Origin of the sequence: Promicromonospora sp. NPDC050262 (assembly GCF_040655935.1) — a bacterium.
In the GTDB taxonomy this organism is placed as follows: domain Bacteria; phylum Actinomycetota; class Actinomycetes; order Actinomycetales; family Cellulomonadaceae; genus Promicromonospora.
In genome coordinates, this window is sequence record NZ_JBFAKX010000003.1 from 280,919 (window position 1) to 394,308 (window position 113,390).

Genomic DNA, 113,390 nt, shown 5'->3' on the forward strand with positions numbered 1-113,390 from the left:
GCCGGCCCTCAAGACCCAGAACAAGACCCAGAACAAGACCCAGAACAAGACCCAGAACACGATCCAGAACGACACCGAGGAGAACCACTGATGCCTCGCCGTAACGACCTCTCCTCGGTCCTGGTCATCGGGTCCGGCCCGATCGTCATCGGCCAGGCGTGCGAGTTCGACTACTCCGGCACCCAGGCCTGCCGGGTGCTCAAGGAGGAGGGCCTGCGGGTCATCCTGGTCAACTCGAACCCGGCCACGATCATGACGGACCCCGAGTTCGCCGACGCGACCTACGTGGAGCCCATCACCACCGAGGTGCTGACCACGATCATCGCCAAGGAGCGCCCCGACGCCCTGCTGCCCACCCTGGGCGGGCAGACGGCGCTGAACGCCGCCATCGCGCTCGACGAGGCCGGCGTGCTGGAGAAGTACGGCGTCGAGCTCATCGGCGCCAACATCCCCGCCATCCAGAAGGGCGAGGACCGCCAGCAGTTCAAGGACGTCGTCGAGAAGTGCGGTGGCGAGTCGGCGCGCTCGGAGATCGTGCACACGATCGACGAGGCCCTCAAGGCGGCCGAGATCCTCGGTTACCCCATGGTCGTGCGCCCGTCGTTCACCATGGGCGGCCTCGGCTCCGGCCTGGCCTACGACGAGGCGGACCTGCACCGCATCGTCGGGCAGGGCCTGCACTACTCGCCCACCACGGAGGTGCTCCTGGAGGAGTCCATCCTGGGGTGGAAGGAGTACGAGCTGGAGCTCATGCGCGACAAGGACGACAACGTCGTGGTCGTCTGCTCCATCGAGAACGTGGACCCCGTGGGCGTGCACACCGGCGACTCGGTGACCGTCGCGCCCGCGCTGACGCTCACCGACCGCGAGTACCAGAAGCTGCGCGACATCGGCATCGCCGTGATCCGCGAGGTCGGCGTCGACACGGGTGGCTGCAACATCCAGTTCGCCATCGACCCGGCCGACGGGCGCATCATCGTCATCGAGATGAACCCCCGCGTCTCCCGCTCCTCGGCGCTGGCCTCCAAGGCGACCGGCTTCCCGATCGCGAAGATCGCGGCCAAGCTCGCCGTCGGCTACACGCTGGACGAGATCCCGAACGACATCACCAAGGTGACCCCCGCGAGCTTCGAGCCCACGCTCGACTACGTGGTGGTCAAGGTCCCGCGGTTCGCGTTCGAGAAGTTCCCCGCCGCCGACGACACCCTGACCACCACCATGAAGTCGGTGGGCGAGGCCATGGCGCTGGGCCGCAACTTCACCGAGGCGCTCGGCAAGGCCCTGCGCTCCATCGACAAGGGCGGCGTGCAGTTCCACTGGGACGGCGACGCCCCGACGGGCGACGCGCTCGCCACGCTGCTCAAGGAGATCGAGCGGCCCACCGAGCAGCGCCTGGTCCAGGTCCAGCAGGCCCTGCGCTCGGTCGGCACGCCCGGCGGCACCACGCTCGAGCAGGTCTTCGACGCCACCAAGATCGACCCCTGGTTCCTCGACCAGATCCAGCTCGTCAACGAGGTCGCCGCCGACGTCGCGGCGTCGCCCACGGTCACCGAGGACCTGCTGCGCCACGCCAAGCGGCACGGTCTGTCCGACGCCCAGGTCGCGCGCCTGCGCGGCATGGGCACCTCCGGCGAGGCCACGGTGCGCGAGATCCGGCACGCCCTGGGCGTCCGCCCGGTCTACAAGACCGTGGACACCTGCGCGGCCGAGTTCGCGGCCAAGACCCCGTACCACTACTCGAGCTACGACTCCGAGACCGAGGTCGCGCCCCGCGAGCGGGAGGCCGTGATCATCCTCGGCTCCGGGCCCAACCGCATCGGCCAGGGCATCGAGTTCGACTACTCGTGCGTGCACGCCACCCTGGCGCTGGCGGACAAGTACGAGACCGTCATGGTCAACTGCAACCCGGAGACGGTCTCGACGGACTACGACACGTCCGACCGCCTGTACTTCGAGCCGCTGACCTTCGAGGACGTCCTGGAGGTCTACCAGGCCGAGCTCGCGGCCGGTCCCGTCAAGGGCATCATCGTCCAGCTCGGCGGGCAGACGCCGCTGAGCCTCGCGCGACGCCTCGCCGAGGCCGGGCTGCCGATCCTGGGCACCAGCCCCGAGGCGATCGACGCCGCGGAGGACCGCGGCATCTTCGGCCAGGTGCTGCTCGACGCCGGTCTGCCGGCCCCCGCGTTCGGCACGGCCCGGTCGCTGGCCCAGGCCCGCGACGTCGCCGAGGGCATCGGTTACCCCGTGCTGGTGCGCCCGTCCTACGTGCTCGGCGGCCGCGGCATGGAGATCGTCTACAGCGAGGACCAGCTCACGGGCTACGTCGAGCGCGCCCTCGAGGCGGCCGCGGCGACGCACGCGGACTCGGGTGCGACCGGCACCCTGGCCGCCCCGCTGCTCATCGACCGCTTCCTGGACGACGCGATGGAGATCGACGTCGACGCGCTGTACGACGGCGAGGAGCTGTTCCTGGGCGGCGTCATGGAGCACATCGAGGAGGCCGGCATCCACTCCGGCGACTCGGCGTGCGTGCTGCCCCCGGTGTCGCTCTCCGAGGCCGAGATCGCGCGCATCCGGCGCTCCACCGAGGCGATCGCCAGGGGCGTGGGCGTGCGCGGCCTGCTCAACGTCCAGTACGCGCTCGTCAGCGACGTCCTGTACGTCCTGGAGGCCAACCCCCGCGCGTCGCGCACCGTGCCGTTCGTCTCCAAGGCGACGGGCACGCCGCTGGCCAAGGCCGCGGCGCGCGTGATGGTGGGCGAGTCCATCGCCGACCTTCGCGCGGCGGGCGTGCTCCCGGAGCACGACGGCGCCACGCTCGACCTGGGCGCGCCGCTGGCCGTCAAGGAGGCCGTGCTGCCGTTCAAGCGGTTCCGCACCCGCGAGGGCCTCGTCGTGGACTCCGTGCTCGGCCCGGAGATGCGCTCCACGGGCGAGGTCATGGGCTTCGACAAGGACTTCCCGCATGCGTTCGCCAAGTCGCAGGCGGCGGCGTTCGGCGGGCTGCCGACGTCGGGCACGGTGTTCGTCTCCGTGGCCGACAGCGACAAGCGGCACGTCGTCTTCCCGGTCAAGCGCCTGGTGGAGCTCGGGTTCAAGGTGCTGGCCACGGCCGGCACCGCGAACGTGCTGCGCCGCAACGGCATCGAGGCCACCGAGGTGCGCAAGCACACCGAGGGCCGCGGGCCGGACGGCGAGCTCACCGTCGTCGGGCTCATCACCGAGGGGCAGATCGACCTCGTGGTGAACTCGCCGTCCGGCCAGGGCGCCCGCGCCGACGGCTACGAGATCCGCGCGGCCACGACGGCGGCCGACAAGCCGATCGCCACCACGGTGGACCAGCTCGCGGCAGCGGTGCAGGGCATCGAGGCGGTGCTGGCGGGCCCGTTCGAGGTGGCGAGCCTCCAGGAGCACACGGCGGCCACGTCGGCACGCCGTGCGGCCGCGCAGGCGGGCGCCGTGGCGTCCCCGGCGGGGGCGCACGCGTGAGCGGCGGGTCGCCGGCGGGCTCCGCGAACGGCACCGGGTCCGCGAGCGGCACGGCGTCGTCGAACGACGTGGTGCCGTTCGGGGCGCGTCTGGCCGCCGCCATGGACGAGCACGGGCCGCTCTGCGTGGGCATCGACCCGCACGCGTCGCTCCTGCACGCCTGGGGCCTGTCCGACGACGTCGACGGCCTGCGGGAGTTCTCCCTGCGCGTCGTCGACGCGCTCGGGGGCAGGGTCGCGGCGTTCAAGCCGCAGGCGGCGTTCTTCGAGCGGCACGGCTCGCGCGGCCTCGCGGTGCTGGAGGAGGTGATCGCGGCGGCCCGGGCGACGGGGTCGGGCAGCGGGTCCGGCAGCACGGGCACGCTGACGATCGTCGACGCCAAGCGGGGCGACATCGGCTCGACCATGGGCGCCTACGCCGACGCCTTCCTGGCGGACGGATCGCCCCTGGCCGGCGACGCCCTGACGGTCTCGCCGTACCTCGGCTTCGGCTCGCTGGAGCCCGCCGTCGAGCTCGCCACGGCCACGGGCCGGGGCCTGTTCGTGCTGTGCCTCACCTCCAACAAGGAGGGCTTCGAGGTGCAGCACGCGGTCCGGCGCGTCGAGGGCCAGGGCGGGGCCGGGGGCGAGGGGCGGGGTACCTCGGTCGCCGCCCTCATGGCGGCGCACGCGGCGGTGCTCAACGCGGGCGCCGAGCCCATGGGCTCGGTGGGCCTCGTGGTGGGCGCCACGATCGGCGACGCGGTGGCCGCGACGGGGACGGACCTGGTGGCCGTGAACGGCCCGCTGCTGGCCCCTGGCGTCGGCGCGCAGGGCGCGGGGGAGCGCGAGCTCGCCACGACGTTCGGCGGCGCCCGGCGGAACGTGCTGGCGTCGTCGTCCCGGGGAGTGCTCGCCGCTGGACCCGACCCTCAGGCGCTGGTGAGCGCCGCGCGCACGGCCGCGAAGGAGGCCACGAAGGCGTTGCGGGGCTGATTCTCGCCGTGAACCGCGTCTTGGACAAAGCGCCCACGATCCCTATGGATCGTGGGCGCTTTGTCGTGGAATGCACTAAATGCCTAAAAGCGCATGTGCATGAGTTTTCACGAAGTGGCGTTCTGCGATTGCCGACCACTGAGGCGATGGCTACTTTCGATGCAGCAGTTCACACCAGACCGGTTGCGGGCCAGGTCACGGACTTGGGCATCGGGCCCGAGCGAGGACCGGACGTCCCGAGTCAGAAGACCGGTCGAGAGACGAGTAGGTGACTTGCGTGGCACTACCACCCCTCACACCCGAGCAGCGTGCGGCAGCACTCGAGAAGGCAGCCGAGGCGCGACGCGCGCGGGCAGAGATCAAGAACAAGCTCAAGTACTCGCAAGGTTCCCTGAGGGAGGTCATCGAGCAGGGCCAGAAGGACGACGTCGTGGGCAAGCTCAAGGTCGTCTCGTTGCTCGAGTCGCTGCCCGGGGTCGGTAAGGTTAAGGCCAGGGCGATCATGGAAGAGATCGGGATCGCCGAGACCCGCCGCGTCCGAGGCCTCGGACCGCACCAGTCGGCGGCGCTCATCGAGAGGTTTGGCTGATCAGTACGACACAACCCGCACGGCTGACCGTGCTCGCAGGACCCACCGCGGTGGGCAAGGGCACGGTCTCCGCCGACGTGCGGGACCGTTATCCGCAGGTCTGGCTCTCCGTGTCGGCGACCACCCGGTCGCCGCGCCCGGGCGAGGTGGACGGAGTGCACTACCTGTTCGTGTCGCCGGAGGAGTTCGACCGCATGGTCGCCTCCGACGAGATGCTCGAGTGGGCAGTGGTGCACGGTCGTAACCGGTACGGGACGCCACGGCGACCGGTCGAGCAGAAGCTCGCCGCCGGGGTCCCCGTGCTCCTGGAGATCGACCTCCAGGGCGCGCGCCAGGTGCGCGACGCGGTGACGGCCTCGGGCCTGGAGGCCCGGTTCGTCTTCCTCGCCCCGCCGAGCTTCGACGAGCTCGTCCGGCGGCTCGTCGGTCGCGGCACCGAGGACTCGGAGGAGCGGGAGCGGCGCCTCACCACGGCGCGCGTCGAGCTCGCCGCCGAGGAGGAGTTCGACGTCACCATCGTGAACGACGACGTGCACCGCGCCACGGACGCGCTCGTCGCCGTGATGGGTGTGGGTTCCACCACACCGGTCGGCTGACCCGGCGCGCTGCCTGCCACCTCCGGGTGACAGAGCAGGTAGACTCGTCCCTCGGACTTTCCCCCGTCACCCAAGACTTCTGGAGCTTCACCATGGCCGGAACCGTCGCCGCCCCTGAGGGCATCACCGACCCGCCGATCGACGAGCTGCTCGAGCGCATCGACTCGAAGTACGGCCTCGTGCTGTACGCGTCCATGCGCGCCCGTCAGATCAACGCGTACTACTCGCAGCTCAACGAGGGCCTCCTGGAGAACGTGGGCCCGCTCGTCGAGACCCGCAACCAGGAGAAGCCGCTCTCCATCGCGATGCGCGAGATCACCCAGGGCCTCCTCACCATCGAGGAGGTCGACCCGGCCGAGGTGCAGGCGCAGGCTGACGCCGCTGCCGCCGCGAAGGCCGAGCAGTCGCTGCCCGAGTTCCCGGCCTGACCGGACGTGACCGGCAGCCCGCTGGTCCTGGAGGGCGACCACCGATGAGGATCCTCCTCGGCGTCTCCGGTGGGATCGCCGCGTACAAGGCGGTGCTCCTGCTGCGGCTGCTGCGCGAGCAGGGGCACGCCGTGCGCGTGATCCCCACGCGCGCGGCGCTGGAGTTCGTGGGCGCCCCGACGTTCGAGGCGCTGTCGGGCGAGCCGGTCAGCACCGAGGTGTTCGACGACGTCCCCGGCGTGCAGCACGTCTCGCTGGGGCAGCACGCCGACCTCGTGATCGTCGCGCCCGCCACCGCTGACCTCATGGCGCGTGCCGCCGCGGGACTCGCGGACGACCTGCTGACCACCACGCTGCTGGCGGCCCGCTGCCCGGTGGTGCTCGCCCCGGCGATGCACACCGAGATGTGGGACCACCCCGCCACCCGGGCGAACGTGGCGACCCTGCGCGAGCGGGGCGTGCACGTGATCGAGCCCGCCTCGGGCCGCCTGACCGGCGCCGACACCGGCCCGGGGCGGCTGCCCGATCCCGAGGACATCGCACGCGAGGCGCTCTCGCTGGTCGACGACTCTCCGGCCGAGAACCTCGACCTCGCCGGCCGGCGGGTCGTCGTGTCCGCGGGCGGCACACGCGAGGCCATCGACCCGGTGCGGTTCATCGGCAACCGGTCCAGCGGCCGGCAGGGCGTGGCGCTGGCACAGGCCGCCGCCGCGCGCGGCGCCGACGTGACGCTCGTGGCGGCCAACCTCGCGCAGGACGTCACCGACCAGGTGCTGGCCGGTCCGCGGGCCTGCTCCGTCGTGCAGGTGGAGTCCACGACGGAGCTGCGTGACGCCGTCCGGGCCGTGGGCGCGGAGGCGGACGTCGTGGTGATGGCCGCCGCCGTGGCGGACTTCCGCCCCGCCGTCACGCCGGACGCCAAGATCAAGAAGGTGCCGGGACAGGGTCCCGCACCCATCGAGCTCGTCGAGAACCCCGACATCCTCGCGGAGATCGCGCACGACCGGCTGCGTCCCGGCCAGGTCGTGGTGGGCTTCGCCGCAGAGACGGGCGACGCCGGCGGCAGCGTGCTGGAGCACGGGCGGGCCAAGGCCCGGCGCAAGGGAGCCGACCTGATCGCGGTGAACGCGGTCGGTTCGGGGCGCGGGTTCGGCACCGAGAGCAACGAGGTCACGATCCTGGACGGGGCCGGCGACGTCGTCGGCCTGGCCTCCGGGACGAAGCGTGAGGTGGCGGACGCCCTGTGGGATGCCGTCGCCAAGCTCCTCCCGTGACCCCCGTCTCACCTGCCAGGATCGACTTCCCACTGTGCGAGACCGTAGGCTGGTACCCATGAGCGAGCTGCGCCTTTTCACGTCCGAGTCCGTGACCGAGGGTCATCCGGACAAGGTCTGTGATCAGATCAGCGACGCCATCCTCGACGCCCTGCTGGAGCAGGACCCGACGTCGCGCGTCGCGGTGGAGACCATGGTCACCACCGGCCTGGTCCATGTCGCAGGCGAGGTCACCACCGAGGCCTACGTCGAGATTCCGCAGATCGTGCGCGACGTGGTGCGCGGGATCGGCTACACCTCCTCGGCCATCGGGTTCGACGGCGACTCGTGCGGTGTGTCCGTTTCCATCGGGCAGCAGTCGCCCGACATCGCGCAGGGCGTCGACAAGGCCCTCGAGATGCGTGACGACACCAGCGACCTCGACCCGCTGGACGCCCAGGGCGCCGGCGACCAGGGCCTGATGTTCGGCTACGCGTCCGACGAGACGCCCGCCTTCATGCCCGTGGCCGGCTGGCTCGCGCACCGGCTCTCGGAGCGACTGGCCGCCGTCCGCAAGTCGGGCGAGCTGCTGGGCCTGCGCCCCGACGGCAAGACCCAGGTCACCATCGGGTACGACGGCGACCGGCCCGTCGCCGTCGACACGGTGGTGCTCTCCACCCAGCACGACGCCGACGTGCTGCAGGAGAAGCTGCACGTCGAGGTGGCCGAGATCGTCATCGCCCCCGTGCTGGAGTCCGCGGGCCTCGACTGGACCGGCGCCCGGCAGTTCGTGAACCCGACCGGCAAGTTCGTCATCGGCGGGCCCCAGGGCGACGCCGGCCTGACGGGCCGCAAGATCATCGTGGACACCTACGGCGGCATGGCGCGGCACGGCGGCGGTGCCTTCTCCGGCAAGGACCCGTCGAAGGTGGACCGGTCGGGCGCGTACGCCATGCGCTGGGTGGCCAAGAACGTCGTGGCCGCCGGGCTCGCGCGGCGCTGCGAGGTCCAGGTCGCCTACGCGATCGGCAAGGCGCACCCCGTGGGCCTCTACGTCGAGACGTTCGGCACCGAGACCGTGCCGGTCGAGAAGATCACCGCGGCGATCCACGAGGTGTTCGACCTGCGCCCCGCCGCGATCGTGCGCGACCTCGACCTGCTGCGCCCCATCTACCGGGCCACCTCCACCTACGGGCACTTCGGTCGCGACCTGCCCAACTTCACGTGGGAGCGCACGGACCGGGTCGAGGACCTGCTGAGCCTGTTCTGAGGGCTGGTGTTCTGGGCGCCGGGGTCGGCAGCCCGCTGACCGGCATGCCTTGAGGTCGGCACTCTGCATCGAGATCGGTCCAGGCCTGTGCCGATCTCGATGCGGAGTGCCGACCTGAGTGCGGAGTGCCGACCTCGCGGTGCCGACCTCGCGGTGCCGACCTCACGCGGCAGCTGGCCGGGGCCGGCGTGCGCCGCGGCGTGTGGGTGGCGCGTGATGGGATAGGCACGTGAACGGGGACGTGGACCAGGCCGTGCAGCACGGCGCGGCGGAGGGCGGTGTCGCAGAGGACGGCAGGGTGGAGGACGGCGCGGCGGACGACGGGGCGCTGCTCGGGCTGGACGAGGTGGGCGGTGTGCCCGCGCGCGGCCGGGGCAAGGCCAAGAGCCGGGACCCGCTCGACAACGCCGAGACCAACGGCATCCCCATCGCGGAGACCCTGCCGGTCGCGCGTGTCGTGCTGGACCTGCAGCCCGCGCACCTCGACCAGCCGTACGACTACCTCGTCCCCGCCACCATGGCCGACGACGCCCAGCCCGGCGTGCGGATCAAGGCGCGGTTCGGACGGCAGGACGTGGCCGGCTACGTCGTCGCGCGCCAGGAGACCTCGGACCACGACGGCCGCCTCGTGCCCCTGCGCCGCGTGGTGTCCGGCGAGCGGGTGCTGACCCCGCAGGTGCTCGACCTGTGCCGCGCCGTGGCCGACCGGTACGCCGGCACGCTCGCCGACGTGCTGCGCCTGGCGCTGCCGCCACGGCACGCGCGCGTGGAGAAGGAGCCAGGTTCTGTCGGAGCGAGCTCCGGCCCGGCCGCCTCGGCCGCCGCGTCCGAAGAAGCACCCCCCGAGGATGCAGCCTCCGGCCCGGCAGTCGTCGACGTTCCTGCCCCTGGCGTTCCTGTCTCCGACGAGCCGGCCCTCGCGCCGCCGTCGTCGTCCGCCTGGGTCCCGTACCGCGGGGGCGAGGCCTACCTGCGCCGGATCCTGGCGGGAGAGGCGCCCCGGGCCGTGTGGTCGGCGCTGCCGGGCGTGGGCGTGGACGCGGGCTCTCACGGCGGCTCCGGCTCGGGCACGCGGACCCCGCACTGGGCCGCCGCCGTCGCGCAGGTCGTGCGGGCGTGCACGGCGGGCGGGCGGGGGGTGCTCGTCGTGGTGCCGGACGCGCGGGACGTGGAGCGCGTGACCGCCGCCCTGGAGGGCGCCGGGATCGCCGCCGACGACGTGGTGCGGCTGCTCGCCGACGACGGCCCCGCACCCCGGTACCGGGCGTTCCTGCGGGCGTCGCGGGGCGCGGCGCGTGTCGTGGTGGGGACCAGGGCCGCGATGTTCGCCCCGGTGGCCGACCTCGGCCTGGTGGTCCTGTGGGGCGACGGCGAGGAGACGCTGGCCGAGCCGCACGCCCCGTACCCGCACGCGCGCGACGTGCTGGCGCTGCGGGCCGAGCGCGAGGACGCGGCGTTCCTGCTGGGCTCGCCCGGGCGCACGGTGCAGGCGCAGGCACTGCTCGCGTCCGGCTGGGCGCGCGAGCTGGCGGCGCCCCGGGACATCGTCCGAGCCCGGGCGCCGCGGGTGCGGGCGCTGACGTCCGTCGAGCTGGCGCGCGAGGGCGCCGCCGCCGCGGCGCGGCTCCCGTCCACCGCGTGGCGTGCCGCGCGCGAGGCCCTGGACCGGGGCCCGGTGCTGGTGCAGGTACCCCGCTCCGGGTACCTGCCGGTCGTCGCGTGCTCACGCTGCCGCGTCGCCGCCCGCTGTGGGCACTGCCACGGGCCCCTCGGGCTGCCGCACGCCGACGGCGCCCCGCAGTGCACGTGGTGCGGCCGCCTGGCCGGCGGCTGGCGGTGCGAGGAGTGCGGGTGGACGGGCCTGCGGTCGGTCCGCGTCGGCTCGGCGCGCACCGCGGAGGAGCTCGGCCGCGCGTTCACGGGGGTGCCGGTGCGGCTCTCGGCCGCGTCGGCCCCCGGGGGCGTGATCGACGCCGTCCCGGCCACCCCCGCGCTGATCGTGGCGACCCCCGGGGCCGAGCCCGTCGCGGACGGCGGCTACGCCATCGCGCTCCTGCTCGATGCCGCCGTGATGACCGGCGGCACCGGCCTCGCCGCCGGGACGGAGGCGCTGCACCGCTGGCTCGCGGCGTCGTCGCTGGTCCGTCCCGGACCCGGGGGACAGGTGCTGCTCGTGGGCGACGGCGCCCCCGGACCCACCCAGGCGCTGGTGCGCTGGGACCCGGCCGGCTTCGCGGGGCGCGAGCTCGACGAGCGCGCCGAGCTGCACCTGCCGCCCGCCGTCCGGGTCGCCGCCGTGACCGGGGACCGGACGGCGGTGGACGCCGTCGTCGGCCGGGTCGGGCTGCGCGAGGACCTGGGCGCGGGCTCCGGCGTGCTGGGACCCGTCGAGATCGACCCGGAGACACCCGGGAGGGGGCCGGGTGGCCGGGGGACCGGGGCGCCGTCGGCCCGCCGGGGCGCCGGCGCGGGAAGCCGCTCGGGAAGCAGCAGGGACAGCGGCGTCCAGGCGCTCGACCTGCCCGTGCGGACCGTGCTGCGCGTACCGCTTGCCCAGGGCGACGAGCTCGCCCGTAGGCTCAAGGCCAGCCTGGCCGTCCGCTCCGCGCGCCGCGAGGGCGGCACCGTCCGTGTTCAGCTCGACCCGAAGGAGATGCTGTGACCGCAGCCGACCGCCCCGACGAAACCGCTATCGACACGGTCGTGTACGACTTCGGCAACGTGCTCATCGGCTGGGACCCCTTCGGCCCGTACGAGGGGCGCCCGCGAGCCGAGGTCGAGGCGTTCTTCGAGGCCGTGGACTTCGGCTCGCTCAACCACGCCGCCGACGCCGGGACCGCGTACTCCGTGCTCCTGGAGCGCGTGGCGCGCACCCACCCCGACCACGTCGAGGACCTGCGGCGGTACGTCGAGCACTACGAGCTGTCGCTGACGGGCCCGATCGAGGGCTCGGCGGAGCTGGTCGCGGAGCTGAAGGGCCTGGGGCTGCGCCTGTACGGGCTGACCAACTGGCAGGCCGAGACCTTCCACAGCGCCGCGCCCGCCGCGCCGGCGATCGGGCTCATGGAGGACGTCATCGTCTCGGGCCGAGAGGGCATGGCCAAGCCGGACCGGCGCATCTTCGAGCTCGTGGTCGAGCGGTTCGGCGTCGACCCGTCGCGCGCCGTGTTCGTGGACGACAAGCAGGTGAACGTGGACGCGGCGCGTGGCGTCGGGTTCCACGGCGTGGTGTTCACGGACACCGAGGCCCTGCGCAGGGACCTGCGCGCGCTGGGGCTCCCGGTCGCCGGCTAGCCCCCCGCCGTTGCCGTTGCTTCGGACGCCGACGCCGACGCTGTAGCCGCCGCCCGCAGCTCGTCGAGGGTGGTCACGTCGGCCTCCGGGTGGGAGTCGGCGGGGTTGTTGGCCGCGATCGCCTCCGCCACGGGCCAGGTGATCGCGTCGTCGTCGTGCACGTCCCCCAGGAAGGCGTTGTCGAACACGACGACCCACTCCGGCGGCGGCCAGGGCTCTGGTCCCACGTGGTTCAGGAACAGCACGACGTCGTCCAGCGCGAGCAGCTCCTCGGCCACCCGGTCGCGGTCGGTGTCACGGTCGGCGGAGCCGTCGACGCCGACGTGCACCGTGACCGTGCCGCCCTCGAGCATCGTCAGGTCGCCGAGCGAGTCGACGACCTCGTCGACCGCGAACGTCAGGTCGATCATCTCGTGGTCCGAATCTGCCGGACCTGCTGGTTCGCCGGCCGCCCAGCCCGTGAACCGTCCGACCGCGGCCAGCTCGGAGGCGGGCGCCTCGCCGCCGTCGAGGTACGGGACCGACGGCAGGGCCGCTGAGACCGTCTCCGGGTACCAGGCGTAGTCGGCGGTGGGGGCGGGCCGGGCAAGCACCTCGGCGAATCCCGCGCCTGTTGCGTCGGTCCGGTTAGTGCGGTCGGTGGGGTGGGCGCGGTCGGCGTCGTCAGGGCTCGCACCCGGTGTGCCCGCCGCGCACCCTGCCGTGAGCCCCGCGATCAGCCCTGCCGTGAGCACCGTCCTGAGGGGCCCTGCTGGGACGAGCATGGATCGGCGCATCGGGGTCCTCCGAACGGTGCGGCACCTGGTACCGGGCATGTGTGCCGAGGAGCGCCGACCTTGCAGGCCGCGCCACCCCGACAGAGCCGCACGTCTGGCGCACACCTAGACTGACCCGGTGCGTCTTCTCTTCGCCGGAACCCCCGAACCCGCCGTCGCCTCCCTGGAGGCCCTGCTCGCCTCGCGCCACGAGGTCGTCGCCGTCCTGACCCGCGCCGACGCGCCGTCGGGCCGCGGCCGCAAGCTCACGCCGAGCCCGGTGCGGGCCCGGGCCGAGGAGGCCGGCCTGCGCGTCATCACCGACGTGCCGCGCGGAGACGAGTTCGTCGCGATGCTCACCGAGCTCGAGATCGACGCCGCCCCCGTGGTCGCCTACGGGCACATCCTGCGCCCGGCCGTCCTGGCCGTTCCGCGCCTCGGCTGGATCAACCTGCACTTCTCCGTGCTCCCGGCCTGGCGCGGCGCCGCCCCGGTGCAGCGCGCCCTCATCGCCGGCGACGAGGTCACCGGCGCCACCACCTTCCTGCTCGACGAGGGCATGGACACCGGCCCCGTGCTCGGCACGGCCACCGAGACGATCCGGCCCACCGACACCTCGGGCGACCTGCTGGGCCGGCTCGCCGTCTCCGGCGCGGAGCTCCTGGTGGCGACGCTCGACGCCCTGGAGGACGGCACGCTCCAGCCCCAGGCGCAGCCTGCCGACGGCGTCTCCGTGGCGCCCAAGCTCACCACCGAGGACGCCCGCGTGACCTGGACGGACCCGGCGCTCGCGGTCGACCGCCTCGTGCGCGGCTGCACGCCCGCGCCGGGCGCGTGGACCGTGCTCCCGGACGGTTCCCGCCTGGGCCTCGGGCCCGTCTCGCCGCGCCCCGACGTCACTGACCTGCGGGCGGGCGAGGTGCGCGCGCTCAAGCACGAGGTGCTGGTCGGCACCGCGACGCACGCCGTCGCGCTGGGGGAGGTGCGGCCGGTCGGCAAGAAGGCCATGCCCGCGCCCGACTGGGCCCGCGGCGGCGGCAGGGCGCTCGTCGAGGCGGGGCTCGTGCTCGGCGGTTTGACGGCGGGGACGTCGACGGCGGGGACGTCGACGGCGGGGACGTCGGCCGCAGGCGCCGCCGGCACGGCGGAGGTGTCCGCATGAGCGGGTACGAGGGCGACCGCGGCGCCAGCGACGGCGACCGCCGCGGGGCCGGCGGAGGCGGCGGAGGCCGCGACTTCGGCGACGAGCGCCGCAGCTCCGCGGGCCGGCAGCGCTCCGCGGCGCGGTCCCGGGGTGATCGGTCCCGCACGTCGCAGGCGCCCTCGGAGCGCCGCAAGCGCACCGACCCGGCCCGTATGGCCGCCTTCGACGTGCTGCGCGAGGTCGACGAGTCCGACGCGTACGCGAACCTGGTGCTGCCCCCGCTGCTCCGCGAGCGACGCATCCGCGGTCGCGACGCCGGCTTCGCCACCGAGCTCACCTACGGCACGCTGCGGCTGCGCGGCCGGTACGACGCGATCCTGGCGACGTGCGTCGATCGTCCGCTGTCGGGCCTCGACTCGGCGCTGCTCGACGTGCTGCGGCTCGGCACCCACCAGCTTCTCGGCATGCGCGTGCCCGGGCACGCCGCGGTCTCGGAGACGGTCGGGCTCGCGCGCAACCGGGTGGGCGCCGGGCCCGCGCAGATGGTGAACGCCGTGCTGCGCCGGGTCTCCGAGCGGCCGCTCGACGAGTGGCTGTCGGTGCTGGAGAAGGAGGCGCCGGACGCCCTGAGCGGCCTCGCGACCACCGAGTCGCACCCGCTGTGGATCGTCCGCGCGCTGCGGGAGGCGCTGGCCGGCAACGGCCGCGGTGTCGACGAGCTGGGCGACCTGCTGGCCGCCGACAACGCCGCCCCGCGCGTCACCCTCGTGGCCCGGCCGGGCCTGGTCGAGGCATCCGACGAGGATGCCTGGGGCGACGTCGACCTGGTCGCCGGGCGCTGGGCGCCCACGGCGCTGCGCCTGGAGGGTTCGGACCCGTCCGGCATCCCCGCGATCCGGGAGGGTCTCGCGGGCGTGCAGGACGAGGGCTCGCAGCTCGTCACGCTCGCCCTGGCGGGCGTTCCGGTCGAGGGCCGGGACGCGCGCTGGCTGGACCTGTGCGCGGGCCCCGGCGGCAAGGCCGCGCTGCTCGGCGCGCTGGCCGCCCAGCGGGGTGCGGCCCTGGTCGCCAACGAGGTGGCACCGCACCGGGCACGCCTGGTCGCGGGCGCCCTGGCCGCGCTGCCCGACGGCGCGGTCGAGGAGGTGCGCACCGGCGACGGCCGCGAGGTCGGCACGGAGGAGCCCGGGGCCTACGACCGCGTGCTGGTCGACGCGCCGTGCACCGGACTGGGCGCACTGCGCCGTCGGCCGGAGAGCCGGTGGCGGCGGACGCCGTCGGACCTCGCTGCCCTGACCGGGCTGCAGCGCGAGCTGCTCGCCTCGGCGCTGGACGCCGTCCGGCCCGGGGGAGTGGTGGCGTACGTGACGTGCTCGCCGCACCTGGCCGAGACGCAGCTCGTGGTCACCGACGTGCTGAAGAAGCGCGACGACGTCGAGCGGCTGGACGCCCCGGCCGCGGTGCGGTCCGTGCTGCGCCCGGGCGCGGACATCCCGCTGTCAGACCGCGACGACGTGCAGCTCTGGCCGCACGTGCACGGGACGGATGCGATGCACCTGACGTTGCTGCGGCGCACGGCGTAGCAGCAGCGGCTCGTCGGGCCCCCAGGGTGCGAGCCCTCGCGCAGGGGTCAGGTTGCGGAGAGTAGACGGCGTCCACTCTCCGCAACACCCGCAGCAGAGCTACTCGCTCTCCGGGCGCGCACGGACAATCCGGCGCGCGCCCAGGCGGACGACAGCGACCGGCACGCTGACGGCGCCGAACGCTCCGGAGGCGACGAGCACGGCAGTGGCGGCCCATTCCTGCCGGCCCCACGGGACCCGGCCGGACGGTCGGGTGAACTTCTACACGCCCGCCGGCGGCCACACCCCGAGGATCACGGCCATGACCAGGATCGTGACCAGCTCGTGCGCCAGGTTCAGCGTGGTGAGCTGAGGCGGGCGGCCCTCGAAGGCGTCGTGGGTGATGAAGCGGGCCGCGGTGAAGCCGATCCAGAGCAGCACGGCCGTCACGACCGACGCCGTGAGGAAGCTGCCCTCGTAGAAGACCCACGAGATGTAGACGGCGCCGGCCAGGACCCATGCCGTCAGGAAGCTGACGATCACCGTCACGACGATGGGCCAGATGCCTGCCGCCTCGGCCGCCTTCGGGTCCACCTTCGCCAGCCGCATCCAGCGGGTGCCGAACACCCGCGGGGTGTACCAGACCGAGCCCACGACGAGCGTGGACAGCGTGGCCACGATCACGGCCCAGTAGTTCACGTCGGGGATCATCGGTGCTCCCGGTCTGTCGGGGGTGGCGAGGTGCGGTGCCAGGGGCTGGTGCCAAGGTGTGGTGCCGTGTTCGGTGGCGCGGAGAACCGGGCTCTACGCTGGCATCATGGCAGCACTCATCGCCCCCAGCATCCTGTCCGCCGACTTCGCCAACCTCGAGCGCGACCTCGGCCGGATCGCCTCCGCCGACTACGCGCACGTCGATGTGATGGACAACCACTTCGTGCCCAACCTGACGCTGGGGCTGCCGATCTTCGAGCGGCTCGCGAAGGTGTCGCCGATCCCGCTCGACGCCCACCTCATGATCGAGAACCCGGACCGGTGGGCGCCGGCGTTCGCGGAGGCGGGGGCGGCGTCGGTCACCTTCCACGCGGAGGCCGCGCAGGCGCCCGTCCGCCTGGCCCGCGAGCTGCACCGGCTCGGCGCGCGCGCCGGGGTGGCGCTGCGCCCGGCCACGCCGGTGGAGCCGTTCCTCGACCTGCTGGCCGAGATCGACATGATCCTCGTGATGACGGTCGAGCCGGGGTTCGGTGGGCAGTCGTTCATCGAGGGCACGCTGCCCAAGATCCGGCGCGCGCGGCAGGCCGTGAGCGAGTCCGGCCTGGACGTGTGGATCCAGGTCGACGGGGGAGTGTCGCGGGACACGATCGAGCGCGCGGCCGACGCCGGCGCGAACGTCTTCGTGGCGGGCTCGGCCGTGTACGGGGCCGAGGACATCCCGGCGGAGATCGCGACGCTCCGCGAGCTGGCGGCCAAGCACACCCACTGACCTGCGCTCGTTGAGTGCTGGATCTTCGCCCTTTTTCGTGTGCCAGAAGGGCAGATATCCAGCACTCAACTTGAAAATAGTGTGCCAAGCGCGGTGTACGACCCCCTCACCGCAGCGGATCGGCTCACCGTCCGGCCCCGAGCGGGGGGAGCCGGCGGCGGATGTGACGCAGGCCATGGCCGCCGACCTGGCGACCTGTGGCATGCTGACGAGCAGCAGTACGCACACACGTGCTCCGGGGTCGGTGTAATTCCGAGCCGGCGGTGACAGTCCGCGACCCGCGTCCGTCCGCAAGGACGGGCCGGTTGACCTGGTGGAACTCCAGGACCGACGGTGAAAGTCCGGATGGGAGGAAGCACGTGCGGCGGAGCCGTCCCTCGGGACGTGCGACGTCGTGACGTCGTGCGCGCGGGCAGGGCCTTCGTGGCTCCCGGCCCGCGTACCCGTCGTCCACCCCCGGAGCGCCGACGCTCGGGGAGGACGGCATGAACCAGGTACCGACCGCACCAGACGGTCTCCAGGCCGCTGGTCGTGAGAGAGCGATGCGCCGCGCCCTCGCGCTGGCGCGGCTGGGCCCGGCGCACGGGCCCAACCCGCGCGTCGGCTGCGTGCTCCTGGACCCCGACGGCCGCACCGTCGCCGAGGGCTACCACCGTGGCGCCGGCACCCCGCACGCCGAGGCCGCCGCCCTGGCGGACGCCCGCACCCGCGGCGTGGACCCACGCGGCACGACGGCGGTCGTGACCCTGGAGCCCTGCGCGCACCACGGCCGCACCGGCCCCTGCGCGGACGCCCTGATCGAGGCCGGCGTCGCCGCCGTGCACGTCGCGGTCGGCGACCCGAACCCCGTCGCGACGGGCGGGGCGACCAGGCTCCGGGACGCGGGCATCCCGGTGTCCGTCGGCCTCCTCGCCGACGACGGCGAGGAGCTCCTGCGGCCCTGGCTGCACGCCGTCCGCACCGGCCGTCCCTACGTGACCCTCAAGCTCGCCACCAGCCTGGACGGCCGGGTCGCCGCCGTGGACGGGACCAGCCGCTGGATCACCGGCCCCCAGGCCCGCGCGCACGCCCACACGGTCCGTGCGCAGGTCGACGCGATCGCCGTCGGCTCGGGGACCGCCCTGGTCGACGACCCGTCGCTGACCGCCCGCCGGGCCGACGGCGGCCTGTTCGAGCACCAGCCGCTCCGCGTGGTCCTCGGCCGTCGCTCCGTGCCCGACGACGCCCGCCTGCGCGGGCCCGGCGGGCCGCTGCTGCAGCTGCCCACCCACGACCTCGACGTCGCGCTGCGTGAGCTCGGCGGCCGGGAGGTACGCCATGTGCTCGTGGAGGGCGGCCCCAAGCTGGCGACCGCGCTGTTGGCCGCGGACCTCGTCGACGAGCTGCACGCCTACGTCGCCCCGGTGCTGCTCGGTGCGGGCGCCACCGCCGTCGGCGACCTCGGCGTGACCACCATCGGCGAGGCCGCCCGCTTCGCGACCGAGGACGTGACCCGGCTGGGCGACGACGTGCTGCTGGTCGCGCGTCGCCTCAAGCCCGCCGAAGACATGTCCGTCGAGGACCGGTCAGCAGCAGGCCGGTCAGCAGCAGGCCGGTCAGCAGCAGGCCCGTCAGCAGCAGTCCAGACCGCAGCCCTTTCCACTCAGGACGGCCGACCCGGCCGGCGCACCCAGGAGGAGATCTGATGTTCACCGGAATCGTCGAGGAGCTCGGCTCCGTCGTCGCGCTCGTCCGTCCCGACGGCCCGGCCGCTGCCGACCCCGTCGCCGTCGCGCCCGACGCCGTCCTGACCGTCGCGGGGCCGCTCGCCACGTCCGACGCGCGTCCCGGCGACTCGATCGCCGTCGACGGCGTGTGCCTGACCGTCACCTCCGTGGCGGACGGCGCGTTCGTGGCCGAGGTGATGCCGGAGACCCTGCGGCGCACGTCGCTCGGCGGCCTCGTGCCTGGCGCCCGGGTCAACCTGGAGCGGGCGCTGCCGGCGAACGGCCGCCTGGGCGGGCACGTGGTCCAGGGGCACGTCGACGGCGTGGCCACGCTCGTGCGGCGCACGCCCGGCCCGCGCTGGGACGACCTGGAGTTCTCCGCGCCCGCCGCCCTGACCCGGTACGTCGCGGAGAAGGGCTCGGTGGCGCTGTCCGGGGTCTCGCTCACCGTGACGTGGGTGTCGGACGACGGGTTCGGCGTCTCGCTCATCCCGACCACGCTCGCCGCCACCACGCTGGGCGGGCTGGCTCCGGGCGACCCGGTCAACGTGGAGGTCGACGTGCTCGCGAAGTACGTCGAACGGCTTCTGGCGAGCGGGGCGGCCCGATGACCGGCGTGCGGGTGGCGGATCCCGCGGGCACTGACGTCACCAGCACCGACGTCACCAGCACCGACGTCGCGGGCACGGGTCTCGTGGAGCGCGCCTTCGCCGAGCTCGCCGCCGGGCGCCCCGTGCTGGTGGCGGACGACGCCGGCCGGGAGAACGAGGTGGACGCCGTCCTGGCCGCCGGCGTCGCGACGACGGAGTGGGTCGCGTGGACCGTGCGGCACTCGTCCGGCTACCTGTGCGCGCCCATGCCGGCGCACCGGGCCGACGCCCTGGGGCTCCCGCTCATGGTGGAGCGCAGCGAGGACCCGCGCGGCACGGCCTACACGGTGTCGGTGGACGCCGTGGGCGTGTCCACGGGCATCTCGGCGGCCGACCGGGCGCTGACGCTGCGGGTGCTCGGCGACCCGCGCTCGGGCGCGCGCGACCTGATCCGGCCCGGGCACGTGCTGCCGCTGCGGGCCCGCCCCGGCGGCGTGCTGGAGCGGGCGGGGCACACCGAGGCGGCGGTGGACCTGGTGCGGCTGGCGGGCGGCTCCGGCGAGGTAGGTGCCATCGCCGAGCTGGTCCGGGACGACGGCGCCATGATGCGCCTGCCGGAGGCGCAGGAGCTGGCGCAGGAGTACGGGCTCGTGGTGCTGACGGTCGCCGACCTGGTCGCGTGGCGGCGGGCGCACGACGAGGTTCCCCCGGCCGCAGCCGAGGAGCCGGTGCTCGCGGACCCGCCCGCGGATCCCTGGGTGGAGCGCGTCGCGGAGGCCGCCCTGCCGACGGCGTACGGCGACTTCCGGGTGGTGGCCTACCGCGACCTGCGGTCGGGTGCGGAGCACCTGGCCCTGACGCCGGTGGCCCCGGCGTCCGCGGGGTCCGCGGCGCGGCGCGGACGGGGCGGGCAACCGGGCCGGGGTGGCGACCGGGCCCCGCTGGTGCGGGTGCACTCCGAGTGCCTCACCGGCGACGGCCTGGGCTCGCTGCGCTGCGACTGCGGCCCGCAGCTCGAGGCCTCGCTCCGGGCCGTGGCCGCCGAGGGCGGCGCCGTCGTCTACCTTCGCGGGCACGAGGGCCGCGGGATCGGCCTGGCGGCCAAGATCCAGGCGTACGCGCTGCAGGACGCCGGGCTGGACACCGTGGAGGCCAACGTCGAGCTGGGGCTGCCGGTGGACGCGCGCGAGTACGGCGCGGCGTCGGCGATCCTGGCGGACCTCGGCCTGGACGGCGTGACGCTGCTGACGAACAACCCGGAGAAGGTGACGGGCCTGCGAGCGGCGGGCACGGACGTCGTCGGGCGGCGCGGGCTCGTGGTGGGGCACGGCGCCCACAACCACCGCTACCTGGAGACCAAGCGGCTGGTGATGGGGCACCGCCTCGGCGGGGCCGACGTCGCGGAGCTGAGCGACAAGCACCACCAGAACCGCCACGAGAAGCAGGACGAGAGCCAGAACCAGAACGAAGGAGCATGCGCATGAGCGGGGCAGGAGCACCGAAGGTGACGGTCGACGGAACGGGCCTGCGGGTGGTCGTCGTCGCGGCGAGCTGGCACGAGCAGGTGATGGACGGTCTGCTGGCGGGCGCCCGTCGCGCGCTGGTGGCGTCGGGCGCCGAGTGGACGGAGCTGCGGGTCCCTGGCTCGTTCGAGCTGCCGGTGGCGGCGGCGCGGGCGGCCGGTGTCGGCGGGGGACCGGCCGCGGACGCCGTCGTCGCGCTGGGCGTCGTGATCCGCGGGGGGACGCCGCACTTCGAGTACGTGTGCTCGGCGGCGACGTCGGGCCTGACGGACGTGAGCGTGCGCACGGGGGTGCCGGTGGGCTTCGGTGTGCTGACGTGCGACACGGAGCAGCAGGCGCTGGACCGGGCCGGGCTGGAGGGGTCCAGCGAGGACAAGGGCGCGGAGGCCGTCGAGGCGGCGATCGCGACGGCGGTGACGCTGCGGAGCCTCGCGGGGACCGCGGTCTGACGTCGTCCGGCACGGCCCTCGGGTGTCACCGTCCGACGCGGCCGGCTGACGTGCCCGGGCGCCGTCCGAACCCGTCGGACGGCGCCCGCCGCTCTTCCCGAGCTGTTCTCACGAGAATTAATAGTGTGCCAAGCGGCTTGAAGACCACCCGAGACCTGGAAGCACACCGAACCAACCAGCCTCAACAAAGGGCCTGGAGATCGGCGCACGCGAAAGAACTGGCGCACGCGAAAGAGTCGGCCCGGTCGGCACATTGACCGGGCATGAGGACTTCACGTGCCCGGCGGGCAGCAGCAGTACTGATGACGGCGGCTCTGACGGGAGCGATGGCGGGCGGGCTCGTGGGCTGTGCCGACGCGGGCTCGGCCGGCGGCTCGGCGACCCCGGCCGAGGGCGCCGCCGGGGGAGCGCCGGAGGAAGCACCTGAGGCCGCGGCCGAGGAGACCTCCGACGACCTGCTCGAAGGGTTGCCCCAGGGCGGCGTGGCGTGCGTCGACTGGGTGCGCTTCCTCGATCCGGTCGAGGCGGCCTCCGACGCCGGCGCCGTGCTGCGGGGAACCGTGGTGGAGCGGGACGGCACGGCGCAGATGTTCGGCGTCGAGGCGCACCGCTGGCTGTTCGAGGTGGACGAGGTGCTGGAGCGGCCCGACCCCGGGAGCTCGCGCGTGAACCCGGCCGCGGAGCCGCCGCCCGAGCTCGAGGTCTCGGCAGGGGAGCAGATCTCGATCGTCTCCACGCCGGAGACGTGCGGGGGAGCGGACAACCCGTATCCCGGTGGCGACCCGCTCGACCCGGCCACGGGCGCCGGCGCCGGCGGGGGTACGGACAACGGCACGGGCAGCGTGATCGTCCTCCTGTCCGGTTCGACGGACGACGGGTCGACCGACGAGCCCGTGGGCTTCCACCTGATCACGCCGTACCAGGGCGTCGTGGTCCCGGAGGCCGACGGATCGCTGCCGGCGGAGTGGCCCGCGACCCCGTGAGCGACCTGGCCTGCGTCCCTTCGGTACCCGCGCCGGACGAGAGTCTGGCCACAACGTGGGACGGCGAGGGGTAGTGCCCCCCTCGCCCGACTAGGCTGAGCAGGTGAAGACCTTCGAGACCCTGTTCGCCGAGCTGACCGAGAAGGCCGAGACCCGTCCCGCGGGTTCGGGCACCGTGGCCCAGCTGGATGCGGGAGTCCATGCCATCGGCAAGAAGGTCGTGGAGGAGGCCGCAGAGGTCTGGATGGCGGCCGAGTACCAGTCGGACAGCGAGACCGCGGAAGAGATCTCGCAGCTCCTGTACCACCTGCAGGTCCTGATGGTCGCCAAGGGACTGACCCTCGAGGACGTGTACACGCATCTGTGACCGGGCCCCGGGAGGGCTCGACCACGACCGGTCGAGCCCTCCCGGGAGACCCGGGTCCACCGATCCGTCGTACACCCCAGAGAGGAACCAACCACATGCTGCGCATCGCCGTCCCCAACAAGGGTGCCCTGTCCGGCCCCGCCTCCGAGATGCTGCGCGAGGCGGGCTACCGCCAGCGCCGTGACACCCGCGAGCTCGTGCTCGCCGACCCCGAGAACGACGTCGAGTTCTTCTTCCTGCGCCCGCGTGACGTCGCGGTCTACGTGGGCACCGGCACGGTCGACGTCGGTATCACCGGCCGCGACCTGATGCTCGACTCGGGCGCGGACGCCGTCGAGCACCTCGGCCTCGGGTTCGCCCGCTCGACCTTCCGCTACGCCGCCCCCGCCGGGCCCGGTGCGACCGACCCGGTGACCGAGATCGCCGACATCGCCGGGCGCCGTGTGGCGTCGTCGTACACCACGCTCGTGGCCCAGCACCTGGCGAAGCAGGGCGTCGAGCCCGCCGCCATCGTGCACCTGGACGGCGCCGTCGAGTCGAGCGTGCGCCTCGGCGTCGCGGACGTGATCGCTGACGTCGTGGAGACCGGCACGACCCTGCGGGCCGCGGGCCTGGAGGTCTTCGGCGACCCGATCCTGCGCTCCGAGGCCGTGCTGATCCGGCAGTCCGACGCCGAGCCGCCTGCCGGCCTGGACGTGCTGACCCGCCGCCTGGAGGGCGTCATCACCGCCCGCGAGTACGTGCTGATGGACTACGTGGTCCCCGCTGCCCGGCTCGAGGAGGCCGTGGCGATCACGCCGGGCAAGGAGTCCCCGACGGTCTCGGCGCAGCACCACAGCGATGCCTGCGCGGTGCGGGTCATGGTGCCGCGCAGCGAGACCAACCGGATCATGGACGCGCTGTACGACGTCGGGGCGCGCGCCATCATCGTGACCTCCATCCACGCCTCCCGGCTGTAGGACCGATGGGTGCCGGGTCGGGGAGCAGCGCGATCGGCCGCGGCCGGCGCGACGACCACTTCCGTACCTTTCGCGGCCGCTTCGGCACGCCCACGGCGTACGGGATCGCGGTGCTGTTCGCCGGCGGGTGCACGTTCGTCGCGCTGGCGGCGAGCGGCCCCGGCGCGGACGCCGCCAACCGGATAGCGATCATCGTGTTCGGGCTGCTGGGTGCTCTGATCGCCTGGCGGTTCGGTGCCGTGCGCGCGGTCCCGGACCGGTCCGGGCTCACCGTGGTCAACTACGCGACCAGCCGCCGGCTCACCTGGCCCGAGATCGTGACGGTCCGGTTCGGGCCCAACGACCCGTGGGTGCACCTCGACCTGGCCGACGGCGACGTGCTCGCCGTCATGGGCATCCAGCGCGCCGACGGCGAGCACGGCATGGCCGAGGCGCGGCGTCTGGTCGCCCTGATCGCGGAGCTGGGCGAGGCCGCGGAGCCCGACCACCGGTAGCCCCGGGAAGCGCGAGCCCGCGAAGAGAAAGAGCAGAGCGCCTGTCCCGACGGACAGGCGCTCTGCTCTTGGGTCAGGGAGCGTCAGCGGCTGCTGCGCGCCTCCCAGTGGGCCGGCCCGCGGCCGCGGGGGCCGCGCTCGCCGTCCGGACGACGGTGGTCGCCACCGCTGCGCGGACCCCGCTCGCCGCCGCGCGGTGCGCCACGGTCCAGGGTGATGCGCAGCGGCTTGCCGGCCACGCGGGCGCGGGCCAGGCGGTCGAGCGCCTCGTTGTCCAGCGGCGCGATGATGTCCACCAGCGAGAAGTTGCCGAAGATGTCGATCTTGCCGACGTCGGCCCCGGTGATGCCGCCCTCGCCCGTCAGGGCGCCGACGATCCCGCCCGGCTGCACACCGTGCGTGTGGCCGACGGCGATGCGGTACCGCGTGCCCCGTGCCGGACGGCGGATGCCGCGGTCGCCCTCGGAGCGGCCGCGTGCGGAGCGGTCGCCGGACCGGTCGTGCCGGTCGCCCTCGCGGGTGTTGCGCCGGGCGGCAGCGGCCTTGGCCTCGGCCCGCTCGCGCTCGTACTCCTCCTGCTCGGCGCGGGCACGCGGGCCGTCGTCGCCCACCGCGAGCGCCGCCATGGCGGCTGCGATGTCGATGGGGTCGGTGCCGGTCTCGTCGGCGTAGGCGCGGATGAGCTCGGTGTAGAGCTCGAGGCGGCCGGCCTCGCGGCGGGCTGCGACCTTGCCGAGGGTGCGCTTGACCTGGTGGGCGGAGACGTCCCGGGGGGAGGGGATCTCGACCTCTTCGAGCTGGGCGCGGATGGTGCGCTCGATGGAGCGGAGCTTGCCGCGCTCGTGCGGGGTGACGAAGGTGAGGGCCTCGCCGGTGCGTCCGGCGCGGCCGGTGCGGCCGATGCGGTGGACGTAGGCCTCGGGCTCGCCGGGGACGTCGAAGTTGACGACGAGTCCGATGCGGTCGACGTCGAGGCCGCGGGCGGCGACGTCGGTGGCGACGAGGACGTCGAGGGCGCCGGAGCGGAGGCGCTCGACGATCTTCTCGCGTTCCTTCTGGGCGACGTCGCCGGAGATGGTGGCGGCGGAGATGCCCTTCTCGATGAGGGCGGAGCCGACGTCCTCGGCCGCGCCGCGGGTGCGGGTGAAGACGATGGCGGCGTCGGCGTCGGAGGTGGCCAGGACGCGGGCCAGGGAGCCGACCTTGTGGCGGAAGGGCACGACGGCGTAGGTCTGGCGCACCGCGGTGACGGTCGAGGCCTGCCGGGTGACGGCGATCTGGACCGGGTCGGTGAGGTGCTGGTCCGCGACCTTGCGGATGGCGGGGGGCATGGTCGCGGAGAAGAGGGCGACCTGGCGCTTGGCCGGGGCCTGGCCGAAGATCTCCTCGACGTCCTCGGCGAAGCCCATGCGGAGCATCTCGTCGGCCTCGTCGAGGACGAGGAAGCGGATGTCGTCGAGCTTGAGGGCGCCGCGCTCGAGGTGGTCCTTGATGCGGCCGGGGGTGCCGACCACGACGTGGACGCCGTCGCGCAGGGCGCGCTGCTGGGGCACGTAGGGCGCGCCGCCGTAGACGGGCAGGACGCGGACGTCGTCGAGCTTGCTCGCGAAGGACTCGATCGCGTCGGCGACCTGCATGGCGAGCTCGCGGGTGGGGGTCAGGACGAGGGCCTGGACCGCGCGGAGGGCGGGGTCGACGGCGGCCAGCAGGGGCAGGCCGAAGGCGGCGGTCTTGCCGGTTCCGGTCTGGGCGACGCCGGTGATGTCGCGGCCGGCCAGCAGCTCGGGGATCGCGCGGGCCTGGATGGCCGAGGGCGTGACGAAGCCGAGCTCGGCGATGGCGGCCATGAGCGGCGCGGGCAGGTCGAGGCTCGCGAAGGTGGGGCCGGTGGGCTCGGCCGGCTGCGCCGGGGTGGGGTCAGCCGGGGTCTCGGAGTCCGCGCTGGAGCTCGTCGTCTCGGAGCTCGTGGTCTCGGAGGTGGTGGCGGCCGCGGGGGCCGTCCGGTCGCCGGAGTCGGCGGTGACCTGGTCGGTCTCCTGCTCGGCAGGCGCGATCAGGTCAGGGGTGTCGATAGACATGCAGTGCTGCACCGTTCGTCGTCGGGTGGGGGAGTCAGGGCCGAGGTGAGGGCCCTCGCGTCGCTCGCTCCCGACACACCTTCCCCGCAGCCGAGGCTGCGGGCCTGTCTCGCACGTTGCGTGCACACACGGGAAGACGACGAACTCCAAGGGGATGTGGCACCACTGTATCGGTTGTGGGCGCCCTGAGCACAGAGGCGGGGGGCGTGACGTGCAGCACCCGGGTGATGTCGTCCGTGGTGAGGGCGTTGCGGGCGGGGTCCGGGACGTGGCTGGTGGGGTGTGTCGGGGGCTGGTGCCGGGGTGTCTGGCGGGTGGTGGCCGGGGTGGTGCGCAGGGTGGTCCTAGCCGTGCGGACGGCGCGCCCGTGCGTATACGCAACGGTCGCGCCGTAGGATGGCGGCCGAGACGAACCGGCGTGAGCAAGGGCGGTGTGCGTGTCCACTGGGGCGGAGATGAGCTCCCGGGTCCTGACCGTGCCCAACGTGATCAGCATGGTGCGGCTGGCGCTCGTGCCGGTCTTCGCCGTGCTGATCGTCGTGGGCGAGGACGGCTGGGCACTGGTGGTCCTCGCGGTCTCGGGTGTGTCGGACTGGCTCGACGGTGTGCTGGCCCGTCGCCTGAACCAGGTCACGCGGCTGGGGCAGATGCTGGACCCCTTCGCGGACCGGCTCTTCATCTTCGTGACCCTGATCGGCCTGGCCTGGCGTGAGGTGGTGCCGCTGTGGCTGGTGCTGGCGATCGTGGCGCGTGACGTGCTGCTGGCGCTGACGGTGCCGGTCCTGGCCCGCCTGGGGTACGGGACGCTCAACGTGACGATGGTGGGCAAGGTGGCCACGTTCGCGCTGCTGTACGCGTTCCCGTTGCTGCTGCTCGCCGAGGTGCCAGGCTGGGTGGGTGCCGGTGCGCACGTGGTGGGCTGGGCGTTCACCTGGTGGGGTGTGGGCCTGTACTGGCTGGCGGGTCTGCAGTACGTGGCGCAGGTGCGCCGGCTGGTGGCGCAGGGATGACGACCCCGGTGGCCGGCGACGCGACCGACCGCACGGCGCGACGTCGTCCGGACGAGTCGATGACCCTCCTGCGGGAGGTCACCGAGCGGCCGCTCGACCCGGGGTACGCGGAGATGGCGCGGCGGCGCGCGGAGGCGGGCCAGACGGCCGGCCCGTTCGCGGGGCGCAGCGTGCGGAGCGTGGTGACGATGCTGCTGGTGGCGATGCTGCTGGGTGCGGTGACGGCGGTGGCGGTCCGTGACCTGCGAGCGCCGCAGCCGACGGTCACGAAGGGGCGGTCGGTGCTGATGGAGCAGATCCAGGACCGCAGTGCGCAGGTGGAGGCGTTGTCGGCGCGGGCGACGGCGCTGGATGTGCAGGTGGACGGGTTGCAGAGCAGTGGGCTGCTGCCGTCGGCGCTGCAGGAGGTCAACGAGCTGGACCGGTTGGTCAGTGGTGCGGTGCCGGTGGAGGGTCCGGGGATGGTGGTGTCGCTGACCGATGGTTCGGGTGGTGGGCTGGTGGAGCCGGGTGACGCGCCGGCGGAGTCGCGGGTGCGGGACGCGGACGTGCAGTTCGTGGTCAACGAGCTGTGGGCGGCGGGCGCGGAGGCGATCGCGGTCAACGACGAGCGGCTGACGTCGTTGTCGGCGATCCGGAACGCGGGGGACGCGATCCTGGTGGACCTGCAGCCGTTGAACGGTCCGACGTACACGATCGAGGCGATCGGGGACCCGGAGGACATGCAGGTGGAGTTCGCGCGGTCGGCCGGGCTGGGGTTCCTGCAGCTGCTGAGCGCGGAGTACGACATCAAGAACGACGTGCGCACGAGCGAGGGGATGTACCTGCCGGGTGCGGGCTCCCCGACGTTGCGGTGGGCGCGGGTGCCTTCGGGCACGGAGCCGGACGCGAGCACGACACCGAGCAGCACGGCAGGTAGTCCAGCAGGCACGGAACAGGACCGATCCGAGGAGGACAACGGATGATCGCGATCGTCGGGCTGGTGATCGGTGTGGTTGCGGGGTTGGTGCTGCAGCCGACCGTTCCGCTGTTCCTGCAGCCCTACCTGCCGATCGCGGTGGTGGCCGCGCTGGATGCCCTGTTCGGCGGGCTGCGCGCGATGCTCGACGGGCTGTTCGACGACAAGGTGTTCCTGGTGTCGTTCCTGTCGAACGTGGTGGTGGCCGCGTTCATCGTGTTCCTCGGCGACCAGCTCGGCGTGGGCAGCCAGCTCTCCACGGCGGTCGTGGTGGTGCTCGGGATCCGGATCTTCTCGAACGCCGCCTCGATCCGCCGGCACATCTTCAAGGCGTGAGCATGGGCCGGGACAAGAACGGGGCGGGCGCGAAGCCCGACAAGAGCGGGTCGAACAAGCCCGGGTCGAAGGTCTCCGGGTCGGCGGCGGCCGGGCCGAAGCCTGTCGCTGACGGCCCTGTCGCCGACGGTCCTGTCGCTGACGAACCGCTCGACGACGCTCCTGTCTCGGACGTCCCCGCGGACGACGAACCCGCGGCAGTCCCTGACTCGACCTCTGACTCGGCTCCCGAGCCGGCGTCCGGCTGGAAGCGGGTGGGGCAGCTCCTGCGCCCGCGCGGTACGCGCTCGGAGCTGCTGACGGGTCTGCTGTGCCTGGCCCTGGGGTTCGCCCTGGCGGTGCAGGTGGGGCAGTCCACGGGCGACCAGCTCAGCAGCCTGCGGCAGGACGAGCTGGTGCGGCTCCTGGACGAGGTCACGCAGCGTGCCGAGCAGCTCGACGCCGAGGTGTCGGACCTGGAGGAGATCCGGGACGACCTGCAGTCGGAGGACGGGCGCGACCAGGCGGCGCGGGATCTCGCGCAGCAGCGCGCGGAGCAGGAGGGCATCCTGTCGGGTCGTCTCCCGGCACAGGGGCCGGGCGTGCAGATCCACGTGGCCGACGGCGCCAAGCCGCTGGAGGCGCAGGCGCTGTTCAACCTGCTCGAGGAGCTGCGCAACGCCGGGGCCGAGGCGATCCAGGTCAACGGCGTCCGCCTGGTGACCACCAGCTACTTCGTGGACTCCGGCGGCGGCATCGTGCTCGACGGCGCCGCGATCGCCTCCCCGTACGAGTGGACGGCCATCGGCGACCCCGACACGATCGACCGCGCCCTGGAGATCCCCGGCGGCGCCCTGCCCCGGATTCGTGAGGAGGGCGGCGAGGCGACCACCACCACCTCCGACGAGGTACTGGTCGACGCCGTCCGCATCCCGGGTCAGCCCGAGCACGCGGAACCCGTGGCGCCGGGCGACGAAAAGTGACCCCCGCCACGTTCCTGACCTGCTCGGACACCGGCTGTGGGCCAACCTGCTGAACCGGCATGCGGAACCGCCCGCAGGTAGGTAGTTTTATCCGGGTTGGTTCCCGACATTGGTTTTCGCCGCTACCCCGATCGGGGTAGGTTGAGTGGAACCCGGACGATGCCCCGGCCGTTGTCCCAACGTAGTCACCCAGTTCCATCAACATCGCACCCGAGGAGACCTGATGACGGACCCCAGCGCCCATCCGGTCGGGCCCGATACCACGGCCAACCTGGGTCGCATCGCGTTCCCGACCTCCGACGAGCAGGCGCCGCGCACGGCCCTGAGCCCGGAGGAGGCGGCAGCGGTCGCCGCTCTGCCCCGGCACTCCGCACTGCTCATCGTGCAGCGCGGCCCCGGGTTCGGTGCCCGGTTCCTGCTGGACACCGGCCGTTCTGTCGCGGGCCGCAGCGAGCAGGCGGACATCTTCCTCGACGACGTCACCGTGTCGCGCAAGCACGCCGAGTTCGTCCGGGAGGGCGACTCGTTCGTCGTGCGTGACATCGGCTCCCTGAACGGGACCTACGTCAACCGGGGCCGGATCGACGCCGCGACACTCGTGACGGGCGACGAGGTGCAGATCGGCAAGTTCCGCCTGACCTTCCACGCCAGCCCGCAGTCGCCGGCCCAGTGGGGCCCGGGAACGCCCGCCCCGTGACCACCGGCGCCGCACGCGACCATGACCGTGACCGTGCGCACGGTCATGACGCGGACCTCGACGCGCCCTGGCCCCGGGGAATCTCCCGGCAGGCCACGATGCGGATCAGCGACGTCCTGCGTGCCCTGGGCCAGGAGTTCCCCTCCGTCTCGCACTCCAAGCTCCGCTTCCTGGAGGAGCAGGGCCTGATCGAGCCCGTGCGGACACCGTCCGGCTACCGCCAGTACAGCCAGGCCGACGTCGAGCGGCTGCGGTTCGTCCTGACCGAGCAGCGCGACAGCTACATGCCGCTGAAGGTCATCAAGGAGCGCCTGGCGGCGATGGACGCCGACCCCGACTCGGCCGAGCACCCCGCACCACGGCTCGCCGCGAACGGGTCACCGGCGCGCCGCCGCTGGACCGCCCCCGCCGTGGCCGAGGCAGCGGGCGTCACCGAGGAGTTCGTGCAGAGCCTGGCCCAGGCCGGGCTCCTGCCCACGTCGGGCAGCACGTTCGGGCCCGGCGCCGTCGAGGTCGTACGCATCGCGGGAGCGCTCGCCGAGTTCGGCGTCGAGCCCCGCCACCTGCGTACCTTCCGCACCGCAGCCGACCGGCAGGTCACCCTCGTGGACCAGGTCGTCGCCCCGCTGCGCAGCCAGCAGGCCAGCGCGGGCCGCGGCCGCGCCGCGAGCATGGCCGGCGAGATGGCCGAGCTGTTCACCCGCCTGCACACCGCGTGGGTCCGGCAGGGCGTCGAAGACCTCGGCTGAGCCGGAGGCGCAGTGCAGGGTGCGGGCCGGGGGACGAGGCACGCGCCCGGAGCGGAACCGCAGGCTCAGCCGACAACAAGCAGAGGCTGAGCGACGCGACCGTAAGTTTTGCCGTCGGCGCACCCGCCCGTGACCAGGAACTTGACCCGAGCGCGCGACGAGCGGTGGCAGGACGCCGTACGGTGAAAGCGTGAGGCCGGACGACGTGCCGATGGTCCCCGTGGAGATCCTCGGCGTTCGACAGCAGCAACGCGATCAGGAGATCGTCGTGCTGCTGCTGGACAGCGCCGCAGACCTGGCCATCCCGATCGTCATCGGGGCGCGCGAGGCCAGCGCCATCGCCATGGCGCAGGCCGGCCTGGCCACTCCCCGCCCCATGACCCATGACCTGCTGCGCGACGTCCTGGGCGCCGTCGGCGTGGCGCTCGAACGGGTCGAGATCGTCGCCCTGGAGGGCGGCATCTACTTCGCCGAGCTCGTCCTGAGCAACGGCGTGCACCTCGACTCGCGCGCCTCGGACGCGATCGCGCTGGCCGTCCGCACCGGCAGTCCCGTCCTGTGCTCGGCGGAGATCGTCGCCCTGGCCGGCGTCGAGATCGTCGACGTCGACCAGCAGGCGGAGGTCGAACGGTTCCGCGACTTCCTCGACCACGTCACACCCGAGGACTTCTCCGGCCCACCCGGCGGCGGGTCCCAGGGGGGTGGGCGGGCCGGCTGAAACGCGGCTGCACCGCGACACGCCGAGACGTTTCACGGCGCGCATCTTTGAAATCACCTTCGACGCGCCATAGCGTGGTCACGACACCCCAGGAGGCACAGTGAACACCAGCGGTGAGAGAGCCACACGCGCTACGGTCCCGCACGGCGCGCAGGGTCTCCTCTTCGGTGAGGACCTGACGGAACAGGACGCCACGACCGGCTACCGGGGCACCACCGCGTGCCACATCGCCGGGATCACCTACCGGCAGCTCGACTACTGGGCACGCACCGGACTCGTGGAGCCGAGCATCAAGCCCGCCACCGGGTCCGGCACCCACCGGTTGTACAGCTTCCGCGACATCCTCGTGCTCAAGGTGGTCAAACGCCTCCTCGACACCGGCGTCTCCCTCCAGCAGATCCGCACCGCCGTCACGGCCCTCCGGGAACGCGGCGTCGAGGACCTGGCCCAGATCACCCTGATGTCCGACGGCGCCAGCGTCTACGAGTGCACCTCACCGGACGAGGTCGTCGACCTGGTCGCCGGCGGACAAGGCGTCTTCGGCATCGCCGTCGGGCGTGTCTGGCGCGAGATCGAGGGCACCCTGGCCGAGATGCCGACCGAGACCCTGGACCCGGGCGAGCCCGGCGAGGTCCCCGAGGTCGAGGGCGACGAGCTCGCCCAGCGCAGGGCCGCCCGGTCCGCCGTGTGACACCCGACCGAACCGCCCCTTCCTGACCCGCTCCTGACCCTGCCGTCTGGCACGGGGCTGCCACCGCACCCCGACCAGGCGGCCTGCTGTCGTCGCGGCCTGCTCACACACCCGGTCGGGCGTAGCCTGCGAGCATGCAGCTCACCTTCCACGGACACGCGTGTGTCTCCCTCGACCTGGCCGGGGATCGACCCGACGACGCAGGCACGCTCGTCATCGACCCCGGCACCTTCAGCGACAGCGTCACCGCGCTCACGGGCGCCCGGGCGGTCCTGATCACCCATGACCACTTCGACCACGTCGACGCGCCCGCCGTCGTCGACCACCTCACCGCCGCGCCCGACGCCCAGGTATGGGCCACGGGCCCCGCGGCGAGCGCCCTGCGCGAGGCAGGCGCCCCGGCTGACCGGGTCCACGAGGTCACGCCCGGGCAGGTGCTCGACGCCGCGGGCGCGCGGGTCACGGTGGGTGGTGGTGACCACGCACTGATCCACGCCGAGATCCCGCGTGCGGTGAACGTGACCTACCTGGTGGAGGTCGACGGCGGGAGCGTGTACCACCCGGGCGACTCGTTCGACGTGCCTGCGGCGCTGCCCGACGGCGGTCTGGACGTGCTGCTGGTGCCTGTGTCGGCGCCCTGGCTGAAGACGGGGGAGTTCATCGACTTCGCCCGGTCGGTACCGACGCGTGTCGCGGTGCCGATCCACGACGTGTTTCTGTCCGAGATCGGGCACGGCGCCGTGGGGCGGTGGCTGGACACGGCGCGGCTCGGCGGGGACTACACGTACACGCGGCTTGCGGTGGGGGAGTCGCTGGAGGTCTGATCGCCGGAGTGTGTTGCTGTGAGTGGACAACGTCTACTCACAGCATCGGCCGTGCGGAGCGGCCCTTGTCCTGCATACATCATGCCTGTCCGGCGTGGTCCGGTAACCGCGGCTATACGGAATTCCGGAGGTTCCGGAGGAACTCGTCGCGCTCCTCCGTCGTCAGTGGTGTCTTGAAGTCAGGCTCTGTGAAGTCGGCGAGGGCGGTTTCGGCCGGGACGAAAGGAACGCCGCACGCCAGCCACGGGCCGTTTTCTTGATCCGATGCGATGAGCGCCAGGTCCCAGGACCGTTCCGCCCATACCGACCAGCGGCCTGAGCTTCCGACGATGGTGAGGACGTCAGTCGTGAAGGTCAGTGCGCCCGTCGGATCCCCCTGCGGTTCGAAGGCGACCGCGTCGTAGTACGACGCGCCGACGACATGCGCGGCAATCCGGAAAGCGCCGTAGGCGCCGTAGTGCTTGTGGTAGTACGCGCCGCTCGGGTCGAGGGCGGCGACAGTGATGGAGGCGTCGCCGTACGCGTCGGCCAGGGCTTGAAGGACAGGTCCGAACGGTCCTTCGACGGCGTGGCCGTACTGACAGATGTCGATGTTCCCCGGGGTGTTTCGGAAGGGCCACGCGGGTAGCCGGCGTTCGACGTCGATGAGCGCACGAACCTCGTCGAGGATCTGCTCGTATTCGCGGTCGTTCCGCGGAGTTGTCGTGGCGTCGTTCATCCGGTGTACCCCAATCGGATCTCAATGGTGTGCTTGCTCGATCCAGCAGGCGTGAAGTCGGCAGTCCATCCCGGGTAGTTGCTGGAGTTCTTCCGTCGTAGGACGTACTTGGAATCGTCCTTCTGGAGAATCTGCACCTTGCCGTCTGCCGAGGTCCGGGAGATCCAGCCCTGATTCGTCAGTGTGTCGGTGAACTCAGCGTGCGACGCGCTGGTGCCGATATTACGGATCGAGCCGCCCCTGGTGAGGTCGACATAGGTTCGCGAGTCCCCGATCAGGGCTGCAAGGCCCGGGATGTCGTCCGCGTCGCGAGCAGCCGCGTTCTTGGTGAGCAGATGCTCGATGTTGATCGAGCCGCGCTCGTCGGCGGCGGCAGCCGCGAAACGTTGCCGCCGGGCGGCCCACCATGCCGAAGGGTTCGTCAACAGGTCGTCGGCCGTGGTGCGCAGGATGCGGCCCGTGGCGGCGCCCGCGAAGTTGCCCGGCAGGAACGTCAGGGCGACGCCGGCGGTGTCGGCGGCGAGCTGGGCCGGTGTCGCCGTGGCGAAGTAGTCGCGGGTGGCCTGGTTGGGGTTCCGGACGAACGTCGCGATGCCCGCGGACTTGTCCAGGCCCCAGGTCAGGACACCGGAGACACCGAGGGCCAGGCCGAGGGACCCGCCGGACAGGACCACCAGGGCAGCGATGCCCGCACCGATGGCGAGCTGGGTGACCAAGGGCTGGTCGTGCCACCAGTCGGCCAGGGAGTCGAGGACACCGGCGAGCCAGTCGCCGCTGTCGGGGACGGCGTCCGGAGCGGCGTCCGGAGCGGCGTCCGGCTCGGTGGTGGGGTCGGTGGTGGGGTCGAGGCTCGGGAACTCGAAGTCCGGGTCCAGGGACGGGAAGTCGTCCGGATCGAACGTCGGCAGGTCGCTGGGCAGCTCTCCGGGGCCGGGTCCGAGGTCGAAGACGTCGTTGGTCGTGGTCCCGATCTCGCGGGCGGTGGCGGGCGCCGCGGCGAACACGAGCCAGCCCAGCCCGGCGAGGACGACGGCGGCGGCCAGCCTGCGCGCCCAGGGATGGGTGCGCGCGGAGGCGTGCTCGTAGGCGAGCTCACGCAGCGCCCGCTGACCGGAGACGAGCGCGGCACCCCGGGCCGCGGTGACACGGCGCGGCTCCGGGGCGCCCGGTACGCCGCCTGCCGGCGCGAGAGGCTCCTGCACAGGCTGCCGAGCGAAGCCCGCGAGCGCCAGCCCCAGGTCCCGCACCACGACCCAGACCAGCGCCGTGACGGCGCCGAGCACCACCTGGACGGCCGCGGGCGCCGTCGGGGCGGGCCGGGTGACCCAGCCTGGTGCGGGGCGTCCGGTGAGACCTGCGGCGGGACGGGTGGCGAGCCGGGCGGCGTCGACCAGGAGGCACAGGACGACCAGGGTGAGGAAGACCGCGACCCGTCCGTGCCCGTGGCCCAGGAGCGACCAGGGCACGCGGAGCCACCACGGGATGGTCGTGGTGTCCGGGTCGAGCCAGGCGGGGGTGCCGTCGTCGCCGGGCAGGGCGCTGAACAGGTCCTGGCCCGCGTTGTACATCGCGTGGTCGGCGATCGCGGACCACAGGGCCACCACCGGCAGGACGCCGAGGCAGATCCCGGTCAGGCGTCGCCGGGCCTGCCAGGCTGCGAGCGCCAGTCCGAACAGGGCGGTGACCAGGGCGGTGATGATGGCGTGGCCGCCGAACTCGGCGGCGGTCGTGGGTGCCAGGAGGTCGCCGTCGGCGTTCATGGTGCTGGGGATCGGCGGGAGGCCGAAGGTGACGTAGCCGGGCGGGAGGACGACGTCGGTGGGTGACGTCTGGAGGAAGCCGCCGAGGCCGGCGTTGCCGGTGGCGAGCGCGGTGCGGCGCAGGCTCTCCTCGACGGCGAGGAACGCGGTGCCGGACGCGAGGCCGAGCAGGAGCCAGTCGATGGTGGCGAACCGGGCGGCGCGGCGTGGTGCGAGCAGGGTCAGGACGACGACGGGGACGAGCTTGCCGACCTCTTCGACGATGCCCGCGATGGCGATCTCGGCGCCGGCCTCGGACACCCCGAGCACGTCGAGCCGGGCGACCTGGGTGGCGAGCGTGGTGGTCAGGGCGCCGATGCCGACGGACCAGGGGACGCAGGCGGTGAAGAAGCCCAGGTACCCGGACCAGGTCAGGGACGTGGTGCGGGACAGGGCGAACCAGGCGACGACGACCCAGAGGCAGCCGAGGTAGGCGCGCAGGCCCGACCGCAGCTCGGGCAGGAACAGCCACAGTCCGGCGAGCCACAGGAGCGACCCGGCCAGGGCGACCGTGCGGGTCACCGCCCAGGTGCGGGCGAGGCGGGGGTGCGCCGTCAGCCAGCGGGACCGGCGCTCGGCGAGGTGCTGCCACCACTCCCGCGCCTGTTCGTGCTGCGCGGCCTCACGCCGTGAAGGTGCACGAGACGCAGCGCGCAGCACGCCCGGCCCTGCCCCCATGCCGCAACCCCTCGTCCACCCGCCCCGTGCACGTCGGGAGCACGCTATCGGTGCCGGGCGTCCTGGGCGAGGGCTGGCGGGTCTGTCGCGGCGGGGTACTGCGTTACAGCAGGGGTCGCAGCGGGATCAGCAGGTACTCGCCGATCTTGGCCACCGCGCCCCGCTCCTCCCACTGGGCGAGGGTCAGCTCCTGCGCGTTGGACAGGTCCATCGCGAACACGTCCTCCATGCGGGAGGCGAGGCCCGGGTCGACGATCTCGAGGTTGACCTCGTAGTTGCCGGTGAGGCTGAGGCGGTCGATGTTCGCGGTGCCGATGGTGGTCCAGCGGCCGTCGATGGTGGCGGTCTTGGCGTGCACCATGGCGCCCTGGTACAGGAAGATCCGCACGCCGCCGCGCAGCAGGGAGGCGTACTGGCCGCGGGCGAGCCAGTCGGCCACGACGTGGTTGGAGCGGTGCGGCACCAGGACCCGGACGTCGACGCCGCGGGCGGCCGCGGCGAGCAGCGCGGCGTGGATGTCGTGGTCCGGGATGAAGTAGGCCTGGGTGATGTAGACGTGGTGCGTGGCGCGGTCGATCGCGTCGAGGTAGATCCCGCGGATCGGGAACACGAGCTCGGACGGCGCGTTGCGTGCGGCCTTCAGGTGCGGCAGCCAGGTGCCGGAGCCGATGTCGGCCAGGATGGGGTGGCGTGGCTTGCGGTGCCGGTTCCAGAAGTCGACGAACGCGTTGCGCAGCTCCCACACCGACGGGCCCTCCAGCCGTACGTGGGTGTCGCGCCACTGCGTGGCGTACAGGGAGCCGATGTTGTACCCGCCGACGAACCCGATCTCGTCGTCGACCACGAGGATCTTGCGGTGGTCACGCCCGGACTTGCGGACGTTGAGGTAGGCCATGCCGGGGCGCAGCGCGGGGAAGCGCAGCATGTGCACGCTGGGCGGGAAGCGGAAGAACGAGTAGGGCACCACCAGGTTGGCGAAGCCGTCGACGATGACGTAGACGTCGACGCCGCGGGCGGCGGCGTCGATCAGCTCCTGCTTGAACTGCTGCCCCACCTCGTCGTTCTTCCAGATGTACGACTCCAGCATCACGGACTTGCGGGCCCCGCGGACGGCGTCGAGCATCGCCTCGTACAGGTCGGCCCCGTAGGTGTAGACCGTGGTGGCCGTCTCGTCGATGTTCTCGGTGAGCGGCTTCTCCGTGGGGAACTTCGACGTGAGCGGGTGGATGCGCCGTCGGACCATGTCGGTCACGGTCAGCGCGACGGCCGCGCCTACCGGGACGGCGGCCGCGACGATCGCCGCGCGGGTCGCGAGCGAGCGGGCACGCTGCATGAAGTCGGACGGGATGTCCAGCGTGAGCTTCGGAAGGTTGCCGGGGATCTTACGTGAGGCCACCCGCTCACGGTACCCGGTCTCACCTGCTCGGACCTGGGATATCGAACGGGATGACCCCGCCGGGTGCCGCGGAAGCGTCGCGCGGGTGGCGTACGGGTCAGTGGAACGTCGTCGCGTAGTACGACTGGCGGTCCACGGTCTCGACGGTGACGTCCTGCGTGCGCTCGAGGTGGCGGCGCAGGTTGTCGGCGAACCGCAGCGAGTCGTCGTTGAACCGCGACACGTCGTAGGCGCACACGACCCGGTGCTTTGCGAGGTGGCCGACGAGGGCGTCGATCATGTCCATGAATGTGCGCGTCGCGCGCCGCCCGGGGTGCGCGAGCGTGAACCCGATGTACCACAGCGCGCCGCGCGCGGCGTGCTCGGGGTAGCGGGCGGCGAAGAACTCGGGACTGACCCAGGGCACCGCGGCGAGGTCCGTCGCGAGCGTCGTCAGCCCGACCGCGTCCCCCTGGTCGTCGCGTACGAGGAGCTTGGTCACGCGCGGGTCGGCCATCTCCGCGTCGAACTCCTCCCGGTACAGCACGTGGCGGGCAGCGGCCCGGGTGCGCAGCGGCTCGAAGGCGTCGAGGTAGAGGTTCCAGAAGCGCTCGGCGTCGTCGCCCTCCACGACCCGTTCGAAGGTGACGTCAGCGCTCACCGTCGGTCTCCTGCCACCCGGTGCGCCGGAACGTCGCGACCACGACCGCGCACACGGGCAGCGTGACGCAGGTGATGCCCGTGACCCGGCGGCCCTCGGCGCGGTACCGGCCGCCGCGCGTCGCCGAGAGGTCCTCCAGACTGTGCGTGAGGTCGGCCGAGACCTGCTCGTGCGACGGGCCCTCGTGCTCGACGAACAGGCCCGCACCGGTGCCGTCGTCGCGCCGCGACCACGCGACCCCGGCCCAGGCCTCGTGCCCCGGCAGCGACGCGTGCGCCCTCGCGTACACGCAGTACAGGAGGTCGCCGTGGTCGCCGCGCAGCTGCGCGGGGCCCTCGACCTCCACGACCCGGCTGCCGGGCGGGACGATCGAGCTGAGCCGCACGAGGTTGAAGTCGCTCACGCCCGCTGCCGCCAGGGCGGCGTCGAACGCGGCCAGGGGTGTGCGCCCCGATCCGCTGCCCGCGCTCACGCGGATCGTCAGGGGTTGCGTCATGTGTTCCTCACCGAGGGGTTCTGTCCGGGCCGGCCGACGTCGCCGGCCCGGCCCGCCGCGACGTCCAGGAGATCGAGCACCGAGCGCAGCACGGCGTCGGGTGCCGCACGGCCCTTGGTCAGGAAGACGGTGCGGCCCAGGCGGAGGTCCGCCCGGTCGGTCCGGCTGACCTCCGCGCCCGTGTAGACCACCAGCGGCACGCGCCGCAGGCGTCCGTCCCGGCGCAGGTCGGCCACGAGCTCGCGCCCGCTGCCGTCGGGCAGCGTGAGGTCGAGCACGACGAGGTCCGGGTCGGCGCCCTGGCTCAGGGCGTCGCGCGCCGCGTCCACGGAGCTCGCGGTCGTCACCACCAGACCGGCGTTGCGCAGGACGGTCGCCACGACGGTCCGCAGCTCCTCGTGGTCCTCGACCAGCAGGACCCGGCTGTGGTGCGGCTGGCGCCGGATGACGTCCCGGACGGTCTCCACGATGCGGTCGGGGTCCACGGGCTTGACGAGCCAGTCGTCCGCGAGCGCCGCGGTCTCCAGGGCGTCGTGGGGGCGGGTGCCGGACAGGACGACGACAGGGACGTCGGCGGTGGCGGCGGACTGGCGCAGCCGGCTGAGGACCTCGGCGCCGCTGGTGCCGGGCATCGCGAGGTCGAGGACGATCGCGGCGGGGTGCTCGGCCTCGACGGCGGCGAGCGCCGCGCGTCCGTCGGTGAGGCCGATGACGTCGTACCCGCGTTCCTCGAGGACGGTGCGCAGGACGTCGACGACGTACTGGTCGTCGTCGACGACGATGACGCGGGTGGCGGCGTCGTCGGGTGTTCGTCCGGGTGCCTGGGCGGGGCGGGGGGTGGCGCGCCGCAGGGTGAACCGGAAGCTGGAGCCGGTGCCCTCGCCCTGGCTGACGGCCCAGAGCCGGCCGCCGTGGCGTTCGACGATGCTGCGGGCGATGGTCAGGCCGAGTCCTGAGCCGCCGCGTTCGCGGGTGTCGGACGCGTCGACCTGCTCGAAGCGCCGGAAGACGGCTTCGAGCTTGTCGGGCGGGATGCCGCGGCCTTCGTCGTCCACGCGGATCTCGACGAGGTCGCCGACGGGGGCGGCGGTCACGCGGACGGTGCTGTCGGGCGGGGAGAACCGGACGGCGTTGCCGAGCAGGTTGGTCAGTGTCTGCACGATGCGTTCGGGGTCGGCCCGGACGATCTCGGGGGAGGTGATGGGTTCGAGCGTGATCCCGGCGTCGTCGGCGAGGACGGCGACCTGTTCGACGGCGGCGGCGACCAGGGCGTCGACGGGGTGGTCGGCCATCTCGAGCTGGGTGGTGCCGGCTTCGAGGCGTTCGGTGTCCAGGATGTCGTCGACGAGGCGGCCGAGGCGTTCGCTGCTGGTGAGCGCGACGCGGACCATGCGCGCGGCCTGTTCGGGCGAGTCGTCCAGGGCGTCGCTGTCCAGCAGGGAGAGCGCGCCGCGGATGGCGGTGAGCGGGGTGCGCAGCTCGTGGCTGACGACGGACACGAACTCGTCCTTGATCCGTTCCATCTCGCGGCGTTCGGTGACGTCGCGGAAGACGACGACGGCGCCGCGGATGGCCTTGTCGTCGCGCAGTGGGCTGGCAGTGACCTCGACGGGGACCTTCTTGCCGTCGGGGCGGAGGTAGACGTCCTGCTCGGCGGTGACCGTGATGCCGTCGCGCAGGGCCTCGGTGATGTAGCAGCCCTCGGCGGGCAGCGGGCTGCCGTCGTCGGCCGGTGCGTGGAAGGTGGCGTGGGCGTCGCGTCCCACCAGGTCGCCCGCGGAGGCCCCGAGGGTGTAGGCGGCGGCGGTGTTGACGAAGGTGACGTGGCCGTCCGGGTCGACGCCGTAGATGCCGTCGGCGACGGACTCGAGGGTGCGTTCTCGTTCGCTCGCGAGGGAGCGCAGCTGGGTGGTGCGTTCCCGGACGCGTCGTTCGAGGCCGTGGCGCAGTGACTCGTTGTCCACGACGACGAGGATCTGGCGTGCGACGACCGCGACGAGCACGGCGACCCAGAGTGCGTTGGCGACCGCGGGCAGTGCCTGGTTGCCGGTCTGGACGACGCGGACGAGGGCCGCGGCGAGGAACAGGCAGAACGTCACGACGGTGCCGAGCACGGGCGTGCCGGCGTCGGCGCGGCCCGCGACCGGGCTGCCGGACGCGGCGGGGTGGCGGGCGGCGAGCGCGATGGCGATGTAGCCGCCGGCCCAGGCGGCGTCGACGGGGCTGCCGAAGGTGAAGCCGCCCGCGGCGGACAGGAGCGCGAAGGCGACGTCGGCGACGGCGTAGAGCACGAACCCGCCGCCGACGAGCACGAGCGGTACGCGTTCCGCGGTGTTCGAGCGGGTCATGACCTGGACGGCGAGGGTGGCGAGCAGCGCGTCGACCACGGGGAGCGCGTAGGCGGTCAGCGCGGGCTCGGCCTGCGGTGTGTCCGCCTGCAGGGCGAGGGCGAACAGCGCGATGTAGAGCACGGAGCCGCCGACCACGACGCTGTCCAGCAGCATGCGGACGAGCTCCTGGCCGCGCGGGCGGACGGCGGGGAAGAGCGAGAGGCCGACGACGCCGAGCAGCAGGGCCGCGATGTAGGCGGCGTCGCCGGTCTCGGGGTCGCCGACCAGCCCCGAGTAGACGTTGCCGGCCAGGCCGACGACCGCGCCGAGGGACAGCAGGAACCAGGCGCGCCGACGCCGGCCCGTGGACCGGGTCGCGCGCTGCGCGCAGCTGAGGGCCGCGGCGACACCGGCGCCGGCGATCGCCACCATGGAGATCTGCTCGCGCGTCGCCTGGTCCAGAGGGCTCAGGAGAGCGAGGACGAGCAGCACCACTGCGGTGCCGGAGACCCAGCACCAGCGCAGAAACCTGTCTCGTGACTGCGCAGCACCGCGCTGCGACACCATGTGCCAGAGAGTAATTCACCCAGGCCGAACCCGCAGATCAGCGTGGTGCCCGACGACCGGGTCAGCGGCGCCAGCCGAGGAGGTCTGCGATCTGGTCGGGCAGCGTGAGCGGGTCGAACGGCTTGGCCAGCACCCCGGCGACGCCGAGGTCCTCGTACTGCCGCCGCTCCACGGGCTGGACCTTGGCGGTCAGCAGGATCACGGGGACGCTGCGCGTGCGGGGGTCGTCCTGCAGCCGGGCGAACGTGGTCGGTCCGTCCATGGTGGGCATCATGACGTCCAGCAGGACGGCGTCCGGCGGGTCCGCGCTGCACAGGGTGATGGCCTGCGCCCCGTTGGAGGCGACACGCACCGACCACCCCGCGACCGCCTCGAGGCCGGTACGCACGACGTCCCGGATCGCCTCGTCGTCGTCGACGACCAGTATCCGGCGGTTCAACGCCCGACCGCCGTGGCGGCCGTGCCGGATGCCGTCGGACCGAGTGTCCTCACCATGTGCCGTTCGTCCTTCTCGCGGGCTCTCATCGTGCCACGGGTGGTGAGTGCCCGCGCTCCGCCGAAGGGCAGATGACGGCCCACCACCGCGTCGGGGAAGGGTGCCGTGCCTCATTCGATGGCGGCCGCCAGGGGATGCGACCGGATCGCGGCGGCGAGCTCGCCCTCGATGCGGTCGAGGTAGACGCCGGTGGTGGCGATCGACGCGTGCCCGAGCAGCTCGGCGACCACCTTCACGTCCCACCCGTCCGCCACGAGCAGGGTCGCGGTGGTGTGCCGCAGGGCGTGCGGTGTGGCCTCGCGCTGGTAGGGCGCCGGCATGCGCCTCACGGCACGGGCCAGCAGCGCACGGATGGCCTGGGTGTCGATGCGCCGTCCGCGCCACGACAGCAGGAGCGCACGCTGCGCGTCGTCGTCGTGGGGGCGCTTGGCGGCCAGGGTGGGCCGCAGGCGCGTCAGGTAGTCCTCCAGGGCGCGCGCCAGCGGCGGGGACAGGGTCACCGTGCGGGTGTTGCCACCCTTGCCGCGGATGCGCCAGGTCGTGCGTTCGGGCTCCCGCGCGACGTCGTCGACGTCCGTGCGGGCCAGCTCCGACACGCGCGGCCCCAGGACCAGCAGGAGCGCCACCACGAGCCGGTCCCGCAGCGCGAGGTCCTGGTCGGTCCGCGCGGGCGTCTCCGCCGGGCCGGTGGCCAGCAGGCTGCGCGCGGCGCTCGCGGACAGGGCCGTGCGGGCGGTGCGCAGGGTGCCGCGCACCTTGGCGGGCGGCGCCGCCCACTGCATGGGGTCGGCCTGCACCCAGCACTCCCGTGCGGCGTAGGCGAAGAACCGGGTGACCGACTGCCGGAACCGGTTGACGGTCGCGGTGCTGCGCCCGGGCCCGGCCTTGCGGTCCGGGTCGGTGTACCGGGCGTCGGGCGCGGACTGGTACCGCACCAGCACGGAGTCGACGTCGGCACCCGTGACGTCGTCGAGGATCCGCTCGCGGCCCGTCAGGCGCCCGAACTCCGTCACGTCACGCGTGTAGCTGCGCGCCGTGGCGGGGGACAGGACACCGCGGATCGTCTCGACCTCGACCGCCGCCAGGTAGCGGCGGGCGGCTTCGTCGACGGTGATGCGCTCGAGGCGCGGAGGAGCGACCATGACCGCCACCCTAAGCGGGACCACTGACACTCCCGATATGCCGGAATATGCCGCTGACCTGCGACGGGACCACCGCCGCCAGCCGGCGCGGCCTGGACCCGAGCAGGCCCCACGACCCGCGGTCCTCACGAGGCCGCGGCGGCGCGTCACCACCAGCACCACGGCGCACGGCCCCACCACGATGGAGGCTGACGGGAGCGTGGGCGTCGCGGGTCGCGTGTCAGCCCCGCGTGGTTGAATCCGCTCGTGCGAGCGATCCTCTTCGACGAGTTCCAGGGCCCCACCTCCGTCCGAGAGGTCCCCGACGTGACGGCCCCCGACGGCGGCGTCGTCGTCCGCGTCCACGCCACCGGTCTGTGCCTGAGCGACTGGCACGCCTGGGCCGGCCACGACCCCGACATCCCCGCCCTGCCGCACGTCCCGGGCCACGAGCTCGCGGGCACCGTCGCCCAGGTGGGCGCCGGCGTCACCCGGTGGCGCGAGGGCGACCGCGTCACCGTGCCGTTCGTCAGCGGCTGCGGCACCTGCGAGTGGTGCCGCACCGGCCAGGCCCAGGTCTGCCCCGACCAGACCCAGCCCGGCTTCACGCACTGGGGGTCGTACGCCGAGCTCGTCGTGCTCAACGCGGCCGACGCCAACCTCGTCGCCATCCCCGAGGACGTCACGTTCGAGGCGGCCGCGAGCCTCGGCTGCCGGTTCGCCACCGCCTACCGGGCCGTGGCCGGGCGCGCACAGGTCCGCGCAGGGGAGTGGGTGGTGGTCGTCGGCGCGGGCGGTGTCGGGCTCAGCGCCGTCATGATCGCGGTGGCCCGCGGTGCGCACGTCATCGCCGTCGACCGCTCCGCAGGGGCCCTGGACGCCGCCCGCCGCGCCGGGGCCGAACACACCGTGCTGGCCGACGGCCTCGACGTCCCCGCCGTCGTCCACCAGATGACCGACGGCGGCGCCCACGTCGCGGTCGACGCCGTCGGCAGCGAGCAGACCTGCGCCGACGCGATCCTGAGCCTGCGCCGACGCGGCCGCCACGTCCAGGTCGGGCTCTTCCCGCCCGTCGACGGCGGCCCCCGCGTACCGATGGGGCGGGTGATCGGCTGGGAGCTCGACGTGCTCGGCAGCCACGGCATGGCCGCCGTCGACTACCCGGAGATGCTCGACCTCGTCGCCTCCGGCGCGCTACGGCCCCAGGACCTCCTGGACCGCGTCGTCGGCATGGCCGAGGCGGCCGCACTCGTGCCGACGATGGACTCCGCACCCCGTGCCGGGATGGTGGTGCTCGACCCACGGCGGGCGTGACCGGGGCGCTCGCGGCTCGCGGGCTGGCGTGGCTCGTCCAAGCGGCTCGTCCAACTGGCGGGGCTCCGTCAGGCGGCTCCGGCTCAGGTGGCCCAGCGCAGCAGCGCGTCGAGCGGGGCCGGCACCCGGTCCAGGGGGAGCGTCTCGGCGAGGCGGCGGCCGTAGCGTTCCTTGCGGCCGCCCTTGGAGCCGATGAACCGGTGCAGCTGCTGGGTGGTGGTGCGCTCGCGCTGTGCGGGCTGCCCACGGAGCCGCTCGAAGCTGCGCAGCTCGCCTTCCGCCTCGATCAGGGCCAGGAAGCCGTCGGTGCCGACCGCCCGCATGAGCTCGTCCTCGAGGTCCCGGTCGCACCGGAAGAAGCCGTGCTCGGACAGGGGAGTGGTCGCGACCTCAGGGCGGAGGCCGACGCGGTCCAGTCCCTTGATCACGAAGCGCTCCTCGGCGGCGTCGTACAGGCCGCCCACCCGCACGGTGCGATCTGTGTCGGGTGGGCTGACGTCCGGCGGGCCGGCCGCGTGCTCGCGCGCCGGGTGCTCACCGGACAGTGCGACCAGGTGGTGGACGATGTTGGTGATCCCGCCCATGGCGACGACCTGCACGCCGAGGCCGGCGAGGGGGAGGCTCAGCCGTGCGGCGAGGGTCTCGACGGCGACCCGGTCGCTCTCGCCCTCCACGAGCACGGCGGTGCTCGTGGAGGCGGCGAGTATCCCGGCAAGGTTCATCGTCTCGGAGCGTATGCCTCGGCCGCGGGGGATCGCCGCTGAATTCCCGGGGTGCTACCGTGTTGATCTTCGTTGATGTGTGAAGACAGTTGTGTTGCGCTATACACAGTGCTTTAAGTTTCTTGCGCGTCGGATGCCGGTGGGGGCGGGGCTGCCTTGGGCGGGCTGAGGAACCTGCCGACGAAGCGTTCTGCTTGGGCGTGAGACGTCCCATCGGAGATCGACGCGCCGCCGACCGCCGACCGCCGGTCGCACGCGGTGCGGTTGCTGATCTCGTCGCTGATCTCGTCGCCCGATCACCTTCGAGGCCCGACTTTCTTCGCTTTGACGGGGCTCAAAGCGAAGAAAGTCGGGCCTCGAAGGGAGGGGCTGGCCACGGGCGGCTCGGTGGGCCGCCTCAGAGGCTGGTGGTCGCGTTCGGCCGGCCGGTGCCTCGATGCGCCGCGCCTGGGGGTGTGGGTTCCAGGCTGCCTCCGCGCCGAAATGACATAATGTACATTATCGGATCTAGCGAGGATCTGGCACGGTAGGTCCTGGATCTCAGCACATGCACCGATCTCGGCGGCAACTTGTGCGCCGTGCCCAACTGTGTCGGTGCGCCAGGATCCCATCGTCATCCAGCCTCACGACCCCCGCTGGCGGCGTGAGTTCGACACCCGGCGGGTCGCGCTCGAGCCCGTGCTGGCCGGCCGCCTGGTCGCACCCGTCCGGCAAGGCGCCGCTGATCGGCGAGCTCATGGACGATGCCCGTACGTGGCGCGCACCAGAACCTGGCGTTCACCAGGCCCGCTGACATAACGAAGCCCTCGGCGGCACGGGCCACGATTCTCAGGACGGCACCGTTCCCACGACGGCCAGGCTGCCCGTACCGGCACAATCGCCGGGTGACCTCTCAATCCGTCGTCCCTGACCTGGCCGACACGCTCCGCTGTCGTCCCACCGTGCGCCTCGGTGACGACGTCGACCCGGGCTGGCGCGACGCGCTCACCGCATGGGCGCGCTCGCACGGGCTGGAGGTCACCGACGGGGACGCGACCCCCGCGATCACGACGGATCCGGGCCAGGTGGTGAACGCTGCCTGGGTCCACTCCCCCTTCGCGGGCGTCGAGCACCTGGCGCCGGCGTTGCCGGACGACGTGCTCCTGACCCGCACCACCGGCACCATGCCCGGGCGGATCGCCGAGTACGTGCTGACCTGGTCCTCGCCGAACGCTGGCAGGTGGCCCGCTACCTCGCGCAGTCGACGACGGCGACCTGGGACGCGTCGAAGCCACCCGCGTCGCCCGACCGTCGCACAGCCGTCGTGGTGGGCACCGGCGCCATGGGCGCGGCGATCGCCGGGACGCTGGCGACCCTCGGGTACCGCGTCGTCGGCCTGAGCCGGACCGGCCGCCCCGCCCGCGCCTTCGACGCGGTACTCCCCCTCGCCCAGGCGTTCGACGCGACATCACCCGAACCCACGACATCCCGCGCGCCGTCGCCCACCGAACAGGTGTTCGACACCGCGCAGGCGGACGTCCTGGTGCTCGCACTCCCCCACACCCCGCAGACCGACGGCCTGATCACGCCCAGGCTGCTGCGGGCCTTCGAGCGGGTGCACCTGGTCAACATCGGCCGCGGCTCTGCCGTCCGCACCGCCACGCTCCTGGACGCACTCGACTCCGGCCGGGTACGGCACGCCACCCTGGACGTCGTCGAGCGGGAGCCGCTGGAGGCGTCGTCGCCCCTGTGGCGGCGGCCCGACGTCACGATCACGCCCCATGTCTCCGGGCTCACCCTGCCGTCCGACGTCGTGGCCGGCCTGGACGCGGCGCTGACCGCGATCCGGGCAGGTGCGCGTCCGGAGTCGGCGGTCGCCCGGGACCGCGGCTACTGACGGGACTGCCGACGGCCGCTACTGGCCGTCCTGACCGGACCCGCTGTCCTGACCCGGCGCGAACGGCCATTCCTCGAAGGCGCTGCACCGCCCGTCGTCGTCGAGCTCCAGGATCCACAGGTCCCGCCAGCGGTCCCCCGGCTCCAGGTACTCCACGTTCACCCGGACCACCGCCGTGGGCCCGTCGACGGCGATCACCTGTGCCGTCAGCGTGAACTCCTCGTCCGGCCCGTCGCGGTGGCTCTCCCAGAACTCCGCGAGCGCCGGGAGCCCGACGACGGGTGGTGCCCAGGGTGAGGGCTGGTAGGTGGCGTCCTGGGTGAAGAGGTCGGCGAGGCCGTCGGTGCCGGCCGTGCGCCAGAGCCGTTCGTAGTCGCGGATCCACGTCTCGACCGTGGTGCGTCGGGTCATCTGTCGAGGTTACTCAGCAGGTGCGGTCGAGGCCTGGGGTAGGTCCGGGTTCGTGGGCTGGGGTACGGGTCGGTCGATCTGGTCGGCGAGGTGCTGTGGGGCCTGGATGCAGTAGGAGTCGGTGAGCAGCTCGGTGAGCTCGTCCCAGTCGGTGTGCTGGTCGAGGATCAGGCCGACGACGTTGCTGCCCCAGTCGGCCTTGAAGTACTGCGGGCCGAGGTGCTGGAATGCCGCGACCTCGTCGGGCTCGGCGCGCAGGGTGATCCGGACCAGGCCGTCCTCGCCGCCGAACACGTGGGCGACGGTGGCGTCCCTGGTCTTCCAGGCGACGCCCGTCCAGGCGTCGTGCTCGTGGCACTCGGGCAGGCGTTCGAGGATCGCGGCGAGCCGCTGGACGACGTCGACGGGGACGGGTGCGCGTTCGGTCACGTGCGTGAGTCTTGCACCTGCCACTGACACGCCCGCCAGGGCGGTGTCAGTGGCGGCGGGTGTCGGTGACGGGCGGGTGTCAGACGAGCCCGAGCTCCCGGGCGCGGACCCCGGCCTGGAAGCGGGACCCGGCGCCGAGGGCGTCCATGAGCTCGGCGACGCGGCGGCGGTAGGTGCGTACGCCCAGTCCGAGCGTGCGGGCGGCGGTCTCGTCCTTGACCCCCTGGCTGAGCAGGTCCAGGACCTGGGGTGCGAGCTGGCGGATCTCGGCGATCCGGTTGTCGTAGACGTCCAGCTCGGTGGCGGACCGCCATGCGGCCTCGAACAGGGACGTGACGCCCTGGACGGTCTCGCGCTGGGTGATCACGCTGTAGCTGCGCTGCCCGGCGCGGACGTCGCCGGCGAGGACGACGAGGCGGCGGTCGAGGATGATCGTCTCGTTGATCTCGTCGCTCGTGATGCGGACCTGCGCGCCGTGGCGGTCGCGGTCCCGGGCCAGGCCCTGGGCGGCGACGGGGTCCAGCAGCAGCGCGGAGCGGTACACCTTGCGGATGCGGACGTCGCCGGGTCGGCGGATCCTCATCGCCTCGGCGAGCTCGCCCGATGCCTGCGCCCTGGCCCAGGTGGCGAGGTCGTTGGCTGCGCAGGCGACGTCGGTGGCGGAGGCCATCAGGTGCGCGGTGCGCTCCATGAGCTCGCGCTCGCCGTGCACGATGGTGACCACCTCGCCCGTCTGCATGACGTCGATCATGCCTGGCGGCGCGGCACCGCACCAGGCGCGGACGCCGGAGCGGCAACAACCTGCCATCGCCGCGGGATCGGGTGGGCGCGGCGTGAGGCTGGCTCCATGAGCACAGAGATGACCACTGAGACGACCGCCCCCACCACCTGGCAGCTCGGCGACCGCACGGTCAACCGCATCGGGCTGGGCGCCATGCGGCTGATGGGCATGCCCTGGGACGAGAAGCCCCGCGAACGCGGCTCGGCGCTCGCCGTGCTGCGCCGGGCCGTGGAGCTCGGCGTGAACCACATCGACACCGCCGCGTTCTACTTCACGCCCACCCGCTCGGCGAACGAGCTGATCAGCACTGCCCTGCAGCCCTACGGCGACGACCTGGTGATCACCACGAAGGTGGGCCCCGCCCGGTCGCGTGACGGGCAGATGGAGCCCATGGCGCGCCCCGACCAGCTCCGTGGCCAGGTCGAGGAGAACCTGCGCCAGCTCGGCCGCGACCACCTCGACGTCGTGAACCTGCGCTGGGGCACGCGGATGGCGGGCGAGGGACGCGCGGTCGAGTCGGTCGCGGAGCATTTCGGTGCCCTCGCGGAGCTGCGCGAGGCGGGTCTGATCCGGCACCTCGGCGTCTCCAACGTCCTGGCCGAGCAGCTCGCCGAGGCGCTGACCATCGCGCCGGTGGTGTGCGTGCAGAACCAGTACGGCCTCACGCACCGGGAGGACGACGACCTGGTCACCCTCTGCGGCGAGCGCGGCATCGCGTTCGTGCCGTTCTTCGCCGTCGGGGCGGCAGTCCCGGGTGCCTCGCCGGCGGGTGGCCACGACGACACGGGCCGGGCAGAGGTCGAGGCGGTCGCCGCGGCGCACGGTGCCACCCCGGCGCAGGTCCGGCTGGCCTGGACCCTGCACCGCGGCCCGCACGTCCTGGCGATCCCCGGCACGGGCAGCGTGGCGCACCTGGAGGAGAACGTCGCCGCGAGCGCCCTGCGGCTCACCGGGGAGGAGCTGGCGGTGCTGGACGGGATCGCCTAGTCCGGCACCTGGGGCCGGGTAGCGTGACCGCCGTGAGGATCGCGGTCACCGGCTCGACCGGCACGCTCGGCAGTCAGGTCGTCAATCTCCTGGCCGCGAGCGCCGGGCACCATGTCGTGGCGCTGGCGCGTCGTCCGGAGGTGGTGCCGGCGAGGTTGACCGAGCGGGTGCGGCGGTCGGGCGTGGTGACCGCGGTGCGTGCGGACTACGACGAGCCGGGGTCACTGGTGGCGGCGCTGGGCGGGGTCGACGTGCTGGTGTTCGTGTCCGGGGACGGTGAGGCCGCCCGGATGATGGTGCAGCACCGGAACGTGGTGCGGGCCGCCGTCGACGCCGGGGTGGGGCACGTGGTGTACCTGAGCGGGGTGGACGCCGACCTGGTCTCGCCGTTCTGCTACGCGTTCACCAACGGGTGGACGGAGCGGCTGCTGGAGGGCAGCGGGCTGCCGTTCTCGTTCGCTCGGGCGTCGTTGTTCACGGAGTTCTTCGCGGCGTTCCTGCGTCCGGCGCTGCGTTCGGGTGAGCTGCGGGTCCCCGCCGGGGGCGGTCGGGTGTCGCTGGTCTCGCGGTCGGACGTCGGACGCTGCCTGGCGGCGCTGGCGCTGCTGCCGCCGAGCGGGCGACACCATGACCTGACCGGGCCGGCGTCGTCGACCCTGGAGGGCGTGGCCCAGGTGCTGAGCGGGATCGCGGGGCGGCCGGTGCGGTACACCGACGTGCCGCCGCCGGCCCTGGCCGAGGAGCTGGCCAGGGCCGGCGAGGACCCGTGGTGGACGTACGCGTACTGCAGCATGTTCGCCTCGATCCGTGAGGACCGCTGGGGCGGGGTGTCGCACGAGGTGCTGCGGCTCACGGGCCGGGCGCCGTTGTCGGTGGACGACGTCGTCCGCGCGACCGCCTGAGCCGGTCCGCACCACCCGGCGCTACCTGTCCGACGGGCTACCGGTACTGCGCGACGATCGGGCAGTCCATGGGGTCGGCGTGGCCGAGGCCGACGCGGTTGAGGTACTCGACGATGATCCCGTACGACTCGAACAGCCCGGTCTCGGTGTAGGGGATGCCGCGCTCGGCGCAGAACTCCTGCACGATGGGGCGGACCTGGCGGAGGTTGACGCTGGGCATCCGCGGGAAGACGTGGTGCTCGACCTGGTAGTTCAGGCCGCCCATGGCCCATGCGACGAACCGTCCGCCGCGGATGTTGCGCGAGGTGAGGACCTGGCGGCGCAGGAAGTCGATCTCGAGGTCCTTGGGCAGCAGCGGCATGCCCTTGTGGTTGGGGGCGAAGGTGGCGCCCATGTACACGCCGAAGGTGGCGAGCTGGACCAGCATGAAGGCCGTGCCGAGCACCGGGCCGAGGGTGAGCAGCACGAGGGTGGGGAACCCGATGAGCCGGATGCCCAGGAGCACGCTCTCCGCCGCGCGGTGCTTGATCGCCGGGGTCGTGGCGAGCGTCTGGACCGAGTTCGCGTGGAGCACCGGGCCGAACAGCGCCAGCATCGGGAAGAACAGCCAGCCTTGCCGCCGGGTGACCCAGCCGAGGAACCCGGTGCGCCCGGCCTCCTCCCCCGGTACGAACACGAGCGCTCCCGTGGCGATGTCGCCGTCCTTGCCGATCACGTTGGGGTTGCCGTGGTGCTTGTTGTGCTTGCGGTTCCACCAGCCGATGCTGAGCCCGACGCCGAGGTTGCCGATGATCCGGGAGAACCACTCGTTGCGCCGCCCGGAGCTGAAGATCTGCTGGTGGCCGCCGTCGTGGGCGAGGAAGGCACCCTGGGTGAACACGACGCCGAACAGCGCCGCCACCGCGAGCTGCCACCACGTGTCGCCCAGGGTGAGCAGCAGCACGAACGCGACCGCGAGGGCCGCCGTGAACGCGAGGGTGCGGCCGACGTACCAGCCGACGCGACGTCCCATCAGGCCCGCGGCGTTGGCGCGTTCGACGAGCTCGAAGTAGTCGTTGGTCTGCGCGTTGCGGGCCGTGCGTCGTTGGCGGGCCGGGCGGGGCGGGGCTTCGGTCGTCATGGGCGTCAACCTAGGAACACGGTCGTGCACCGCGCGTCCCCCGCAGGAGCCAATCTCACCCCCTACGCAGGTAGTGGGTCAGGGTCCTCGACGGGCAGGGTCGCGGTGAGCTCGAAGCCGCCGTCGAGCGTGGGGCCGGCCGTGACCGTGCCGCCGAGCGCCGCGACGCGCTCGCGGATACCGGCCAGGCCCAGGCGGGCGCCCGGGGTGGGCTCGTCGTCGCGGTCGGGGGGCGTGTTGGTGACGGCGACCCGCAGCTTGTGCCCGTCGCCGGTGATGGTCACGGCGATCGCGGAGCCCGGGGCGTGCCGCAGGGCGTTGCTCAGCGCCTCCTGGACCACGCGGAACGCGGTGAGCCCGACGACCTCGGGCACCTCCGTGCCGGCCTGTGCCTCCGGGTCGTCGGCGTCGTAGGTGATCGCCACGCCGGAGGCGCGGGTGGACTCGACCAGCCCCGTGACGTCGGACAGGCCCGGCAGGGGCGCGGTGGGCGCCGTGTCGTGGCCGCGCAGGATGCCGAGCAGCCCGCGCATCTCCCCCAGCGCACGCCGGGAGGAGGAGGCGATCTCCTCGAACTCACGCTGCACCGCCTCGTCGAGGCCGGGCTGCCGGTAGCGGGCCGTGGACGCCTGGACGGTGATGACCGACATGCTGTGCGCGACGACGTCGTGCAGCTCGCGCGCGATCCGGTTGCGTTCCTCCAGCTCCCGGCGCCGGCTCTTCTCGGCGGCGCTGAGCCGCTCGGCCTGCTCCATGCGCAGCACGCTCAGGCTCCACAGCCGCACGATCACACCGACCAGCGCGAAGCCGCCGCTCAGGGAGACCAGCACGACGCCGTTCGCGAAGGCCGACGGGTGCCCGCCGTCGTCGAGGACCGCGGGCGCCCACACGGTCAGCATCGCCCCGGCCGACCACAGGGAGGCCGCCCAGTACCAGGAGTGGCGCAAGGCCAGCACGAACACCGTCAGGCAGTGTGCGAGCAGCACCGTGACCGGCCACGGCCAGGGCCACTCGGGGCCGGCGCCGGCGGTGACGATCATCAGGGGCAGGGCGCCCGCGACCGAGGCGCCGAGCCCGGCCCACGGCCACCGCACCGCCAGGATCGCGGCGGCGCAGTTGACCAGCGTGAAGGCCATGGCGGCTGCCGGGTGGGTGCCGTACCCGGACGCGGTCACGGGCCAGCCGACGGCGACCAGCGTGACGGCCGCGATCGACACCAGCGACCACAGCCACACGACCTCGCGCCGGGCGATCGAGGCCGCGCTGACGTCCAGGCGGGTCAGCGAGCGCAGCCGGTTGAGGGAACGCGGCCGCGGCGGCGTCTCGGGTGGGTGATCCATCACCCGCAGGCTATGCGGTCGTGCCCCGCGGCGCGTCACCCGTACGACGGACCCGGCGTCATACTTTCGGGTGTCCGCCACCCCGTGTCTCCCGCCATCCGGGCAACGCTTTCGGGCAACGCTTTCGGGCCGCGCTTTCGGGTCGTGGTCGGCCTTCCGGTTAGGTTGTCCCCATGCCACCACCTCCCGACGTCGCCGGGCGCGACATCCGGGTGCTCATCGTCGACGACCAGTCGATGATCCGCGCCGGGTTCGAGGCCCTCCTGAACGCGCACGAGGGGATCACGGTGGTCGGCACGAGCGACGACGGCGCCGGGATCGGCGACGTCGTGCGGCGGGTGCAGCCCGACGTGGTGCTGATGGACATCCGCATGCCCAAGGTCAACGGCCTGGACGCCGCCCGCACGATCCTGGCGATGCCCGGCACCCCGCCCAAGGTGATCATGCTGACCACGTTCGACGCCGACGAGTACGTGTTCTCGGCGCTGCGCGCGGGCGCGAGCGGGTTCCTGCTTAAGGACTCGCCGCCCGAGGAGCTCACCCACGCCGTCCGGATCGTGGCGGCCGGCGAGGCGCTCCTGTCCCCCAGGATCACCCGGGCCCTGATCGCGGACTACGCCGCGCGCCCGGCCACGCCCGCCTCGGTGGCGGCCACCCTGGGCGGGCTGACCGACCGTGAGCTCGACGTCATGAAGGCCGTGGCCGCCGGACGGTCCAACGCCGAGATCGCGACCGAGCTGCACCTCGCCGAGCAGACGGTCAAGACGCACGTCTCGCGCATCCTGAACAAGCTCGCCCTGCGCGACCGGACGCAGATGGTGGTCTGCGCCTACGAGTCCGGCCTGGTGCGCGCCGGCCGCTGAGGGCGTGTCAGGAGGTACGCGTGTCAGGAGGTGCGGACGTACTCGGCGAGGTGCTGACCGGTCAGGGTCGGCTCACCGGCCTTGGCCCGGGCCACCAGGTCGGTGGGCGTGCCCTCGAAGACGACCCGGCCGCCGTCGTGCCCCGCGCCCGGGCCCAGGTCGATGATCCAGTCGGCGTGCGCCATGACGGCCTGGTGGTGCTCGATGACCACGACGGACTTGCCCGACGCGACCAGGCGGTCCAGCAGGGCCAGGAGGTTCTCGACGTCGGCCAGGTGCAGGCCCGCCGTGGGCTCGTCCAGCACGTAGACGCCGCCGTCCTCGCCCAGGTACGTGGCGAGCTTGAGGCGCTGCCGCTCACCCCCGGACAGCGTGGTCAGGGGCTGGCCGATCTTCAGGTACCCCAGCCCGACGTCGGACAGGCGCTCCAGGATCTTGTGCGCCGCCGGCGTCCGAGCGGAACCGGACCCGAAGAACTCCTCGGCCTCGGCCACCGACATCGCCAGCACCTCGGCGATGTCCTTCCCGCCGTCGGTCCCGCCGTCGCCGTCAGGGCCGTCGCCCGAGCCGCCCAGCTTGTACTCCAGCACCGCCGCCTGGAACCGCTTGCCCTCGCACTCCTCGCACGTGGTGGCCACGGTGTCCATGAAGCCGAGCTGGGTGTAGACCACGCCCGCACCGTTGCAGGTGGGGCACGCGCCCTCGGAGTTGGCGCTGAACAGCGCGGGCTTGACGCCGTTGGCCTTGGCGAACGCCTTGCGGATCGGCTCCAGCAGCCCGGTGTACGTGGCGGGGTTTGACCGGCGCGAGCCCTTGATCGCGGCCTGGTCCACCACGACCACGCCGTCGCGACCCGCGAGGCTGCCGTGGATCAGGGAGCTCTTGCCCGACCCCGCGACACCGGTCACGACGCACAGCACGCCCAGCGGCACGTCGACGTCGACGTCGCGCAGGTTGTGGGTGTTCGCGCCGCGGATCTCCAGGGCGCCCGTGGCGGCGCGCGGGGACTCCTTGAGCGAGGCCCGGTCCTCCAGGTGCCGGCCGGTCAGCGTGCCGCTGGAGAGCAGCTCCTCGACGCTGCCCTCGAAGCACACGGTGCCACCCGCGCTGCCCGCGCCCGGCCCGAGGTCGACGACGTGGTCGGCGATCGTGATCGTCTCCGGCTTGTGCTCCACGACCAGCACGGTGTTGCCCTTGTCCCGCAGCTGGAGCAGCAGGTCGTTCATCCGCTGGATGTCGTGCGGGTGCAGGCCGATCGTGGGCTCGTCGAACACGTAGGTGATGTCCGTGAGCGCCGAGCCGAGGTGGCTGATCAGCTTGGTGCGCTGCGCCTCGCCGCCGGACAGCGTGCCCGAGGGCCGGTCCAGCGACAGGTAGCCCAGCCCGATCTCGACGAACTTGTCCAGCAGGTGCTGCAGGTTGCCCAGCAGCGGCGCGACGGACGGCTCGTCCAGGCCGCGCACCCAGTCGGCCAGGTCGCCGATCTGCATGGCGCACGCGTCGGCGATGTTGACGCCCTTGATCTTCGACGCCAGCGCGGCCTCGGCCAGGCGGGTGCCGCCGCAGTCGGGGCAGGTGATGAACGTGACCGCCCGGTCCACGAAGGCGCGCAGGTGCGGCTGCAGCGCGTCGCGGTCCTTGGCGAGCATCGAGCGCCGCACCTGCGGGACCAGGCCCTCGTAGGTCAGGTTGGCGCCGCCGATCTTGCGCTTGGTCGCGTCCCGGTACAGGAAGTCGTGCCGCTCGGTCTCGTTGTAGTCGCGGACCGGCTTGTCACCGTCGAGGTACCCCGACTCCGTGAAGAACCGCACCGACCAGCCGCCCGCCTTGTACCCGGGCACGGTGATCGCGCCCTCGTTGAGCGACTTGTCCTCGTCGACGAGCTCGCTCAGGTCGATGTCCGAGACTGTGCCCCGGCCCTCGCAGCGCGGGCACATCCCGCCGTGGTACGTCGCCTCGCGCACGATCTGCTTCTCGCCCGTGGACGACGTCATCACCCCGCTCGCCGTACGGGCCGGGATGTTGAACGAGTACGCGACCGCCGGTCCGGCCGACGGCGTACCCAGGCGGCTGAACAGCAGCCGCAGCAGCGCGTTGGTGTCGGTCACCGTGCCGAGCGTGGATCGCGGGTTGGCGCCCAGCCGCTCCTGGCCCACGACGATCGCCGTCGTCAGCCCCTCCAGGAGGTCCACGTCCGGCCGCGACAGCGACGGCATGAGGCCCTGCACGAACGCGCTGTAGGTCTCGTTGATCATCCGCTGGGACTCGGCGGCGATGGTCGCGAACACCAGCGAGCTCTTGCCCGAGCCCGAGACCCCGGTGAACACCGTCAGCCGGCGCTTGGGGATCTCCAGGTCCACGTCCCGCAGGTTGTTCTCCCGCGCGCCGTGCACCCGGATCAGGTCGTGGGTGTCCGCCGGGTGGGCACCGGACGACGGTGCGTCCGTACCGGTGCGGGCGGTGGTGCTGGTGGCAGTGCTCGCCGTGTTCATGCTCGGCCTTCCGTGGCAGTGGTACCTGAGGCGGACACCAGCACGGGCCGGGGTCCCTCGGATGCTCCGGTGCCGGCCGGCGCGGTGCTCGTCGGCGCGGTGTCGGTCAAGTCCGTGTCAGTCAGCTCGATGTCAGTCAGCTCGATGTCGGACAGGTGGGTCCCGGCCGCCCGGAGGTAGGCCGCCAGCCCGGGGACGCACATGGCGGCCCGCTCAGAGCTGCTTGATGCGGACGGTGTTGCCCGCCGGGTCGCGGAACGCGCAGTCGCGGAACCCGTACGGCTGGTCGACCGGCTCCTGCATGACCTCCGCACCGCTGGCCTGCACCCGCTCGAACGTCGCCTCCAGGTCGGTGGCGCCCAGGATGACGGCGGCGTAGGTGCCCTTGGCCATCATCTCGGCGACCGTGCGGCGCTCGTCCTCGGTGACGCCCGGGTCGGCCCCCGGCGGCGTCAGCACGATCGAGGTGTCCGGCTGGTCCGCCGGGCCGACCGTGATCCAGCGCATGTCACCCTGCCCGACGTCGAGGAAGACCTCGAAGCCCAGCGCGTCCCGGTAGAACGCCAGGGACGCCTCCGGGTCGGTGTGCGGCAGGAAGGTCTGGTGGATCGTCAGCCCCGTGCTCTTGCTCGTCTGTGTGCTCATGACGGTCACGCTAGGTCCCGACCCGGGGGTCGCGCTTCTCGATTCCTGACGGGCCTGGTCACCTGCTTGGCGATACACGCCGGCAGGCCCGCGGTGTCGACCTGCGCGCCCGCGAGCACGGGGTCGGCGCGGTACACGCTCGGCGGCACCCCGACCAGCTCGGTGAACCGCGTGCTGAACGTCCCCAGCGACGAGCAGCCCACCGCGAAGCAGACCTCGGTCACGCTCAGGTCGCCCCGGCGCAGGAGCATCATGGCGCGCTCGATCCGCCGGGTCATCAGGTAGCTGTACGGGGACTCACCGTAGGCGGCCTTGAACTGGCGCGACAGGTGCCCGGCCGACATGTGCACCCCGGCCGCGAGCGCCGCGACGTCCAGGGGCTGGGTGTACTCGCGGTCCATGCGGTCGCGGACGCGGCGCAGGAGCGCGAGGGTGCGCAGGTGCTCGGCGTCGTCGGCGTTGTTCGTCACGCACGTGATGCTGTCATGTCGTGCCGCCTTGCCCGCGGCCGACAGCGCTCCGCCCGGCTTGTCAGTGGGTCAATGTACGTTGACCGGATGCCTCCCCCGTCGCGAGATCGGTCGCAGCAGGATGTGTTGGCCTCGGCCCTCGAGAGGTTCGGCCTGCGCCTGTCAGATGGCGCATCGCCCGCCGACGCTCGTTCGGGTGCGGGCGTTCATCGTGTGGTGCTGGCGGGTGGTGGCCGGGCGTATCTGAAGGTCACCGCCGCCGACGTCGGTCGCTCCCGCGCCGAGGCGGAGCGGGAGCTGAGGTTCTACCGCGGCGTGGCACCGGCTGCCCCCGTGTCCACGCCTGCGCTGCTGGACGTGCTGATCGTCGACGAGGGCGTCGCGCTCCTTCTCGAGGACGCCGGCGAACAGCTGGCCGTCACTGCCTGGTCCCGGGACCGGTGGCGATTGCTCGGCCGGGAGCTGGCCCGGCTGCACGGGATGCCACTTCCCGCGGGCGACTGGGGACGCGCTGACGACCTGTTGTCGGCGCTCGCGGTCTCGGACCTCGGCCCTGTCGTCGAGTTCTGGTCCGGTCATCTTCCGCAGCTCGATGACCTGCTCGAAGGCAGGACCGCGGTGGTTGACCGCCTCCGGACTGTGCCTTCGGTGTTCGTCCACGGTGACTGTCATACCGGGAACGTCGTGCACGAACAGGCTGGCGGGCACGGCACTCCGGTGTTCTGCGACTGGCAGGCGGCCGGTATCGGGCGGGCGACGTCGGACCTCGCGTTGCTCAGTGTCCGGGCTACCCCGTCGGGTGCTCGTGTCCCGGCCGCCCTCGTCGAGGAGTACCTGGCGCGGACCGCCCGACGAGGTGGCGCGCAGGACGTCGACGAGTTCCGTAGGTGCCTGGCGTTGGAGGAGCTGGCGATCCTGGTCCTCCAGTGGCCGTCGTACGCGGCCTACAACGGTCCAGCCGGTACAGCTCGTATCCGTCGGCGGGCCCGGGAGCTCGCCGAGCGGCTCAGCGGCTGAAGAACTGCAGGTAGTTGGTGTCGCCCCAGCCGTTGTCCGCGCCGTCGGCCTGGTGGCTGACGGCGACGGGGCCGCGGGCGTTGACCGCGACGCCGAACCTGGTGCCGTTGAAGTAGTCCCCGATGGCGACGTCGTTCAGGGGTGTGCTGGTGCGGTCGAGGGTCACCAGGCGGGCCTTGTTGCCGCTGCACGCGGTGCTGCTGGAGTCGGCGACGACACCGAGGGCGACGTAGGAGCGGCCTGCGGGTGCCATGCCGAGGCCGAGGTTGATGTGCTCCCGGCAGCGCACGGGCACGGTGGTGGGGAAGGTCTTGGCCCACACGGTGGTGGTGGGGCCCCAGCCCTGCGTGGTGGAGGTCTGCGTGAAGTGGCGGGTGCGGACGGACAGGTAGCGGCCGTTCCGGTAGGGCCAGACGACGCGGGTGTCGGTGGTGCCCGCGGCGAGCTCGGCGTCCCGGCCCACGGCGAAGGCGTAGGAGGGCGTGGAGCTCGTGGTCTGCTGCCGCCAGAGCTTGTCGCCCGCGGTGATCGTCTCGCGGCCCTGGCCGTCGCTCACGATGCGAGGTGCCCCGCCGGTGGGCGAGACGGTGCCGAGGGTCTGTGGTGCGGTCCAGGTGGTGGCGCCGGGGCGGAGCACGGTGCGCCGGACGGCCTGGGTGGTGGTGCCGGTGGCCTCGGCCCAGACGACGGTCACCTTGCCGGCGTCGTTGATGGTCGCGGCGAAGTACCCGTTCTCGGGCACACCGGTGACCGGGAGCGTCGTCCAGGTCCCGCCCCGCGGGTGCAGGCCCGCCATGAGGCCGTCGGGCGCCCGCCAGACGACGACCGCGTCGCCGTCGGTGGTGGTGACGAAGCTGGTGGCGTGGTCGAGCTCACCGATCGTCTCGGGCGCGGTCCACCGTCCGCCGACGAACTCGCGGGACACCAGGGACGAGTCGGGCCCGGAGGAGACGGCGATCCCGTACGCGCCGGACCCGGCACGGACGCTGCCGCCGTACCCGGGGATCTCGGTCGGGACGGGCCAGGTCCCGTTGTACGTCGAGCCCAGGCTGAGGACCTCGTAACCCTCGCCCGGCACGGGGTGCGCGACGGTGTGCACCCGGCCCGACTGGGATACCGCCGCCGACCAGGTGCCGCCGCTGCGCTGCGTGGGCCAGCCGGGCGCGGGGTCGCCGGGCGCGGCGTGCGCGGGCAGGGGTGTCGCCGCCAGCACCAGCGCTGCTGCCAGGGCGCCCACGATTCGTCGTCGCATCCGGGCTCGCCTTCCTCGGGGCCTCGTCGTCCTGTCGGCGGTCTTTCTTGGCGGTCTTCCCAGCCGAGGTTAGCCCGGGCCGCTCCCGGACGGGCCCGTGGGACCGGGTGAACTCCGCCGGATGGACGCAGCGGGTCAACGCAGGAACACCACACCAGCTCCGTAGGAACGCCGCAGGTCGGAGCGCCCGACCGGGAACAAATCGGGCCTCGTCGCACGTTATGGAAGCAGCAATGAGCAACTGTCCGATGTCTGTGGCCCAGGGTTCTCCCCAACCCTTGACGTGCGTCGGCGCACACGAATCTCCCTGGCTCGACATCCCGGTCCGTGAACCCGGCCCAGCACCCTCTCAGGGCGCTCCCGGTGATCCTGGATCGGCTCGCGCGATGCTGCTCACCCGGCCCCCTACGTATGGAGGACCACGTGACAACACCCGCCCCACTCCTGCGTCCTGTCCCCGACTCCCCTGACACCTCCGACGGCGCTCGCGGCCGCGCCCCGGAACCCGTTCCTGACCGTGCTGCCGACCACTCCGCAGGGAGCGCTGTCGACCGGCCCGCCGCCAGCCCCGCCGGCCCGCTGATGATCGTCGTGGGCGGCGTCCCGGGCGCCGGCAAGAGCACCCTGCTCGCCAACGTCGCCGCGGACGTCCCTCGCGCGGTGGTGCTCGACCCCGACCGCTACCGGCGTCGGATCGCCGCCCGCCTCCCGTCCTGGGTGCCGTACGTCGCCTACCGCTGGGTGGCGCACACCCTGCACGCCGTCGCGACCGTGCTGAGCCTCCTGGCCGGGCCGCGTTCGGGCCGGCCCCTGCTGGTGCACGACACCGCCACCCGCGAGCGCCGTCGGGAGCTGCTGGGCCTGCTGGCGCGGCGGTGCGGGTGGGACCCGGTGCTGGTGGCCGTGGACGTGTCGCTGGCGGAGGCCCTGGACGGGCAGCTGGACCGGGGCCGCGTGGTGCAGCCGGACGAGTTCGTGCGGCACTGGGAGCGGTGGACGGCGCAGCGTTCGCTGCTCGCGGCGGCGGCCGGCGGTCCGCGGGGCCCGTGGTCGGCGGTGCACCTGATGGAGCGGTGCGACGCGTTCGGGCAGGTACGTGACCTGGTCCGGCGGCGTTCGGTCGTGGTGGCTGCGCGCCGCCCGGAGCCGGCGCCTGGCGGCGCCCGGGCCGCCAACCCCTGCGCGGCCTAGCTCACGTGCCGGTCAGGAGCGCCTCCCGGAGGCTTTCGGGCAGGTCGGGCGGGACGTCGGGTGGCACGGCGAGGGCGTGCAGGGCGCGGCTGAAGTAGTTCCGGGCGGCGGCGGCCAGCACGACGTCGACGATCTGCCGGTCGGTGAGCCCGAGGTCGCGCAGCCGCCGGGTGTCCTGCTCGGTCAGCGCGGTTGAGTCGCGGCTGATGCGCTCGGCGAGCTCCATGGCGGTGACCTCGAGCTCGCTGAGTCCGGCGGCGTGGTAGTCGAGGGCGATGCGTTCGAGCTGGGCGTCGTCGAACACGGTGCGGGACTTGCGCCCGTGGGCCAGGCGGCACGCCTGCGACCGCAGGGCGCCTGCGGCGGCGAGGGTGACCAGCTCGTACAGGCGCAGGCCGATGCTGGGCACGATCGCGCCGGTCAGGTCCTCGAACGCGCGCTGCGCCTGCGGGTTGACGGCCATGACCCGGGTGTGGCTCGGCACGTAGCCGAGCTCGCGGAGATCCCCGGCGTACCCCTCGGCGCAGGCGCCGGTGGCCTCGGCGGGCTCGGGAGTCCTGATGATGGTCATCTTTGCAGCGTCCCACCGCCGTCGTCGGCCCGACAGCCGGTGGGCGGGTGAGATCGTCGCCCGCCCACCGGCGTCCCCGTCAGAGCCGCAGCCGGGTCACCGCCAACCGAGCGCCGGCGCCACGTGCTTGATGATGTTCTCGATGACGTGCGCGTTGTAGTCGACGCCGAGCTGGTTGGGCACGGTCAGCAGGAGCGTGTCGGCGGCCGCGACCGCCTCGTCCTCGCGCAGGTCCTCGACCAGTGCGTCGGGCTCGCCCGCATACGTCTTGCCGAACCGGGCGGGGCCGGTGTCGAGGTGGCCCACCTGGTCCTCGCTGTAGACCTCCATGCCGAAGTACTGCCGGTCGCGCTGGTCGGTGATCGGGAAGATGCTGCGGCTGACGGACACGCGCGGCTCGTGCTCGTGCCCGGCCTCGGCCCAGGCGTCGCGGAACCGCTGGATCTGCTCGGCCTGCAGCCGGTGGAACGGCACGCCGGTGTCCTCGGTGAGCAGCGTGGACGACATGAGGTTCATGCCCTGGGCGGCCGTCCACTCGGCCGTCGCGCGGGAGCCGGCGCCCCACCAGATGCGCCGGCGCAGCCCGTCGGAGTGCGGCTCGACGCGCAGCAGCCCCGGCGGGTTGGGGAACATGGGGCGCGGGTTCGGTTCGGCGAAGCCCTCGCCGTCGAGCAGCTCCAGGAACCGGGCGGTGTGCTCCCGGGCCAGGTCCGCGCCGCCGGCGTCCTTCGGCGTCGGCTCGTACCCGAAGTGCCGGTAGCCCTCGATGACCTGCTCGGGTGATCCACGGCTGATGCCGAGCTGCAGCCGCCCGCCGGAGATCAGGTCCGCCGAACCGGCGTCCTCCGCCATGTACAGCGGGTTCTCGTAGCGCATGTCGATCACGCCCGTGCCGATCTCGATGCGGCTGGTGCGCGCCCCGATCGCTGCCAGCAGCGGGAACGGCGAGGCGAGCTGCCGCGCGAAGTGGTGCACCCGGAAGTAGGCGCCGTCGGCACCCAGCTCCTCGGCGGCCACGGCCAGGTCGATCGACTGCAGCAACGCGTCCGACGCCGAGCGGGTGCCCGACGTCGGGTGCGGTGTCCAGTGACCGAAGGACAGGAACCCGATGTTCTTCACGCTGACCTCAACTCTCCCGGGGTGCTCGTCCCGTCCCGGGACGGTACGACCGTTCCCGAACCGTTATCGGCACGCGGGCATCGTTTCGAGCCCGTCGGACGTCTCTATCAGTGTGAGCAACAACGACGCCTTCCTCGACCGCACCACCTCCGCGCAGCCCGACCACTTCTACGGTCGCACCCAGCCGGAGACCGTGCGCTGGTGGATCCCCCTGGTGGCCTCCACCGGCGCGCTGCTCGTCCTCGTCCTGGGCACCGCTGCCGTCGTCAGCGGCATCGTGAACTCGGCGATCGGCAGCATCGGCTGACACGCCTGCCGGGCCACACCGACAGGCGTGGCCCGGCAGGAGCTCACACCTGCTTGCGCACCGCGTCCGCCACGGCGTCCGCGACCCGGTGGTCGAACACCCCCGGGATGATGTACGCGCTGTTCAGCTCGTCCGGCGCGACCACTTCGGCGATCGCCACCGCGGCCACCCGCAGCAGCTCCGTGGTGATGTCCGTGGCCCCCGTGTCGAGCAGCCCCCGGAACAGGCCCGGGAACGCCAGCACGTTGTTGATCTGGTTCGGGTAGTCGCTGCGTCCGGTCGCCACCACCGCCGCGGACTCGGCCGCCTCCAGCGGGTCCACCTCCGGGGTCGGGTTGGCCAGCGCGAAGACGATCGCGTCCTGGGCCATCTGCGCCACGTCCGCACCGGACAGGATCCCGCCCGCCGAGACCCCGATGAACACGTCGGCGCCCTTGAGGCCCTCCTGCAGCGTGCCCGAGAACCCGTCGACGTTGGTGTTGTCGACCAGCCAGCGCCGGTGCGGGTCGTCGGTGACCACGCCCGGGTGCAGCGCGCCGTCCCGGCCGAACGCCACGATGTGCCGTGCGCACTGCGCCTTGAGCAGCCGGATGATCGCGTTGCCCGCGGCCCCGACGCCGGACACGACGATCCGCACGTCCCCCAGGTCCTTGCCGACCACCTTCAGGGCGTTGACCAGCGCCGCCAGCACCACGATCGCCGTGCCGTGCTGGTCGTCGTGGAACACCGGGATGTCCAGCTCCTCGCGCAGCCGCGCCTCGATCTCGAAGCACCGCGGCGCGGCGATGTCCTCCAGGTTGACGCCCCCGTAGACGGGCGCGATCGCCTTGACGATGCGCACGATCTCGTCCGTGTCGGTCGTGTCCAGGCACACCGGCCAGGCGTCCACCCCGCCGAACTCCTTGAACAGCGCCGCCTTGCCCTCCATGACGGGCAGCGCGGCGGCCGGGCCGATGTCGCCCAGGCCCAGCACCGCCGTGCCGTCCGTGACCACGGCGACGGTGTTGCGCTTGATCGTCAGGCGGCGGGCGTCCTCGGGCTTGTCCGCGATCGCCAGGCACACCCGCGCCACCCCGGGCGTGTACGCGCGCGACAGGTCGCGGCGCGTCTTGAGCGGCACCTTGTTCGTGACCTCGATCTTGCCGCCCAGGTGCATCAGGAACGTCGAGTCGCTCGACTTGAGCACCTCCGCGCCCTCCACGGCGTTGACCGCTGCCACGACCCGCTCCCCGTGCTCCGCGTCGATCGTGTCGCACGTGACGTCCACGACCAGGCCGTGCGACGTCGAGTGCGCGATGTCCACGCCCATGACCGCCGCCCCGGCGTCGGCTACCGCCGCTACCACCGTGCTCGTGGCGCGCTGCGACGCGGCCACCTCCACGCGCAGGGTGATCGTGTAGCTCGGGCTGGGCAGCGACATCGTTGTTCTCCTCGGTCCTCCGGCCCTCATCGGCCGGCACGCGGCGCGCGGGCGTGCGCGCACCTGGAGATTCCTACCCCCGCGACGTGACGTGCGCCACACGAGCCCGCCATGCGGACGGTGCACCGGCGAGCTTCGCGCAGGAATGGGGCGTGCAGGATAGGGGCGTGAACGTCTCCCCCGACTCCCCCGCCCGCGACGACGTGCTGCGCCTGCTCGACGAGCACCTCACCGACATGTTCGCCACCTCCCCGGCCGAGAGCGTGCACGCGCTGGACCACACGGCGCTGCTCGCCCCGACGATCACCTTCTGGACCGCCCGGGACGACGACGGTGCGCTGCTGGGGTGCGGTGCGCTCAGCGAGATCGGCGGGACGAGCCAGATCGGCGGGCACGGCGAGATCGGCGGGGACGACGAGATCGGCGGGGACGACGCGAAGCCGGAGGGCGAGATCAAGTCCATGCGCACCGCCGGCCACGCCCGCGGCCGGGGCATTGCCTCGGCGCTGCTCGACGCCGTCCTGGCCGAGGCCACGCGACGCGGGTACGCGCGCGTGAGCCTGGAGACCGGGTCGCAGGACTACTTCGCGGCCGCCCGCCGCCTCTACGCCCGGCACGGGTTCGTCGAGTGCGGGCCGTTCGGGAGCTACACCCTGGACCCGCACAGCGTGTTCATGACCCTGGAGCTGCCGGCGGCGCCGTCTGCCGGGCTGCCGGTGGCAGGCTCGACTGCCGGCTCTGCTTCCGCAGGAGCCCCCGCAGGCTCGTGATGCGGTCCTCGTCCAGCCCGGCGTACCGCAGGTAGGCCACCGGGTCCAGCTCCGCCAGCCAGTCCAGCAGTGCCGCACGGCGCTCGCCGACGCGTTCGTCGAGCTGCCGGGCGGTCCACGTCTCGCCGCGGTGCTGCACCCAGGCGCCGCGTTCGACGTCGTAGGCCACGCCGCCGCCGCGGTGCGTGGTGCCGCGGAAGGCGCGCTCGTAGTCCTGCGCGATCGCCTCGTGCTCCACGCCCGTCAGCGACAGCAGCAGGGCGGTGATCATCCCGGTGCGGTCGCGGCCGGCCGCGCAGTGCACCAGCACGGGCCCGGGGGCGTCGGCGATCACCCGGAACACGCCGCCGAACAGGTGCGGGTACATCGCGGTGTTCGGCGCGTAGGAGCGCGGGTGGTCGAGCCAGGGGCCGCAGGTCTCCAGGAAGTGCGGGTCGCCGGGGTCCTCGGTCGGGGTGTTGTGCGTGACGAGCTCCCGGGGCCGCACGGCGTCGGGCATGAGGTCGTGCGCCTGCTTGACCTCGGCGGGGTTGCGCAGGTCGACGACGGTCGTGAGCCCGGCGTCGACGGCCTCCGCCCAGCCGGTCTGCGTCATGGGTTCGGGAGCGCCCGAGCGCCAGACGCGCCCTGCGACGGTGGTCCCGCCGTCCTCCAGCGGGAGGCCACCGAGATCGCGGAGGTTGACGGCGCCGTCCCAGACCTGGAGGTTCACCGGGTTGCTCATGTGCGGCATCGTGGTTGGGGGTCCACGGGCAGGTCAACGGGTAGAACTGCCCGTGGACAGCGCGTCCTGGTCAGGTGTCCAGGTCGCGCGTCCAACTCAGGCGTCGAGGTCGACGACGACCAGCGCGTAGTTGTCGGGGGCGCCCGCCGCCTCCACGGCGTCGGCGATCTCCTGCCCGACGGCGTCGGGGTCGCCCTCACGCGTCAGGAGGGCCGCGAGGTGGTCCGCCGCCAGGACCGCGTGGACGCCGTCGCCGGTCAGGACGAACCGGTCACCCGCCCGTACCTCGGTCGTGGCCAGGTCGGGTCCTGCGTCGGAGTGCCCGCCGGTCCCGACCGGGACGAGCGCCTGGTTCAGGAGGTTGCGGTCCTCGTGGGAGCGCGCCTCGTCCTCGGTCAGCCGGCCCTCCTCGATCAGCGCCGCGACCACCGTGTGATCCCGGGTGAGCCGCTCCGCCCGGCCGTCCCGCACGAGCCACAGGCGCGAGTCGCCGACGTGCGCGCTGAACAGCGTCGAGCCGACCAGCAGCGCGGCGGTCACGGTGGTGCCGAAGTGGTGCGGGTCGGGCAGGGTGGCCGCCTCGGCGGTGATCGCCCGGCTCGCCTCGGCCGTTGCCGCCAGGAGCGCGGCCGCGGGGTCGCCGTCCGCCGTCGTCCAGGGGGCGTCCACCGTGGTGCCCGTGGTGGTGCCCACAGGGGCATCCATCGCGGCGAAGGCGTCGACGGCCAGACCGGCCGGGACGGGGCTGCCGTGCGGCCCGAACCCGTCGGCGACGACGAACAGGGAGCCGCCCGCGTAGAGCGCGTCCTGCTGGGCCGCGCGGGCGCCCTGGCCGAGTCGCCAGGCGCTACGGGCGGTAAGCGTGGGGCCTGAGATCTGCATGATCGTCTCCTTCGTGCGCAGGTGTTCGACGACGGAGGCGACGATGTCGCGGCGTGAGGCCGTGTCGGCCTCGACCTGACGCCAGTACGCCCGCACCTGGTCGGCCGCCACACCTGCCGGCGCGGAGGCGACCGCACGGATGCGGGCCAGGGGCATGCCGATCAGCCGCAGCCGCGCGACCAGGCGGGCCCGGTCGAGCTGGGCCGGCGCGTACCAGCGGTACCCGGTCAGCGGGTCCACCCGATCCGGCCGCAGCAGGTCGAGCTCGTCGTACAGGCGCAACGCCTTGGGCGTCAGGCCGGACGTCCGGGCGAACTCGCCGATGCTCAGGTGCTCCACGTCGTCATCCTCGTCCCCGGCGCGGGTCGCCGGTGCTCAGGAGACTGGCGGTTCCCCCAGGGTGAAGGTCAAGGGGATCGAGATGCCGTTGCGTAGAAGCAACAGGTTGCGTCAAGGCGTGTGAAGTGCCGCTACCTGACACACTGCCGGCGCTTCACCGCCGCCGCGGTACCGCCACCCGGTCCAGGTCGGACGCGACCGTGAGCTCGCCGTCGAACACCGTGCGCGCCTCCCTCTCGAACTCGGTCGGGTCGGTGTACCGCTGCGAGAAGTGGGTCAGCACCAGGCTCCGGACCCCGCACCGCGCGGCCACCGTCGCCGCCTCCAGCGCGGTCAGGTGCCCGTGGTCGCGCGCGAGGTGCCGGTCGCGGTCCAGGTAGGTCGACTCGATGACGAGCAGGTCCACGCCGTCGGCCAGGCTCGGCACGGCGTCGCACATCCGGGTGTCCATGACGAACGCGAACGACTGGCCGGGCCGCGGCTCGCTGACGTCCTCCAGCCGGACCGTGCCGTGGGGCGTGCCGATCGTGCCCTCCTGGGCGAGGCGGCCGACGTCGGGCCCATGAATGCCCGCGGCGGCCAGCCGCTCCGGGACCATGCGGCGGCCGTCCGGCTCGTCGAGCCGGTACCCGTACGCCTCCAGCGAGTGGTCCAGCCGGGCCGCCCGCAGCACCGCGGGGCCGTGCAGCTCCCCCGGCACGCGGGGCACGACGCCGTCCCGGCTCAGCCCCTGCAGCGCGAGCCGCTCCTGGTGGTAGAAGGCGGTGGCGTCGCACAGGTGCTCGACCCAGCGGCGGCCCGACGCCGGGAAGGTCACCGGCACCGTCTGTGGCACCGCGTCCAGGCTGATGCGCTGCACCACGCCGGCCAGGCCCAGGCTGTGATCGCCGTGCAGGTGCGTGAGCGCGATCCGGGTCAGCGCCGTCGCGGAGATCCCCGCGTGCAGCATCTGGCGCTGGGACCCCTCGCCCGGGTCGAACAGGATGACCTCGTCGTCCCAGAACAGCACGTAGCCGTTGTGGTTGCGGGTCCTGGTGGGCACCTGGCTCGCGGTGCCGAGCGCGACGAGCTCGCGGCTCGAGACACGATGGTGGGCTGGACGCTGGAACACGCTCGCATTGTGTCCCGGCGAGCGGTCGTCGGCACGGGAAATCTCCCCGCGGAGCGTCCGGCAAGCCATCTGACACCTGCCCGATATCACCCGATAGCGGCGAGGGTCTTAACTTTCTAAAGATCACCCGCAGCCGGGCAAGACGTTCAGCGGGTCGCATCCGTACCGCGCCTGGGCCAGCACCAGCACGGCCCAGCCGAAGCCCGCCAGCATCGCGCCACCCACCAGGATGTTCAGCACCGGGTACGCCCCGCCCTGCAGCACCGGGGTCAGCGCGAGGCCTGCTCCGGCAAGCAGACAGCCCAGTGCCACAATGGTGACTGGGCTGGTCAGAGCGTCGGAAGTCGAGACCTGCAGCCACCCGAACCGATCACCGACCAGTGTCAGCGCGACGTACGGAAGAGCGAACGCGAGCGCCGCGATGGCGCGCCAGTCCATGACCGAAAGCTTCGCCAGCATCATGACCTCCCCTTTTGCCCTGCCCCGGACGGTGGCCAAACACCCACCGCAAGTGTTAATAATCGGGGGGCGGTCCGCTATCTTTGGTAGTGATTTTCACAGAATCCGACATATTCGTACGATCTCCACTTTCAGGACTCTCGCGCAGATGGCACCCTGTGGCGCGTCGTAGCGCCAACGGCGGCACGGCTGTCGAGAAAGGACGCGCATGGCGAGGGACGAACGCGTGGGCAAGCCCGCGTACGCAGCGGTGTCGACCCGGATCACCGGGATCCAGCTTGCTGGGGCACGCCTGCGAGAGATAGCCGTCGTGCGCGTCGACGAGCGCGGCGGGGTGGTCGACGAGTGGTCCGCGGTGCTGCACCCCGACGGCGCGTGGATCGCGCTGGCCGACGTCGCCGCCACCCTGCGCGAGCGCCTGTCGCAGATGGCGATCGTCACCCACAACGGCCGGCTCGGCATCGAGGTGCTGCGCAACGAGCTGTCCCACCTGGGCTGGGAGCTGCCCACGCTCGCCCAGCTCACGATCATCGACGCGAGCTACCACTACCTGCCCGGCCTGGTGCACCGCCGGCTGTCGGACTGCTGCACCGCCGCAGGGGTCCCGTACGAGGGCGGTCTGCCGAACTCCAGCCCGCTCAGCGAGGCGCGGGCCGTGGCCGGGCTCCTGGCCCGGTTCGTGCAGAGCGCGACCGGCCTGCCGGACCTGCCCGAGCTGCTGCAGGTCACGCTGCGCGCCTGGGTCTACCCGTGGCCGGAGGGGCCCACGCGGGCCGCCGACGCCCCGCGGCCGTGGCCCGGCCGTCGCGGTCCGGGCGTGCTGACGACGCTCGGCGGCCAGCCGCTGGCCGACGCGATCGCCGCCGTCGCGGACGTGCGCACCAACGGCTACCTGTCGCTCCTGGCCGAGACGCTCCAGGACGGCCGGCTGACGATCGAGACCGCCGCGGGGCTGGCCGAGGCCGAGCCGCTGTACCGGCTGACGCCCGAGGCGGCGGCCGCCGCCCGCAAGGCGTTCTTCGACGCGCTGGTGCGCCAGGCGATCGAGGCCGACCGCTACCACCTGGAGGCCCGTCAGGAGCTGTGGCGGGTCGCCGACACGATCGGCTGCGCCCGGGACTCGGTGATCGAGCCGATCGTCGAGGCGACGCCGGTGGACTTCCCCAAGCTGGTGGACGAGTCGGGGTCGAAGAAGCCCACCGACGGCCGCGGCCGGGCGACCCCCGCGCAGATGCGCGCCTGGGCCATCGCCAACGGGTTCGACGTCGAGGGCTACATCCGCCTGCCCTGGTCCATCGTGCGGGCCTTCGAGGAGGCGCACGCCGAGCCGGTGGACCGCACGATGCGCCAGACGGTGCGCGAGGAGCCGGCGGCGAACGAGCGCACCTCCCGCCAGGACTCGCGGTCCGCGCTCGGCCCGGAGCTGCGGCCCATCCTGATGCCGGCTCCGCGGACGGAATCTCGCGCTGACTCTCGCGCCGGGTCCAGGCCGCCGCTCGGTCCGGACCCGGACGAGGGCGTGCCGCAGCTCGACTTCGACCGGCTGGAGACGCCGCCGATCGGCAACCCGCTGGTCTGACCGGTCCGGTCACGCCCAACCGGTCGGGTGCCCTGGCAGCGTCGCCAGGGACCCGACCAGCGACGGCAGGGCTCAGCTGCCCGGGAACCCCTCGGGGTTCCGGGACTGCCAGCGCCAGGTGTCGGCGCACATGTCGTCGATGGTCTTGGTCGCGTGCCAGCCCAGCTCGGTGTTGGCCCGCGTCGGGTCGGCCCAGAAGGCGGGCAGGTCCCCGGCGCGGCGCGGGCCGATCTCGTAGGGCAGCTCGCGGCCGACCGCGCGCTCGAACGCCTTCAGCAGCTCCAGCACCGACGTACCGGTACCGGTCCCGAGGTTGAACGCGCGGGCGGGCTCCACCATGTCGTCCAGGTGCTCCAGGGCGGCGACGTGCCCGGCGGCGAGGTCGGTGACGTGCAGGTAGTCGCGCTCGGCCGTGCCGTCCGCCGTCGGGTAGTCGTCCCCGAAGACGGTCAGCCGCTCGCGCCGGCCCACCGCGACCTGCGCGATGAACGGCATCAGGTTGTTCGGGATGCCCTGCGGGTCCTCGCCGATGTCACCGCTCGGGTGCGCCCCGACCGGGTTGAAGTAGCGCAGCAGCGCGACCTTCCAGCCCTCGGAGATCTGCGCGATGTCCGACAGGACCCGCTCGATCATCACCTTGGTCTGCCCGTACGGCGACGAGGAGGACAGGTGCTCGTAGTCCTCCCGGTAGGGCACGGGGGCCTTCTCGCCGTACACCGTGGCCGACGACGAGAACACCAGCTTGGTGACCCCGTACTTCGCCATCGACGCGGCCAGGGCGAACGTCGAGTCGAGGTTGTTGCGGTAGTACTCCAGCGGCTTCGTCACCGACTCCCCCACGGCCTTGAAGCCCGCGAAGTGGATCACGGCGTCGATCCGCTCGTGCGCGAACAGCCGCTCGGTCTTGTCGGCGTCGGTCAGGTCGAACCCGTGGAAGGGGATCGCGCGACCCGCGAGCGCCTCCAGGCGGCCCTGCACCGAGGGCTTCGAGTTCGAGAAGTCGTCGACCACGATGACGTCGTGACCGGCGGCTACCAGGGCAAGGACGGTGTGTGAGCCGATGTAGCCGGCTCCACCGGAGACGAGAACGCGCATGCCTCCAAACTACCGGCTCGTCCGCACGTGCCGGTCATCGGTGAGACAGGCAGGAGCGGGACAGACGCTGGCGGGACAGACGCTGGCGGGGCGGGGAACGGCGGGGCGGGCACTGGTACGTTCGCGCGCGTGACGGTCCTTGAGGCGATGCTCCTGTTCGCGCTGGTCGCGATCCCCCTGACGATCATGCCGGGCCTGGACAGCGCGCTGGTGCTGCGGACCGCCGTCGTCAGCGGCCGCAGGCACGCCTACGCCACGGCGCTCGGCATCAACGCGGGCGTCCTGGCCTGGGGAGTCGCGGCCGCCGTCGGCGCGACGGCGGTGCTCGCCGCCTCCGGGACGGCCTACCGGGCGCTCACCCTGGCGGGCGCGGCCTACCTCGCGTGGCTCGGCGGCCGGATGCTGTGGTCGAGCTTCCGCGCCGGGCGGTACGACGCGCTGCCCGACGGCGTCGACGGCGCTCTGCCCGGTGCTGTGCCCGGTGCTGTGGCTGGCGTCCTGCCCGGCGCTGTACCGGGGGTCGGGCGTTCGACCTGGCGCTCCTTCGCGCTCGGCGCCACGACGAACCTGCTGAACCCCAAGGTCGGCGTCTTCTACCTGGCCACGATCCCCCAGTTCCTGCCCGACGGCGTGCCGCACCTCCTGATGGGCCTGCTCCTGGCTGTGGAGCACGACGTGCTCGGGCTGGCCTGGCTCGCGCTGCTGATCAACGCCGCGGGCCTGGCGAAGCGGTGGCTGTCCGGGCGCGCGATCGCGCGGGTGACCGACCGGGTGACCGGCGTCGTGCTGCTGGCCCTCGGCGGACGCATCGGCTGGAACGCGCTGACAGGGCAGGCCCGGGCGATCTGACGGTTCCGCACGGACCTGGCCGCGCAGCACGGACCTAGCCGCGCGCGGGCTGCCCGGTCTCCGCGCGGCCGGCCTCGGCGCGCACGGCGTCGAGCATGTCGTCCACGGAACCCGCCGGGTCGGTCACCGGTGCCTGGACCCGGCGGACGGTGCCGTCGGGCGCGATCAGGAGCGTGGTCCGCTTGAGCCGGTCCGTCCCGGCGGCCCGGAACACCGGCAGGCGCAGGGCCGACGCCGCCAGGCCGTCCTGGTCCGAGGCCAGCGCATAGGGCAGCTCGGCGTGCGCGGCGAAGGCCGCGAGCTGGTCGGGGCGCTGGGTGGACACGCCGAGCACCCGGGCGCCGGCGTCGGCGAGCGCCGCGGTGCGCCCGGCGTACGTGACGCACTCGAGCGTGCAGCCGCGGGTGCCGGGGATGTCGCTCCAGCCGGTGGGGTACCCGTCCGTGCCGGGGGCGTAGGCGCCCGGGAAGAGGAACAGCACGGTCCAGCGGTGGGGGTCCACGAGGCCGACGGCGGTGCCGTCGTGGGCCGTGAGCGTCACGTCCGGCACCCGCGTCCCCACGAGCGCGTGCACGCGCCGCGCCTCGGCGTCGCCGACGGCGCCCGAGACGGCGCCGTCGCCCATCACGTAGCGCGTCCCCCACTCCTGCAGCGCGACGAGCACGGGCACGAGCCCCTCGCCGCGGCGGGTGAGCCGGTAGTCGAACCGGGGCGGGTGCGCCGAGTACGGGACCCGCTCCAGGACGCCGTCGTCCACGAGCCGGCCGAGCCGCTCGGTCAGGGCTCGTCTGCTGAACCCGAGCTCGTGGGCGAGCGCGTCGAAGCGTGAGACGCCGGCCGCGGCCTCGCGCACGATCAGCAGGCTCTGCCAGTCACCCACGACGCCGAGCGACTGCGCGATCCCGCAGTCGGCGTCGGCCAGGTCCTCCTTGCGCATGCGCGCCATCCTCTCGTACGTCCTCGCCCAAGCCCATGCCCATGCCGTTGCCCATCCCCCCGGCACCCGGGCCGCGTTGCGCCCGCCGCCGTCCTTCTGCCACTGTACCGCCAGTGAGTTCCACAATGGAACTCACTCTCGAACCCATCGGCTCACCGTGGAGGCAGACCCATGACGACGACGGCCCCGACCGCCGCACGCTCCTTCTGGACCTTCTGGGCGGCCACGACGACCAGCAACATGGGGTCGGCGGTCACGAAGATCGCCCTGCCCCTGACCGCTGTGCTCGTGCTCGACGCCGGACCGTTCGAGACGGGACTGCTCGCCGCGGCGTCCTACCTGGCCTGGATCGTCATCGGGCTGCCCGCCGGCGCGATCGTGCAGCGCTGGCCGCTGCGCGCCACCCAGATCGTCACCGACCTCGTCCGGGCCGCCGCCATCGTGTCGGTGCCCCTCGCCTGGTGGACCGGTCACCTGACCCTGGCCCAGCTGTTCGTCGTGGCGCTCACGCTCAACTTCGCCGAGGTGCTCTTCTTCAGCGCCAGCACCACGTTCATCACCTCCGTGGTGCCGCGCGACCAGCTCACCAGCCGCAACTCGCTCATGTCCGGGACGCACGCCGTGACCGAGCTCGGCGGACCCTCGCTGGGCGGGCTGGTCGTCCAGCTCGTCGGCGCCGCACCCGCGCTGCTGCTCGACGCGGTGTCCTACGTCGCCTCCGCCGTGCTGCTGCGCGCCCTGCCCGAACGGCGCCAGCCGGGCGACGACGACCCGACCCCGCTGCGCCGTCGGATCGCCGAGGGCTGGCGGTTCGTGACGACCCACCCCGTCCTGGCGCCGTGCACCTGGTGGGCGTGCGTGGTCAACACGGTCTGCGGCGCCCAGCACGCCCTGTTCGCGATCTACCTGGTCCGGGAGCTGGACGCGCCGGCCGCCGTCGTCGGGCTGCTGCTGGCGACCGAGGGCGTCGGGGCGCTGCTCGCCGCGGCGGCCACACCCTGGCTCGTGCGGCGGTTCGGCTCGGCGCGCGTCGTGCTGTTCGACGGGCTCGTCGGGTTCGCGGGGGCGCTGCTGATCCCCGCGGGCGTCGGCCACTGGGGCTGGATCTGCTTCGCCGCCGGCAACCTCCTCTTCGCGGCCAGCGTGGTCCCCGGCAGCGTCGTCACGCGCACCTACCGGCAGGTCGCGAGCCCGCCCGAGCTCCTGTCCCGCGTCATGGGCACCGTGCGCTTCGTGTCCTGGGGCTGCATCCCCCTGGGCGGCCTGATCGCCGGCGCGGTCGCGGAGGCCGCCGGGACCCGTGCGGTGCTGCTCGGGTCGGCCTTCGTCATGCTCGCCGGGCCCGCGATCCTCGCGGCGAGCCCCGTACGACGGCTGCGGAACCTGGAGGACCACGAGAGCGTCCCGCAGCCCGTCACACCGTGACCGGTCGTGCGTGCGTGACCGGTCGTCCGTGACCCGTGCCGGGGCGCCGTCGTCGACACGCCCCGCACGACCACGACCAGGCCGAACGCCGCGACTACGCTGCCCCCGTGGCGTACACCGAGCAGCGCACCGACTCCGAGGGCCGCACCGGCTACATCGGCCGATACCGGGTCGACGGCCGCCTGCGCAGCACCCGCCGCTTCACCGTGCGGCGCGAGGCGCTCGCGGAGGCGCGCCGGCAGGAGGAGGCGGGCAAGCACGCCGAGTGGATCGACCCGTCCGCCGGCCGGGTCACCGTCGCCGAGTGGTTCGAGACCTGGCAGGAGGCCCGGGTCGACCGCGCGCCCCGCACCATCGAGGCCGAGCGCGAACGCTTCCGCTCGCTGGTCGCCCCGGCTTTCGGCGACCGGCCGCTGCGGCAGGTCACCCACGAGGACGTCGCCCGCTGGGCCGCCACCTTGGTCTCCCCCACCACCGGACAGACCGCCTCGCCCGCCCGGCGCCGGGACGCGGCCCGCCTCCTGGTGGCCCTGCTCGACGCCGCCGTCGATGCGCGCCGCTTGCGCACCAACCCCGCGCGGACGCCGTCGGGCAAGGTGCCCGCCCTGCCGCGCGCCCCGAAGACTAAACCGCACCGCTACCTGTCGCACGAGCAGCTCCGGCGCGTCGCGGACGCGACCACGTCGGCCCAGACGCGCACCCTGGTACTGCTCACCGCTCTGACCGGCCTGCGCTGGGGCGAGGTCAGCGCGCTGACGGTGGCCGACGTCGACCCGCTGCGCCGCCGGGTGCACGTCAACAAGGCGTACACCCGCCTGGACGACGGCACGCTCCTGCTCGGCGACACCAAGACGCACGCGCGCCGCGAGGTGCCCCTGCCGTCCTCCCTGGTCACGGCCGTGGCCGAGCAGGCGGCGGGGCGGGCACGCGGCGAACTGCTGTTCACCGGCGCACGGGGCACCGCGCTACGGCGCGAGAGCTTCGACCGGTCGGCGTTCCGGCCCGCCGTCCTGGCCGCCGGCCGCGCCGTCCGCACCCTGCGCGAGGCACTGGGACTGTACGACGACGGCCTGCGCGCCACCGGCCTGTACGACGCCGGTGTGGTCGCCGCGGTGCGCCGGCTCCAGTCGGACGGCGGCCGGGAGGCCACCGGCATCTGCGACCCGGCGACGTGGGCGCTGGTGGCCGACGCGGACCGGGCGCGCGAGACGATGACGCGGGGCGAGAAGGTGAGCCGCACCCGGCTGCTGACGGCGCTGTCGCGCACCACCCTGGGGCCGGGCGCCGAGGACTTCGACACGCTCACGCTGCACGACCTGCGCCACACCGCGGCCTCCCTGGCGATCTCGGGCGGGGCGACCGTCAAGGCCGTGCAGCGGATGCTGGGGCACGAGTCGCCGGTCCTGACGCTGTCCACCTACGCCGGGCTCTTCGAGGACGACCTCGACGCCCTGGGCGAGACGATGAGCGCGGCGTTCCAGGCGACCGCCGTCGTACCGACGGCCGACGAGGGTGCGCCCGAGGGGCCTGCGGCGGTCACGCCGATCCGGGCCGTGCGGGGCCGAGCGGGCTGACCCGGCGCAAGCGGCTGACCTGCGCGTCCAGGCGTCCCGAACTTTTTTCTCGGGAATCGGCGATCCTGATGTCGAGAACGGGAAGAGGGCTCCGTCCTAGGGTCGAGGGCGCAAGACGGCGTCCGTACCGCGTCCACGACGCAGGGCCCCACGGGGCCCGCGACCCAGGGAGAGAACCATGGCGAAGTACCTGCTGCTGAAGCACTACCGGCGCGGCGGTCCGGAGTGGGTGCCGGGCACCGACGTCCCGATGGACCAGTGGTCGCCCGAGGAGATCACGGAGCACATCGACTACATGCGCCGGTTCGCCGACAAGCTCACCGAGTCCGGCGAGTTCGTCGGCGAGGGCGCGCTGTCCCCCGAGGGCACGTTCGTCCGGTACGACGGCGAAGGCCGCCCGCCCGTGACCGACGGCCCGTTCGCGGAGACCAAGGACCTCATCGCCGGCTGGATGATCATCGACGTCGAGTCCCAGGAGCGGGCCTACGAGGCGGCGGCCGAGCTGTCCGCGGCACCCGGCAAGGGCGGTCGGCCCATCTACGAGTGGCTCGAGGTGCGGCCGTTCCTCGGCGAGGACCTGACCATCAGCGAGTGACCATCAGCGAGTGACCGTCGGCGAACGACCGTCGGCGAACGACGGTCGGCGAACGACGGTCGGCGACTGACCATCGGCGAATGAGGGGCCTGGTGTGGACCACGACGCGGTGAACGACCAGATGCGGACGCTGGCGCCGCAGGTCCTCGGCGTCCTCGTCCGTCGCGGAGCAGACTTCGCGACGGCCGAGGACGCCGTCCAGGAGGCCCTCATCGAGGCCGTCCGCCACTGGCCCGACGACCCGCCGGACGACCCGAAGGCCTGGCTCCTGCGCGTCGCGGGCCGCAAGCTGATCGATGCCCAGCGGTCCGAGGCCGCCCGGCGACGGCGGGAGGAGCGGGTCCACGACGAGCCGCCGCCTGGGCCCACCGAGCAGTCGGACGACACGCTGCTCCTGCTGAGCCGCTGCTGTCACCCGGCGCTGAGCCCGGCGTCCGCGATCGCACTGACACTCCGGGCCGTCGGCGGGCTGACCACGGCCCAGATCGCGCGGGCCTTCCTGGTCCCCGAGGCGACGATGGCGCAGCGGATCTCGCGTGCCAAGCGCACCATCAGCGGCCAGCGGTTCGACCGGCCCGGGGACGCCCGCGCGGTGCTGCACGTGCTGTACCTGATCTTCAACGAGGGGTTCACCGGCGAGATCTCCCTCGCGGACGAGGCGATCCGGCTGACCCGGCAGCTCGCCGCGTCCGCACCGTCTGCCCCGGCCGGGCCGGGCCGCCCGGACGGGGCAGACCCCGAGATCTCCGGGCTGCTGGCCCTCATGCTGCTGCACCACGCCCGCCGGGCCGCCCGCTACACCGCCTCGGGCGAGCTGGTGCCGCTCGACGAGCAGGACCGCTCCCGGTGGGACACCGCGATGATCCGCGAGGGGGTGGAGGTGCTGCAGGACGCCCTGGCACAGGACCGGCTGGGGCAGTACCAGGTGCAGGCCGCCATCGCCGCCCTGCACGACGACGCCCCCACCGCGGAGGAGACCGACTGGCCGCAGATCCTCGAGTGGTACGACGAGCTGGCCGGTCTCACCGACAACCCGGTCGTCGCGCTGAACCGGGCCGTCGCCGTCGGGCAGGTCGACGGGCCGCGGGCGGGCCTGGCGGCCCTGGCCGAGATCGACCCGGGGCTGTCCCGGTGGGACGCCGTGGCGGCCCACCTCCACGAGCGCGCCGACGACGCCGCCGCGGCGATCGACCACTACACCGCCGCGGCCGACCGGGCCACCAGCTCGGCCGAGCGCACGCACCTCATCAAGCAGGCGGCGCGGCTGCGGGCGGCTCGCTGAGACAGGGTCGCTGCCCGTCCTCGGAGCCCTCGTCGGCACGGAGGCAGGCCTCCAGGGCGGCGGCGCCCGCGAGCATGGCCCGTCCGCGGTCGGTCAGGCGCCCGTGCCACTCGTGCAGGGTCGCCTCCAGGGGCTCCAGCCCGCCCGCTGTCCGCACCCGGTCGATCAGCGGGCCGATCTGCTCCAGGAGGTACCCGCCACGCCGGAGCTGGTGGGTCAGCTGGGCATCGCGCTGCGCGGCCTCGTCGTAGACGCGGTAGCCGGTCTGCGGATCGCGCCGCGGGCGCACGAGCCCGGCACGCTCCCACGTGCGCAGGGTCGCGGGCCGGATCCGGAGCCTGGCGGCAAGGGGGCCGACGAAGGTGTCACCGGGCCGGGGGCCCGGTGACGGCCCGGTGGAGTCGAGGTCGCGCAGCGCCTGCTCGACGGCGCGGAGCGTCCTGCGGTCGTCCAGGAGCTGGGCGTGGCTCTCGTCGATCAGGCGGAACGCCTCGCCGGTCGCGCCGTCGTGCACGGCGCGCATGATCGCGGCCGCCGTCCGATGGCCGTGCCCGGGGACCAGGGCGAGGAAAGCGCGCAGGGCGCGCGCGTGCCAAGGCGTGTAGACGCGATATCCGGACGGCGTGCGGACGGCGGCCGGGAGGATGCCGGCGTCCTCGTAGTTGCGGACCGCCTGCGTGGACAGGCCGTGCCCGCGTGCCAGGTCGACCGGCCGCAGCCGAACGGCACTTTGAAGGTTCTGCCCCATCGATCCGCCTGTTCTGGGCCTTGTTCTGGGCGTTGTCCTGGGCATTTGTCCTGGGCCGTCGAAGCCCAGGTCTCAACCGGGACGTCAACGATACCGTTGAGGGAATGGTGAGAGACCTCGAGCACACCGTTCATCCCCTTGATGCCGCCTCCGTCATGCGCCTGTTCCCGGGCCGGCCGCGGATCCTCGCCCTGGGCGAGCCCACTCATGGCGCGGACCCCCTGCTGAGGCTGCGCAACGAGCTGTTCCGGGAGCTCGTCGAGCAGGAGGGCTACCGCACGATCGCCCTGGAGACCGACTGTCTCGCGGGGCAGGTCGTGGACGACTACGTCGCGACCGGCGTCGGCGATCTCGACGATGCCGAGCTCGACGATGCCGTGCTCGACGATGCCGTGCTTGACGATGCCGTGCTCGACGACGTCATGGCGCGCGGGTTCAGCCACGAGTGGGGCGCGTTCCCGGCCAACCGTGAGCTGGTGCGCTGGATGCGTGCCTGGAACGTGCGTGCCGGTGAGGAGGGCCGGCCCGACACCGACCGGCTCCGGTTCGCAGGCTTCGACGGGCCGCTGGAGATCTCGGCGGCGGCGAGCCCTCGGGCCGCGCTCGCGGCCCTGTACGAGTACCTGTCCGCGCGCGTGGACGCGGAGCTGCTGCCCTGCAGCGCGGACGTGCTCGACCGGATGATCGGCGCGGACGCCCTCTGGACCGAACCCGCCGCCATGACGGACCCCGCCCGGTCCGTGGGGCAGTCCGCCGAGGCCCGGGAGCTGCGCCTGCTCGCCGACGACCTGGCGACGCTCCTCGACACGCACGCCCCGCGCCTCATCGCCACCTCCACGTCGCAGGAGTGGGACCGGGCGCGCCTGGCAGGCCGGACCGCGACCGGCCTGCTGCGCTACCACTTCTGGATGGCCGACCCCTCGCCCGCCCGCATGCCGCGGCTGCTCGCGGTCCGCGACGCGATGATGGCCGACAACCTGCTCGCCCTCGCGGAGCGGGGCCCCGTGCTGGTCAATGCCCACAACAGCCACCTGCAGCGTGGCATGAGCACGATGAGCATGTGGGACCACCCGCGGCTGGAGTGGTGGGGCGCCGGTGCGCTGGTGAGCGCCCGGCTGGGCGATCGGTACGGGTTCCTGGCCTCGGCGGTCGGCACCATCCGGCACCAGGGCGTGGACGCCCCGCCGTCGGACAGCGTCGAGGGTCTCCTGTCCGCGCTCGGTGCGGACCGGTGCGTCGTCGACGCTCCAGGTCTCTCCAGCGGAGCGTCGCTTGTGGCGCGGGTGTCCCCCTGGTTCGGTTACGCGCCGCTGGACCCGGCCCAGCTCGCCGGCCTGGACGGGGTCGTGTTTCTCCAGGACGTTCCTGAGGACTGATCCTGCGTCCGAGAACCGGTCCTGTCGGATCGTCGGCCGAGGTCGCGTGGATCTGAGACCGGCGCGCCACGGAATCGATGCTCACCATCTGCTCTCTGCCGGTCGAGTAGTGACGCCTATGGCACCCCGAATGCCTGCTATCTAGCCGATTCTGCTCTCAGTGCGCACCCGCTTCAGGAAAGCGGGTGCGCACTGTGTGGAGTGAAAGTAGGAGTAGTATCGCGCTACTACTCGTACTACTACGAGTGGAAGCAAGGGCAGCGGAAACAACGACGTGGGGAACGACGTGCGGGACAAGGAACGGGTCTTCCAGGCGGCAGACGCGCTGGCGGCCGAGGGTGCGGCGCTGACCGTGACGAACGTGCGCGAGCGCGCCGGCTGCTCGAACGCCACAGCCACGAAGTATCTGCGGGAGTGGCGCGACGCGAGGGCAGCCGAGAACGACGCGCGCAGCGCGCTCCCCGAGCTGCCCACCGCGGTGAACGCGCTGGCGGAACGCGGTCTGGAGGCCCTGTGGGGTGCGGCGGTCGAGGCAGCACGGGCGGAGCACGAGGCGGCCGCCGCGGCGTCGGACGAGGCGCTGACCGCCGTCGTCGGCGAGGCGGACGCCCTGGCCGCACGCGTGGACGAGGCCGACGCCGAGCTGGTCCAGTTCCGTGCCCTGCTGGAGACTTCGCGCGAGCATGCACGGTCCGTCCAGGACGAGCGCGACGCGGCCGAGGAGGCCCGGGCCGACGCCGCGGCGTCGGCCGCCCGGCTGGAGGGCGAGCTCGCCGCCGCACAGCGAGCGCTCGATGCGGTGCGTGAGGAGCTCACCGAGGCCCGGGCGGGGGCTGCTGCCGCCGAGCGGGCGCGCTCCGAGGCGGAGTCGGCCCGTGCACAGGCGGACGGTGCCGCCGTGGGCCTGCGCGAGTCCCTGACGGACGTGCGCGGTGCGCTCGAGGCCGCGCGGGGCGACGTCGCGCAGGCCAACCGGGACCGCGCCGCTGCCGATACGGCACGAGCCGGCGCCGAGGCCTCCGTCGCACGGCTGGAGGGTGAGCTCTCCGCGTCGCGTGACGCGCTGGAGTCCGCGCGCAGGCAGGCGACGGAGGCCGAGCAGGCGCGCATCGCGGCGATCGCCGGCCAGGCGCAGGCCGAGGGCGCCGCCGCGGGGCTGCGGGAGGCGCTGGCCGCGGCGGTTCCCGCGACCGCCGAGCCGGACAAGGAGACGGCGGGCTCCTGAGGGGGCGTGCCGTCTCGGGGGCCGCCGTTCTCGGGACGGCGGAGCCGGGCCGATGCAGATGCACCGGCCCGGCGAGTGTCAGTGGCTGGTGCTGAGATGGCGGCATGAGCCTTCGAGGATTCGCCACCATCAACTACTGGGCCGACGACGTCGTCGCGGCCGCTGCCTGGTACGCCGAGGCGCTCGGCGTCGAGCCGTACTTCCAGCGCCCCGGGCCGGACGGCAAGCTGGCCTACGCCGAGTTCCGGATCGGTGACAACGAGGCCGAGCTCGGGCTCGTCAGCCGGGCGTTCGCGCCCCCGGGCCTGCCCGACCAGCCCGGGGGCGCGCTCATGTACTGGCACGTCGACGACCTGGAGGGCACCGTGGCCCGGCTGCTCGACCTCGGCGCCACCGAGTTCGAGCCCGTCACCGTGCGCGGGCACGACTTCGTGACCGCCTCGGTGGTGGACCCGTTCGGGAACCTGCTCGGGGTCATGTACAACCCGCACTACGTCGAGAAGTTCGGCGCCGCAGCCAGGACGTCGTGATCGCGAGCAGGCTGCCTGCTAGCGGACGTGTCGCCGGGTCAAGTGTTATCCACAGATTCAAAACCGGACAAGCGCATCGAACGTATGTTCGATAAAATCGGAGGGTCGGCACAGCAACGGAACCGGGCGGGGGTGACGCGAGATGGACTGCACGCCAGTGCCTCCACCCGAGCCCCGTCAGGCGTGCGGACCACGCGCCCTCGAAGCCGTGCTGAGCGATCTGGACGTGCTCACCGACGAGCTGGTGGCGTCCGCCGGACCGGATGCGGTCGCCGGTGTCGGCGAGTCCTCCGGCACCGGCGGCGTCGCGGCACCCCGGCTCGTCGCGGCCGCGCCGAGGCTGCGAGCGCTCAGCGCCCGCCTCGAGACGGTCCGGCTGACGTGGCTGCCTGTGATCGAGGCCGCGCACCCCTGGCAGGGCACGGGCGCGCGGACGTTCTCGGCCTGGCTGGCGAGGACGGAGAACATCAGCACGACGACCGCCAAGCGTGAAGCCCGTACGGGCCGGGTGCTGCGTGATCACCTGCCCACGACCCGGGCGGTGGCGCTCTCGGGGGGTATCGGCGTCGACCACGTCCGCGCCCTCGTGGACGTCGCGCCCACCAGCGACGCACGCAAGGCTGCGCTGGCGGCGCCGATCGAGCCGGAGGAGCTGCCGGAGCCGTCTGTTGCAGCCCTGGATGCGCCGGACGGCGGCGGTGGCGCTGCGGACGACTCCGGGAGTGATGCTGCCGCCGCCCCGGGTGCCGGTGACGATGCCATCGACGGCGAGCACTCTGCCGAGCCGGCCGCCACGGACGCCGACCTCGAAGCGGTGGGCGACACTCGTCCTGCTCCCCCGGCGATCACCGGTGAGGAGTACCTGACCGGGCTGGCCGGTGCCTGCGACCCGGCGCGCTTTCGTCGGGTGCTGAAGCGGTTCGGCCAGGTCGCGGATCCCGACGCGGACGACCGCGGCTACCGGCAGGCGACCGAACGGGAGCACCTGGAGGTCTCGCCGACGTTCGGGGGCTGGCACGTCAACGGATTCCTCACCGACGAGCACGGACACCTGCTCTCGACGGCGCTCGGCTCGATGATGGGCGCTTCGGCCGTCGGCGACGACCGCACGCCGACCCAGCGCCGGGCGCAGGCACTCGCCGATCTCGCACGGGACGTCCTGGACAACGGCCGCGTGGGCTCGGGTGCCGCGGTGCGTCCGCACGTCCACGTCACCGTCTCCCTGACGGAGCTGGTCCGGAGCGGTCGGGCCAACGGAAACACCGGACTGAGTGGTGCGGGACTGAGTGGCGCCGGGTCGTCCGGCCCGGGATCAAGCGGTGTCGGATCGAGTCAGATTCCTGACGCGACAGGGATGGAGCAGGGCAGCGTCGGTGTCGGTGTCGGTGTCGGTGTCGAGCAGGATCTCGTGGGCGGTCGCACCGGAGGCCGTGGCGGGCTCCGTCCCGGCGACCTGACGGCGCTGACCGCTCAGCCCGCGACGTTCACGGGGGCCTCCACGACGGGGAGCGTCGTCCCGCGTGACCTCCTGCGGCGGCTCCTGTGCGACGCCGAGGTCACGCGCGTCGTGTTCGGGCCCGACGGGACCGCGATCGACGTGGGACGTGCCCAGCGCACGGTGACCGGGCAGATGCGGAAGGCTGTGATCGCTCGGGACCAGCATTGTGTCTACCCCGGCTGCGACCAGCCGCCCAGCCGGTGCGAGGTGCACCATGCGCTACGGCACTGGGCCGACGGCGGGGAGACGTCCGTCGCAAACTCGGCCCTGTTGTGCTGGCATCACCACACGCTCGTGGACACCACCGGGATCACGATGGCGTGGGATCCGAGCGCGACACCGGATCAGCCGGGGCGGTGGAGGTTCACCAACCGCCACGGTCGCCGAGTCGGGTTGCCGTGGACCCGTGACAGGGCTGCCTGACAACCGCTGCGTGCGGTCCCCCGCTAGGTTGCGTCAGTGACTTCTGCACCAGTGCCCTCGCCGTCCGTGCCCTCGCCTTCCGTGCCTCCGACCTCCGCGCCAGAGATCATCGGCGCCCTGCTCGACCTGACGGCCTGGACCGTCTTCGACGTCGACCCGGAAGGCCGGATCCTCGCAGGGAACGACGAGTCGGACAGCATGCAGCTCGTCGAGATCGCGTCTGACGGCACCCGGACACAGCTCACCGCGCTGCCCTCGCGCTGCTCCGGCCGTTACGTGCCGGGCATGCGCCGGGTGGTGGTGCAGCACGACAACGGCGGCGACGAGCAGATGCAGCTCAGCCTGCTGGACATCGAGACGCTGGATGTCGACCTGCTGGCCGTCGACCTGCCGGACGTCGAACGCACCGCGTCGCGTGCCGGTCTACCTTCCGGCCCGCCCGCTCGTCTGCCCGCCACACTCGCCGACCTGACTCCCCTGGTCCACGACCCCGCGTACAAGCACGACCTCGCCGACGTCTCCGCCGAGTCCGTGGTGTTCCTGACCAACCGGCGCGACGGCGTGGACTTCGACGTCGTGGTGCACGACCTGGCGACCGGCACCGAGACCACGCTGTACGACGGCGGCGGGTACCTCGTCGACGCCGTCGCCTCCCACGACCGGCACTCCGTGGCGATCACGACGCTGAGCAGCCGCCCGCGCTCCACACAGGTTCTCGTCGCCGGAGGTGAGATCGCCGCGAGCTCGACCACCGCAGCCCACGGGACGACCGGGGGCCACGGGACGACGAGCGAGACCCCGGAGGCGCACACCGGAACAGCCCGTCCCGTCGCCGTCACTGCGGCCGACGAGCACGCCCACCACACCCACGTCGCCTGGACGGCGGGCGACGAGGCACTGGTCATGGCCTCGGACCACGAGCGGGAGTTCGCCGCCGTCGTTCGTGTGCGTACCGGCAACGTCCACCCGGTCTCCGCCGACCCCAACCCTGACCCCGGCACCGGCACCGGCACCGGTGCCCACGACGCTGCCCTCGATGGTGCGCCTGCCGGAGCCGACGGGACCGTCTGGGAGACCCTGGTCGAGGCCGACGACCACGACCTCGAGGTGGTCCTGTCCCCCGACGGCTCCGCGATGGTCGTGGGCCACCACCAGGACGGCGTCACCACGCTGGCCGTCCACGAGCACGAGGGCACCCACCGCTGCGACGTCGCGCTTCCGGACGACGGCGTGCCCACCGTCATCTGGGCCCCGGACTCCTCACGGTTCGCCGTGCACGTGACCGCCTCCGGCGACCCCGGCTCGATCCACCTCGTCGACGCCGCCACCGGCACCGTCAACACCCTGGTCGACGGCCGCGCCCAGATCCCCGACGGCCTGCCTATCTCGCTGCCCACGGTGCACCGCGTCCCCACCCCGGACGGCGAGCAGATCCCCTGCTTCGTGTACCGGCCGGCCGGCACTAAGCACTCCGCCACTGAGCACGCTGCCGACAAGCACGCCGGCACTGAGTACTCCGGCGACGAGCACTCCGGCGACGAGCACGACCACGTCCCGAGCTCCGCCCCCGAGTACGCCAACGGCGCGACCGTCGCGGGCGCCTCCGTGGTCCTGGTCCACGGCGGACCCGAGGGCGAGGCGACCCGGCTGTTCTCCCCCGTCATCCAGGCGCTCGCCGGCGCTGGGTTCACCGTCCTGGTCCCGAACGTCCGCGGCTCGGCCGGCTACGGCAAGCGCTGGGTCAGCCTGGACGACGTCGAAAAGCGCCTCGACTCCGTGGCCGACCTCGCGACCCTCCGCGCCTGGCTGCCCGAGCTCGGCCTCGACGCCGACCGTAGCGCCCTCTGGGGCGGCTCCTACGGCGGCTACATGGTGCTCGCGGGTACGACCATGCAGCCGGACCTGTGGGCTGCCGGAGTCGACATCGTCGGCATGTCTTCGCTCGTGACCTTCCTCGAGAACACCTCCGAGTACCGCCGCGCCGCCCGCGAACGCGAGTACGGCAGCCTCGCGCACGACCGCGACTTCCTCGTCACCGCGTCCCCCATCACCTACCTCGACCAGCTCCGCGCGCCGCTCTTCGTGATCCACGGCGCCAACGACCCGCGGGTCCCGCTGTCCGAGGCGGAGCAGATCGCCGCGGCGCTCGCGGACCGCGGCATCCGGCACGAGCTGCGGGTCTACCACGACGAGGGGCACGGCCTGGCCAAGCGGGCGAACCGCATGGACGCCTACCCGGCGGCGATCGAGTTCCTCACGGAGATCCTGGCGCGCTGAGAAGCCTGGCCCGCAGGCCCGCAGGCCCGCAGGCCCGCGGGCTCGTAGACCCGCGGGCTCGTAGACCCGCAGGCGCATAGGCCCGCGGGCCATGAGCCAGCACGGCGTCACGGCAACGGGGCGCCAGGGCAGCGGGGCGTCACGGCAACGGGGCAGCCATGTCGCCACGAGCCCCGCGGGTCGGGGACATCCCGGCTTCGGCGGATCCGGGCGCGGGCGTGCCTTCCCCGGACCCGCCGCTAGCCTCGGTGCGTGACCCGCGAGGAGCGCCGCCTGCGCCTGTCGATCGACGACCAGATCGAGAACCGGTACCTCGAGGTGCCCTTCGAGATACCGGCGGGGCGCGACACCGACGCCCTGGAGGTCACCCTCGCGTACGACCGGGACGCCGCCGTCATCGACCTGGGGTGCTACGACCCTGAGCGGTGGCGCGGCTGGTCCGGGGGCGCCCGGTCGCGGTTCGCGATCACCCCGAACGCGAGCCCCGGCGCCGCCGGGCGCGACCGGCGAGGCACAGCCACGCCCGGGTACGAGCCAGGCGAGATCGTCCCGGGCCGGTGGGCGGTGGTGCTCGGCCTGCACGGGCTGCCGGCCGAACCGATCGACGTGACCGTCACGATCGCCACCGGGGCCGACGCCGGCCCGGTCGAGGACGAGCCGCCGGCGCCGCCCGCGCCGTCCGGCACCGGGTCCGGTTCAACGACAACCGGGACGAGCCGTCCGGGCGGCGGCGCCCACGGCGGCACCCGCCTGGGGCGGGACCTGCCCGCGCCCAGCGGTCTGACCTGGTACGCGGGCGACCTGCACGCACACACGACGCACTCGGACGGGACGCTGAGCATCGCCCAGCTCGCGGCGGCCGCCGTCAGCCGGGGGCTGGACTTTCTCGCCGTGACCGACCACAACACGGTCTCGCACCACGCGCACCTGCCCGGGGTCGGCGCCGCGTATGACCTCTGCCTCCTGCCCGGGCAGGAGGTCACCACGCACGCGGGCCACGCCAACGCGTTCGGCGAGATCGGCTGGGTGGACTTCCGCCGTCCGGCGGCACTGTGGTTGTCCGACGTCGAGGAGCGCGGCGGCCTGCTGTCCGTGAACCACCCGCTCCAGGACGACTGCGGCTGGCAGTACCCCGTGCGCACCGGGTTCCTGGAGCTGTGGCACATCTCGTGGTTCCTCGACCTGACCGCGACGGGACCGTGGGCCTACCTGCGAGGCGTCGGCGGGCCGGCGGCTGATCGAGCGGAGGCCGGGTCGGCCGCCGGGTTGTCGGGAGTGTCGGCCGCCGGAGCCGCCGGTATTCCCGTGTTCCTGGGCGGCAGCGACTTCCACACGCCCGACCAGGGCTACCCGCCCGGCACGCCCACGACCTGGGTCGCCGCCGAGGACCGCACTCCGGAGGCGATCCTGGACGCCGTCCGGCGGGGACGGACCGCCCTCAGCAGGTTCCCCGGACCGGGCGAGCCCGTCCTGGTGCGCGTCGGCGACGACCTGGTCGCCGTCGACGCGGACGGCACCGTGCTGGTGGAAGGCGTGCCCGACGGCGGCACGGACCGTCGTCGCCGGGTCCGCGGGGACCGCGTGACGTTCTCCGCACCGCCCGAGCACGGCCCCTACCGCCTGGAGGCGGCCGACCGGACCCTGCTCGCGATCAGCGCGTGAGGAGGCTCGCGATCAGCGCGTGACGGGCGCGTCGCCCGACGCTCCGCCGGCCTCCTCCGGCGCCGCCGGCAGTCGGATGAACCGCGACACCGCCGTACCGACGACGAGCAGCGTGAACGGGTACACGGACAGGTACACGCGGAACGCCTGTCCCGGGTCGGGGCCGGGGTCCGCGCCCGACCGGTACCCGAACCACAGCGCGAGCGACGCCAGCGCCGCCGCCGTGATCAGGCCGTTGAGCCGGCCCAGCGCGCCGAACGCCGCCAGGAACAGACCGCTGCGGTGCGTGCCATGGCGGGCGGCGTCGGCGTCGAGCACGCGGGCGATCACCAGGTCGTTCGTCGCCAGCACGCCCGAGTACCCGACGGCGACCGCGAGCCCGGCAAGAATCCCGGTGAGCAGGTCGGTCGCGAAGTACAGCGGCACGAACCCGACGGCCGCGACCGGCAGCGCGAGCCGCCACGTCCAGGCCGCGCCCCTGCGGCGCACGACGGCGGCCCACACGCTCAGCATGCCGATCGAGACGGCGATCACCACGAGCTGCAGGATGCTGGCGTCCAGCGCCGAGCCGCCCAGCGTGTGCTCCACGTACAGCTGCAGCCCGCCCAGCACGAGCGCCATCGCCGCGCCGTAGCAGGCGTTGACCAGGCCGACCGTCCAGAAGTGCGCCGTCGACAGGATCTGCCCCACCGAACGGAAGAACTGCGGCTTGGGCTCGGCGTCGAGCGCCGGGTCCTCCCGCACGCCGAACGCGGTCCACAGGATCACCGCGGCCGCGACCACACCGAAGATCACCGCGAGCCGCCCGTACCCGACGGCGGAGCCCTCGGTGCCCAGCACGTTCCGCGCCAGGACCGGCGTCAGCGCCAGGGCGATGACCAGCGCGACGAGCTGGGCACCCTGCCGCACCGCGTTCGCCGTGGCGCGGCGCCGCTCGTCGGTGAACAGCTCCGGCAGCAGCGCCCCGTAGCTGGCGTTGATCAGGGAGTCGGCCATCTCGGTGGTGATCGCGAAGACGGCGAACCACACCGCCAGCCCGACTGCGGAGGCCGCGACGGCGCCCGGGACGGAGAACAGCGCGATCGTCGTCGCCGTCAGCACCAGCGCGCCCACCACGAGGTACGGCCGACGCCGCCCCCAGCGCGAGCGCGTCCGGTCCGACAGGTGACCGAACACAGGGTTGTCCAGCGCGTCCAGCACCCCGTACACCGCGTACACCGTCGCGTAGACGACGGCGTCCAGGCCGAGCAGCTCCACGTACACGTAGAGCATCGAGCCCTTGACCAGGTTGATCGGCAGCGAGGTGCCGAACATGCCGACGCCGTAGCGCAGCGGCGACGTCCGGCCCGCGCCGCTCCCGACGGCGCCGCCCGCAGCGCTTCCCGCGCCGCTGCCCGCACCACCGCCCGGCGTCGGACCCCGTCCGGCGGACCGCGACGGGGCTCCTGCCTGCGGCGCGTCCACGGCGTCCTCGGCCTCCACGCCGGTGAGCCTACTCACCACCCGCTGACCAGGTCGATGCCCTCCCGCTCGATCTCCCGGATGAAAACCGGGTCGCCCAGCAGCCGCAGCTCCCATGTCCGCTTGCGCCACCACGTCGCCGACTGCTCGCGCAGGCGCGCGGTGTCGGGCGCCGGGTGCAGGAAGATCTCGCTCGTACCCTCGGGCAGCCGCCCCAGCAGGCGCAGGTAGTGGTCCCGCAGCGAACCGTAGTCCCGGGCCTCCGCGTCACCGCCGCGATGCGTGGCGATCACCTCGGGCAGGCGCACCCCCGCCGCGTCCGCGCCGGCGACGGCGGTCGCGTGCCGCGCCTGGACGTCGGCGGTGGCCAGCACCGGGTCGCCGTCGCCGTACAGGTCCAGGCTGCGGGGCAGGCGGAAGGCCAGCCCGCGCCGCGCGCAGAACCCGATCGACTCGCCGAGATAGGAGCGGCCCTGCAGGCCGTACAGGGTGCCCTGGTGCGAGTCGATCCGCCGGGGCCGCGGCGCGCCGACGGCGGCGGTGGCCCGCGTGAGCGCGTCGACCTGGGCCGTGATGCGGTCGACGACGTCGTCGAAGCCGCCGGCCGGACCCGGCGTCGGGAGCACCACGTGCACCCCGGGCGCGACGTCGGGCGCGGACCGGGCGATGAGCTCGACGGCGCGGAGTGCCCCCGCACTCGGGTTCTGGCTCGGGACCTGACGCTGACTCTGGATCTCGCTCTGGATCTCGCTCTGCACAGAGCTTGCCGGTCTGCCCTCGTCGTTCCGTTGAACCTCGTCGTCCGGCTCCGTGGTGATCACCCCCACCGCCGTCAGCGGCGATCCGACCAGGAGGGCGGCGATCTCGCGGTCTGCGTCGGGGTCGGTCCCGGCGTCGTCTGCGGTGAGGACGAGGCTGCGCGTCATGCGCCCAGTCTGGCGCAGCGAACCGGGCATCAGGGCCCGTCCCAGGCTCCTGACCTGGAACGTTCTCGGCTCAGCTCAGACTGCTCTGCTGTGCTGTGCCTTCCGGGACCGTCGGCTCACGTCTCTCCGACGACGCTCGTGCCGAGCACGGCCCGCGCCTTGCCGAGCGCCACCTCGAGCTCCCAGGGCGTGGTCACGTGCGGGATGTCGGACGTCACGCAGGACGGCTTGCCCGTGTGCAGCGTCAGGCTGGCCCCGAGGCTGTCCGCCCGCCAGACGCCGGGCCCCACCACCTCGAACTCCCCCGCGTCGTTCAGGTGCAGCACCACCACGTACTCGCGACCGCTGCGCAGGATGGACGGCAGCTCGGCCCCCGGGGGCGACGACGCCGAACCGACCTGCGTGACGGCGAGCACGGTGTCCTGGCCGACCGCACCGAGCAGCACCTTCCGCAGCTCCAGCTCGGTGCGGGTGTACGGCACCCGGTCGACGACGTCGACCCCGGAGCGGCCCGCCTGCACCAGCGCGACGACGTCGGCGTCCGCGACGAGCTGCTCGACCGACCCGTACTCCTCCGGCACCGTGAAGTTGGCGACGCTCGCGCCCTGGCCGCAGCCGCTGAGCAGGCCGGCGACGACGCCGCTCACGACGACCCCGCTCATGACGAGGAAGCCGAACCTGGCCCGCGTGCCCGTACGCATCAGCCGCTCCCGCCCCCTTGTCCTGTCATCGGATACCTGGTCCCGTCGGAGGGTCTGTCCCGTCGGATGGCCGGTCCCGTCGAATGCCCGGTCGGCACCCACTGATAGAGAGCGACAGGTCGCCGCGCGTGGTGCGCCTGCTTCATGTACTCACCTGCAGTGCAACGAATGCTCCCTGTGGCAAGAACCCGGGACAAGGCCCCACCAGGGCGAACCCAGGTGGATGGGGCCCATTTTTTTGCCGCCATCTGGAAACTCGGCGAAGAACCGCGGAAGCAGACGGAAGACGAACGAAAGACGGCCGGGTGGCGCCGCGAACCTGCGGCGCCACCCGGCCGTCTCAGCCGGTCCTGCTGTCAGGTGTCCTGACGGTCAGCTGTTCAGCTCTCGGCTCTCGACTGTTGGTTGTTGGCTGTTGAAGTTCGGGTGTTGCAACGTCCCGTGCCAGCCAGTCGTCAGGCGGCGTGGGTGTTGGCGATCGCCCGCACGAGGCCCGACGTCGAGATCGAGCCCTTGCGATACCGCTCGACGGCGGCGACGAGCGCCTCGCCCACGTCGCTCGGCACGCGCGACGACCGCGCCGACGGGTGCCAGATCTCCCGCTCGAAGACGGCGGTCCGCCGGGCCGGGCCGCGGAACAGTCGTCCGGCCAGTGCCGGAGGTCCCGCGACCGGAGGAGCGGGCACGTGCGGCGCGGATCCTGGCGCCGCGGATCCTGGCGGCGGGGGCACGGCAGGTGTGGGTGCTGGCGGCATGGGTGCGGGCGGAGTCGGTGCCGGCGGCATCGGAGCTGGCTGGTTCGCGAGCTGCGACGCGCGGTAGCGGGCACCGGGGTTCCAGTGCAGGGTCGGTGTGCGTGGTGCCGCGGGCCGCACCCCGCTGGTCGCGCGGCGGGGCGCAGGCGGCTCCGACTCGCTGGTCTCCGTACCAGGGTCTGCGGGTTCAGCAGTACGGGCTGCCTGCTCGGCGTGCGCCTTCCGGAGCGCCGCGACGATCCGGGCGACCCGCCCGGTGTCGGCCTGCGGCACGGTCGCGTCAGCCGAACCAGCGGCGACGGTGCTCTCCGGGGACGACGGCACGTCCTCGTCTGCCGGCGACGCTCCCGCTTCGGGTGCAGCCGCTGCCCTCGCGCCCGTGTCCGTCGCGCCCGTGTCCGTCGGGTTCGTGTCGGTCGCGTTCATGTCCGTCGCACCCGTCGCGTCCGCGTCCGGATCGGCCGCCGGGGGTGAGTCCGTGCTGTCCGGGTCGTTCGAGACCTGGTCCTGTGTGTCGTCCGCCATGACCGCGCTCCCTCACCATCGACCTGCCCACGACCCGTTGCGGTGGCTGTCCCATATGTTCCCTGCCACGCCCTGAGCGTGCAAGCCCCGGACCTGCCACGACAGACCTTGCGCGACTGGCCCGGCACGCCGGCCCGGTGCACCAGAGCCGGCGAGGCGGAGGCGATCGCCTCAGGCCGGCCCGCCCGGTGCAGGCCGACCCCGTCGTCAGTCCCCGCCCAGCATGTCCAGGAAGCTGGGCGTCGTGGAGAACGGGTCGTCCGGCTTGGCGTGCTCCCCGCGTGCGGAGACGATCGCGGCCAGCGACCGGCCCGCCCGCTCGATGCGCTCGGGCAGGGAGCTCGCACCGTCGTCGTGCCGGGCGCGGTCGCCTGCCTGCGCCCAGTCGTCCGTGGCTGCGAAGACCGACGTCGTGACGACGTCGGCCCGCAGGTAGGTGAACAGCGGGCGCATCGAGTACTCCAGCGCGAGCGAGTGCCGCGGCGTGCCGCCGGTCGCGCCGAGCAGCACGGGCATGCCCGTGAGCACCTCCTTGTCGAGGATGTCGACGAACGACTTGAACAGCCCCGAGTAGGTGGTGGTGAACAGCGGCGTGACGGCGATGACGCCGTCGGCCCGGGTGATCGTCTCGATGTCGTCGGCCAGGGCGCCCGTGGGGAACCCGGTGAGCATCGCGTCGATGATCGCGTGACCGTGGTCGCGCAGCTCGACGACCTCGACGGTCACCTCGTGGCCCAGGGCTTCCAGCTCGCGCACCGTGGCGTCCGCCAGGCGGTCCGCCAGCAGTCGCGTGGACGATGGCTGCCCCAGCCCCGCGTGCACGACGGCGATCGTGCGGCGGGGCCGGTCCTCGACGGGAGGGACGAGGGAGGCGGTGCGGTCTGTCATCGCGCGGTCTGTCGTCTCACGGTCTGTCATCTCAGAGTGCCTCCTCGGCCAGCGTGCCGGTGTACTCGTCGCCGCCGTCGCCCACGTGCGTGGCGCCGGCCTCGCCCTTGGCGCGGGCTGCGGCGACGCGCTCGGCGTGCGTCGGCGGGTTGGCCGGGACGTCCTGCGGCAGCTTGGCGTCGGCGATCTTGCGCAGCTCCGGCACGACGTCGGAGGCGAGGATGTCGATCTGCTCCAGGACCGTCTTGAGCGGCAGCCCGGCGTGGTCCATGAGGAACATCTGGCGCTGGTAGTAGCCGACCTCGTCGATGAACGAGCCGTACCGGTCGACGACCTCCTGCGGGGAGCCGACGGTCAGCGGGGTGTCGCGAGTGAAGTCCTCCATGGTGGGGCCGTGCCCGTAGACGGGCGCGTTGTCGAAGTACGGCCGGAACTCAGTGATCGCGTCCTGGCTGTTCTTGCGCATGAAGACCTGGCCGCCGAGGCCCACGATCGCCTGGTCCGCGCGGCCGTGGCCGTAGTGCTCGAACCGCTGCCGGTAGAACTGCACCATCTGCTTGGTGTGGCTCATCGGCCAGAAGATGTTGTTGTGCAGGAACCCGTCACCGTAGTAGGCGGCCTGCTCGGCGATCTCGGGGCTGCGGATCGACCCGTGCCACACGAACGGCGGGACGCCGTCCAGCGGGCGCGGCGTGGCGGTGAAGCCCTGCAGCGGGGTGCGGAACTTGCCCTCCCAGTCCACGACGTCCTCGGTCCACAGGCGCCGCACGAGCGCGTAGTTCTCGATGGCCAGCGGGATGCCCTGGCGGATGTCCTGCCCGAACCACGGGTAGACGGGGCCGGTGTTGCCGCGGCCCATCATGAGGTCCATGCGACCGTTGCTGATGACCTGGAGCATCGCGTACTCCTCGGCGATGCGGACCGGGTCGTTGGTCGTGATGAGCGTGGTGGCCGTGGACAGGGTGATGTCCTTGGTCACGCCCGCGAGGTAGCCGAGCATCGTCGTCGGGCTCGAGGCCACGAACGGCGGGTTGTGGTGCTCACCGGTGGCGAAGACGTCGAGGCCTGCCTCGTCCGCGTGCTTCGCGATGGTGAGCATGGCCCGGACGCGCTCGGTGTCGTCCGGGGTGTGCCCGGTGGTCGGGTCCGTCGTCACGTCGCTGACACTGAAGATCCCGAACTGCATGATGCTGTGCTCCTCGATCGTGGTGCTGAGCTGGTTGCCGCACGTGCTGTGTGCCACCCACGCTGTTCATGCATCTGCATGAACATGGGTCCTAACCGGCGGCTCGTGCCGATTGTTCCCGGCCGACATGCTCCCACCTGCCGCGACGTACGTGAGATCGCGCACATCCACACCCAGTTTGCCCGGAGTGCGCTTGCGAGCGCACGTCCGGTCGGTAGCCTGGATTGGCACGGCTGGTCGTCAGACCGCTGAAACATGGGCTGGAACATCACAGAGGGTCCCTGCGTTGGCTATACGGACCTTTTTCCGCCACCTATCCCGACAACCCTCTGGAGGACATCGTGCCTGACCGGTCCCTGCGCGGTATGAGCATCGGTAGTAAGAGCATGGAGTCCGACGAGGGCGTGGACTTCGCCCCTCGGTTCCAGGCCTACTACGACTGCCCCAACGGCCACACCATCATCCTGCCCTTCGCCACCGACGCGGACGTACCCCCGATCTGGGAGTGCCGCTGCGGCGAGGAGGCGCTCCTGCGCGACGCCGAGAAGCCCGAGCCGAAGGCGACCAAGCCGCAGCGCACCCACTGGGACATGCTGCTCGAGCGCCGCACGGTGAAGGAGCTCGAGGACCTGCTCGACGAGCGCCTCGAGCTGCTGCGCGCCGGCAAGCTCCGCCGCTCGGCCTGAGCCGGCGAGCAAGCAGACACGCAGGACAGCGACACAAGCAGGACAGCAGAGAGACCGCCGGTCCGAACCTCAGGGTTCGGACCGGCGGTCTCTTTTTCGTACGTGCGGGTCCGGACGTCTGGGGTCCCGGACCCGTCTCGTGGCAGGTGACCTTAGCCGCGCGCCCGACGCCGCGCACCGATCCCGCCCACGACGCCCGCCACCACGAGGGCGAGCGCGAGCCCGCCGACGATCCAGCCCGGCCAGTACCCGGCCGCCACCGCCGGCGTGATCGAGGACCGCAGCGGCAGGTTCACCACGAACTGGTCGGCCGTGAACAGCTCCGTGTCCCGCACCACGGTCCCGTCCGGCGTGATCACGCCCGAGACGCCCACCGTGGAGATCTGCACCGCGGCCCGCCCCGTCGTGATCGCCTGCAGCCGCGACATCGCGAGCTGCTGCGTCGACTCCGCCGTCCACCCGAACGACGCGTTGTTCGTCGGGATCACCAGCACCTGCGCACCCTCCTGCACCGCGTCCCGGATGATCTCGTCGTACGCCACCTCGAAGCAGATGATGGTGCCCAGCCGGTACGCGCCCTGACCCAACCGGCTCGGCACGTCCACGTAGGGCGGGTTGACCCCCGGGATCATGTCCGTGGTCACCCGGTCCACCTGGTCCGAGAACAGCCGCAGGATCGACCGCAGCGGGATGTACTCACCGAACGGCGCCGGGTGCTGCTTCGCGTACCGGGCGATCACCCCCTGACCCGCCTGCCACAGCAGCGACACGTTGTACCGGCCGCCGGTCTCCGGGAACTCCTGCGCCCCCACCAGGATCGGCGCACCCACCGCCGTCGAGGCCGCGTCCAGCCCGCGCGCCACGTCCGGCGTCGTCTGCGGGTCCAGGTCGCTGCCGTTCTCCGGCCACAGCACCACGTCCAGCTCACCGGCGAAGTCCTCCGCCAGCACGTACGTGCCCTCCAGGTGGTTGTTCAGCACCTCGGCCCGGTTGGCGAACGCCCCCAGGCCCGGCTCCCCCACGTTGCCCTGCACCGCACCCGCCCACAGCTGCCCGTCCTCCGCCAGGTCGCTCCCGGCGTCGTACACCTCCTGGCCCTCCGGCGTCTCGACGGGACCGGCGCTCGCGGACGTCGGCAGCGGCAGCACCAGTGGCACGACGGCGACCGCGACGCCCAGCGCGAGGGCTCCGACGGAACGGCCCACCGAGGACCGGACGGTCACGGTGCGGTTCCCTGCCACGCGGGCGGGCTGCCCCGACTGGCCGGCCGGCGACACCCGCGTCGCGCGCGCCGCGCGGGCCGTACGGACGGCTCGGACCAGGCCCGCCACGGCCAGCGCGAGCAGCGCGCCGGCGAAGGCGACCAGGAGGCTGACGGCGACGGTGCCGCCGAGCCAGGCGGCGCGGCCGGTCGGGGTGCCGGCCATGGTCCAGGCGAGGCGGCCCCAGGGGAACCCGCCGAACGGGATCTCGGCGCGCCACTGCTCGACGGCGACGAACAGCACGGCGAACGCGGCGGCCAGCCGCCAGCCGCGCCGCCGCAGGAACCGCGCGCGGCGCACCCAGGTCCACAGCACGCCGAAGCCGCCGATGAACAGCGCCTCCAGCGCGGACAGCGCGATCCACGGCGCGGTCTCGGTGGACTCGTGGGCCCACCACAGGTGGGGCAGGAAGAACGAGATGCCGAACAGGAACCCGATCAGCAGGTTCCACCAGGCGTTGTCGCGACCGAGGGCCCAGTACAGGACGGCGACGGCGACGAACGCGGCGGGCCACACCCCGGCGTCGGGGAACGCGGACCAGAGGACGAGGCCACCGGCCACCGCGAGGAACAAGGACAGCAGCCGGGACGGCTCACGCAAGCGCACGGTCGCAGCCTACCGGCGTGCGTGGGCCTCTCAGAGCGTGTCGTGCAGGACCACGCCGTCGCGCAGGGTGTGCAGGCACTCGGGCTCGACGGCGTCGGGCGAGAGGTCGGGCAGGAGCGGTGTTCCCGCGCGGGCCTCCTCGCTCCAGGAGCTGAGCCGCCCGGGGGCGGCCTGCACGCCGAGGTGCTCGGCCCGCCAGACGGCGAGGTGCGCCGGTGCGCCCACGCGGAGCTGTCCGGCGCCGGTGTGGTCCAGGCCCGCCAGGCGCCAGCCGCCGCGGGTGTGGGCGCGGAACGCCGCGCCCGCGGAGATGCGCTGGTCGGGGTCCTCGTGCCGGGTCGCGGCGCGCACGCCCTGCCAGGGGTCGACGGGGGTGACGGGGGTGTCGGAGCCGAACGCGAGCGGAACGCCCGCCTGCGCGAGGTCGGCGAACGGCATGATCGACCCGGCGCGCATGGCGCCGAGCCGGGAGGCGTAGACGCCCTTGGCGCCGCCGAACGCGGACTCGAACGCGGGCTGCACCGACAGGCCGATCCCGTGCACGAGGAGCGCGGCGAGGGTGACGGCGTCCACGAACAGGGCGTGCTCGATGCGGTGGTGCCCGGCGCGCAGGGCGCTCTCGCCGCTGGTCTGGGCGGCGATCTGCAGCCCGAGCACCATCTCGTCCATGGCGCGGTCGCCGATGACGTGGAACGCGGCCGGTCGTCCGACGCTCTGCACGGCGCTCAGGTGGCTCGCGATCTGGTCGGCGGCCAGGTACAGGTTCCCGGTCCACGGCGAGCCGTCGGGGTTGGTCAGGGCGCCGGTGAACGACGCGGAGGACGGGTCCGCGGGGAGGTCGGAGTACGGGCTGCGCATGGCCGCGGTGCGCGACCCGATCGACCCGTCGACGTTGAGGTCGCCGCCGATCCCGGTCAGGAAGGGCAGCTCCGCCAGGAGGGCGCGGGCGTCGTCGGGCGTGGCGCACAGCTCGCCGCGGTAGGCGGCCAGGTGCGGCAGGGCGAGCGCGTCCGGGTCGGCCAGCGCGTCGGCGGTGACGGACTCCGCCGACATGGCGTACAGCTCGGCCAGGCCCGCGCGGGTGTCGAGGTGCTCGCCGCTCATCTCGTGCACGGACACGATGCCGCGGGCGGCCCAGGCCGTCAGCGTCTCGCGGTACAGGCGGGTGCGGCGCTCGGGTGACAGGGCGTGCGCGACGTCGCGCACGGTGTGGTGCAGGTCGGCGGTGACCAGGCCGGTGTCGGCGGGCGCGTCGGACCAGCCGGAGCCGGCCAGGCCCATACCCGTCCAGGCCGGGTCGTGGTCGATGCCCGCACGGGCGGCCAGCGCGGACGAGATGACCGCCGAGTGCACGTCGACCCGCGCCGCGTACACGGGGCGGCCGCCGCACACGGCGTCCAGCTCCTGGCGTGTGAAGGCGCGCCGCTCGGGCCAGGCCTGCTCGTCCCAGCCGAAGGCCAGCAGCACCTGGTCGCCGGACGGGTCGGCCGCCGCGAGCCGGCGTGAGGCCTGGTGGAGGGCGGCCAGCGCGTCGGCCAGGGAGTGCACGCCGCCGGCGGGCGTGAGGTCCACGGAGTCGGCCGACAGGCCGGTCTCCAGCACGTGGGCGTGCGCGTCGACGAACCCGGGGGTGACGAGCGCGCCGTCGAGGTCGATCACGCGGTCGGCGCGGGCCGCCAGCCCGGCGGCGGTGTCGTCGGCGCCGAGCCAGGCCACCACGCCGTCGTCCACGAGGATCGCCTCGGCGAACGGGTCTGCCCCGGAGTGCACGACGCCGTTGCGGTACAGGATGGATCGGACAGGCTGGCTCACGGTGGGAACTGTATGCGATCCGACGGATCCACGCCCTGGTCAGCAGGGCGTGGACCCGCACAGTCACCCGCTCGGGGCCGGCTTCGGAGGCCGGCTCACAGGCTGGAGTAGGCCACCACGCCGCGCAGGACGGCGTCCTGCGCCTTGCGTGCCGTGGCGCGCAGCCGGTCCGACGGCGCCGCGCCGCCGAGCTGGTCCAGCACGTCCACGACCTGCTTGCACCACCGCACGAAGTCGCCGGCGGCCAGGTCGGAACCGCGCAGCACGCTGTCCAGGCCCTTGCCCGACGCCCACCGGTACATCGCGCCGACCAGGCCCAGGTCGAGCGGCCCGGTCGCGTCGATGCCGTGCGCCTCCTCCAGGTCGTCCACCTCGGACCACACCCGCTGCGTGTCGTCCAGGACGCCCGCGAGCCGGCCCGTCGGCCCGCCCGGGATGTACGGGTCGGGGGCATCGTCGCGCCGCCCCTGGTAGACGACCGTGGACACGACGGCGGCCAGACCCGCGGCGTCGAGCCCGTCCCACACCCCGCGGCGCAGGCACTCGGCCAGCAGCAGGTCGTTCTCCGCGTACAGGCGGCGCAGCCACCGGCCGTCGTCGGTCACGCGGATCCTCCCACTGGTGCCCGCGCCGGTGCCCGCGCTCGTGTCGCCGCCGGTGCGCTGCAGGTACCCGAGGGTGAGCAGCACGTCGAGCGTGCGGTCGAAGGTGCGGGCGATCGACCCGGTACGGCCCTCGACACGCCGCACGAGCTGGTCGTGCTCGCGCTTGAGCTTGTTCCAGCGCTCGGCCCAGCGGGCGTGGTCGTCCCGTTCGGGGCAGGCGTGGCACGGGTGGGCCTTGAGGGCCTTGCGCAGGCGCGCGAGCTCGGCGTCGGTCGCGGCGTCCGAACGGCGGCTGACCACCGGCCGGCCACCGCGCGCGGCCCGGCTCGCCGCGCTGCGCGACGGCGAGGTCGTGGAGTGGGCCGACGGCACGTCGTCCGCCAGCACACCCAGGGCGTTGCGCATGGTCGAGACCAGGTCACGGCGCGCGTCGGGCTTGCGCGGGTTGAACGCCTTGGGGATCTTGACCGTCGTGACGGTCTCCAGGCCGTCGGGCGCGTCGGCCAGGGTCAGCTTCTTGACCTGCCGCTCCTGGGTCAGCACCGTGGGCCGCGGCCCGTCGAACCCGCCCGGCTCCCCCGGGTCGAGCACGAGCACGTACCCGCGCCGGCGCCCGGAGGGCACCTCGACGACGTCGCCGCGCCGCAGGTTCTCCAGGGACGCGACGACCTCGGCGCGGCGCGCGCCGGTGGCCGCACGGGACAGCTCGCGCTCGCGGTCCTTGATGGCGCGGCGCAGGTCCATGTACTCGGCGAAGTCACCGACGTCGCAGGACATGGCCTTGGCGTACCCGTCGAGGGCCTCGGCGTGCGCCTGGGCCTGCTTGGCCAGGCCGACGACGCCGCGGTCGGCCTGGAACTGCGCGAACGAGGTCTCCAGGACCTCGCGGGCGCGGTCGCGGCCGACCTGGGCGACGAGGTTGACGGCCATGTTGTAGGTGGGCCGGAAGCTGGACTTGAGCGGGTAGAGGCGCTTGGACGCGAGGCCGGCCAGGGCCACGGGGTCCAGCGCCGGGTGGTCGACGACGACGGCGTGCCCCTCGACGTCGATGCCGCGGCGCCCGGCGCGACCGGTGAGCTGGGTGAACTCGCCGGGGGTGACCGGGACGTGGCTGGAGCCGTCCCACTTGACGAGCTTGTCCAGCACGACGGACCGGGCGGGCATGTTGATGCCGAGCGCGAGGGTCTCGGTGGCGAACACGACCTTGACCAGGCCGCGCTCGAACAGGTCCTCGACGGTCTCCTTGAACACGGGCAGCATGCCGGCGTGGTGCGCGGCGATGCCGCGCGCCAGGGCCTGCGACCAGGCCCAGTACCCGAGCACGTCCAGGTCCTCGGGCGGGATGGCGGCGGTGCGCTCCTCCACGACCGAGCGGATCGTGGCCTCCTCCTGCGGTGTGGTCAGCCGCAGCCCGGCCTTGAGGCACTGGTCGACGGCGGCCTCGCAGCCCGCACGGGAGAACACGAAGTAGATGGCGGGCAGCAGGGCGTCCGCGTTCAGGGCGTCGATGACGATGAACCGCGGCGGGGTGCGCCGTCCGGGCCCGACGGCGCCGCCGGGGCGGTCGTCGGCGCGCCGTCCGTTGCCGCCGCGGTACCCGCGGTCGCCCCGTCCGCGCCCGCGGCCCCGCCCGCCGCCCGGTCCACCAGCATGGTCGCCGGGGCGGTTGCCGCCGCGCCCGGACCGGAAGGCCGCGGTCAGGTCGGGGTTGATGGGCGGGCTGGTGCCGGGGTCGGTCGGGTCGACGTGCCCGGCGTACAGGTCCAGCAGGCGCGGCTTGCCGCGCGGCTCGGGCGAGGACATGAGCACGTGCTGCCACAGGGGCACGGGCCGCCGCTCGGAGACGACGACGGCGGTGTCGCCGCGCACCATCTCCAGCCAGTCGCCGAACTCCTCGGCGTTGGACACGGTGGCGCTCAGGGAGACGAGCTGCACGTCGTCGGAGAGGTGGATGATGACCTCTTCCCAGACGGGGCCGCGGAAGCGGTCGGCCAGGTAGTGCACCTCGTCCATGACGACGTATGCGAGCCCGTCGAGGGTGGCGGACCCGGCGTACAGCATGTTGCGCAGCACCTCGGTGGTCATGACCACCACGGGTGCCTCGCCGTTGATCGTGGAGTCGCCGGTGAGCAGCCCGACGTTCTCGGGGCCGTGCCGGCGTACGAGGTCGGCGTACTTCTGGTTGGACAGGGCCTTGATCGGCGTCGTGTAGAAGGCCTTGCGGCCCGACGCGAGGGCCAGGTGCACGGCGAACTCGCCCACGACGGTCTTGCCTGCCCCGGTCGGGGCCGCGACGAGCACGCCACGCCCCTGTTCGAGCGCCTCGCAGGCAGCGACCTGGAAGTCGTCGAGCTCGAAGCCGATGACCTCCCGGAAGAGGGTCAGCTCGGGTCCGGCCACCGAACGGCCCTCTGCTTCCAAACGACGTTGGGACCGAAAGGCCGAGTACCGCTCGGCGGGGCTCAGGTCGTTCATGGTGCACAGCCTACGGTCACTGTGTGACACACCGGTATGACACCGGGGCGTGACACCCGTGTGTCACGCCCCGGTGCCGCACAGGGCTCCCGTTCCGTCAGACCTCGGCGTCGGCGAACCGCTTCTCGACGCGCCGGTCGTGCAGGAACGACACGCCGACGGCGGCGAAGTAGAGCACGCAGATCGGCAGCGCCACGAGGATCATCGTGAGCGCGTCCGGCGTCGGCGTGATGATCGCCGCGAACGTGAACGCGACCAGGATGGCCCACCGCCAGCCGCCCAGCAGCGCCTTGCCCGACAGCAGGCCGGCGAAGTTGAGGCCGACGAGCAGCACCGGCGACAGGAACGCGAGACCGAACGCGATCAGGAGCCGCATCACCAGCGACAGGTACTCCTGGGCGTTGGTGAACGCGGTCGCGTCGTCGGGCAGGAACCCGGACAGGATCTGGATCGCGTGCGGGAACACGAGCCAGGCCATGTACGCCCCGCCGAGGAACAGCGGGAACGCCGCACCGACGAACCCGTACGCGTACTTCTTCTCGTTCTTGTTCAGGCCCGGCGTGATGAACGCCCACACCTGGTAGAGCCACCAGGGGCAGGTGAGGAACACGGCGAGGAACAGGGACGACTTGATCTTCAGGTCCAGTGCCGCCATCGGCCCGGCGAAGTTCAGGGTCATCTCGTTGCCCCGCATCTCCTCCGCCACGACGAGCGGACGCTGGAGCAGGACCAGCAGCGGGTCGTAGAGCAACCAGCCGGCGATGGCGCCGACCGCCAGGCCGACGGCGATCAGGACAAACCTCTTGCGCAGCTCGAGCAGGTGCTCGAGCAGTGGCATCCGGCCGTCGGACGCCCGTCTCGTTCGTGCCACGGATCAGGCCTTGGGGATGTCGCGGTCCTTGTGGTCGATCAAGCCGGGGGTCGAGCCCGAACCGGTACCCGTTCCGGTGGTCGTTCCGGTGGTCGATCCGGTGGTCGTGGTGGTCGAGGCGCCCGGCGCGTTGTCGGCAGCACTGCCGTCAGCGTCGGACCGGTCCTCGCGCATGTCCTTGATCTCCTTCTTGAAGATCTTCATCGACTGGCCCACGCTCTTGGCCAGACCCGGCAGACGGGTGGACCCGAAGAGCAGCAGGACGACGACGAGCAGGACGATCCAGTGCCACGGCTGCATGGCGCCCATGGTGACTCTCCTTACGGTGCGGTGCTGATACGCGGTGCGGATATGCCCGATCCTACGCGGATCTGGGGGGCGAATTGGTAGCCCCCCGGTGGACGGCGGGTAGCGAAGCCCCCGAAACCGGCCCGAGCACTTGGGCGGAACCGCCCGGAACACCGAGGAACACCCCGGAAGAACGGGCTCCTACTCGTTGAAGTGCTTCCACTTCTGCCACGTCGCGACGTTCCGTGCCCGGCGCGCGTCCCTGCGCCCCGCACGGGCCACCCGCTGCGCGTGCACGCGCTCGTAGTGGATCGTCACGTCGTCGAACAGGCTCGGTCCGGCGTGCTGCGTGCCCGCCGCCTCGCGCGCCCGGTCGGACGCCTCCTGCAGCCGGTCGGCCGACTCGCCGAACCGGGCCGAGGCCCGGCCCAGCTCCTCCAGGAGCCCCCTGGCCGAACGCCACAGCGAACGGGCCAGGAAGAACGCCCCGACGAGGGTGCCCACGATCAAGAGGGTCCATACCCAGAACCACATGGTCGCCCAGCCTAGTGCTGATCGGCCGATGTGGCTGCGTCGCGCACGCCACCGGCACCGTGACCCGCACCGTGACCCGCTCCGTCACCGTCCCCGTACAGGGCCAGCGCGGCCGTGGCCGCACCCGCGACGTCGTCGGCCAGGATCTCGGGCGAGACCGACCGCACCAGCGGCGCGAGCCGGATCAGCGTGCTGCGCAGCCACCCCGGGTTCGTGACCCGCAGCGTGACCTCGAAGTCGCCGTCGGGCAGGTTGCGCACCGACTCGACCGGCACCTCCTCCGCGAACCAGCGCGCCCGCGGCGCGAACCGGATCGTCGCCAGCGGCGAGGAGCCGCCCGCGAACAGCGCACCGAAATCTATCTCCGGCTCCTGCCCGGGATGCGCCTGCACCGGAACGTCCGTCTCCGTGGCCTCCAGGATGCGGTCCACGCGGAACGTGCGCGGCGCCTGCGCCCGGTAGCACCAGGCCGCGAGGTAGGCGAACTCGTCCTGCGTGTGCAGCCGCACCGGGTCCACCTCCCGCTCGCTGACCACGTCCGAGGACGTCACGTACCGGATCCGCAGCCGGTGCCGGTTCGTCAGCGCCGACGAGATCGCCGCGACGACCTGCTTGTCACCGCCCGGCGCGAGCCGCACGTCGACGGCGCTCGCGGCCTCGCCGGTGGCGTCGGTGAGCTTGCGCAGCGCGGACTCGACGACGGCGGACCGGGCGGGGTCGGCCTGGACGGCGTCGGTCGCCTTCATGGCCCGCAGGGCCGCGACCAGCGCGACGGCCTCTCGGGTGCCGAGCCGCAGGGGCCGGGTCATGCCGCGCGCCTCGGTCAGGTGCACGACGCCGCGGTCGATGGAGGCGGCGTCGAAGTCGATGAGGTCGTCGGGCCAGTACCCGGGGGTGCCGGAGACCCACAGGGCGTCGACGTCCTTCTGGATCTGCGCGGGTGTGGTGCTGAAGCGGCCGGCCAGGTCGGCCACGGACACGGGCCCGGCGCCGTCGAGGTAGGCGACGATGCCCAGCAGGCGCAGGAGCCTGTCGTCGGCGCGCTCAGCCACGAGACACCTCCGCACGGACGTTCCGTGTGCCCAGCGCCGCGGCGGCGGTGAGCCGCCGCACGGTCTCCTCCCGCACGGACTCGGGTTCCAGGACGACCAGCGCGGCACCGTACCCGGCGGCCTCGGACGCCATGCCCGTCAGCGACCGGTAGGGCACCTGCAGGATGTCCCAGCCGGCGTGTTCACCGGCACCGGACCGGGTGGTACGGGCCAGGTGGGCGTCGTAGGCGGTGCGCTCTCCGTCGGGCACGGCCTTGGCGCGGGCACGCAGCGCGCTGGCACGCTCGGGGCGGACGGCGACCACGGCCTGCCGCATCTCGCCGTGCGGCCCGCCGCCCAGCATGGCGTCGGTGTCGAACTCGGGCACCTCGTAGGCGTTCGCGGGGCCGATCACCCGCACCCGGGACTCGATGCGCGACATGCGGAACACGCGGGGGGCCTGCCGGTCGCGGTCGAAGCACATGAGGTACCAGCCGCCGTCGCGCGCGGCGATGCGCCACGGCTCGACGTGCCGGGTCAGCACGGCCCCGTTGTAGGCGGCGCGGTAGCTGAACGTCACGACGCGCCGGGCCTCGATCGCCTCCATCAGGGGGCCGTAGGCGTCGCCGACGGCGCGCACGGACGGCGCGAGCCCCGCCAGGGCGTCGGCCGACGGGTCCCCCGCCCCGGCGGCGCGCAGCTTGACCATGGCGCGCGTGATGTCGGTCTGCAGCGTCTTGTCCTGCCAGAACTGCGCGGCCAGGGACAGCACGCCGAGCTCGGCGGGCGTCAGGTCGATCGACGGCAGCGCGTAGGCGTCCTGGTCGATCCGGTACCCGAGCTCGTCGGTGTGCCCGCCGGTGCCGACGGTGACCACGGGGATGCCCAGGGCCCGCAGCATGTCCTTGTCCCGCTCGAACATCCGCTCGAACGCCTCGTCGCTGGGCGCGTCCGAGTAGCCGGCCACGGCGGTGCGCACCTGCTGCTTGGTCATGGCCGCATTCGTGTTCACGAGCGCGATGACGAGATTCAGGAGCCGCTCGGCCGGGTTCAGCGCGGGGCCGGTCGGCTGGTTCGGCGGTTGGTTCGGCGGCTGGGCCGACGGCGTGCCGGATGACGCACCGGGTGGCACCGTGGGAGATGAGGTGGGGGGCAGGTCGCTGGACATCAGGACAACGGTATCGGGCGGTAACCTCCACCGTGTGATGACGTGGCGGATCGGGACCGTGATTTCCACAGGCAAGTCGTGGCGAGGAGCCCTCGAGCTCCAGGTGACGCTCGACCGGCCCCTGCCTGGTATGGCGGCCGACGGACCGGTCGGCGGTGCGTCCGGCGGGTATGACGGCACGACCGGACCGCTGACGGTCCGCGCCCTGGCCTACACCGACCTCGTCGGCGAGCCCGCCCCCGGCGACGCGCTGCTGCTCAACGTGTCCGCGCTCGCCCGCGGGCTCGGCACCGGCGGGTACGCCCTCGTCGTCGGCCCGGCCGTCCCCGGCACCACGCTCCCGGCCGACCCCGCCGTCGGGCCCGGCCACCTCGTCAAGGCCCGGTACACGCCCCTGCAGACCATGGTGCTCGGCGTCGACGAGCAGGAGTCGCCCCACCACACCACCCTGGCCGACGCCGACAGCCTCGACGGCATGCCCGTCGTCGTCGCCGACCTGCACTCCGCCCTGCCCGCCGTCGTCGCCGGGCTGCGCCACGCCGCCACCGCGGCCGGACGCGCACCCGGCGACCTCAAGGTCGCCTACGTCATGACCGACGGCGGCGCCCTGCCCGCCGCGTTCTCCCGCACCGTCGCCGCCCTGCGGGAGACCGACTGGCTGACCACCTGCGTCACCGTCGGCCAGGCCTACGGCGGCGACCTCGAGGCCGTCACCGTGCACACCGGGCTCCTGGCAGCCCGGCACGTCGCCGGGTGCGACGTCGCCGTCGTCACCCAGGGACCCGGCAACCTCGGCACCGGCACCCGCTGGGGCTACTCCGGCGTCGCCGCCGGCGACGCCGTCAACGCCACCGCCACCCTCGGCGGCCGCCCCGTCGCCTCCCTGCGTGTCTCCGGCGCCGACCCCCGCGACCGCCACCTCGGCGTCTCCCACCACTCCCTGACCGCCTACGGACGCGTCGCCCTCGCCCCCGCCGACCTCCCCGTACCCGTCCCCACCGCCGACGTCGAGAACCTGCCCGCCTGGGGCGCACCCCTGACCAGCCGCGTCCACGACCAGGCCCGCACCCTGGCCGACACCACACCACACACCCTCGTCGACGTCCCCGCCGACACCACCCTCCTCGACACCCTGCGCACCTCCCCGGCCGGGCTGCGCACCATGGGCCGCGGCCTCGACGCCGACCCCGCCTCCTTCGTCGCGGCCGCCGTCGCGGGCGTCCACGCCCACCAGCTCACCACCGGATGACCCACGGGAACCAGCACGGGATGCCACAGCCGACACCACGCACAGCACCCCGAGCACGCCTCGCCCTGATCTGCTTGCTCGTCGTCGTCGCAGTGCTCGGCGCGGCCACCGCCACCCCCTGGACCACCAGCCCACCCCGGCTGCCCACCGTCCAGATCTCCCAGGCACCGCCGTCCCAGCCCGTCGCCTCCGGCACCCCCGAAGCACCCCCCGGCCAACAGACCGAACCGGCCGACAACTGCTGGGTCGTCCTGGTCCTCGTCACCCTCCTCGGCCTGCTGATCGCCGTCCTGCTCACCCTCGCCGCCCGCAAGCTCCTCGCCATCCGCCGGGAACCCACCGACACCGACCCCGACACCCTCGCCGCCGGCACCGGCACCACCACCCTCGGCGACGACATCGACCTCCCCGAGCTGCAGGACGCCGTCACCCGGGCCCTCGCCCACCTCGAAGGACACACCCGCCCCCGCGACGCCGTCGTCGCCGCCTGGGTAGCCCTCGAAGAAGCGGCAGACCGCGCAGGCACCCGCCGCGACCCCGCCCAGACCCCCACCGAGTTCACCAGCACCGTCCTGGCCGCCACCCCCGCCCCACCCGACGCCGTCACCCGGCTGCGCACCCTCTACCAGCGCGCCCGCTTCACCGACCGACCCGTCGACACCACCGCCGTCACCCAGGCCCGCGCGGCGCTCGCGGACATCGCGCGCACGCTCGACGTCGACCGGCCCGACGTCGGCCGGCCCGACACCGAGCCCGGAGAGGAGCCCGGACCCCGATGAACCAGCACTGGAACTGGCAGCGACTCATCGCGATCACGGTCACCGCCGGGATCGCCGCCGGCGGACTCGCCTTCTGGCAGGTCATCGACCCCTGGCACGCCGCGGCGGCCACCGCCGTCACCGTCGCCCTGGCCGCCCTCTGGGCCAGGACCGATAACGCCGTCGCCGACCCCGAGTGGCCCCACGTCGTCACCGAGGCCCGCGCCGGCGGACGGCACGACGTCTCCGATCTGAGCTGGTCCACCTTCACCCGCGACGGGCGGGTCACCGAACGCGTCGTCCGCCGCGTCCGGGCGCTCGCGGCCGACCGGGTCCGCGCCCACGGCGTGGACCCCACCGACCCGGACGCGCTGCCCGACGTCGAACGGCTGCTCGGCGCACGTGTGGTGCGGCAGCTCACGTCCCGCGAGGCGCCGACGGCCCGGACCCTGCAGTCCTGGCTCGACGCGATCGAACGCCTGGGGCCCGCCCCTTCCGCGCCCACCACCGAGGAGAACCGTGCCTGACCTGAACGAACCCACCGAACCCCTTGCCGTCGCCGACGTCGCCGCGCTCGGGGAGCAGGTCCTCGCCGAGGTCGGCACCGCCGTCGTCGGTATGCGGGACGCGCTCCAGATCGCCCTGGCGACCATCCTCGCGGGCGGGCACGTGCTGTTCGAGGACGTGCCCGGGCTCGGCAAGACCCTCGCGGCCCGGTCGCTGGCCGCCGCGCTGGGCCTCGACTTCGCCCGTCTGCAGTGCACCCCGGACCTGCTGCCGGCCGACATCACCGGCTCGTCGGTGTTCGACCCGGCCACCCGCACGTTCGAGTTCCGGCCCGGACCGGTGTTCACCGGCCTGTTCCTCGCCGACGAGATCAACCGCACCGCCCCCAAGACCCAGTCCGCGCTGCTGGAGGCGATGGCCGAGCGGCAGGTCTCCATCGAGGGCACCAGCCGTCCCCTGCCCAGCCCGTTCCACGTGCTGGCCACCTCCAACCCCGTCGAGTACGAGGGCACCTACCCCCTGCCCGAGGCGCAGCTCGACCGGTTCATGGTGCGGCTCGCCGTCGGCTACCCCGACGCCGGCCAGGAGGCCGAGGTGCTGACCCGCCGGCTCGCCCGCCGGCAGGAGGCCGCGCACGTGCGCAAGGTCGTCGAGCCCGCGACGGTGCTCGCCATGCAGGCCGGCACGGAGGCCGTGCCCGTGGACCCCGACGTCGTGCGCTACTGCGTCGACCTGGCCGCGTCGACCCGCGGGCACACCGCCCTGGAGGTCGGGGCCTCACCCCGCGGTTCGCAGAACCTCGTGCTGCTGGCCCGCGCCATCGCGGTCCTGGACGGGCGCGACTACGTGCTGCCCGAGGACGTCAAGCGCGTCGCGGTGCCCGTGCTCGCGCACCGCATCACGCTCACCCCGACCGCCTGGGCCTCCGCGACCCGCCCCGAGACCGTCGTCGCCGACCTCCTGCGGGCCGTGCCGACCCCCACCACGGTCCGGTCACGATGACGGCCGGCGGCGTCATCGTCCCCGACGACCGCTCCTCCCGGGGCGAGCGGCCCGACGGCGCCCCGGGCTGGCAGCTCACGTCCGCGTACACCGCCGCCGTCGTCGCCGGCGTCATCCTGCTCGCCCTGGGCGTGCTCGCCGGGCGGGCCGACCTCGCCCTGATCGGCGTGCCCGGACTGCTCGCCGCGGCCTGGGCACGGTCCGGGCGCCCCGGCACCGTCGCCGGTCCCGGTCCCGGCTCCGGCTCCGTCGCTGAAGCCGGAGCCGAAGCTGAAGCCGGAGCCGCCGCTGAGCCGCGCGGCACCCTCCGGGAACCCGAGGGCTCGGCCGCCGCCGGCGAGCTCACCGCCACGCTCCACGTCGCCCCCGGCGCCGCCGACGTCGTCCACCTGCGCATCGCGGCGGCCGGCCACCGCACCACCGAGGTGACGCTCGCGGCGCGTGCGACACCGGCCCGCGACGTCCCGCTGCGCCTGTCGTCCGTCCGCACCGGCCCGCAGGACACCTTCGCCGTCGACCTGCGCGGCTCGCTCCACGCCACCTGGGAGCAGGAACCCGTCCAGGTCGGCGGCACGCGCCGCCTCGTGCTGCCCGCCGCCGCACCGCTCGGCAGGCTGCCCCTCCCGCAGCGCCTGCGCGGCCTCACCGGCCCCCACTCCTCGCGCCGCCTGGGCGACGGCGCCGAGCTGCGCGACATCCACCCCTTCACCCCGGGCGACCGCCGGCGCCGCATCGACTGGCGCACCACCGCCCGCCGCTCCCCCGACCTCGACACCCTCTACGTCCGGCGCACCTATGCCACCGCGGAGGCCACCGCGGTGCTCGTCGTCGACTCCCGCGACGACGTCGGACCCGACCTGCACACCTGGCGCGGCTACGGCACCCTCCGCGTCGACGAACCCACCTCCCTCGACCTCGCCCGGCACGCCGCCGCCTCCGTGGCCCGCGCCCTCGTCGAGGGCGGCGACCGCGTCGGCCTGGAAGACCTCGCCCGCCGACGCCGCCCCCTGCCGCCCGCCTCCGGGCGCCGCCACCTGCGCCGCATCGTGCACGGCCTCGCCCTCGCCCACCCCAAGGACCGCGCGTCCGTCCACCGGGTCCGCCCACCCCAGGTCCCCGCCGACGCCATCGTCTACCTCTTCACCACCGTGCTCGACGACGAACCCCTGCACCTCGTGCGCACCTGGCGCACCAAGGGCCACCCCGTCGTCGTCATCGACACCCTGCCCGACGTCCACCCCGTCACCGAGAGCCACCTCCGCATCGCCTGGCGCATCGCCCGCCTGGAACGCGACGACCGGCTCGCCGCCCTCACCGGGGAGGGCGTACCCGTCATCCGCTGGGCCGGCTCCGCACGCGACCAGGCCGCCATCAGGTTCGAGACCCTCGCCCGCGCCGCCGAACGACACGTCCCCGGACGGACGGGCACCCCATGAACCCCACCCGACCCGCCGACTGGTCCCACCTCCTGCAGCGGACCCGCCAGCGCCTGACCAACGACCCCACCGCGCGCCCCCTGCCCGAGATCACCGTCGAGACCGGCCCCACCCTGCGTGGCTGGACCCTCCGCCTCGCCCTCCTCCTGCTCGTCCCCGCGCTGTTCCTCACCGCCACCTCCCGCACCCCCGACCTGTCGACCGGGATCGTCTGGACCCTGGCCACCCTCTTCACGATCCTCCTGACGGCACGCCCCACACCCGCGACGGCAGCCGGCGCGCTCGTCCTGGCCGCCGTCCTCTTCTGGGGCCTGTCCCCGGGCCCGGACGACGGCCGGGCGTTCGACCCCTGGTCCCTCCTCGTCACGCTCCTGGGCTACCTCGTCGCCCGCCTCACCTGGTGGGCCGCCCACGTCCCGCTCCGCGGCCGCGCCGAGATCGCCGCACTGCTCACCGACTGGCGACGCGACCTCGTCGTCCTGGGCGGCACCGCACTCCTCGCGGCGCTCGCGATGCTCGCCTCCGGGGCGACCCTGCCGGGCGCCGTCCTGCTCGCCGCCCTCGGCGTGGCCGGCATCGCGTTCGTCGCGCTGGCGACTCACCGCTGACCGCGTGACGATGGACGCGTCCCACCGCCGGCCGGAACAGGAGGACCCCCGATGTCCCCGAAGCTGCCCCGCTACACCGTCCCGTCCCTCACACCCGAGCAGGGGGCGGAGGTCGCCGAGATCCTCCAGCAGCGGCTGCACGCGCTGAACGACCTGCACCTGACCCTCAAGCACGTGCACTGGAACGTGGTAGGGCCGCACTTCATCGGCGTCCACGAGATGCTCGACCCGCAGGTCGACGCCGTCCGCGCCATGGTCGACCAGATCGCCGAACGCATCGCCACCCTCGGCGTCGTGCCCGTGGGCACCCCCGGGGCGCTCGTCGCGTCCCGCACCTGGGACGACTACGCCCTGGGCCGCGCGCCCGCCATCCAGCACCTCGCGGCGCTCGACGACGTCTACGCCGGCGTCATCACCGCGCACCGCAACGCCGCCGACGCCACCGAGAAGCTCGACGACGTCACCAACGACCTGCTCATCGGGCACCTGCACGAGCTCGAGCAGTTCCACTGGTTCGTCCGCGCCCACCTGGAGTCGACGTCGGGCGCCCTCACGGAGTCCTGACCCCCGCACACGTGTCAGACGCCCAGGTCACTCCGGTGACCTGGGCGTCTGACACGTTCGACGGCGGTGCGCGTCCGGCAGGGACCTACTCCTGGGTCACCAGCGGGTACACGCCGTCGGCGTCATGCACCTCCCGCCCCGTGACGGGCGGGTTGAACGTGCAGATCAGCCGCAGGTCCGTCGTCGGCCGCATCGTGTGCTTCTCGTTGCCGTCCAGCAGGTACATCGTGCCGTCCGAGATCTGGTGGCGCTCGCCGGTCTCCCGGTTCTCCAGCTCACCGGTGCCGCCCACGCAGTACACCGCCTCGACGTGGTTGGCGTACCACATCTCGGTCTCCGTGCCGGCGTACATGGTGGTCTCGTGGAACGAGAAGCCCACGCCCTCCTTGGCGAGCACCAGGCGGCGGCTCCGCCAGGTCTCGGACCGCACGTCGCGGTCGGTGCCCTCCAGGTCGGCCAGTCGCGTCACGATCACTTGTCTTCCTCTCCTCGGGGGTCGGTCCGACGGACAGCGCTGTCGTGCACGGCCGGCGCGCCCAGCACCTCGGCCGTCGCCGCCGCGATGACGTCCACCCCGGACCGCAGCTCGTCCGGGCCGATGGTCAGCGCGGGCATCGTCTTGAGCACCTCGTCCTCGGGCCCGGACGTCTCGACCAGCAGGCCGCGCTCGTAGGACGCCGCGGCGATCTTCGACGCCGCCGACGGGTCGGGGAACTTGATGCCGGTCAGGAATCCCCGGCCCTTGACGACGGCGCCGTCGTACCCGTTCGCGATCTGGGTCAGGCCGTCGCGCAGCTCGGCGGCGCGCCCCCTGACCCCCTCGGCGAAGGTGTCGTTCGCCCAGAACTGGTTCAGTGCCGCGGTGGCCGTGACGAACGAGGTGTTCTGCCCGCGGAAGGTGCCGTTGTGCTCGCCGGGCTCCCACTGGTCCAGCTCGGGGCGGATCAGGGTGAGCGCCATCGACAGCCCGAAACCGGAGATCGACTTCGACAGGCACACGATGTCGGGCACGATGCCCGACTCCTCGAAGCTGAAGAACTCGCCCGTGCGGCCGCAGCCGGCCTGCACGTCGTCCAGGATGAGCAGGATCCCGTGGGCACGGCACAGCTCGGACAGGGCCCGCAGCCACTCCGGCCGCGCGGCGCTGAGACCGCCCTCGCCCTGCACGGACTCCACGATGATCGCCCCGGGCTTGTCGACCCCGGACCCGCTGTCGCTCAGCACCCGTTCGAGCCAGAGGAAGTCCTCCGTGGCGCCCGAGAAGTAGTCGTCGTACGGGATCTTCGAGCTGTTGGTCAGCGGCAGGCCCGCGCCGTTGCGCTTCATCGAGTTGCCGGTCACCGACAGCGCGCCCAGCGTCATGCCGTGGAACGCGTTGGTGAACGACAGGATGTGCTGCCGGCCCGTCACCTTGCGGGCCAGCTTGAGGGCGCTCTCCACCGAGTTGGTCCCGGTCGGGCCGGGGAACATGACCTTGTAGTCGAGGTCGCGGGGCGCCAGGATCCGGTCCCGGAACGTCGTCAGGAACTCCCGTTTGGGCACCGTGTGCATGTCGAGCGCGTGCACGATCCCGCCGCTGCGCAGGTAGTCGATCAACGCCTCCAGCAGCACCGGGTGGTTGTGCCCGTAGTTGAGGGCACCCGCTCCGGCGAAGAAGTCGAGATAACTTCGCCCGTCCTCGGCCTGGATCGTGCTGCCGGACGCCGTGGTGAAGGTCGTGGGCCAGCT

106 protein-coding genes and 1 riboswitch (2 of these 107 running past the window's edge) are annotated in these 113,390 nt (G+C 73.1%); of the genes, 59 read left to right on the forward strand and 47 right to left on the reverse strand.

What is annotated here, in order from left to right; translation table 11 throughout:
- The 10 genes from carA to AB0I29_RS06795 all read left to right on the forward strand — a co-directional run.
- Window positions 1-91, forward strand: the 3' portion of a protein-coding gene (gene carA, locus AB0I29_RS06750) for a glutamine-hydrolyzing carbamoyl-phosphate synthase small subunit (RefSeq protein WP_357479879.1). The gene continues 1,235 nt to the left of window position 1, outside the view; 91 of the gene's 1,326 nt are visible here — the last part of the coding sequence; the start codon falls outside the window, past its left edge; the stop codon is at window positions 89-91.
- Window positions 91-3,489 carry a carbamoyl-phosphate synthase large subunit gene (gene carB, locus AB0I29_RS06755; protein WP_285104683.1) on the forward strand — a complete coding sequence of 1,133 codons (3,399 nt, stop codon included), beginning with the start codon at window positions 91-93 and terminating at the stop codon, window positions 3,487-3,489. Before carA ends, carB begins: the two co-directional genes overlap by 1 nt.
- Window positions 3,490-3,560: 71 nt before the next feature.
- Complete coding sequence (gene pyrF, locus AB0I29_RS06760) at window positions 3,561-4,463, forward strand: orotidine-5'-phosphate decarboxylase (protein WP_285104863.1); 903 nt, start codon at window positions 3,561-3,563, stop codon at window positions 4,461-4,463.
- 277 nt (window positions 4,464-4,740) lie between these two features.
- The gene (mihF, locus tag AB0I29_RS06765) at window positions 4,741-5,052 is read left to right on the forward strand and encodes an integration host factor, actinobacterial type (protein ID WP_020015403.1); all 312 of its coding nucleotides are present in this window, start codon (window positions 4,741-4,743) and stop codon (window positions 5,050-5,052) included.
- A 29-nt stretch (window positions 5,053-5,081) separates the two neighbouring features.
- On the forward strand, window positions 5,082-5,648 hold the full coding sequence (gene gmk, locus AB0I29_RS06770) for a guanylate kinase (RefSeq protein ID WP_357479582.1): 567 nt from the start codon (window positions 5,082-5,084) through the stop codon (window positions 5,646-5,648).
- Window positions 5,649-5,740: 92 nt separating this feature from the next.
- Window positions 5,741-6,076 (forward strand): DNA-directed RNA polymerase subunit omega, encoded by a 336-nt coding sequence (gene rpoZ, locus AB0I29_RS06775; RefSeq protein ID WP_020015401.1) that lies wholly within the window; start codon window positions 5,741-5,743, stop codon window positions 6,074-6,076.
- A gap of 44 nt (window positions 6,077-6,120) precedes the next feature.
- A complete protein-coding gene (coaBC, locus tag AB0I29_RS06780) occupies window positions 6,121-7,350 on the forward strand; it encodes a bifunctional phosphopantothenoylcysteine decarboxylase/phosphopantothenate--cysteine ligase CoaBC (RefSeq protein WP_357479586.1) in 1,230 nt (409 codons plus the stop codon).
- Between the two features lie 58 nt (window positions 7,351-7,408).
- The gene (gene metK, locus AB0I29_RS06785; protein WP_285104689.1) at window positions 7,409-8,599 is read left to right on the forward strand and encodes a methionine adenosyltransferase; all 1,191 of its coding nucleotides are present in this window, start codon (window positions 7,409-7,411) and stop codon (window positions 8,597-8,599) included.
- Between the two features lie 229 nt (window positions 8,600-8,828).
- On the forward strand, window positions 8,829-11,261 hold the full coding sequence (locus AB0I29_RS06790) for a primosomal protein N' (protein WP_357479590.1): 2,433 nt from the start codon (window positions 8,829-8,831) through the stop codon (window positions 11,259-11,261).
- Window positions 11,258-11,893 carry an HAD family phosphatase gene (locus AB0I29_RS06795; RefSeq protein ID WP_357479593.1) on the forward strand — a complete coding sequence of 212 codons (636 nt, stop codon included), beginning with the start codon at window positions 11,258-11,260 and terminating at the stop codon, window positions 11,891-11,893. Before AB0I29_RS06790 ends, AB0I29_RS06795 begins: the two co-directional genes overlap by 4 nt.
- Here the strand turns inward: AB0I29_RS06795 and AB0I29_RS06800 are convergent.
- The gene (locus AB0I29_RS06800) at window positions 11,890-12,669 is read right to left on the reverse strand and encodes a hypothetical protein (RefSeq protein ID WP_357479596.1); all 780 of its coding nucleotides are present in this window, start codon (window positions 12,667-12,669) and stop codon (window positions 11,890-11,892) included. The genes AB0I29_RS06795 and AB0I29_RS06800 overlap by 4 nt on opposite strands.
- 118 nt (window positions 12,670-12,787) lie before the next feature.
- On the opposite strand from AB0I29_RS06800, the gene fmt reads away from it, so the two are divergent.
- The gene (fmt, locus tag AB0I29_RS06805) at window positions 12,788-13,810 is read left to right on the forward strand and encodes a methionyl-tRNA formyltransferase (RefSeq protein WP_357479599.1); all 1,023 of its coding nucleotides are present in this window, start codon (window positions 12,788-12,790) and stop codon (window positions 13,808-13,810) included.
- Entirely contained in the window at window positions 13,807-15,375 is a 1,569-nt protein-coding gene (locus AB0I29_RS06810; protein ID WP_357479602.1) for a transcription antitermination factor NusB, read from the forward strand. Before fmt ends, AB0I29_RS06810 begins: the two co-directional genes overlap by 4 nt.
- Window positions 15,376-15,636: 261 nt before the next feature.
- On the opposite strand, the gene AB0I29_RS06815 is transcribed toward AB0I29_RS06810, so the two are convergent.
- Window positions 15,637-16,065 (reverse strand): DUF1761 domain-containing protein, encoded by a 429-nt coding sequence (locus tag AB0I29_RS06815; protein WP_357479605.1) that lies wholly within the window; start codon window positions 16,063-16,065, stop codon window positions 15,637-15,639.
- Between the two features lie 106 nt (window positions 16,066-16,171).
- Between AB0I29_RS06815 and rpe the strand changes: the two genes are divergently transcribed.
- The 9 genes from rpe (at window position 16,172) to AB0I29_RS06860 (ending at window position 23,905) form a co-directional block, all read left to right on the forward strand.
- Complete coding sequence (gene rpe / locus AB0I29_RS06820; RefSeq protein ID WP_285104703.1) at window positions 16,172-16,834, forward strand: ribulose-phosphate 3-epimerase; 663 nt, start codon at window positions 16,172-16,174, stop codon at window positions 16,832-16,834.
- Window positions 16,835-17,060: 226 nt separating this feature from the next.
- Window positions 17,061-17,197: riboswitch (FMN riboswitch) on the forward strand.
- A gap of 122 nt (window positions 17,198-17,319) precedes the next feature.
- Window positions 17,320-18,519 (forward strand): bifunctional diaminohydroxyphosphoribosylaminopyrimidine deaminase/5-amino-6-(5-phosphoribosylamino)uracil reductase RibD, encoded by a 1,200-nt coding sequence (gene ribD, locus AB0I29_RS06825; RefSeq protein ID WP_357479609.1) that lies wholly within the window; start codon window positions 17,320-17,322, stop codon window positions 18,517-18,519.
- Window positions 18,519-19,151 (forward strand): riboflavin synthase, encoded by a 633-nt coding sequence (locus AB0I29_RS06830; RefSeq protein ID WP_357479612.1) that lies wholly within the window; start codon window positions 18,519-18,521, stop codon window positions 19,149-19,151. The genes ribD and AB0I29_RS06830 overlap by 1 nt, the downstream gene beginning before the upstream one ends.
- Entirely contained in the window at window positions 19,148-20,614 is a 1,467-nt protein-coding gene (gene ribB / locus AB0I29_RS06835; RefSeq protein WP_357479615.1) for a 3,4-dihydroxy-2-butanone-4-phosphate synthase, read from the forward strand. Before AB0I29_RS06830 ends, ribB begins: the two co-directional genes overlap by 4 nt.
- Window positions 20,611-21,102 (forward strand): 6,7-dimethyl-8-ribityllumazine synthase, encoded by a 492-nt coding sequence (ribH, locus tag AB0I29_RS06840; protein ID WP_357479618.1) that lies wholly within the window; start codon window positions 20,611-20,613, stop codon window positions 21,100-21,102. The genes ribB and ribH overlap by 4 nt, the downstream gene beginning before the upstream one ends.
- A gap of 302 nt (window positions 21,103-21,404) precedes the next feature.
- Window positions 21,405-22,085: a hypothetical protein gene (locus AB0I29_RS06845; RefSeq protein ID WP_357479621.1), complete on the forward strand. Its 681-nt coding sequence runs from the start codon at window positions 21,405-21,407 to the stop codon at window positions 22,083-22,085.
- 103 nt (window positions 22,086-22,188) lie between these two features.
- The gene (locus tag AB0I29_RS06850; RefSeq protein WP_108494143.1) at window positions 22,189-22,452 is read left to right on the forward strand and encodes a phosphoribosyl-ATP diphosphatase; all 264 of its coding nucleotides are present in this window, start codon (window positions 22,189-22,191) and stop codon (window positions 22,450-22,452) included.
- A gap of 95 nt (window positions 22,453-22,547) precedes the next feature.
- Window positions 22,548-23,411, forward strand: a complete 864-nt coding sequence (gene hisG / locus AB0I29_RS06855; protein ID WP_285104710.1) for an ATP phosphoribosyltransferase — start codon at window positions 22,548-22,550, stop codon at window positions 23,409-23,411.
- 5 nt (window positions 23,412-23,416) lie between these two features.
- Window positions 23,417-23,905 (forward strand): PH domain-containing protein, encoded by a 489-nt coding sequence (locus AB0I29_RS06860; protein ID WP_357479625.1) that lies wholly within the window; start codon window positions 23,417-23,419, stop codon window positions 23,903-23,905.
- Window positions 23,906-23,988: 83 nt separating this feature from the next.
- Here AB0I29_RS06860 and AB0I29_RS06865 read toward each other — a convergent pair whose 3' ends face one another.
- The gene (locus tag AB0I29_RS06865) at window positions 23,989-25,983 is read right to left on the reverse strand and encodes a DEAD/DEAH box helicase (RefSeq protein ID WP_357479628.1); all 1,995 of its coding nucleotides are present in this window, start codon (window positions 25,981-25,983) and stop codon (window positions 23,989-23,991) included.
- Between the two features lie 437 nt (window positions 25,984-26,420).
- Between AB0I29_RS06865 and AB0I29_RS06870 the strand changes: the two genes are divergently transcribed.
- The 9 genes from AB0I29_RS06870 (at window position 26,421) to AB0I29_RS06910 (ending at window position 32,928) form a co-directional block, all read left to right on the forward strand.
- Window positions 26,421-26,993, forward strand: a complete 573-nt coding sequence (locus AB0I29_RS06870; protein ID WP_285104715.1) for a CDP-alcohol phosphatidyltransferase family protein — start codon at window positions 26,421-26,423, stop codon at window positions 26,991-26,993.
- On the forward strand, window positions 26,990-27,958 hold the full coding sequence (locus AB0I29_RS06875) for a DUF881 domain-containing protein (protein WP_357479631.1): 969 nt from the start codon (window positions 26,990-26,992) through the stop codon (window positions 27,956-27,958). The genes AB0I29_RS06870 and AB0I29_RS06875 overlap by 4 nt, the downstream gene beginning before the upstream one ends.
- The gene (locus tag AB0I29_RS06880; protein WP_285104718.1) at window positions 27,955-28,287 is read left to right on the forward strand and encodes a small basic family protein; all 333 of its coding nucleotides are present in this window, start codon (window positions 27,955-27,957) and stop codon (window positions 28,285-28,287) included. Before AB0I29_RS06875 ends, AB0I29_RS06880 begins: the two co-directional genes overlap by 4 nt.
- A 2-nt stretch (window positions 28,288-28,289) precedes the next feature.
- Complete coding sequence (locus tag AB0I29_RS06885) at window positions 28,290-29,249, forward strand: DUF881 domain-containing protein (protein ID WP_285104864.1); 960 nt, start codon at window positions 28,290-28,292, stop codon at window positions 29,247-29,249.
- A gap of 223 nt (window positions 29,250-29,472) precedes the next feature.
- On the forward strand, window positions 29,473-29,946 hold the full coding sequence (locus tag AB0I29_RS06890) for an FHA domain-containing protein (protein ID WP_020015374.1): 474 nt from the start codon (window positions 29,473-29,475) through the stop codon (window positions 29,944-29,946).
- A 98-nt stretch (window positions 29,947-30,044) separates the two neighbouring features.
- Window positions 30,045-30,695 (forward strand): MerR family transcriptional regulator, encoded by a 651-nt coding sequence (locus AB0I29_RS06895; protein WP_357479635.1) that lies wholly within the window; start codon window positions 30,045-30,047, stop codon window positions 30,693-30,695.
- 211 nt (window positions 30,696-30,906) lie between these two features.
- The gene (locus AB0I29_RS06900) at window positions 30,907-31,413 is read left to right on the forward strand and encodes a bifunctional nuclease family protein (protein WP_285104865.1); all 507 of its coding nucleotides are present in this window, start codon (window positions 30,907-30,909) and stop codon (window positions 31,411-31,413) included.
- A gap of 100 nt (window positions 31,414-31,513) precedes the next feature.
- Window positions 31,514-32,104, forward strand: coding sequence for a MerR family transcriptional regulator (locus AB0I29_RS06905; protein ID WP_285104722.1), 591 nt, complete (start codon window positions 31,514-31,516; stop codon window positions 32,102-32,104).
- A 134-nt stretch (window positions 32,105-32,238) separates the two neighbouring features.
- The gene (locus AB0I29_RS06910) at window positions 32,239-32,928 is read left to right on the forward strand and encodes an MBL fold metallo-hydrolase (RefSeq protein ID WP_357479639.1); all 690 of its coding nucleotides are present in this window, start codon (window positions 32,239-32,241) and stop codon (window positions 32,926-32,928) included.
- Between the two features lie 112 nt (window positions 32,929-33,040).
- On the opposite strand, the gene AB0I29_RS06915 is transcribed toward AB0I29_RS06910, so the two are convergent.
- The 8 genes from AB0I29_RS06915 to AB0I29_RS06950 all read right to left on the reverse strand — a co-directional run bounded on the left by AB0I29_RS06915 (window position 33,041) and on the right by AB0I29_RS06950 (window position 43,190).
- Window positions 33,041-33,646 carry a hypothetical protein gene (locus AB0I29_RS06915; protein WP_357479642.1) on the reverse strand — a complete coding sequence of 202 codons (606 nt, stop codon included), beginning with the start codon at window positions 33,644-33,646 and terminating at the stop codon, window positions 33,041-33,043.
- Complete coding sequence (locus AB0I29_RS06920) at window positions 33,643-36,123, reverse strand: hypothetical protein (protein WP_357479645.1); 2,481 nt, start codon at window positions 36,121-36,123, stop codon at window positions 33,643-33,645. Before AB0I29_RS06920 ends, AB0I29_RS06915 begins: the two co-directional genes overlap by 4 nt.
- Window positions 36,124-36,226: 103 nt before the next feature.
- Window positions 36,227-37,519: a phospholipase D-like domain-containing protein gene (locus tag AB0I29_RS06925; RefSeq protein ID WP_350224575.1), complete on the reverse strand. Its 1,293-nt coding sequence runs from the start codon at window positions 37,517-37,519 to the stop codon at window positions 36,227-36,229.
- Between the two features lie 97 nt (window positions 37,520-37,616).
- Window positions 37,617-38,159 carry a hypothetical protein gene (locus AB0I29_RS06930; RefSeq protein WP_357479648.1) on the reverse strand — a complete coding sequence of 181 codons (543 nt, stop codon included), beginning with the start codon at window positions 38,157-38,159 and terminating at the stop codon, window positions 37,617-37,619.
- Window positions 38,149-38,655 (reverse strand): pyruvoyl-dependent arginine decarboxylase, encoded by a 507-nt coding sequence (locus tag AB0I29_RS06935; RefSeq protein ID WP_285104730.1) that lies wholly within the window; start codon window positions 38,653-38,655, stop codon window positions 38,149-38,151. Before AB0I29_RS06935 ends, AB0I29_RS06930 begins: the two co-directional genes overlap by 11 nt.
- Entirely contained in the window at window positions 38,652-41,552 is a 2,901-nt protein-coding gene (locus AB0I29_RS06940; protein ID WP_357479651.1) for a response regulator, read from the reverse strand. The genes AB0I29_RS06935 and AB0I29_RS06940 overlap by 4 nt, the downstream gene beginning before the upstream one ends.
- Window positions 41,553-41,613: 61 nt before the next feature.
- Window positions 41,614-41,991: a response regulator gene (locus tag AB0I29_RS06945; RefSeq protein WP_285104734.1), complete on the reverse strand. Its 378-nt coding sequence runs from the start codon at window positions 41,989-41,991 to the stop codon at window positions 41,614-41,616.
- Between the two features lie 167 nt (window positions 41,992-42,158).
- Window positions 42,159-43,190 (reverse strand): tyrosine-type recombinase/integrase, encoded by a 1,032-nt coding sequence (locus AB0I29_RS06950; protein ID WP_357479656.1) that lies wholly within the window; start codon window positions 43,188-43,190, stop codon window positions 42,159-42,161.
- Between the two features lie 246 nt (window positions 43,191-43,436).
- Here AB0I29_RS06950 and AB0I29_RS06955 point away from each other — a divergent pair, with 246 nt between their 5' ends.
- Window positions 43,437-44,483 (forward strand): alcohol dehydrogenase catalytic domain-containing protein, encoded by a 1,047-nt coding sequence (locus tag AB0I29_RS06955; RefSeq protein ID WP_357479659.1) that lies wholly within the window; start codon window positions 43,437-43,439, stop codon window positions 44,481-44,483.
- 83 nt (window positions 44,484-44,566) lie between these two features.
- Here AB0I29_RS06955 and AB0I29_RS06960 read toward each other — a convergent pair whose 3' ends face one another.
- Window positions 44,567-45,205 (reverse strand): TOPRIM nucleotidyl transferase/hydrolase domain-containing protein, encoded by a 639-nt coding sequence (locus tag AB0I29_RS06960; RefSeq protein ID WP_357479662.1) that lies wholly within the window; start codon window positions 45,203-45,205, stop codon window positions 44,567-44,569.
- Window positions 45,206-46,196: 991 nt separating this feature from the next.
- Between AB0I29_RS06960 and AB0I29_RS06965 the strand changes: the two genes are divergently transcribed.
- On the forward strand, window positions 46,197-47,081 hold the full coding sequence (locus AB0I29_RS06965) for an NAD(P)-dependent oxidoreductase (RefSeq protein WP_357479665.1): 885 nt from the start codon (window positions 46,197-46,199) through the stop codon (window positions 47,079-47,081).
- 18 nt (window positions 47,082-47,099) lie between these two features.
- Here AB0I29_RS06965 and AB0I29_RS06970 read toward each other — a convergent pair whose 3' ends face one another.
- The 3 genes from AB0I29_RS06970 to AB0I29_RS06980 form a co-directional block, all read right to left on the reverse strand.
- Window positions 47,100-47,492: a nuclear transport factor 2 family protein gene (locus tag AB0I29_RS06970; RefSeq protein ID WP_357479668.1), complete on the reverse strand. Its 393-nt coding sequence runs from the start codon at window positions 47,490-47,492 to the stop codon at window positions 47,100-47,102.
- Between the two features lie 9 nt (window positions 47,493-47,501).
- A complete protein-coding gene (locus tag AB0I29_RS06975) occupies window positions 47,502-47,921 on the reverse strand; it encodes an MmcQ/YjbR family DNA-binding protein (RefSeq protein WP_357479670.1) in 420 nt (139 codons plus the stop codon).
- A 79-nt stretch (window positions 47,922-48,000) separates the two neighbouring features.
- The gene (locus tag AB0I29_RS06980) at window positions 48,001-48,660 is read right to left on the reverse strand and encodes a DNA-binding response regulator (RefSeq protein ID WP_285104746.1); all 660 of its coding nucleotides are present in this window, start codon (window positions 48,658-48,660) and stop codon (window positions 48,001-48,003) included.
- A 120-nt stretch (window positions 48,661-48,780) separates the two neighbouring features.
- On the opposite strand from AB0I29_RS06980, the gene AB0I29_RS06985 reads away from it, so the two are divergent.
- Window positions 48,781-49,689: an oxidoreductase gene (locus AB0I29_RS06985; protein WP_357479674.1), complete on the forward strand. Its 909-nt coding sequence runs from the start codon at window positions 48,781-48,783 to the stop codon at window positions 49,687-49,689.
- A 32-nt stretch (window positions 49,690-49,721) separates the two neighbouring features.
- Complete coding sequence (locus AB0I29_RS06990; protein ID WP_357479677.1) at window positions 49,722-50,591, forward strand: NmrA family NAD(P)-binding protein; 870 nt, start codon at window positions 49,722-49,724, stop codon at window positions 50,589-50,591.
- Between the two features lie 37 nt (window positions 50,592-50,628).
- On the opposite strand, the gene AB0I29_RS06995 is transcribed toward AB0I29_RS06990, so the two are convergent.
- Window positions 50,629-51,711, reverse strand: coding sequence for an acyl-CoA desaturase (locus tag AB0I29_RS06995; RefSeq protein ID WP_357479680.1), 1,083 nt, complete (start codon window positions 51,709-51,711; stop codon window positions 50,629-50,631).
- 62 nt (window positions 51,712-51,773) lie between these two features.
- Complete coding sequence (locus AB0I29_RS07000) at window positions 51,774-53,051, reverse strand: histidine kinase (protein WP_285104753.1); 1,278 nt, start codon at window positions 53,049-53,051, stop codon at window positions 51,774-51,776.
- A 173-nt stretch (window positions 53,052-53,224) separates the two neighbouring features.
- On the opposite strand from AB0I29_RS07000, the gene AB0I29_RS07005 reads away from it, so the two are divergent.
- Window positions 53,225-53,914, forward strand: coding sequence for a response regulator transcription factor (locus tag AB0I29_RS07005; RefSeq protein WP_285104754.1), 690 nt, complete (start codon window positions 53,225-53,227; stop codon window positions 53,912-53,914).
- A 23-nt stretch (window positions 53,915-53,937) separates the two neighbouring features.
- On the opposite strand, the gene AB0I29_RS07010 is transcribed toward AB0I29_RS07005, so the two are convergent.
- From AB0I29_RS07010 to AB0I29_RS07020, 3 genes are all read right to left on the reverse strand, one after another.
- On the reverse strand, window positions 53,938-56,406 hold the full coding sequence (locus AB0I29_RS07010; protein WP_357479684.1) for an excinuclease ABC subunit UvrA: 2,469 nt from the start codon (window positions 56,404-56,406) through the stop codon (window positions 53,938-53,940).
- A gap of 213 nt (window positions 56,407-56,619) precedes the next feature.
- The gene (locus AB0I29_RS07015; RefSeq protein WP_285104758.1) at window positions 56,620-57,051 is read right to left on the reverse strand and encodes a VOC family protein; all 432 of its coding nucleotides are present in this window, start codon (window positions 57,049-57,051) and stop codon (window positions 56,620-56,622) included.
- A gap of 5 nt (window positions 57,052-57,056) precedes the next feature.
- Window positions 57,057-57,521 carry a helix-turn-helix transcriptional regulator gene (locus AB0I29_RS07020; RefSeq protein ID WP_357479689.1) on the reverse strand — a complete coding sequence of 155 codons (465 nt, stop codon included), beginning with the start codon at window positions 57,519-57,521 and terminating at the stop codon, window positions 57,057-57,059.
- Window positions 57,522-57,608: 87 nt separating this feature from the next.
- On the opposite strand from AB0I29_RS07020, the gene AB0I29_RS07025 reads away from it, so the two are divergent.
- Window positions 57,609-58,538: an aminoglycoside phosphotransferase family protein gene (locus AB0I29_RS07025; protein WP_357479691.1), complete on the forward strand. Its 930-nt coding sequence runs from the start codon at window positions 57,609-57,611 to the stop codon at window positions 58,536-58,538.
- Here the strand turns inward: AB0I29_RS07025 and AB0I29_RS07030 are convergent.
- Window positions 58,528-59,790: a hypothetical protein gene (locus AB0I29_RS07030; RefSeq protein WP_357479694.1), complete on the reverse strand. Its 1,263-nt coding sequence runs from the start codon at window positions 59,788-59,790 to the stop codon at window positions 58,528-58,530. The two genes, AB0I29_RS07025 and AB0I29_RS07030, sit on opposite strands and share 11 nt — an antisense overlap.
- A gap of 423 nt (window positions 59,791-60,213) precedes the next feature.
- Between AB0I29_RS07030 and AB0I29_RS07035 the strand changes: the two genes are divergently transcribed.
- A complete protein-coding gene (locus AB0I29_RS07035; RefSeq protein ID WP_357479697.1) occupies window positions 60,214-60,981 on the forward strand; it encodes an AAA family ATPase in 768 nt (255 codons plus the stop codon).
- Between the two features lies 1 nt (window position 60,982).
- Here AB0I29_RS07035 and AB0I29_RS07040 read toward each other — a convergent pair whose 3' ends face one another.
- Together AB0I29_RS07040 and AB0I29_RS07045 are read right to left on the reverse strand one after the other, a co-directional pair.
- Window positions 60,983-61,552, reverse strand: coding sequence for a carboxymuconolactone decarboxylase family protein (locus tag AB0I29_RS07040; protein WP_285104768.1), 570 nt, complete (start codon window positions 61,550-61,552; stop codon window positions 60,983-60,985).
- Window positions 61,553-61,648: 96 nt separating this feature from the next.
- Window positions 61,649-62,671, reverse strand: coding sequence for an LLM class flavin-dependent oxidoreductase (locus AB0I29_RS07045; RefSeq protein WP_357479700.1), 1,023 nt, complete (start codon window positions 62,669-62,671; stop codon window positions 61,649-61,651).
- A gap of 112 nt (window positions 62,672-62,783) precedes the next feature.
- Between AB0I29_RS07045 and AB0I29_RS07050 the strand changes: the two genes are divergently transcribed.
- Entirely contained in the window at window positions 62,784-62,978 is a 195-nt protein-coding gene (locus AB0I29_RS07050; RefSeq protein WP_357479703.1) for a hypothetical protein, read from the forward strand.
- Window positions 62,979-63,021: 43 nt separating this feature from the next.
- On the opposite strand, the gene AB0I29_RS07055 is transcribed toward AB0I29_RS07050, so the two are convergent.
- On the reverse strand, window positions 63,022-64,398 hold the full coding sequence (locus tag AB0I29_RS07055) for an NAD-dependent malic enzyme (RefSeq protein ID WP_357479706.1): 1,377 nt from the start codon (window positions 64,396-64,398) through the stop codon (window positions 63,022-63,024).
- A 167-nt stretch (window positions 64,399-64,565) separates the two neighbouring features.
- Between AB0I29_RS07055 and AB0I29_RS07060 the strand changes: the two genes are divergently transcribed.
- A complete protein-coding gene (locus tag AB0I29_RS07060; RefSeq protein ID WP_357479709.1) occupies window positions 64,566-65,168 on the forward strand; it encodes a GNAT family N-acetyltransferase in 603 nt (200 codons plus the stop codon).
- On the opposite strand, the gene AB0I29_RS07065 is transcribed toward AB0I29_RS07060, so the two are convergent.
- The 4 genes from AB0I29_RS07065 to AB0I29_RS07080 form a co-directional block, all read right to left on the reverse strand.
- Window positions 65,071-65,892 carry a tyrosine-protein phosphatase gene (locus tag AB0I29_RS07065; RefSeq protein WP_357479712.1) on the reverse strand — a complete coding sequence of 274 codons (822 nt, stop codon included), beginning with the start codon at window positions 65,890-65,892 and terminating at the stop codon, window positions 65,071-65,073. The two genes, AB0I29_RS07060 and AB0I29_RS07065, sit on opposite strands and share 98 nt — an antisense overlap.
- A gap of 96 nt (window positions 65,893-65,988) precedes the next feature.
- On the reverse strand, window positions 65,989-67,113 hold the full coding sequence (locus tag AB0I29_RS07070; protein ID WP_357479715.1) for a MerR family transcriptional regulator: 1,125 nt from the start codon (window positions 67,111-67,113) through the stop codon (window positions 65,989-65,991).
- A 154-nt stretch (window positions 67,114-67,267) separates the two neighbouring features.
- Window positions 67,268-68,224: a ribonuclease Z gene (locus tag AB0I29_RS07075; protein WP_357479718.1), complete on the reverse strand. Its 957-nt coding sequence runs from the start codon at window positions 68,222-68,224 to the stop codon at window positions 67,268-67,270.
- A 123-nt stretch (window positions 68,225-68,347) separates the two neighbouring features.
- Window positions 68,348-68,686 carry a hypothetical protein gene (locus AB0I29_RS07080; protein WP_357479721.1) on the reverse strand — a complete coding sequence of 113 codons (339 nt, stop codon included), beginning with the start codon at window positions 68,684-68,686 and terminating at the stop codon, window positions 68,348-68,350.
- Between the two features lie 205 nt (window positions 68,687-68,891).
- Between AB0I29_RS07080 and AB0I29_RS07085 the strand changes: the two genes are divergently transcribed.
- Window positions 68,892-70,262: a hypothetical protein gene (locus AB0I29_RS07085; RefSeq protein WP_285104784.1), complete on the forward strand. Its 1,371-nt coding sequence runs from the start codon at window positions 68,892-68,894 to the stop codon at window positions 70,260-70,262.
- 72 nt (window positions 70,263-70,334) lie between these two features.
- Here the strand turns inward: AB0I29_RS07085 and galE are convergent, their stop codons facing one another.
- Complete coding sequence (galE, locus tag AB0I29_RS07090; RefSeq protein WP_285104786.1) at window positions 70,335-71,357, reverse strand: UDP-glucose 4-epimerase GalE; 1,023 nt, start codon at window positions 71,355-71,357, stop codon at window positions 70,335-70,337.
- Window positions 71,358-71,486: 129 nt separating this feature from the next.
- Between galE and AB0I29_RS07095 the strand changes: the two genes are divergently transcribed.
- Window positions 71,487-72,206, forward strand: a complete 720-nt coding sequence (locus AB0I29_RS07095) for a LysE family translocator (RefSeq protein WP_357479725.1) — start codon at window positions 71,487-71,489, stop codon at window positions 72,204-72,206.
- A gap of 34 nt (window positions 72,207-72,240) precedes the next feature.
- On the opposite strand, the gene AB0I29_RS07100 is transcribed toward AB0I29_RS07095, so the two are convergent.
- Window positions 72,241-73,143 carry a winged helix-turn-helix transcriptional regulator gene (locus AB0I29_RS07100; RefSeq protein ID WP_285104790.1) on the reverse strand — a complete coding sequence of 301 codons (903 nt, stop codon included), beginning with the start codon at window positions 73,141-73,143 and terminating at the stop codon, window positions 72,241-72,243.
- A gap of 171 nt (window positions 73,144-73,314) precedes the next feature.
- Here AB0I29_RS07100 and AB0I29_RS07105 point away from each other — a divergent pair, with 171 nt between their 5' ends.
- From AB0I29_RS07105 to AB0I29_RS07120, 4 genes are all read left to right on the forward strand, one after another.
- Window positions 73,315-74,568 carry an MFS transporter gene (locus AB0I29_RS07105; RefSeq protein WP_285104792.1) on the forward strand — a complete coding sequence of 418 codons (1,254 nt, stop codon included), beginning with the start codon at window positions 73,315-73,317 and terminating at the stop codon, window positions 74,566-74,568.
- Between the two features lie 107 nt (window positions 74,569-74,675).
- Window positions 74,676-76,142, forward strand: a complete 1,467-nt coding sequence (locus AB0I29_RS07110) for a tyrosine-type recombinase/integrase (protein ID WP_357479730.1) — start codon at window positions 74,676-74,678, stop codon at window positions 76,140-76,142.
- A 178-nt stretch (window positions 76,143-76,320) separates the two neighbouring features.
- A complete protein-coding gene (locus AB0I29_RS07115; protein WP_285104796.1) occupies window positions 76,321-76,737 on the forward strand; it encodes a YciI family protein in 417 nt (138 codons plus the stop codon).
- A 94-nt stretch (window positions 76,738-76,831) separates the two neighbouring features.
- Window positions 76,832-78,019, forward strand: a complete 1,188-nt coding sequence (locus AB0I29_RS07120; protein WP_357479733.1) for a sigma-70 family RNA polymerase sigma factor — start codon at window positions 76,832-76,834, stop codon at window positions 78,017-78,019.
- Here the strand turns inward: AB0I29_RS07120 and AB0I29_RS07125 are convergent.
- Window positions 77,985-78,767 (reverse strand): TioE family transcriptional regulator, encoded by a 783-nt coding sequence (locus tag AB0I29_RS07125; protein ID WP_357479736.1) that lies wholly within the window; start codon window positions 78,765-78,767, stop codon window positions 77,985-77,987. The genes AB0I29_RS07120 and AB0I29_RS07125 overlap by 35 nt on opposite strands.
- A gap of 104 nt (window positions 78,768-78,871) precedes the next feature.
- Here AB0I29_RS07125 and AB0I29_RS07130 point away from each other — a divergent pair, with 104 nt between their 5' ends.
- From AB0I29_RS07130 to AB0I29_RS07155, 6 genes are all read left to right on the forward strand, one after another.
- On the forward strand, window positions 78,872-80,143 hold the full coding sequence (locus tag AB0I29_RS07130) for an erythromycin esterase family protein (protein ID WP_357479739.1): 1,272 nt from the start codon (window positions 78,872-78,874) through the stop codon (window positions 80,141-80,143).
- A gap of 274 nt (window positions 80,144-80,417) precedes the next feature.
- Window positions 80,418-81,368 (forward strand): DNA-binding protein, encoded by a 951-nt coding sequence (locus tag AB0I29_RS07135; RefSeq protein ID WP_357479742.1) that lies wholly within the window; start codon window positions 80,418-80,420, stop codon window positions 81,366-81,368.
- Between the two features lie 104 nt (window positions 81,369-81,472).
- Complete coding sequence (locus AB0I29_RS07140) at window positions 81,473-81,898, forward strand: VOC family protein (protein ID WP_357479745.1); 426 nt, start codon at window positions 81,473-81,475, stop codon at window positions 81,896-81,898.
- Window positions 81,899-82,106: 208 nt separating this feature from the next.
- Window positions 82,107-83,819, forward strand: coding sequence for a DUF222 domain-containing protein (locus AB0I29_RS07145; RefSeq protein WP_357479748.1), 1,713 nt, complete (start codon window positions 82,107-82,109; stop codon window positions 83,817-83,819).
- A gap of 81 nt (window positions 83,820-83,900) precedes the next feature.
- On the forward strand, window positions 83,901-86,096 hold the full coding sequence (locus tag AB0I29_RS07150) for an alpha/beta fold hydrolase (protein ID WP_357479751.1): 2,196 nt from the start codon (window positions 83,901-83,903) through the stop codon (window positions 86,094-86,096).
- A gap of 252 nt (window positions 86,097-86,348) precedes the next feature.
- Complete coding sequence (locus AB0I29_RS07155; RefSeq protein ID WP_357479754.1) at window positions 86,349-87,758, forward strand: CehA/McbA family metallohydrolase; 1,410 nt, start codon at window positions 86,349-86,351, stop codon at window positions 87,756-87,758.
- Between the two features lie 12 nt (window positions 87,759-87,770).
- On the opposite strand, the gene AB0I29_RS07160 is transcribed toward AB0I29_RS07155, so the two are convergent.
- From AB0I29_RS07160 to AB0I29_RS07185, 6 genes are all read right to left on the reverse strand, one after another.
- Window positions 87,771-89,240 carry an MFS transporter gene (locus AB0I29_RS07160; protein WP_357479757.1) on the reverse strand — a complete coding sequence of 490 codons (1,470 nt, stop codon included), beginning with the start codon at window positions 89,238-89,240 and terminating at the stop codon, window positions 87,771-87,773.
- Between the two features lie 14 nt (window positions 89,241-89,254).
- On the reverse strand, window positions 89,255-90,145 hold the full coding sequence (locus AB0I29_RS07165) for a ChbG/HpnK family deacetylase (RefSeq protein WP_357479760.1): 891 nt from the start codon (window positions 90,143-90,145) through the stop codon (window positions 89,255-89,257).
- A gap of 116 nt (window positions 90,146-90,261) precedes the next feature.
- Complete coding sequence (locus AB0I29_RS07170; protein WP_357479763.1) at window positions 90,262-90,846, reverse strand: hypothetical protein; 585 nt, start codon at window positions 90,844-90,846, stop codon at window positions 90,262-90,264.
- Between the two features lie 455 nt (window positions 90,847-91,301).
- Complete coding sequence (locus AB0I29_RS07175; protein ID WP_357479766.1) at window positions 91,302-92,126, reverse strand: hypothetical protein; 825 nt, start codon at window positions 92,124-92,126, stop codon at window positions 91,302-91,304.
- 207 nt (window positions 92,127-92,333) lie between these two features.
- Entirely contained in the window at window positions 92,334-93,014 is a 681-nt protein-coding gene (locus AB0I29_RS07180; RefSeq protein WP_285104816.1) for an FMN reductase, read from the reverse strand.
- Window positions 93,015-93,045: 31 nt separating this feature from the next.
- Complete coding sequence (locus AB0I29_RS07185) at window positions 93,046-94,200, reverse strand: LLM class flavin-dependent oxidoreductase (RefSeq protein WP_357479884.1); 1,155 nt, start codon at window positions 94,198-94,200, stop codon at window positions 93,046-93,048.
- A gap of 341 nt (window positions 94,201-94,541) precedes the next feature.
- On the opposite strand from AB0I29_RS07185, the gene AB0I29_RS07190 reads away from it, so the two are divergent.
- A complete protein-coding gene (locus AB0I29_RS07190) occupies window positions 94,542-94,886 on the forward strand; it encodes an RNA polymerase-binding protein RbpA (protein ID WP_026365682.1) in 345 nt (114 codons plus the stop codon).
- 152 nt (window positions 94,887-95,038) lie between these two features.
- Here the strand turns inward: AB0I29_RS07190 and lnt are convergent, their stop codons facing one another.
- The 8 genes from lnt to AB0I29_RS07230 all read right to left on the reverse strand — a co-directional run bounded on the left by lnt (window position 95,039) and on the right by AB0I29_RS07230 (window position 105,364).
- Window positions 95,039-96,754: an apolipoprotein N-acyltransferase gene (lnt, locus tag AB0I29_RS07195; RefSeq protein WP_357479770.1), complete on the reverse strand. Its 1,716-nt coding sequence runs from the start codon at window positions 96,752-96,754 to the stop codon at window positions 95,039-95,041.
- Between the two features lie 30 nt (window positions 96,755-96,784).
- The gene (locus AB0I29_RS07200; protein WP_357479773.1) at window positions 96,785-98,566 is read right to left on the reverse strand and encodes an amidohydrolase family protein; all 1,782 of its coding nucleotides are present in this window, start codon (window positions 98,564-98,566) and stop codon (window positions 96,785-96,787) included.
- Window positions 98,567-98,661: 95 nt separating this feature from the next.
- Window positions 98,662-101,646, reverse strand: a complete 2,985-nt coding sequence (locus tag AB0I29_RS07205) for a DEAD/DEAH box helicase (protein ID WP_357479776.1) — start codon at window positions 101,644-101,646, stop codon at window positions 98,662-98,664.
- Between the two features lie 97 nt (window positions 101,647-101,743).
- Entirely contained in the window at window positions 101,744-102,517 is a 774-nt protein-coding gene (tatC, locus tag AB0I29_RS07210) for a twin-arginine translocase subunit TatC (protein WP_350224576.1), read from the reverse strand.
- A 3-nt stretch (window positions 102,518-102,520) separates the two neighbouring features.
- Window positions 102,521-102,826, reverse strand: coding sequence for a Sec-independent protein translocase subunit TatA (gene tatA / locus AB0I29_RS07215; RefSeq protein WP_357479781.1), 306 nt, complete (start codon window positions 102,824-102,826; stop codon window positions 102,521-102,523).
- A 180-nt stretch (window positions 102,827-103,006) separates the two neighbouring features.
- Window positions 103,007-103,339, reverse strand: coding sequence for a hypothetical protein (locus tag AB0I29_RS07220; RefSeq protein WP_357479784.1), 333 nt, complete (start codon window positions 103,337-103,339; stop codon window positions 103,007-103,009).
- An 11-nt stretch (window positions 103,340-103,350) separates the two neighbouring features.
- Window positions 103,351-104,391, reverse strand: a complete 1,041-nt coding sequence (locus tag AB0I29_RS07225; RefSeq protein WP_357479787.1) for a WYL domain-containing protein — start codon at window positions 104,389-104,391, stop codon at window positions 103,351-103,353.
- On the reverse strand, window positions 104,384-105,364 hold the full coding sequence (locus tag AB0I29_RS07230; protein WP_357479789.1) for a WYL domain-containing protein: 981 nt from the start codon (window positions 105,362-105,364) through the stop codon (window positions 104,384-104,386). The genes AB0I29_RS07225 and AB0I29_RS07230 overlap by 8 nt, the downstream gene beginning before the upstream one ends.
- Before the next feature lie 208 nt (window positions 105,365-105,572).
- Between AB0I29_RS07230 and AB0I29_RS07235 the strand changes: the two genes are divergently transcribed.
- From AB0I29_RS07235 to AB0I29_RS07265, 7 genes are all read left to right on the forward strand, one after another.
- Window positions 105,573-106,787, forward strand: coding sequence for a DUF3866 family protein (locus tag AB0I29_RS07235; RefSeq protein WP_357479792.1), 1,215 nt, complete (start codon window positions 105,573-105,575; stop codon window positions 106,785-106,787).
- A gap of 74 nt (window positions 106,788-106,861) precedes the next feature.
- On the forward strand, window positions 106,862-107,566 hold the full coding sequence (locus AB0I29_RS07240) for a DUF4129 domain-containing protein (RefSeq protein WP_357479795.1): 705 nt from the start codon (window positions 106,862-106,864) through the stop codon (window positions 107,564-107,566).
- Window positions 107,563-108,072 (forward strand): hypothetical protein, encoded by a 510-nt coding sequence (locus tag AB0I29_RS07245; RefSeq protein WP_357479798.1) that lies wholly within the window; start codon window positions 107,563-107,565, stop codon window positions 108,070-108,072. The genes AB0I29_RS07240 and AB0I29_RS07245 overlap by 4 nt, the downstream gene beginning before the upstream one ends.
- Window positions 108,065-109,054, forward strand: a complete 990-nt coding sequence (locus tag AB0I29_RS07250) for a MoxR family ATPase (protein WP_357479801.1) — start codon at window positions 108,065-108,067, stop codon at window positions 109,052-109,054. Before AB0I29_RS07245 ends, AB0I29_RS07250 begins: the two co-directional genes overlap by 8 nt.
- Window positions 109,051-110,490 carry a DUF58 domain-containing protein gene (locus AB0I29_RS07255; protein ID WP_357479804.1) on the forward strand — a complete coding sequence of 480 codons (1,440 nt, stop codon included), beginning with the start codon at window positions 109,051-109,053 and terminating at the stop codon, window positions 110,488-110,490. Before AB0I29_RS07250 ends, AB0I29_RS07255 begins: the two co-directional genes overlap by 4 nt.
- Window positions 110,487-111,098: a hypothetical protein gene (locus AB0I29_RS07260; RefSeq protein ID WP_357479807.1), complete on the forward strand. Its 612-nt coding sequence runs from the start codon at window positions 110,487-110,489 to the stop codon at window positions 111,096-111,098. Before AB0I29_RS07255 ends, AB0I29_RS07260 begins: the two co-directional genes overlap by 4 nt.
- Before the next feature lie 51 nt (window positions 111,099-111,149).
- The gene (locus tag AB0I29_RS07265) at window positions 111,150-111,662 is read left to right on the forward strand and encodes a DNA starvation/stationary phase protection protein (protein ID WP_285104831.1); all 513 of its coding nucleotides are present in this window, start codon (window positions 111,150-111,152) and stop codon (window positions 111,660-111,662) included.
- An 85-nt stretch (window positions 111,663-111,747) separates the two neighbouring features.
- Here the strand turns inward: AB0I29_RS07265 and AB0I29_RS07270 are convergent, their stop codons facing one another.
- Window positions 111,748-112,137 carry an ectoine synthase gene (locus tag AB0I29_RS07270; RefSeq protein WP_357479810.1) on the reverse strand — a complete coding sequence of 130 codons (390 nt, stop codon included), beginning with the start codon at window positions 112,135-112,137 and terminating at the stop codon, window positions 111,748-111,750.
- Window positions 112,134-113,390: the 3' portion of a diaminobutyrate--2-oxoglutarate transaminase gene (ectB, locus tag AB0I29_RS07275; protein WP_357479813.1), read on the reverse strand. Its footprint extends 120 nt past the window's final position; only the last 1,257 of its 1,377 coding nucleotides appear in the window; its start codon lies off the right edge, out of view; it ends in the stop codon at window positions 112,134-112,136. The genes AB0I29_RS07270 and ectB overlap by 4 nt, the downstream gene beginning before the upstream one ends.

Excerpts from the sequence above, each read along its gene's own strand:
- ribB (WP_357479615.1), top strand. The coding sequence starts at position 19,148 with ATGACCGGCGTGCGGGTGGCGGATCCCGCGGGCACTGACGTCACCAGC.
- AB0I29_RS06950 (WP_357479656.1), bottom strand. The coding sequence starts at position 43,190 with ATGGTCGCTCCTCCGCGCCTCGAGCGCATCACCGTCGACGAAGCCGCC.
- AB0I29_RS07000 (WP_285104753.1), bottom strand. The coding sequence starts at position 53,051 with ATGGATCACCCACCCGAGACGCCGCCGCGGCCGCGTTCCCTCAACCGG.
- AB0I29_RS06995 (WP_357479680.1), bottom strand. The coding sequence starts at position 51,711 with ATGACGACCGAAGCCCCGCCCCGCCCGGCCCGCCAACGACGCACGGCC.
- metK (WP_285104689.1), top strand. The coding sequence starts at position 7,409 with ATGAGCGAGCTGCGCCTTTTCACGTCCGAGTCCGTGACCGAGGGTCAT.
- AB0I29_RS06800 (WP_357479596.1), bottom strand. The coding sequence starts at position 12,669 with ATGCGCCGATCCATGCTCGTCCCAGCAGGGCCCCTCAGGACGGTGCTC.
- AB0I29_RS07130 (WP_357479739.1), top strand. The coding sequence starts at position 78,872 with ATGGTGAGAGACCTCGAGCACACCGTTCATCCCCTTGATGCCGCCTCC.
- AB0I29_RS07180 (WP_285104816.1), bottom strand. The coding sequence starts at position 93,014 with ATGACAGACCGCACCGCCTCCCTCGTCCCTCCCGTCGAGGACCGGCCC.
- AB0I29_RS07125 (WP_357479736.1), bottom strand. The coding sequence starts at position 78,767 with ATGGGGCAGAACCTTCAAAGTGCCGTTCGGCTGCGGCCGGTCGACCTG.
- AB0I29_RS07165 (WP_357479760.1), bottom strand. The coding sequence starts at position 90,145 with ATGACGCGCAGCCTCGTCCTCACCGCAGACGACGCCGGGACCGACCCC.
- AB0I29_RS06875 (WP_357479631.1), top strand. The coding sequence starts at position 26,990 with ATGACGACCCCGGTGGCCGGCGACGCGACCGACCGCACGGCGCGACGT.
- AB0I29_RS07105 (WP_285104792.1), top strand. The coding sequence starts at position 73,315 with ATGACGACGACGGCCCCGACCGCCGCACGCTCCTTCTGGACCTTCTGG.
- rpe (WP_285104703.1), top strand. The coding sequence starts at position 16,172 with ATGGCAGCACTCATCGCCCCCAGCATCCTGTCCGCCGACTTCGCCAAC.
- AB0I29_RS07245 (WP_357479798.1), top strand. The coding sequence starts at position 107,563 with ATGAACCAGCACTGGAACTGGCAGCGACTCATCGCGATCACGGTCACC.
- AB0I29_RS07170 (WP_357479763.1), bottom strand. The coding sequence starts at position 90,846 with ATGCGTACGGGCACGCGGGCCAGGTTCGGCTTCCTCGTCATGAGCGGG.
- galE (WP_285104786.1), bottom strand. The coding sequence starts at position 71,357 with ATGCGCGTTCTCGTCTCCGGTGGAGCCGGCTACATCGGCTCACACACC.
- AB0I29_RS06810 (WP_357479602.1), top strand. The coding sequence starts at position 13,807 with ATGAGCGGGTACGAGGGCGACCGCGGCGCCAGCGACGGCGACCGCCGC.
- AB0I29_RS06815 (WP_357479605.1), bottom strand. The coding sequence starts at position 16,065 with ATGATCCCCGACGTGAACTACTGGGCCGTGATCGTGGCCACGCTGTCC.
- AB0I29_RS07025 (WP_357479691.1), top strand. The coding sequence starts at position 57,609 with ATGCCTCCCCCGTCGCGAGATCGGTCGCAGCAGGATGTGTTGGCCTCG.
- AB0I29_RS06885 (WP_285104864.1), top strand. The coding sequence starts at position 28,290 with ATGGGCCGGGACAAGAACGGGGCGGGCGCGAAGCCCGACAAGAGCGGG.
- AB0I29_RS07115 (WP_285104796.1), top strand. The coding sequence starts at position 76,321 with ATGGCGAAGTACCTGCTGCTGAAGCACTACCGGCGCGGCGGTCCGGAG.
- AB0I29_RS06920 (WP_357479645.1), bottom strand. The coding sequence starts at position 36,123 with ATGGGGGCAGGGCCGGGCGTGCTGCGCGCTGCGTCTCGTGCACCTTCA.
- AB0I29_RS07260 (WP_357479807.1), top strand. The coding sequence starts at position 110,487 with ATGAACCCCACCCGACCCGCCGACTGGTCCCACCTCCTGCAGCGGACC.
- AB0I29_RS06910 (WP_357479639.1), top strand. The coding sequence starts at position 32,239 with ATGCAGCTCACCTTCCACGGACACGCGTGTGTCTCCCTCGACCTGGCC.
- AB0I29_RS06935 (WP_285104730.1), bottom strand. The coding sequence starts at position 38,655 with ATGACGCAACCCCTGACGATCCGCGTGAGCGCGGGCAGCGGATCGGGG.
- AB0I29_RS06970 (WP_357479668.1), bottom strand. The coding sequence starts at position 47,492 with ATGACCCGACGCACCACGGTCGAGACGTGGATCCGCGACTACGAACGG.
- AB0I29_RS07205 (WP_357479776.1), bottom strand. The coding sequence starts at position 101,646 with ATGAACGACCTGAGCCCCGCCGAGCGGTACTCGGCCTTTCGGTCCCAA.
- AB0I29_RS07055 (WP_357479706.1), bottom strand. The coding sequence starts at position 64,398 with ATGTCGCTGCCCAGCCCGAGCTACACGATCACCCTGCGCGTGGAGGTG.
- AB0I29_RS06915 (WP_357479642.1), bottom strand. The coding sequence starts at position 33,646 with ATGAACGACGCCACGACAACTCCGCGGAACGACCGCGAATACGAGCAG.
- AB0I29_RS07040 (WP_285104768.1), bottom strand. The coding sequence starts at position 61,552 with ATGACCATCATCAGGACTCCCGAGCCCGCCGAGGCCACCGGCGCCTGC.
- AB0I29_RS06845 (WP_357479621.1), top strand. The coding sequence starts at position 21,405 with ATGACGGCGGCTCTGACGGGAGCGATGGCGGGCGGGCTCGTGGGCTGT.
- AB0I29_RS06965 (WP_357479665.1), top strand. The coding sequence starts at position 46,197 with ATGGGCGCGCTCGCACGGGCTGGAGGTCACCGACGGGGACGCGACCCC.
- AB0I29_RS06985 (WP_357479674.1), top strand. The coding sequence starts at position 48,781 with ATGACCACTGAGACGACCGCCCCCACCACCTGGCAGCTCGGCGACCGC.
- AB0I29_RS07185 (WP_357479884.1), bottom strand. The coding sequence starts at position 94,200 with ATGCAGTTCGGGATCTTCAGTGTCAGCGACGTGACGACGGACCCGACC.
- tatA (WP_357479781.1), bottom strand. The coding sequence starts at position 102,826 with ATGGGCGCCATGCAGCCGTGGCACTGGATCGTCCTGCTCGTCGTCGTC.
- AB0I29_RS07140 (WP_357479745.1), top strand. The coding sequence starts at position 81,473 with ATGAGCCTTCGAGGATTCGCCACCATCAACTACTGGGCCGACGACGTC.
- AB0I29_RS07015 (WP_285104758.1), bottom strand. The coding sequence starts at position 57,051 with ATGAGCACACAGACGAGCAAGAGCACGGGGCTGACGATCCACCAGACC.
- AB0I29_RS06940 (WP_357479651.1), bottom strand. The coding sequence starts at position 41,552 with ATGGTGTCGCAGCGCGGTGCTGCGCAGTCACGAGACAGGTTTCTGCGC.
- AB0I29_RS06980 (WP_285104746.1), bottom strand. The coding sequence starts at position 48,660 with ATGCAGACGGGCGAGGTGGTCACCATCGTGCACGGCGAGCGCGAGCTC.
- AB0I29_RS06900 (WP_285104865.1), top strand. The coding sequence starts at position 30,907 with ATGGTCCCCGTGGAGATCCTCGGCGTTCGACAGCAGCAACGCGATCAG.
- AB0I29_RS07265 (WP_285104831.1), top strand. The coding sequence starts at position 111,150 with ATGTCCCCGAAGCTGCCCCGCTACACCGTCCCGTCCCTCACACCCGAG.
- coaBC (WP_357479586.1), top strand. The coding sequence starts at position 6,121 with ATGAGGATCCTCCTCGGCGTCTCCGGTGGGATCGCCGCGTACAAGGCG.
- AB0I29_RS07080 (WP_357479721.1), bottom strand. The coding sequence starts at position 68,686 with ATGATGCTGGCGAAGCTTTCGGTCATGGACTGGCGCGCCATCGCGGCG.
- hisG (WP_285104710.1), top strand. The coding sequence starts at position 22,548 with ATGCTGCGCATCGCCGTCCCCAACAAGGGTGCCCTGTCCGGCCCCGCC.
- AB0I29_RS07005 (WP_285104754.1), top strand. The coding sequence starts at position 53,225 with ATGCCACCACCTCCCGACGTCGCCGGGCGCGACATCCGGGTGCTCATC.
- AB0I29_RS07010 (WP_357479684.1), bottom strand. The coding sequence starts at position 56,406 with ATGAACACGGCGAGCACTGCCACCAGCACCACCGCCCGCACCGGTACG.
- AB0I29_RS07230 (WP_357479789.1), bottom strand. The coding sequence starts at position 105,364 with ATGACCAAGCAGCAGGTGCGCACCGCCGTGGCCGGCTACTCGGACGCG.
- AB0I29_RS06890 (WP_020015374.1), top strand. The coding sequence starts at position 29,473 with ATGACGGACCCCAGCGCCCATCCGGTCGGGCCCGATACCACGGCCAAC.
- AB0I29_RS07175 (WP_357479766.1), bottom strand. The coding sequence starts at position 92,126 with ATGGCGGACGACACACAGGACCAGGTCTCGAACGACCCGGACAGCACG.
- ribD (WP_357479609.1), top strand. The coding sequence starts at position 17,320 with ATGAACCAGGTACCGACCGCACCAGACGGTCTCCAGGCCGCTGGTCGT.
- rpoZ (WP_020015401.1), top strand. The coding sequence starts at position 5,741 with ATGGCCGGAACCGTCGCCGCCCCTGAGGGCATCACCGACCCGCCGATC.
- ribH (WP_357479618.1), top strand. The coding sequence starts at position 20,611 with ATGAGCGGGGCAGGAGCACCGAAGGTGACGGTCGACGGAACGGGCCTG.
- AB0I29_RS06865 (WP_357479628.1), bottom strand. The coding sequence starts at position 25,983 with ATGTCTATCGACACCCCTGACCTGATCGCGCCTGCCGAGCAGGAGACC.
- carB (WP_285104683.1), top strand. The coding sequence starts at position 91 with ATGCCTCGCCGTAACGACCTCTCCTCGGTCCTGGTCATCGGGTCCGGC.
- AB0I29_RS06895 (WP_357479635.1), top strand. The coding sequence starts at position 30,045 with ATGCGGATCAGCGACGTCCTGCGTGCCCTGGGCCAGGAGTTCCCCTCC.
- AB0I29_RS06960 (WP_357479662.1), bottom strand. The coding sequence starts at position 45,205 with ATGAACCTTGCCGGGATACTCGCCGCCTCCACGAGCACCGCCGTGCTC.
- AB0I29_RS07100 (WP_285104790.1), bottom strand. The coding sequence starts at position 73,143 with ATGCGCAAGGAGGACCTGGCCGACGCCGACTGCGGGATCGCGCAGTCG.
- AB0I29_RS06880 (WP_285104718.1), top strand. The coding sequence starts at position 27,955 with ATGATCGCGATCGTCGGGCTGGTGATCGGTGTGGTTGCGGGGTTGGTG.
- AB0I29_RS07220 (WP_357479784.1), bottom strand. The coding sequence starts at position 103,339 with ATGTGGTTCTGGGTATGGACCCTCTTGATCGTGGGCACCCTCGTCGGG.
- AB0I29_RS07255 (WP_357479804.1), top strand. The coding sequence starts at position 109,051 with ATGACGGCCGGCGGCGTCATCGTCCCCGACGACCGCTCCTCCCGGGGC.
- AB0I29_RS07065 (WP_357479712.1), bottom strand. The coding sequence starts at position 65,892 with ATGAGCAACCCGGTGAACCTCCAGGTCTGGGACGGCGCCGTCAACCTC.
- AB0I29_RS06860 (WP_357479625.1), top strand. The coding sequence starts at position 23,417 with ATGGGTGCCGGGTCGGGGAGCAGCGCGATCGGCCGCGGCCGGCGCGAC.
- AB0I29_RS06830 (WP_357479612.1), top strand. The coding sequence starts at position 18,519 with ATGTTCACCGGAATCGTCGAGGAGCTCGGCTCCGTCGTCGCGCTCGTC.
- AB0I29_RS07030 (WP_357479694.1), bottom strand. The coding sequence starts at position 59,790 with ATGCGACGACGAATCGTGGGCGCCCTGGCAGCAGCGCTGGTGCTGGCG.
- AB0I29_RS07085 (WP_285104784.1), top strand. The coding sequence starts at position 68,892 with ATGGCGAGGGACGAACGCGTGGGCAAGCCCGCGTACGCAGCGGTGTCG.